General features: G+C 36.9%; 96 protein-coding genes and 5 tRNA genes (2 of these 101 cut by a window edge). 42 read left to right on the top strand and 59 right to left on the bottom strand.

Annotation, left to right across the window (positions count from 1 at the left end):
* The 13 genes from PMI13_RS05195 to PMI13_RS05135 all read right to left on the bottom strand — a co-directional run.
* Positions 1 to 336 carry the 5' portion of an SDR family NAD(P)-dependent oxidoreductase gene (locus tag PMI13_RS05195; protein ID WP_007841381.1) on the bottom strand. 390 nt of this gene lie to the left of the window's left edge, so only the first 336 of its 726 coding nucleotides appear in the window; its start codon is at positions 334 to 336; its stop codon lies beyond the left edge, outside the window.
* The gene (locus tag PMI13_RS05190) at positions 337 to 1,656 is read right to left on the bottom strand and encodes an FAD-binding oxidoreductase (protein WP_007841379.1); all 1,320 of its coding nucleotides are present in this window, start codon (positions 1,654 to 1,656) and stop codon (positions 337 to 339) included. It abuts the gene before it with no gap.
* Positions 1,653 to 2,540 carry a decaprenyl-phosphate phosphoribosyltransferase gene (locus PMI13_RS05185; RefSeq protein WP_007841377.1) on the bottom strand — a complete coding sequence of 296 codons (888 nt, stop codon included), beginning with the start codon at positions 2,538 to 2,540 and terminating at the stop codon, positions 1,653 to 1,655. The genes PMI13_RS05190 and PMI13_RS05185 overlap by 4 nt, the downstream gene beginning before the upstream one ends.
* A gap of 112 nt (positions 2,541 to 2,652) precedes the next feature.
* Entirely contained in the window at positions 2,653 to 3,342 is a 690-nt protein-coding gene (locus tag PMI13_RS05180) for an OmpA family protein (protein WP_007841376.1), read from the bottom strand.
* A 27-nt stretch (positions 3,343 to 3,369) separates the two neighbouring features.
* Positions 3,370 to 3,861 carry a lipocalin family protein gene (locus tag PMI13_RS05175; RefSeq protein WP_007841375.1) on the bottom strand — a complete coding sequence of 164 codons (492 nt, stop codon included), beginning with the start codon at positions 3,859 to 3,861 and terminating at the stop codon, positions 3,370 to 3,372.
* Between the two features lie 127 nt (positions 3,862 to 3,988).
* Positions 3,989 to 5,668: a S8 family serine peptidase gene (locus tag PMI13_RS05170; RefSeq protein ID WP_007841368.1), complete on the bottom strand. Its 1,680-nt coding sequence runs from the start codon at positions 5,666 to 5,668 to the stop codon at positions 3,989 to 3,991.
* A gap of 4 nt (positions 5,669 to 5,672) precedes the next feature.
* Positions 5,673 to 6,293 carry a WbqC family protein gene (locus tag PMI13_RS05165; protein ID WP_007841366.1) on the bottom strand — a complete coding sequence of 207 codons (621 nt, stop codon included), beginning with the start codon at positions 6,291 to 6,293 and terminating at the stop codon, positions 5,673 to 5,675.
* Positions 6,294 to 6,349: 56 nt separating this feature from the next.
* Positions 6,350 to 8,005: a signal peptidase I gene (lepB, locus tag PMI13_RS05160; RefSeq protein ID WP_007841364.1), complete on the bottom strand. Its 1,656-nt coding sequence runs from the start codon at positions 8,003 to 8,005 to the stop codon at positions 6,350 to 6,352.
* A 126-nt stretch (positions 8,006 to 8,131) separates the two neighbouring features.
* Entirely contained in the window at positions 8,132 to 8,833 is a 702-nt protein-coding gene (dapB, locus tag PMI13_RS05155; RefSeq protein WP_007841362.1) for a 4-hydroxy-tetrahydrodipicolinate reductase, read from the bottom strand.
* Positions 8,834 to 8,908: 75 nt separating this feature from the next.
* Positions 8,909 to 9,547, bottom strand: coding sequence for a DUF5683 domain-containing protein (locus PMI13_RS05150; protein ID WP_007841360.1), 639 nt, complete (start codon positions 9,545 to 9,547; stop codon positions 8,909 to 8,911).
* Positions 9,548 to 10,438 carry a ParB/RepB/Spo0J family partition protein gene (locus PMI13_RS05145; protein WP_034669253.1) on the bottom strand — a complete coding sequence of 297 codons (891 nt, stop codon included), beginning with the start codon at positions 10,436 to 10,438 and terminating at the stop codon, positions 9,548 to 9,550. It abuts the gene before it with no gap.
* Positions 10,439 to 10,543: 105 nt separating this feature from the next.
* The gene (locus tag PMI13_RS05140; RefSeq protein ID WP_007841357.1) at positions 10,544 to 11,317 is read right to left on the bottom strand and encodes a ParA family protein; all 774 of its coding nucleotides are present in this window, start codon (positions 11,315 to 11,317) and stop codon (positions 10,544 to 10,546) included.
* A 166-nt stretch (positions 11,318 to 11,483) separates the two neighbouring features.
* Positions 11,484 to 12,314, bottom strand: a complete 831-nt coding sequence (locus tag PMI13_RS05135) for an energy transducer TonB (RefSeq protein WP_007841354.1) — start codon at positions 12,312 to 12,314, stop codon at positions 11,484 to 11,486.
* A 390-nt stretch (positions 12,315 to 12,704) separates the two neighbouring features.
* Here PMI13_RS05135 and PMI13_RS05130 point away from each other — a divergent pair, with 390 nt between their 5' ends.
* The 3 genes from PMI13_RS05130 to PMI13_RS05120 all read left to right on the top strand — a co-directional run bounded on the left by PMI13_RS05130 (position 12,705) and on the right by PMI13_RS05120 (position 17,253).
* Complete coding sequence (locus PMI13_RS05130) at positions 12,705 to 14,315, top strand: hypothetical protein (RefSeq protein ID WP_007841349.1); 1,611 nt, start codon at positions 12,705 to 12,707, stop codon at positions 14,313 to 14,315.
* A gap of 97 nt (positions 14,316 to 14,412) precedes the next feature.
* On the top strand, positions 14,413 to 16,266 hold the full coding sequence (locus tag PMI13_RS05125) for a hypothetical protein (protein ID WP_007841347.1): 1,854 nt from the start codon (positions 14,413 to 14,415) through the stop codon (positions 16,264 to 16,266).
* 159 nt (positions 16,267 to 16,425) lie between these two features.
* Positions 16,426 to 17,253 (top strand): N-acetylmuramidase domain-containing protein, encoded by an 828-nt coding sequence (locus tag PMI13_RS05120; protein ID WP_007841346.1) that lies wholly within the window; start codon positions 16,426 to 16,428, stop codon positions 17,251 to 17,253.
* 215 nt (positions 17,254 to 17,468) lie between these two features.
* On the opposite strand, the gene PMI13_RS05115 is transcribed toward PMI13_RS05120, so the two are convergent.
* Entirely contained in the window at positions 17,469 to 18,755 is a 1,287-nt protein-coding gene (locus PMI13_RS05115; RefSeq protein ID WP_007841345.1) for an adenylosuccinate synthase, read from the bottom strand.
* Between the two features lie 929 nt (positions 18,756 to 19,684).
* Here PMI13_RS05115 and PMI13_RS05110 point away from each other — a divergent pair.
* The 3 genes from PMI13_RS05110 to PMI13_RS05100 all read left to right on the top strand — a co-directional run bounded on the left by PMI13_RS05110 (position 19,685) and on the right by PMI13_RS05100 (position 21,842).
* A complete protein-coding gene (locus PMI13_RS05110; RefSeq protein WP_156104375.1) occupies positions 19,685 to 20,722 on the top strand; it encodes a hypothetical protein in 1,038 nt (345 codons plus the stop codon).
* Positions 20,723 to 20,814: 92 nt separating this feature from the next.
* Positions 20,815 to 21,246 (top strand): hypothetical protein, encoded by a 432-nt coding sequence (locus PMI13_RS05105; RefSeq protein ID WP_007841341.1) that lies wholly within the window; start codon positions 20,815 to 20,817, stop codon positions 21,244 to 21,246.
* A 17-nt stretch (positions 21,247 to 21,263) separates the two neighbouring features.
* Positions 21,264 to 21,842, top strand: a complete 579-nt coding sequence (locus tag PMI13_RS05100) for a DUF6705 family protein (protein WP_007841338.1) — start codon at positions 21,264 to 21,266, stop codon at positions 21,840 to 21,842.
* Positions 21,843 to 22,251: 409 nt separating this feature from the next.
* Here PMI13_RS05100 and PMI13_RS05095 read toward each other — a convergent pair whose 3' ends face one another.
* Complete coding sequence (locus PMI13_RS05095) at positions 22,252 to 23,841, bottom strand: ABC-F family ATP-binding cassette domain-containing protein (protein WP_007841335.1); 1,590 nt, start codon at positions 23,839 to 23,841, stop codon at positions 22,252 to 22,254.
* Positions 23,842 to 24,099: 258 nt separating this feature from the next.
* On the opposite strand from PMI13_RS05095, the gene PMI13_RS05090 reads away from it, so the two are divergent.
* From PMI13_RS05090 to PMI13_RS05065, 6 genes are all read left to right on the top strand, one after another.
* The gene (locus tag PMI13_RS05090; protein ID WP_007841334.1) at positions 24,100 to 24,636 is read left to right on the top strand and encodes an AAA family ATPase; all 537 of its coding nucleotides are present in this window, start codon (positions 24,100 to 24,102) and stop codon (positions 24,634 to 24,636) included.
* 180 nt (positions 24,637 to 24,816) lie between these two features.
* Entirely contained in the window at positions 24,817 to 25,371 is a 555-nt protein-coding gene (locus PMI13_RS05085; RefSeq protein ID WP_007841333.1) for a phosphoribosyltransferase, read from the top strand.
* A gap of 42 nt (positions 25,372 to 25,413) precedes the next feature.
* Positions 25,414 to 25,992 (top strand): adenylate kinase, encoded by a 579-nt coding sequence (locus PMI13_RS05080; protein WP_007841331.1) that lies wholly within the window; start codon positions 25,414 to 25,416, stop codon positions 25,990 to 25,992.
* A 78-nt stretch (positions 25,993 to 26,070) separates the two neighbouring features.
* Positions 26,071 to 27,054 (top strand): GTPase ObgE, encoded by a 984-nt coding sequence (obgE, locus tag PMI13_RS05075; RefSeq protein ID WP_007841329.1) that lies wholly within the window; start codon positions 26,071 to 26,073, stop codon positions 27,052 to 27,054.
* A 219-nt stretch (positions 27,055 to 27,273) separates the two neighbouring features.
* The gene (locus PMI13_RS05070) at positions 27,274 to 27,762 is read left to right on the top strand and encodes a DUF6438 domain-containing protein (RefSeq protein WP_007841326.1); all 489 of its coding nucleotides are present in this window, start codon (positions 27,274 to 27,276) and stop codon (positions 27,760 to 27,762) included.
* A gap of 168 nt (positions 27,763 to 27,930) precedes the next feature.
* A complete protein-coding gene (locus tag PMI13_RS05065) occupies positions 27,931 to 29,193 on the top strand; it encodes a DEAD/DEAH box helicase (protein WP_007841324.1) in 1,263 nt (420 codons plus the stop codon).
* A 101-nt stretch (positions 29,194 to 29,294) separates the two neighbouring features.
* Here the strand turns inward: PMI13_RS05065 and PMI13_RS05060 are convergent, their stop codons facing one another.
* From PMI13_RS05060 to PMI13_RS05030, 7 genes are all read right to left on the bottom strand, one after another.
* Entirely contained in the window at positions 29,295 to 30,062 is a 768-nt protein-coding gene (locus tag PMI13_RS05060; RefSeq protein WP_007841323.1) for a TatD family hydrolase, read from the bottom strand.
* A 5-nt stretch (positions 30,063 to 30,067) separates the two neighbouring features.
* Positions 30,068 to 30,595 carry a DUF4269 domain-containing protein gene (locus PMI13_RS05055; RefSeq protein ID WP_007841321.1) on the bottom strand — a complete coding sequence of 176 codons (528 nt, stop codon included), beginning with the start codon at positions 30,593 to 30,595 and terminating at the stop codon, positions 30,068 to 30,070.
* A gap of 6 nt (positions 30,596 to 30,601) precedes the next feature.
* On the bottom strand, positions 30,602 to 31,552 hold the full coding sequence (locus tag PMI13_RS05050; protein WP_007841319.1) for a GSCFA domain-containing protein: 951 nt from the start codon (positions 31,550 to 31,552) through the stop codon (positions 30,602 to 30,604).
* A 79-nt stretch (positions 31,553 to 31,631) separates the two neighbouring features.
* Positions 31,632 to 32,603 (bottom strand): polyprenyl synthetase family protein, encoded by a 972-nt coding sequence (locus tag PMI13_RS05045; protein WP_007841317.1) that lies wholly within the window; start codon positions 32,601 to 32,603, stop codon positions 31,632 to 31,634.
* 105 nt (positions 32,604 to 32,708) lie between these two features.
* On the bottom strand, positions 32,709 to 33,851 hold the full coding sequence (locus PMI13_RS05040; protein ID WP_007841316.1) for an inorganic phosphate transporter: 1,143 nt from the start codon (positions 33,849 to 33,851) through the stop codon (positions 32,709 to 32,711).
* A 15-nt stretch (positions 33,852 to 33,866) separates the two neighbouring features.
* Positions 33,867 to 34,505, bottom strand: coding sequence for a DUF47 domain-containing protein (locus PMI13_RS05035; RefSeq protein ID WP_007841314.1), 639 nt, complete (start codon positions 34,503 to 34,505; stop codon positions 33,867 to 33,869).
* 151 nt (positions 34,506 to 34,656) lie between these two features.
* Entirely contained in the window at positions 34,657 to 36,354 is a 1,698-nt protein-coding gene (locus PMI13_RS05030) for a DEAD/DEAH box helicase (RefSeq protein ID WP_007841312.1), read from the bottom strand.
* A gap of 277 nt (positions 36,355 to 36,631) precedes the next feature.
* Between PMI13_RS05030 and PMI13_RS05025 the strand changes: the two genes are divergently transcribed.
* The 3 genes from PMI13_RS05025 (at position 36,632) to PMI13_RS05015 (ending at position 39,778) form a co-directional block, all read left to right on the top strand.
* Positions 36,632 to 37,297: a DUF2461 domain-containing protein gene (locus PMI13_RS05025; protein WP_007841310.1), complete on the top strand. Its 666-nt coding sequence runs from the start codon at positions 36,632 to 36,634 to the stop codon at positions 37,295 to 37,297.
* Positions 37,298 to 37,501: 204 nt separating this feature from the next.
* Entirely contained in the window at positions 37,502 to 38,296 is a 795-nt protein-coding gene (locus PMI13_RS05020) for an FkbM family methyltransferase (RefSeq protein ID WP_007841305.1), read from the top strand.
* A 9-nt stretch (positions 38,297 to 38,305) separates the two neighbouring features.
* The gene (locus PMI13_RS05015; RefSeq protein WP_007841304.1) at positions 38,306 to 39,778 is read left to right on the top strand and encodes a lipopolysaccharide biosynthesis protein; all 1,473 of its coding nucleotides are present in this window, start codon (positions 38,306 to 38,308) and stop codon (positions 39,776 to 39,778) included.
* Between the two features lie 4 nt (positions 39,779 to 39,782).
* On the opposite strand, the gene PMI13_RS05010 is transcribed toward PMI13_RS05015, so the two are convergent.
* From PMI13_RS05010 to PMI13_RS04990, 5 genes are all read right to left on the bottom strand, one after another.
* Positions 39,783 to 40,820 (bottom strand): hypothetical protein, encoded by a 1,038-nt coding sequence (locus PMI13_RS05010; protein ID WP_007841303.1) that lies wholly within the window; start codon positions 40,818 to 40,820, stop codon positions 39,783 to 39,785.
* A 139-nt stretch (positions 40,821 to 40,959) separates the two neighbouring features.
* A complete protein-coding gene (locus PMI13_RS05005; protein WP_007841302.1) occupies positions 40,960 to 41,814 on the bottom strand; it encodes a glycosyltransferase in 855 nt (284 codons plus the stop codon).
* A gap of 1 nt (position 41,815) precedes the next feature.
* Entirely contained in the window at positions 41,816 to 42,610 is a 795-nt protein-coding gene (locus PMI13_RS05000; protein ID WP_007841301.1) for a class I SAM-dependent methyltransferase, read from the bottom strand.
* 8 nt (positions 42,611 to 42,618) lie between these two features.
* The gene (gene aspA, locus PMI13_RS04995) at positions 42,619 to 44,019 is read right to left on the bottom strand and encodes an aspartate ammonia-lyase (RefSeq protein ID WP_007841300.1); all 1,401 of its coding nucleotides are present in this window, start codon (positions 44,017 to 44,019) and stop codon (positions 42,619 to 42,621) included.
* A 70-nt stretch (positions 44,020 to 44,089) separates the two neighbouring features.
* Positions 44,090 to 45,118 (bottom strand): N-acetylmuramoyl-L-alanine amidase, encoded by a 1,029-nt coding sequence (locus PMI13_RS04990; protein ID WP_007841299.1) that lies wholly within the window; start codon positions 45,116 to 45,118, stop codon positions 44,090 to 44,092.
* 136 nt (positions 45,119 to 45,254) lie between these two features.
* Between PMI13_RS04990 and PMI13_RS04985 the strand changes: the two genes are divergently transcribed.
* The 3 genes from PMI13_RS04985 to PMI13_RS04975 all read left to right on the top strand — a co-directional run bounded on the left by PMI13_RS04985 (position 45,255) and on the right by PMI13_RS04975 (position 45,547).
* A tRNA-Ser gene (locus PMI13_RS04985) sits at positions 45,255 to 45,339 on the top strand.
* A 15-nt stretch (positions 45,340 to 45,354) separates the two neighbouring features.
* Positions 45,355 to 45,429, top strand: a tRNA-Pro gene (locus tag PMI13_RS04980).
* A 44-nt stretch (positions 45,430 to 45,473) separates the two neighbouring features.
* Positions 45,474 to 45,547: transfer RNA gene (locus tag PMI13_RS04975), tRNA-Arg, on the top strand.
* Between the two features lie 130 nt (positions 45,548 to 45,677).
* On the opposite strand, the gene PMI13_RS04970 is transcribed toward PMI13_RS04975, so the two are convergent.
* The 3 genes from PMI13_RS04970 to PMI13_RS04960 form a co-directional block, all read right to left on the bottom strand.
* Complete coding sequence (locus tag PMI13_RS04970; protein ID WP_007841297.1) at positions 45,678 to 46,361, bottom strand: MBL fold metallo-hydrolase; 684 nt, start codon at positions 46,359 to 46,361, stop codon at positions 45,678 to 45,680.
* 54 nt (positions 46,362 to 46,415) lie between these two features.
* Positions 46,416 to 47,003: a Crp/Fnr family transcriptional regulator gene (locus PMI13_RS04965; RefSeq protein ID WP_007841296.1), complete on the bottom strand. Its 588-nt coding sequence runs from the start codon at positions 47,001 to 47,003 to the stop codon at positions 46,416 to 46,418.
* 370 nt (positions 47,004 to 47,373) lie between these two features.
* Positions 47,374 to 47,862, bottom strand: coding sequence for a thermonuclease family protein (locus PMI13_RS04960; protein ID WP_034669262.1), 489 nt, complete (start codon positions 47,860 to 47,862; stop codon positions 47,374 to 47,376).
* A gap of 314 nt (positions 47,863 to 48,176) precedes the next feature.
* Here PMI13_RS04960 and PMI13_RS04955 point away from each other — a divergent pair.
* A tRNA-Pro gene (locus PMI13_RS04955) sits at positions 48,177 to 48,251 on the top strand.
* Between the two features lie 44 nt (positions 48,252 to 48,295).
* Positions 48,296 to 48,369 (top strand) — tRNA-Arg (locus tag PMI13_RS04950).
* Positions 48,370 to 48,794: 425 nt separating this feature from the next.
* Here PMI13_RS04950 and PMI13_RS04945 read toward each other — a convergent pair.
* A complete protein-coding gene (locus tag PMI13_RS04945; RefSeq protein ID WP_007841288.1) occupies positions 48,795 to 50,372 on the bottom strand; it encodes a recombinase family protein in 1,578 nt (525 codons plus the stop codon).
* A 358-nt stretch (positions 50,373 to 50,730) separates the two neighbouring features.
* Positions 50,731 to 51,666: an aromatic alcohol reductase gene (locus PMI13_RS04940; protein WP_007841287.1), complete on the bottom strand. Its 936-nt coding sequence runs from the start codon at positions 51,664 to 51,666 to the stop codon at positions 50,731 to 50,733.
* 258 nt (positions 51,667 to 51,924) lie between these two features.
* On the opposite strand from PMI13_RS04940, the gene PMI13_RS04935 reads away from it, so the two are divergent.
* Positions 51,925 to 52,227 carry a winged helix-turn-helix transcriptional regulator gene (locus PMI13_RS04935; protein WP_007841285.1) on the top strand — a complete coding sequence of 101 codons (303 nt, stop codon included), beginning with the start codon at positions 51,925 to 51,927 and terminating at the stop codon, positions 52,225 to 52,227.
* 171 nt (positions 52,228 to 52,398) lie between these two features.
* On the opposite strand, the gene PMI13_RS21085 is transcribed toward PMI13_RS04935, so the two are convergent.
* On the bottom strand, positions 52,399 to 52,692 hold the full coding sequence (locus PMI13_RS21085) for an MDR/zinc-dependent alcohol dehydrogenase-like family protein (RefSeq protein ID WP_034669263.1): 294 nt from the start codon (positions 52,690 to 52,692) through the stop codon (positions 52,399 to 52,401).
* A 478-nt stretch (positions 52,693 to 53,170) separates the two neighbouring features.
* Between PMI13_RS21085 and PMI13_RS04930 the strand changes: the two genes are divergently transcribed.
* Together PMI13_RS04930 and PMI13_RS04925 are read left to right on the top strand one after the other, a co-directional pair.
* A complete protein-coding gene (locus tag PMI13_RS04930) occupies positions 53,171 to 54,058 on the top strand; it encodes a glycosyltransferase family 9 protein (RefSeq protein ID WP_238536281.1) in 888 nt (295 codons plus the stop codon).
* A 14-nt stretch (positions 54,059 to 54,072) separates the two neighbouring features.
* Positions 54,073 to 54,834, top strand: a complete 762-nt coding sequence (locus tag PMI13_RS04925) for a lipopolysaccharide kinase InaA family protein (protein WP_007841282.1) — start codon at positions 54,073 to 54,075, stop codon at positions 54,832 to 54,834.
* 183 nt (positions 54,835 to 55,017) lie between these two features.
* Here PMI13_RS04925 and PMI13_RS20850 read toward each other — a convergent pair whose 3' ends face one another.
* On the bottom strand, positions 55,018 to 55,281 hold the full coding sequence (locus PMI13_RS20850) for a tautomerase family protein (protein ID WP_157158213.1): 264 nt from the start codon (positions 55,279 to 55,281) through the stop codon (positions 55,018 to 55,020).
* A gap of 197 nt (positions 55,282 to 55,478) precedes the next feature.
* Complete coding sequence (locus PMI13_RS04915; protein WP_007841280.1) at positions 55,479 to 55,691, bottom strand: hypothetical protein; 213 nt, start codon at positions 55,689 to 55,691, stop codon at positions 55,479 to 55,481.
* A gap of 229 nt (positions 55,692 to 55,920) precedes the next feature.
* Here PMI13_RS04915 and PMI13_RS04910 point away from each other — a divergent pair, with 229 nt between their 5' ends.
* Positions 55,921 to 56,412 (top strand): RidA family protein, encoded by a 492-nt coding sequence (locus PMI13_RS04910; protein WP_007841278.1) that lies wholly within the window; start codon positions 55,921 to 55,923, stop codon positions 56,410 to 56,412.
* 74 nt (positions 56,413 to 56,486) lie between these two features.
* Here PMI13_RS04910 and PMI13_RS04905 read toward each other — a convergent pair whose 3' ends face one another.
* The 8 genes from PMI13_RS04905 to PMI13_RS04870 all read right to left on the bottom strand — a co-directional run bounded on the left by PMI13_RS04905 (position 56,487) and on the right by PMI13_RS04870 (position 69,701).
* Positions 56,487 to 57,347: an SH3 domain-containing protein gene (locus PMI13_RS04905; protein WP_238536280.1), complete on the bottom strand. Its 861-nt coding sequence runs from the start codon at positions 57,345 to 57,347 to the stop codon at positions 56,487 to 56,489.
* Entirely contained in the window at positions 57,347 to 58,174 is an 828-nt protein-coding gene (prmA, locus tag PMI13_RS04900) for a 50S ribosomal protein L11 methyltransferase (protein WP_007841275.1), read from the bottom strand. The genes PMI13_RS04905 and prmA overlap by 1 nt, the downstream gene beginning before the upstream one ends.
* Positions 58,175 to 58,487: 313 nt before the next feature.
* Complete coding sequence (locus PMI13_RS04895) at positions 58,488 to 59,201, bottom strand: 3-ketoacyl-ACP reductase (RefSeq protein WP_034669264.1); 714 nt, start codon at positions 59,199 to 59,201, stop codon at positions 58,488 to 58,490.
* Between the two features lie 237 nt (positions 59,202 to 59,438).
* The gene (locus PMI13_RS04890) at positions 59,439 to 61,004 is read right to left on the bottom strand and encodes a calcineurin-like phosphoesterase C-terminal domain-containing protein (protein ID WP_007841271.1); all 1,566 of its coding nucleotides are present in this window, start codon (positions 61,002 to 61,004) and stop codon (positions 59,439 to 59,441) included.
* Positions 61,005 to 61,058: 54 nt separating this feature from the next.
* Positions 61,059 to 62,510: a SusD/RagB family nutrient-binding outer membrane lipoprotein gene (locus tag PMI13_RS04885; protein ID WP_007841270.1), complete on the bottom strand. Its 1,452-nt coding sequence runs from the start codon at positions 62,508 to 62,510 to the stop codon at positions 61,059 to 61,061.
* Between the two features lie 11 nt (positions 62,511 to 62,521).
* Entirely contained in the window at positions 62,522 to 65,494 is a 2,973-nt protein-coding gene (locus tag PMI13_RS04880) for a SusC/RagA family TonB-linked outer membrane protein (RefSeq protein ID WP_007841268.1), read from the bottom strand.
* A gap of 312 nt (positions 65,495 to 65,806) precedes the next feature.
* Positions 65,807 to 66,550: a glycerophosphodiester phosphodiesterase family protein gene (locus PMI13_RS04875; protein ID WP_007841266.1), complete on the bottom strand. Its 744-nt coding sequence runs from the start codon at positions 66,548 to 66,550 to the stop codon at positions 65,807 to 65,809.
* 67 nt (positions 66,551 to 66,617) lie between these two features.
* A complete protein-coding gene (locus PMI13_RS04870; RefSeq protein ID WP_007841264.1) occupies positions 66,618 to 69,701 on the bottom strand; it encodes a TonB-dependent receptor in 3,084 nt (1,027 codons plus the stop codon).
* Positions 69,702 to 69,945: 244 nt separating this feature from the next.
* Here PMI13_RS04870 and ligA point away from each other — a divergent pair, with 244 nt between their 5' ends.
* Positions 69,946 to 71,952, top strand: coding sequence for an NAD-dependent DNA ligase LigA (gene ligA / locus PMI13_RS04865; RefSeq protein ID WP_007841261.1), 2,007 nt, complete (start codon positions 69,946 to 69,948; stop codon positions 71,950 to 71,952).
* A 60-nt stretch (positions 71,953 to 72,012) separates the two neighbouring features.
* Entirely contained in the window at positions 72,013 to 72,657 is a 645-nt protein-coding gene (locus tag PMI13_RS04860) for an MgtC/SapB family protein (RefSeq protein ID WP_007841256.1), read from the top strand.
* A gap of 30 nt (positions 72,658 to 72,687) precedes the next feature.
* Here PMI13_RS04860 and PMI13_RS04855 read toward each other — a convergent pair whose 3' ends face one another.
* A complete protein-coding gene (locus tag PMI13_RS04855; RefSeq protein WP_007841251.1) occupies positions 72,688 to 73,170 on the bottom strand; it encodes a copper resistance protein NlpE in 483 nt (160 codons plus the stop codon).
* A gap of 256 nt (positions 73,171 to 73,426) precedes the next feature.
* Between PMI13_RS04855 and PMI13_RS04850 the strand changes: the two genes are divergently transcribed.
* The 3 genes from PMI13_RS04850 to PMI13_RS04840 all read left to right on the top strand — a co-directional run bounded on the left by PMI13_RS04850 (position 73,427) and on the right by PMI13_RS04840 (position 77,717).
* A complete protein-coding gene (locus PMI13_RS04850) occupies positions 73,427 to 75,565 on the top strand; it encodes a S46 family peptidase (RefSeq protein ID WP_007841249.1) in 2,139 nt (712 codons plus the stop codon).
* A gap of 77 nt (positions 75,566 to 75,642) precedes the next feature.
* Positions 75,643 to 76,641 (top strand): polysaccharide deacetylase family protein, encoded by a 999-nt coding sequence (locus PMI13_RS04845; protein WP_007841247.1) that lies wholly within the window; start codon positions 75,643 to 75,645, stop codon positions 76,639 to 76,641.
* Positions 76,638 to 77,717 carry a GNAT family N-acetyltransferase gene (locus PMI13_RS04840; protein WP_007841245.1) on the top strand — a complete coding sequence of 360 codons (1,080 nt, stop codon included), beginning with the start codon at positions 76,638 to 76,640 and terminating at the stop codon, positions 77,715 to 77,717. The genes PMI13_RS04845 and PMI13_RS04840 overlap by 4 nt, the downstream gene beginning before the upstream one ends.
* A 49-nt stretch (positions 77,718 to 77,766) precedes the next feature.
* On the opposite strand, the gene PMI13_RS21080 is transcribed toward PMI13_RS04840, so the two are convergent.
* Together PMI13_RS21080 and PMI13_RS04835 are read right to left on the bottom strand one after the other, a co-directional pair.
* Positions 77,767 to 77,922, bottom strand: a complete 156-nt coding sequence (locus PMI13_RS21080) for a hypothetical protein (RefSeq protein ID WP_007841243.1) — start codon at positions 77,920 to 77,922, stop codon at positions 77,767 to 77,769.
* A 69-nt stretch (positions 77,923 to 77,991) separates the two neighbouring features.
* Complete coding sequence (locus PMI13_RS04835) at positions 77,992 to 80,859, bottom strand: M16 family metallopeptidase (protein WP_051957018.1); 2,868 nt, start codon at positions 80,857 to 80,859, stop codon at positions 77,992 to 77,994.
* Between the two features lie 382 nt (positions 80,860 to 81,241).
* On the opposite strand from PMI13_RS04835, the gene PMI13_RS04830 reads away from it, so the two are divergent.
* From PMI13_RS04830 to PMI13_RS04770, 13 genes are all read left to right on the top strand, one after another.
* Complete coding sequence (locus PMI13_RS04830) at positions 81,242 to 82,567, top strand: sigma-54-dependent transcriptional regulator (protein WP_007841241.1); 1,326 nt, start codon at positions 81,242 to 81,244, stop codon at positions 82,565 to 82,567.
* A gap of 792 nt (positions 82,568 to 83,359) precedes the next feature.
* Positions 83,360 to 85,054, top strand: coding sequence for a potassium-transporting ATPase subunit KdpA (gene kdpA / locus PMI13_RS04825; RefSeq protein ID WP_007841240.1), 1,695 nt, complete (start codon positions 83,360 to 83,362; stop codon positions 85,052 to 85,054).
* Positions 85,055 to 85,097: 43 nt separating this feature from the next.
* Positions 85,098 to 87,137, top strand: a complete 2,040-nt coding sequence (gene kdpB, locus PMI13_RS04820; protein WP_007841239.1) for a potassium-transporting ATPase subunit KdpB — start codon at positions 85,098 to 85,100, stop codon at positions 87,135 to 87,137.
* Between the two features lie 10 nt (positions 87,138 to 87,147).
* Complete coding sequence (gene kdpC / locus PMI13_RS04815; RefSeq protein ID WP_007841238.1) at positions 87,148 to 87,705, top strand: potassium-transporting ATPase subunit KdpC; 558 nt, start codon at positions 87,148 to 87,150, stop codon at positions 87,703 to 87,705.
* Positions 87,706 to 87,719: 14 nt separating this feature from the next.
* Positions 87,720 to 88,805, top strand: a complete 1,086-nt coding sequence (locus tag PMI13_RS04810; protein ID WP_007841237.1) for a porin — start codon at positions 87,720 to 87,722, stop codon at positions 88,803 to 88,805.
* 72 nt (positions 88,806 to 88,877) lie between these two features.
* A complete protein-coding gene (locus PMI13_RS04805; RefSeq protein ID WP_007841236.1) occupies positions 88,878 to 89,987 on the top strand; it encodes an osmosensitive K+ channel His kinase in 1,110 nt (369 codons plus the stop codon).
* A gap of 5 nt (positions 89,988 to 89,992) precedes the next feature.
* Positions 89,993 to 91,708, top strand: coding sequence for an ATP-binding protein (locus PMI13_RS04800; RefSeq protein WP_007841235.1), 1,716 nt, complete (start codon positions 89,993 to 89,995; stop codon positions 91,706 to 91,708).
* 61 nt (positions 91,709 to 91,769) lie between these two features.
* The gene (locus tag PMI13_RS04795; RefSeq protein WP_007841234.1) at positions 91,770 to 92,351 is read left to right on the top strand and encodes a hypothetical protein; all 582 of its coding nucleotides are present in this window, start codon (positions 91,770 to 91,772) and stop codon (positions 92,349 to 92,351) included.
* Between the two features lie 196 nt (positions 92,352 to 92,547).
* Entirely contained in the window at positions 92,548 to 92,865 is a 318-nt protein-coding gene (locus PMI13_RS04790; protein WP_007841232.1) for a hypothetical protein, read from the top strand.
* A gap of 106 nt (positions 92,866 to 92,971) precedes the next feature.
* On the top strand, positions 92,972 to 93,820 hold the full coding sequence (locus PMI13_RS04785) for a hypothetical protein (protein WP_007841231.1): 849 nt from the start codon (positions 92,972 to 92,974) through the stop codon (positions 93,818 to 93,820).
* Between the two features lie 9 nt (positions 93,821 to 93,829).
* Entirely contained in the window at positions 93,830 to 94,390 is a 561-nt protein-coding gene (locus PMI13_RS04780) for a YdeI/OmpD-associated family protein (protein WP_007841229.1), read from the top strand.
* Positions 94,391 to 94,440: 50 nt separating this feature from the next.
* A complete protein-coding gene (locus PMI13_RS04775) occupies positions 94,441 to 94,782 on the top strand; it encodes a hypothetical protein (RefSeq protein WP_007841227.1) in 342 nt (113 codons plus the stop codon).
* Positions 94,779 to 95,402, top strand: a complete 624-nt coding sequence (locus PMI13_RS04770) for an FEKKY domain-containing protein (RefSeq protein ID WP_007841225.1) — start codon at positions 94,779 to 94,781, stop codon at positions 95,400 to 95,402. Before PMI13_RS04775 ends, PMI13_RS04770 begins: the two co-directional genes overlap by 4 nt.
* A 105-nt stretch (positions 95,403 to 95,507) precedes the next feature.
* Here PMI13_RS04770 and PMI13_RS21395 read toward each other — a convergent pair whose 3' ends face one another.
* The 13 genes from PMI13_RS21395 to PMI13_RS04705 all read right to left on the bottom strand — a co-directional run.
* On the bottom strand, positions 95,508 to 95,663 hold the full coding sequence (locus tag PMI13_RS21395; RefSeq protein WP_202948029.1) for a cysteine hydrolase family protein: 156 nt from the start codon (positions 95,661 to 95,663) through the stop codon (positions 95,508 to 95,510).
* Between the two features lie 205 nt (positions 95,664 to 95,868).
* Positions 95,869 to 98,694: a DNA polymerase I gene (polA, locus tag PMI13_RS04760; protein ID WP_007841223.1), complete on the bottom strand. Its 2,826-nt coding sequence runs from the start codon at positions 98,692 to 98,694 to the stop codon at positions 95,869 to 95,871.
* Between the two features lie 138 nt (positions 98,695 to 98,832).
* A complete protein-coding gene (locus tag PMI13_RS04755; RefSeq protein ID WP_007841221.1) occupies positions 98,833 to 99,183 on the bottom strand; it encodes an immunity 51 family protein in 351 nt (116 codons plus the stop codon).
* A gap of 437 nt (positions 99,184 to 99,620) precedes the next feature.
* Complete coding sequence (locus PMI13_RS04750) at positions 99,621 to 100,454, bottom strand: hypothetical protein (protein WP_007841215.1); 834 nt, start codon at positions 100,452 to 100,454, stop codon at positions 99,621 to 99,623.
* Positions 100,455 to 100,457: 3 nt separating this feature from the next.
* On the bottom strand, positions 100,458 to 105,218 hold the full coding sequence (locus tag PMI13_RS04745) for an RHS repeat-associated core domain-containing protein (RefSeq protein ID WP_007841213.1): 4,761 nt from the start codon (positions 105,216 to 105,218) through the stop codon (positions 100,458 to 100,460).
* Positions 105,219 to 105,235: 17 nt separating this feature from the next.
* Positions 105,236 to 106,495, bottom strand: a complete 1,260-nt coding sequence (locus PMI13_RS04740) for a tetratricopeptide repeat protein (protein WP_007841211.1) — start codon at positions 106,493 to 106,495, stop codon at positions 105,236 to 105,238.
* Positions 106,496 to 106,500: 5 nt separating this feature from the next.
* Complete coding sequence (locus PMI13_RS04735) at positions 106,501 to 108,663, bottom strand: type VI secretion system Vgr family protein (protein ID WP_007841209.1); 2,163 nt, start codon at positions 108,661 to 108,663, stop codon at positions 106,501 to 106,503.
* 231 nt (positions 108,664 to 108,894) lie between these two features.
* The gene (tssD, locus tag PMI13_RS04730; RefSeq protein ID WP_007841207.1) at positions 108,895 to 109,314 is read right to left on the bottom strand and encodes a type VI secretion system tube protein TssD; all 420 of its coding nucleotides are present in this window, start codon (positions 109,312 to 109,314) and stop codon (positions 108,895 to 108,897) included.
* A 393-nt stretch (positions 109,315 to 109,707) separates the two neighbouring features.
* A complete protein-coding gene (locus tag PMI13_RS04725; protein WP_007841205.1) occupies positions 109,708 to 110,043 on the bottom strand; it encodes a hypothetical protein in 336 nt (111 codons plus the stop codon).
* A 3-nt stretch (positions 110,044 to 110,046) separates the two neighbouring features.
* Positions 110,047 to 111,732, bottom strand: coding sequence for a lipase family protein (locus tag PMI13_RS04720; protein ID WP_007841204.1), 1,686 nt, complete (start codon positions 111,730 to 111,732; stop codon positions 110,047 to 110,049).
* Positions 111,733 to 111,738: 6 nt separating this feature from the next.
* Positions 111,739 to 113,673, bottom strand: coding sequence for a type VI secretion system Vgr family protein (locus tag PMI13_RS04715; RefSeq protein ID WP_007841203.1), 1,935 nt, complete (start codon positions 113,671 to 113,673; stop codon positions 111,739 to 111,741).
* 188 nt (positions 113,674 to 113,861) lie between these two features.
* Positions 113,862 to 114,266: a type VI secretion system tube protein TssD gene (gene tssD / locus PMI13_RS04710; RefSeq protein WP_007841202.1), complete on the bottom strand. Its 405-nt coding sequence runs from the start codon at positions 114,264 to 114,266 to the stop codon at positions 113,862 to 113,864.
* 188 nt (positions 114,267 to 114,454) lie between these two features.
* Positions 114,455 to 115,343, bottom strand: partial view of a hypothetical protein gene (locus PMI13_RS04705; RefSeq protein ID WP_007841201.1) — the 3' portion only. Its footprint extends 77 nt past the window's final position; the window shows 889 of its 966 coding nt (coding positions 78–966); its start codon lies beyond the right edge, outside the window; the stop codon is at positions 114,455 to 114,457.

The raw sequence follows: 115,343 nt of genomic DNA, 5'->3' as shown, positions 1-115,343 counted from the left end.
TACAGGAACCAGCTTTGAATAATTAATATCAATGATCTTTTCTGTATTCTTATGATCATACAAACCTTCTTCCGTACCTTCACCCAAATATCCCGTTGCACAAAATAATACATTTGAACTGACAGTATCAAATGTATTGTAATCTATTTCTTTCATCAGATCCAGCTCGATCACCTCGGATTGTTGAAAAAACTTCACATCAATATGCCTTGCAAATCTTTCGGTAGTTTCTTTACTGGAGGTAAAAAGGTAGATTTTTTCATACTTTTCCCCTTCTTCCAGAGCTTTTTCAACGAAGGCCTGCGCTACTTCAGATGTACTTCCCAGAACTATCATTTATGAATTATTATTTAGGATTCTTTTGTGCTGTAAAGACACAAATTTAGGATTTTGAATATTTTTAAGGTAATTGGTCAGGGATGATCTGCTCATACTGTCTTTGGTAAGGTAAATCCTTCCACCGAATTCCTGAACAATCGCATCTAAGTCTTCTACCAGTTTTTTCAGCTTTGCATTGACTTTAAAATCTAATGCCAATGTGTAGCCTTCCAACGGGAATGAATTGTAAGCAGACGGATTATTCTTTCCAAAAAGCTTTAAGACCGCAAGAAATGAACCATTTCCACTGTTGGCAATGGTTTCAAGGATTTTTTTCATTCCTTCTTTTCCGGTTTCTTTCGGAATCACCATCTGATACTGGATAAAACCGGATTTCCCGTAGATTTTATTCCATTCATTAATGGCATCTAACGGATAAAAGAAAGTTTCATAATCAATAAAATTCTTCACTTCTTTTTTAGTCTGCTTTTTATAGTACAGCAGGTTGAAAACCTTTACTGTCAAAGTATTCAGAATAAAATTCGGAAAATAAAAAGGAACGGTAGGCTGCAGCTTTTTCTTTAACCTGAGCGGGTTCTTTGTCAGGTTTTGCGGAAGCTCATGCTGAAAGGCATGTTCTCCTCTCATCATAATACTTCTTCCGATATTTTTTCCCTTTTGCAGACAATCGATCCACGCTACAGTATAGGTCCAGCTTTCACTTTCTTCAAACAACCTGAAAATTTCATCCAGATTCTCTGCTTTTATGCTTTCCTGGCGAATGTAAGCGGTTTCTATATTTTTAAGCTTGAACTTCGCTGTCAGGATGATTCCTGTCAATCCCATACCACCGATAGTAGCCCAGAATTTATCCGGATTTTCTTCACGGGAACATTTAATAATCTCCCCGTTTTCATTCATCAGAGTAAACTCAATTACATATTCTGAAAAACAGCCTTCTGCATGATGATTTTTACCATGAACATCGGATGCAATGGCTCCACCTATGGAAATAAATTTGGTTCCGGGCGTTACATATAAAAAATATCCCTGCGGAACAGAAATGTCCAGAACTTCAGAAAGCAATACTCCGGATTCACATTCTATAATCCCATTTAAACGGTCGAAACTAATAAACTTATTTAATTTTTTTGTGGAAAATATATTTTCACCTAATGAGGCATCTCCGTAGCATCTTCCGTTTCCCCTTGCAATAACTTCATTATGATTAAGGATAAATTCCCTTATTTTACTGAAGCTGTCTTCTGATCTCATTTCTTTTTCCACCACGGGGAAATTTCCCCAGTTGGTCACTTTCTGTATAAAATTAGGCTTCATTTTTTAAAATAAATTTGAATTAAAAATGCAGCAACCCATAATATCAGAGTCACCTGGATATATCGGTCTCTATACACAATTTTAGTGGGAGACTCCGTTCTGTTGTAAACCAGGGTCTGCTGTAAGTATCTTAAAAATGCAAATACCACAAATATTACAGTATAAAAAACCCGTGCGTGAAATTTGGCCTGTACTTCAGGTGATAAGGTAAACATCAGATAGCAGATGATAGCCAGTGTTACTGAAATGGAAAGCGCAATATCTGCAAACTGTACATTGTAACCATCCAAAGCCCGTCTGGTTTTTCCTGAAACCTGGGCATTGATGAGCTCTCCTCTCCTTTTCCCGATAGCCAGTACCAATGCCAGAACAAAAGTAAGCAGGGTTGCCCATTGTGAAATAAGAATCCCTGTGATATATCCTCCGGCCTGCACTCTTAAGACAAAACCTATGGCTATAATGAAAATATCAATGATGGGAACATGTTTTAACCTGAATGTATAAGCAAGGTTCATGACAAAATAAAAGCCGATGATGGTTGCAAACTTCCAAAGGCCCTGATGGAAATAATACCGGGCAAAAAGAATAAGAGCAATATCTATGATCACTAATCCGATAAGAATTCCTATGGCTTTTGATTTGGAGATAACTCCACTTGCCAGAGGCCTTCTCCGCTTTTCAGGATGTTGTCTGTCGGCTTCGATATCGTTATAATCATTTAAGATATACACCACACTTGCAGCCAGAGAGAAAATAATGAAGGCAAAGATACTTTTGGTCAGTAAATCTACATTTTTAATGTTGCCTGAAAAAAAGAGGGGGACAAATACAAAAAGGTTCTTCACCCATTGTTCTACGCGTAGTAGCTTTAAATATTTCTTCATTTATGTTATTTCAATACAAAAATAATGATTTTCAATTTAAATATCATTTCATAAAAATACAAAAAAAAACCGCCGGAGCGGTTTTTAAGAAAATATTTATATGTTAAATTAATTACTGCCCTTTCTGAGCATCATTAATCATTTTTTCATTTGCGGTAATAGCAAACTCTACTCTTCTGTTTTTCGCTCTGCCTTCATCGGTATCGTTGGTAGCAACCGGCTGGCTTTCTCCTTCTCCTAAAGCAAACATTCTGCTTGATGCGATACCTTTAGATAATAAGTAAGATTTCACAGAGTTAGCTCTTCTTTCGGAAAGTCTCATATTGTAATCATCTGCCCCTTTACTATCTGTGTGACCGTAGATATTGATATTGGTATCCGGATTATTGGCAAGAACCTGAGCTAGTTTATCTAAGTTTGTTTTAGCAGGAGATGTTAAATCTGAAGAGTCAAACGCAAAGTTTACAATGCTTTCGTTCATCGTGATTTTGATACCGTCTCCCACTCTTTCTACTTCTGCACCCGGTAATGTTTCTTTGATCTCTTTGGCCTGCTTATCCATTTTATTACCGATAACGTTACCGGCAACACCACCAATAATACCACCTAATACGGCTCCTAAAGCTGCATTTTTACCTTTACCAACATTGTTTCCTAAAATACCTCCGATTACAGCTCCTGACGCTACCCCTACGGCAGTACCTCTTTGCTGGTGATTTGAATTCTGAACGGCTTCACAACTTGTCAATAGCAATGCTGATGATAAGAAAAGAGCCCCGATATATGTTTTATTAAATTTCATCTTTTTTATTCTTTAATAGTTAGTAAATTATTTCATTCCGGATCTTTCGAAGTTGTAAACAACTCTTACTGTACTTCCGTCGAAAGGAACATTTTGTTCCAGTGAAAACTGGTCAGTAGTCTGGTTAATGATATTCAGTGAATACCCTACTGTATTCTGTTTTGCTTTTGTACCTGCAGCAATTTTTTTGAACATAAAGCTGCTTCCGTCTTTTATTTCAAATTTGATCGGCTGAGACACACTCGGACAAGATCCGCCTCCGTTTAAGGTGTATGCACCTGTATAATTATTTGGAATCAGTCTCCAATGACTTCCTACAAAACACTGTGCATCTGCTCCTTCATCAAAAGGTTTGATTTTGTATTGCTTATCGTAATCAATGCTTACGATTTCCCAATCTCCTTTTAATTTCAAAAACTCAGATCTCTGGTTTTGTGACGTTGCCGCTTTATTCACGGAGGAACAAGACACTGCAAAAAGTGATGTTCCCAACAATCCTGCAAGTAGTAACTTTTTCATTTTGATGTTTATTATTAAAATTAGTAATAAAGTTACAAAAAACCGTGCCAAAATTGAAAAATAAAAATAAAAAAAGTCCGAATTTTTCGGACTTTACATGTTTTATATTAAAAGACAGAAAGATATACTATTTTTTAGCTGCCTTTTTTACAGATTTCGTAGCCTTTTTCACTGCTGAAGATTTACCATTATAGAAATTGGTATATGCATATTCTGCTGCTTTTTCAAGATCTATGACTCCTCCCGCCTGTGAAAAGTCTGCAAATTGATTTTCAGTATTAGGATTGCTGGATTTAACCAGTGCTTCAATGATCTGATCAGGCTTTAAACCTGGCATATAAGCCAGTAAAACAGCTGCTGCTCCTGCTACAACCGGAGAAGCCATTGAAGTTCCCTGCAAATATTTATATTCATTTTTCGGAACTGTAGAGTAGATTTCCTCACCTGGTGCGAAAACATTTACCATTTTCTTGTTGAAGTTGGAAAAATCAGCCCTTAATGCATTATTTTTATTGGTACTTGCTCCTACTACAATCACATTATTTACAAAAGGTTTTTCATCTGTAACGTTTTTGAAGTTGGTAGGATATGCAAGGTGTTCTGCAACATCTTCATTCTCATTTCCTGCTGCTTTTACCAGAAGAACTCCTTTATCCTGAGCATATTTGAAAGCATCCCAAACTACAGTTTTACCCGGAGACACCGGTTTTCCAAAGCTCATGTTCAAAATTTTGGCTCCATTGTCTACAGCATACCTGATGGCATTGGCTACATCTTTATCTCTTTCATCACCGTTAGGCACGGTTCTTACTGACATGATTTTAGCTACTTTTGAAGCTACCCCATATTGTATTTCTTTTCCTTGCGGTGATCCGGCAATAATACCTGCCACGTGAGTTCCGTGTTCAGCATCAGGCCCTTCATAGTGATTGTTTCCGTATTTTTTCTCAGAATAATCATCATAGTTATCTCCTACGATTTCTTTTCTCGGATCGTAAGTCAAGTCATATTGCTTAGCCTGAGGACCGAAATAATCAAGAGCTTCTTTCATCTGGTCTTTCATTGCTTTTTCAAATTCTGCAGATGATTTCCCTTTAAATTCAGGACTTTGAGAAACCTGTGTTAAAACCTGGGCAGCCATTGCCTCTTTTTGTTCAGCCGGCTTTATTGCCGCTACATTTTCAGGGGTAACAGGTTTTCCATTAAGCAATTTTACCATAGTGGGAATGGCATCGTTGATCATCGTGTACATCTGGAAGCTTTGTCTTGATTCAACACTTTTCTTTGTAAAAATCTCTTTAGCTTTCATATACATTGCAAATTCTTCCGGCATTTTAGTCTGATTTGCTTTGTTTTTAGCAGAATCATCACCTTCAAACATCGGCTTGTATTTGACAACCACCCTGGTTACTTCCATATTGTCGATATCAATATCTCCGTTTTTACCTCCGATGAAATTCCATCCGTGGATATCATCGATGTATCCGTTTCCGTCATCATCTTTACCATTATCCGGAACTTCGTTAGGGTTACTCCATACATTTTTAACTAATCCCGGGTGATCAACCTGAACACCGCTATCTAAAACTCCCACTACCACTGTAGCCGGCTTAAGACCTTTGGACTCTAAAAATTTATATGCATTTTCCGTATTTATACCGTATACTTTCGTCGTACCAAAATCTTTATGATACCAAGTCATCAGATCTTTATCCTCTTTAGGATCAACGCTTTTTGCTTGTGCCTCCTGTGCAAAAACAGAATTAAAGCCTGCTAAAAAAACAGCAGCTAACAATACCTTTTTCATGCTATTATGATTGTTTAATATTTTTTATATAGGTCAAAGATTCCGGACCTTTGTTACAAATTAAGTCCAGAATCGATAAATCTTTAAAAAATCCCAGCTTATCTGTGAAAGTCTGATAATATTCTTCCATATCAAATTCGGAAGGTAATTTCGCTGAAAATTTTTCTCTGAAATTGATTTCCTCAGGATTTTTGATATATTCTTCATTCAAAGAGTATGCCTTTTCCGTTTTAAGAATCTGCTGAAGAATTTCCAGGCTTTTGATATTAAAATCCAACAGGTATTTTTCTTTCAGATCAAATATTTTTCTGAATTTATCTTCATAAAACTCAAAATACGGAGAACTCTGATAAGCAGTTTTTATTGATTTCCAATGAAGGTTCCTCCAGTCTTCCCTGTAAGAAATTTCAATATCTTTTAACTCCCTTTTTCCGTTATGATTAATAGGAATAATCAAGGAAAGCTTTCCATTCGCGCCATAAATATTAGCTCTGTTTCTATAGGTCTGCTTCGGAAAATGTTCAGACTGCTCAAATACAATTTCATTTTCAGCGTCTAAAAAAACTGAAAACCATGAAACCGGCGGCAAATAAAATACCGGTAATAATACATTCTTCATATTCATAATACAAAAATGAAGTATTTTTTCAAATACTTCATTCTATTTCAAATTTATTTTATTTATAAATCTTCTTCTGTTTTTTTCTTTCTGAATAGTTTCATGAAATATTCCCATCCGAAGAATAAGATAAGAATCATTGCTGCAATCCACCAGTACGATGTTTTATTGGCTTCTCCGGTATTGGTTGCTTTAAACATCCTGTCCCAACGGACTTTGAACGGAGCCTGATAAGATGAGCTGGCATCTGAGAACGCTCCCTGTAAACTCATCCAGGTAAACATCGGTTTTCCTACGATATTCTCTTCAGGAACAAAACCAAAGAACCTTGCATCCAGAGAAGCATCCCTGTTGTCCCCTACCATCATATAATAATCCTGCTGAATGGTATACTGACTGGTTTCTTTTCCGTTGATGAATATTTTCCCGTTTTTATTTTCAAGCTTGTTGTGCTCATACCTGGAAATAATCCACTGATATTCCGGTAAAGTTTCCTGGTTGATGGCTACTACATCTCCTTTTTTAGGAATTTTAAGCGGGCCGTACCAATCCTGGTTCCAAGGCTTGTTGATCGGGAAGATAGATTGGGTGGTATCAACACTTTTTGTATAAGCCGTTTTATCTGCATTCAGTTTATAAGAAATGGTTGCCGAATCTTTTGGAAAGATGTTTTCCTGCATATCAATTACATTGGGCAATGCTTTAATTTCCGCAGCAGTTTTATCTGTTAATCCCTGGAACATATAAACAAAACCTTTATCCGACTGCATTTCTCTGACCGGTAAAAAGCCATAAGTGTTATACAATCCCTGAATATCTAATTGTGCTCCTGTATTTACAGTATAAGCATGCTGAACTTCCTGGTCTCCTAAAATAGTTTCCGGTTTTCCGTTCACAAAAAGCCTTCCGCCTCTCATTTCAAAGGTATCACCGGCAACAGCAACACATCTTTTTACGTAAGGGTCTTTTCTGTCGATTGCCGTATGTACGGAATCCTGAGGGTAGTTGAAAACAACCACATCATTTTTCTGAGGCTTATTGAACTGTAAAATTCTTGAATAGGGCAACTTCACGCCGTCTACATAAGATTTCGGATCATCTTTTGGGTTTCCTTTTTCTCCGGAATCAAAAATAGTTCCCTGTAAGAAAGGTATTGCCAAAGGACGCATCGGTAACCTGTATCCGTAGCTCCATTTATTTACAAAAAGGAAGTCTCCTACGAGTAATGTTCTTTCCATTGAACCTGTAGGAATTCCGAAAGGCTGTGTTACAAAAACATGGATAATCGTCGCAAAAACTACAGCGAAGGTGATTGAGCCTGCAAAAGTATCTTTCTTTTTTGCACTTTTCTCTTCGTCTGTTAAGAATAATTCGTTTTCATCTTCTAACTCTACATCTTTTGAATAGTTAACACTTGCCATATAGATAAATGGTAGAATCACGGTAAGCAACTGATGCTTGAAAAGATTCTTTCCGAATTTTTTCATCAGATAGAGATGAAAAACAGACATCATGATTGGTCCTACAATTGGTAAATATGATAAAACCGCCCACCATTTCGGATGTTTTGTTTCTTTTAAAATAATGAAATAATTGTAGAAAGGAATGAACGCAAATAAAGGGCTATAACCCAACTTTTTGAACAGCTTCCAAGTTGAAATCCCCATTAATACTGATAAAATGAGAACGTATACTGTATAAGTTAAAAAATAATTCATAGTTTTTTTGTGCCTATTCTAAATAATATAAATGATTAGTGATGATTGATGATTGTTATTCTGCTTTGAATAAGTGGCTATTCATCTCTACTATTTGTTTACAATTTAAGGGTTTTGTTACAACAACTAAAGCCCTAAAACGTCTTTCATCGTAAAATTCCCTTTTTTATCTTTAATCCACTCTGCAGCGAATACAGCGCCCAATGCAAATCCATTTCTGCTGAATGCAGTGTGCTTGATCTCAATTTCATCCACTTCACTTCTGTAGAACACACTATGGGTTCCCGGAACCTCATCTTCGCGGATCGCAAAAATACCCAACTGGTTTTCCCGGGTTTCTTCTAATTTCCATGCGTCAAATTTAGGGTTATGTTTAAAGATGCCCTCTGCCAAAGAGATCGCAGTACCGCTTGGTGCATCTTTTTTATGGATGTGGTGAATTTCTTCCAGCTGACATGAATATTCTACCACACTTTTCATCAGATCGGCTAACTTTTCATTAAGCGCAAAAAATAAATTAACCCCTAAGCTGAAGTTTGAGCCATATAAGAATGCTGTTCCATGGTCAGCAGCCATTTTTTCCACTTCCTCTTTTTTCTCCAGCCAGCCTGTTGTTCCGCAGATTACGGGAATCTTATTTTCAAGACAGGCTTTTATGTTATCAAATGCTACTTCAGGTAATGAAAATTCGATAACAACATCAGGATTATTCAGGTTTTCAGCAGTTGGAGTTTCTTTCAGGCGGGCTACTACTTCATGGCCTCTTTTCGTTGCAATTTCATCAATGATCTTGCCCATTTTTCCGTATCCAACTAATGCTATTTTCATGCGATATTTTTTATGTCTTGCATTTGCCACATGTACTGTTAAAGTTTCATGTGATATTATTCTATTTATTTTATTTTAAAACCGGTAACTTAAGCTCAATCCCGTTTTAGGAGGTGCTGTTCCAAATTCATCCTGGATCACTGCAGGACTGAAAGTTAAATCCGGGTCATGCCGGCTTTCATAAAGGTGAGCATCTACTACGGCATCTACAATATTGAGGATATAGATCAATCCTGTAATGGCGATCGCGTAGTCTCGTTGTCTTTTTGCCCTGTCCTGTACATTCCCCAAAGCTACTTTATCAAGCCATGGACGGCTGTCTATAAATTCATTGGGAGTACCGTTTAACTTGGCAATATAGTATTCTCTGTATTTTTTATACTGTTTGTCATTCCACATGGCAATTCCGACACCGGCACCTACAGCTCCCCATACGATAGGGATCTTCCAATATTTTTTATTATAGTATTGCCCTAATCCCGGTAATACGGCAGAATACAAACCTGCTTTGGTGGGATTCAGTTTTAATGTTTTTACAGTAGGTCCGTTGGCTTTTTCAAGATCTGCTACGATTTTCGCTTCAGATTTTGTCGGTTTTTCTGCAGAGATACTGTCTTTCGGGTGGTGCTCTACCCGAATAGTATCATTAGGATTTACTTGTGAATAAGTAATTGCAAACAGACACAAGAAAAAAGTGAAAAGTATTTTCTTCATTTATTTAATATGGGATAAAATATATTCCAGCTCGTCTTCATTTTTAAAGTCAAGAACAATTTTACCTTTTTTACCATTTCCGGAGGTTTTAATCTCCACTTTTACCTCTAAAATATCAGAAATCGTTTTCTGAGCTCTTTTATAATTATTTGAAAGTTCAACCTTTGCCCTTTTAGCGGCAGGTGATTTCGGAGCTTTCAGAGCTGCAGCTGCCTGTTCAGCCTGGCGAACATTCAATTGCTCTTTAATAATCAGCTCAAATAAGATCTGCTGAAGTTCCTCATTTTCCATACTGATGATAGCTCTCCCGTGTCCTGCAGAAATTTCCCCGCTTCGGATTGCATTCTGAATATCGGGATTCAATCTCAATAACCTGATAGAATTGGTAATGGTACTTCTGTCTTTTCCAACTCTCTGGCTCAGGTTTTCCTGTGTCATCCCGATCTCATCCAAAAGTCTTTGATAGGTCAAAGCAATTTCAATTGAATCAAGATCTTCCCTCTGAATATTTTCAACAAGGGCCATTTCCAACAGCTCCTGGTCGTTTACTAAACGAATATAGGCAGGAATAGATGTTAAACCTGCAATTTTACTCGCTCTGAAACGTCTTTCCCCGGATATGATCTCAAACTTTTCACCGTCTTTTCTCAGGGTAACCGGTTGGATTACACCTAAGTTTTTAATTGACTGTGCAAGTTCGTTTAATGCTTTTTCGTCAAAATAAGTTCTCGGTTGGGTCGGATTAGGATAAATATCTTCAATGGCTACTTCTACAATATTTCCAACAAATTTATCTGCTCCTTCATCGGTAGCAGAATTGATCGTCGCTTTGGATTCAGCACTTAAAATAGCTCCCAAACCACGTCCCATAGCTCTTTTTTTGTCCTTCATAAATATAATTGCTCAATGATGACTGATAGATAACCAATAGATGATAATTGATAAATACTATTTATTAACTATTTTCTTGATGTATCAGACCATTCACTATTTACTTTAATTCTTTACTAAATTTTCGTTTTTCAATAAAACTTCTTCCGCCAGCTGGATATACTGGATCGCTCCTTTACTTTCAGCATCGTAATTCAGGATACTTTCACCGAAACTCGGGGCCTCGCTCAATCTTACGTTTCTGCTGATGATAGTTTCAAAAACCATTTCAGGGAAGTGAGCATTCACTTCTTCCACCACCTGGTTCGACAGTCTCAATCTGCTGTCGTACATGGTAAGAAGCAAACCTTCGATATCCAGATCTTTATTGTGGATTTTCTGAACGTTTTTAATAGTATTTAAAAGTTTTCCCAGTCCTTCCAATGCAAAATACTCACATTGAATCGGGATAATCACAGAATCTGCAGCGGTAAGCGCATTCACAGTAATCAGACCTAAACTCGGCGCACAATCGATAATAATATAATCGTAGTCATCTCTTACACTCTGTAATGCTTTTTTAAGCATGTACTCACGGTCTTCCTTGTCTACCAATTCGATTTCCGCTGCTACCAGATCGATATGGGATGGTACAATATCCAAATTGGGAGTAGCCGTTTGCTTGATACAGCTTTTTGTATCAACACTGTGCTCCAGGAGATTATAAGTAGAATACTGAACATCGTCAACTCCTAAGCCGGATGTTGCATTAGCCTGAGGATCAGCATCAATGATTAATATTTTCTTTTCCAATACCCCTAATGCCGCGGCTAAATTTACAGCTGTTGTCGTTTTTCCAACTCCTCCTTTCTGATTAGCGATACCTATGATTTTTGCCATTATTAGAACTTTAAGCATCAAAAATACACTTTTTTCTTTGCTCTGAATGAATGCAGAAAACGAAAATTGAGTTAAAATATTGTTAATAAGGTTTTTAAGGCTTAAAAAAATTATCCACAAAAAACGGGGTCTTTGTGGATAAGTGTCAAGATTTCTTTGCTATTGATTATTCAAACTTCATAGAAATCGGAAATTTGAAATAACTTCTTACGTTTTGTCCATTAACTTTAGCCGGAATCCATTTTCCTTTAATAGCCTTAATTGTTCTAAGAGCCTCACTATTGAAGGATGCATCTCCTCCATCAGCTTTAATTCCGGAAATTGTTCCATCTTTTTCTACAATAAAGGTAACTGTTGTTTTCATTGTTCCTTCTTCAAATCCTGAAGTATCAAACTTATTCATTACTTTTTCTCTGAAAGAGTTGATTCCACCTTCAAAAGAAGCTTCTACATCCACCTTTACCCTTGGAGTATTATCTTCAATTTTTTTTGCGGGAGGAAGTGTTGGTGGTATATAAGGTACTACAGGTCCTTTTCCTACTTCAGAGGCTGTTGGGTTATAATTGGTTTTTGCAATTTCTCCTTCTGAAATATTTTTGGTTCCTGAAATGGCTCCTTCAATTTTTTCAACAATCTTTTCATTAGTAACTTTAGCTTTAGGCTCCGGCAATCTATGATCTACCGTTTTAACATTTTGAGCCGGGGTAGCTTTTGGAGGTACAACAATTACCGGAGGAGCAACTTCTCTATCAGGAATATCTGTATCCTTAAGATCAAAGATAATCGGAGGTTTTTCTGTAGGTACTTCCGTTTTGAAGGCAGAAATTACAAAAGGGGTAATTGAAACTGCAGCCAACAAACTTACGCCTACAAAAAGAGCTTTGGTAAGTATTCTGTCTGATTCGTTTCTTAAAACATAAGCGCCATATTCTTTGTTCCGGTGCTCAAAAAGAACTTCGTTAAACCGAAATTCCTGGTTTGTGTTCAGGTGTTTCATCACTAGTAAAAATTTAAACTGTTAATAATATAGCGATTATTAGTTTTATGAGTTATTATCGATAATTATTGATTCAATATCAAAACATCTGCCAAAATTTTATTAAAAATACAGTATTTTAAAAATTTTTATAACAATCTACAAAATTAACTATGCGGAAAATAATAATCCATTACATATAAAGCAGTTACACTTTTTATTATTCAACAATAATTTCATTTTAATTACAAAAATTTAACAAAAAATGAAAAACAGTAAAAACCACATCTATAAATCGGAAAAATACTGAGATTTTCTTTCATACCCCTTAATACATTTGTACCATACAAAAACGGGGATGCTGAAAACCGGAAAGAGTAAGCAGGAAAAAAATATTAAAAACTTATAATTATGCCAACATTAACTCAAGAAGCAAAATCGAATTCTTTAATGAGTATGCTTTTAAAGCAGGTTTATGACACTGTAACCAACGGAGGAAATCCTGATTCTCTGGGACCAAACGACTTTATCGCTTTTGACCCGGTAGGAGTTACGCTTTCTGAAGATACTTTTGATTATGCTTTAAACGGGCTGTTCGGAGATGCACCTTCTCCAAAACCAATGCTGGACGGAAAAGGAAATCCTATTCTTGATGCCAACGGAAATCCGAAAATCGATATGGACGCCTATCAGAATGCATTAACCAACAGTAAATTCAAAAAATATCTTCAAATGGAGCAGTTTGCCGCAATGGTAGATGTGATCCCATCTCAATTACCGCCGCTTACAGAAAGCGGAAACGGAAGATCAATGACCATCATGAGCGTTATGAATGATTCTCAGAAAAGAGTTTCCAAAGTATATGAGGATCTTTTACAGTGGTCTGTAGTTGTCGATACTCAATTTGATGAAAAGGTAGAAAAGAAGCTTAATACTTTAAGAGACAAGCTGTTCAAAATCAAAAAAGTAAAAAATGGCGATTTTGATCCGAATTCACCGATTGACGACATGAACAAGCCTGAAATTTTCCACACTTTCGTTTCGCCAACTTATTCAAAATACATTGAGTATCAGATGAAATATTTTGATATTGTAGATGCCAACAACGAAATCAGAACTGCAGCCGATAACGGAGATGCTGAAGCTATGGCCAAACTTTCCATTGACGGGAAGAATATGAAAAAACGTGAGGATGCAGCTTTAAAGGCATGGCAGTCTTTAGGTTATAAAGAAGCGGTAGAAAAAATCCAGAATTACCTGAGTGAAGTTGAACAGAAAAATATGCTTGTCATTAAGAAAAGAATGGAATCTGAGTTCAGAAACAGCCAGAGGACAAGAATTTTGGATTATACCAACTACTCCCCTTCCATCCCGGTTGCTGCCAATGCATTGAAAGAATCTAAAGGATGGCCAACGGTAACTATTGTTGAAGGTGAATCTAATTATGATTATTCAAAATCTGTTCATAACTGGGGTGCTGCCGGAGGATTCAGCATGGGAATTTTCTCTATCGGTGCAAAAGGTGGCGGAAAACACGAAAAAACCAAAATCAATACGGATTATACGAATATGAAAATCTCTTTCAAATTAGGAAAAGTAAGAGTGGAAAGAGGCTGGTTTAATCAGCAGTTCGTAGAATCCAAATACTGGAAATTACATGAGCAGTCTCCTCAGACATTAAACGGAGATATGATCAGCGATGGTAACGGTAAAGGATTAATGCCTTCGATCATTACGGAACTGATTATTGCAAAAGATGTTTCTCTTGATTTCTCCAACAACAGCTCAGCTTATACTGATGTTAAAAATTCAGTGACTTCCGGAGCAGCAGTAGGAATAGGGCCTTTCGTTTTCGGAGGAAATTACAGCTATGATAACCAGGATGTACAGTCCAACTCGAAATGGAACGGTAAAAAACTGACTTCAGACGGGGTTTACATTATCGGCTACAAATGCCATGTTGTTCCGAAATCTCCGAATCCAAATCCTGAAATCAAGAAATGGACTGACGGAAAATCATAATATCCTTCTCAATCTCAATAAGAGTAACCGGCGGAAGTCTCTTTTCTGCCGGTTATTTAAACTTTAACCATTATTCATAAAAACAATAACTACCGCCATGAAATACTTTATTGCCGTTTACCAGAAGCTCAGGAATAAGTATATGTCCCAAAGCTCGATGGAAAATGATTTACCGATGATTTGCCCTTCTCTCAGAATATATGAAAATGAAGACCTGGAGCTGTTAAAACCCCAAAGCCAGCTTAATGATGACCAGAAGAAAGCACTTTCCATCATTAAAAAGCAAAACATGGCTTATGAACTGAACTCCGTTCCCATTTCTTCTGATTTCTGGGATCTGAATCCCAACAATTCCCTGTTTGATATTTACAGGGATATCCTTGAAAAAAATAATTTAAAGAACCTTGAAGAAAATTTAGATAAAGTTTTAGCGATGAAAAGTACCATTCTTTTTGATGCTAAAAACAGTGATACCAAGGAATTTAAAGCGTATAAAAAATACAGAAAAATCTATGAAGAAGCCGTTAATAAAATTACTACCCACCTTGAAATATTTGACGGTCTGGATACGGATGACGAGAAAAATAATTGGAATGATCAATTAGTCAGCCTCAACAATCTGAAGGAGCTAGCTTTCTCCGAATGGAAAGTAAAGGGGAACAAAGACCTTATTGACAGCGAGCTGGCAAAAATCAACAAAGCATCTGATGCAGACCTGTATTTAGCCATGGCCCAAAATGCAAAAAACACTTTTGATGCTGCGGAAAAAACGGATGTGATCAGCAATGCATCTATTCATGATATTAATTTTATTCCTTATGATTTTATGGAAAATGAATCGGGATGGAACAATATGAGAATTGAGAAATCCGAGCTCGAAAGCTTGTTTCAGGAGGCCAAAAGCTCCAATGAAAACCTGCCTTCAGAGATTCTTTCCATAGATTATGACGAAAGCATTATACAGGCTGTGGAACTCGATTATTCTTTTGTACATCTTAAGAGAAGCTGGTTTAATAAAAACTTTATGATGTCTGAACTTTTTGAATGGAAGGAGGCTAAAAAGATCTCTGACGGACAAACAATTTCGAATGATTTTAAGCTTCCAGCATTTCCTAAAACGATGATCCTGATCAAAAACCTCAAAATAATTCTGGATCCGTCGATTACGAATGATACGGTTAACAATCCTGACCAGCTGATCTATTTCGGACCATTAATTATGAAGCAGCAGCTTTTTGTAAATAAAAGCAATAACCAGAAATTCCTTAAGGCGATTACCAATGTTAAGACTATAAAATCTGACCAATTAAACACTTTAACGAAGAAAACAATTACTGCTGAAGCTGTAAAAATTCCTGCCCCCGATTTTATAGCCAAGCCGGCTGCAGAACCGGTAGCCGAGGCTGCAAAAGTAAATGCAACCCCTGTTTTTAATAACAAAATGAATATGAGTATTTTAAACAGCATAAGAAATTTAAGGCCCTACAATCCAGTTATTCCGCCTCAACCTGTACAGCCACCAGTACAACCCGTAAAGCCTGTTACTCCTGTAGTCACCGGACCTATAAAGTTTCCGGGGATTTTTATTCCGATTAAATATCCTGCTCCCACCCCGTCTGCCGGGGCAAATGTACAGTTCAAAGTTTTTGACAAAATCAATAATGATCCTATTTACAAATGTGCCATTTCCATCAAAGGAACAAACAACAGCCGGATTTATGAGATCGAAACCAATGAGATCGGAATAATCAACCAGATCATTCCGAACGGAGAATACAACATCGAACTGAGAATTGATGATTATGCTGTTTTAAATCAAAATTTCAGCATCACCAATAGCAATCCTCTGACTCTGGAATATAAACTTCAAAGGGAGGAAGTGAAATTCAAATCATTCTTTTTAATTGGGATGATCTGCGAGAGAATGCCTAAAATACCCATGAATCAATAATTTTTGTACAATGTAAAAAGTACGATGTATTAACGATTAAGAAGTAAGAAATTAATATGAAAAAATATTTTAAACTCCTCTTATCGACTCATAATTCATAATTCATAATTCATAATTCATAATTCATAACTCTTAACTTATAACTAAAAACTAATTATCATGAAACTTTTAAAATACTACACCAAAGCACCGGAAGTTCTTACACTTTGTGAGATACTTTATAAATTAGGCTACAACATTAAAATTTCGGATTCATTCAATCTGGAAGTTGATGCAGCTGTAAAAGATTTTCAGAGAAAAAATTCTCTGGTTGTAGACGGCATTGTAGGAATAAAAACATGGACCGTACTGCTACAGAAAAATTCAGCTCCTGTGAATACCACCGATAAATTCTTAAAAGAAAGTGATCTGATCACTTTTGCAGATCAATACAGATTGGAACTGGCAGCCGTAAAAGCCGTCAACGAAATTGAAAGCAGCGGAAAAGGCTTCCTGATCAACAACAAACCTAAAATCCTGTTTGAAGGACACATTTTCTGGAACGAACTCAGAAAAAGGGGTATTGATCCGAACACATACTACAACGCTTCAAGCAAGGACATTTTATACCCTAAATGGACCAAGATTTATTATCAGGGTGGTGTGAAAGAATATGACCGGTTAAATGAAGCTATCGGCCTGGGAAATAATCCAACATTCAAAGATGCTGCATTGTCTTCTGCTTCCTGGGGAAGTTTCCAGATCATGGGCTTTCATGCTAAAAGTCTGGATTATACCGATGTGAATGATTTTGTTTCCAAAATGGAGATCAATGAAGGAGAACATTTGAAAGCATTCGGGAAATTCCTGGAAAAAAACGGACTTTTGATTCACTTGAGGAATAAAAACTGGGCTAATTTTGCGAAAGGCTATAATGGCGGAGGTTATAAGCTTAATAAATATGACGAAAAGCTGGCAAAGGCTTATGTAAAATATTCCATGAATTGATTTTTCATTTTCAATGTATTGATATTAAAGTCCCCTTTACATTGGATTTGCGCAGATATTTGACGTTATTTATTTCTGTTTAACTGACTTTCAATTTTACAAGAGATTGCTTTGTCACTTCGCTCCTCGCAATGACAAAATGAAAGTTAAACATTATAAAAAAAGACCATCAAAAAAATTGACGGTCTTTTTATTTTATCTGATTATCTAACTTCTTAGAATAATTCTTTTCTGATAATGTTCTGGCTTCTTTCAGGGCCTACAGATACCAAATAGACGTTGATTCCCAAGTACTGCTCGATGAATTCGATGTATTTCTGAGCATTGGCAGGAAGCTCGTCATAGCTTCTTACTTTGGTAAGGTCTTCGTTCCAGCCCGGTAAATCATGATAGATTGGCTCGTAGTTGTATAATTTCTCTGTTGAAGAAGTGAAGTAATCGATGATTTTTCCGTCTTCGGTTTTGTAATGGGTAACGATCTTTAGGTTTTCAATTCCTGTAAGAACGTCAAGTTTAGTGATTACAAGATTATTGATCCCATTAATCATACAAGCATGCTTTAAAGAAACAAGGTCTAACCAACCTGTTCTTCTCGGTCTTCCTGTTGTAGCCCCGAATTCATGTCCAACCTGTCTGATCTTTTCACCTAATTCGTTATCCAGTTCGGAAGGGAAAGGTCCGTTTCCTACTCTTGTACAGTATGCTTTTGCAACCCCGATCAGGTTCTGAAGTGAAGTCGGTGGAACTCCTGCTCCTGAACAAACCCCTCCTGTAGACGGAGAAGATGAAGTTACGTATGGATATGTTCCGAAGTCGATATCAAGCATTAAAGCCTGTGCTCCTTCAAACAATACATTTTTTCCTTCATGGATGGCTTCGTTCAGTTCAAGCTCAGTATCTACGATTCTGTCCTGAAGCTGTTTTCCGATCTCTAAAAATTCGTTATAAATTTCTTCAACATCTAAAGTCGGTTTTCCATAATATTTTTCAAAAAGAGAATTTTTAACTTTTAGGTTTTTCTCAATTTTATCTCTTAAAATTTCCGGATTCAAAAGATCTACCATTCTGATTCCCACCCTTGCAATTTTATCTTCGTAGCAAGGTCCGATTCCTTTTTTGGTAGTTCCGATCTGAGTTCCGCCGTGATCTTCTTCACGGTAGGTATCCAAAAGAATGTGGTAAGGCATGATCACATGCGCTCTTCTGCTGATAAAAATGTGGTCAGTTCTTAAGCCTTTGCTCTCAATCTGGCCAACCTCCTTAATGAAAGATTTAGGGTTTACCACTACTCCGTTCGCAATGATACATTTCCCTTTGCACTGTAGAACTCCTGAAGGAAGAAGGTGTAGAACAAATTTCTCATCACCCACATATACGGTGTGACCTGCGTTATCACCGCCCTGAAAACGTACAACGTAATCTGATTTTGCCGATAAAACATCTGTGATTTTTCCTTTACCTTCATCTCCGTACTGAAGACCTACAACTACGTAAGTTGACATATTTTACTTTTATTTTAGATTCATGCAAAATTACTTTTAAAAAATTGGGTGCGCAAATTTGAGAGGAATTTTATTTTTGGATGGGGTGGAAATCACGTGGTTGAAAGAATAAAGAATCTTATTATGTATATAATTTTAATAACAAATTAAGTTATGTTATTTGTATATTTGATTGATTCTAAAAACAGTTTGAAATTAAAAATTACCAAAGATAAAGTTCTTAAATTTAGTCCTACTTTGGCTGATAAAATGGCGTTAAATACTTCAATTCATACAATCGATGATATTGTTACCTCTTTAAAAGAATTATAATAATGGATAAAAAGAAATCAAAACTAAAAAAAGATCACTTTGAATTAATTAACCAATAAAAAAAAGGGGAGCAACCTGGTTTTATCAAAGATTTCGATCGTAAAGTTTTTCTTAAAAAATTTCATGAAAAATATTTGGCAAAATAAATATAATTTTTGTCATTCCGTAGGTACTACAAGTATACAATATCTTATTTTAGTCATTTTAACAAAATAAAAAAAGCATAAGTTATCTATTTTGGGGTTAAGAAAACCGCGAATTTTCTAAGAAGGCCATTTAATTGATAGGCTTATGCCCATGTCCTATACTGGGCACGGGCAGGGCATTTCTGGTCTTTTGGATTCTTCGCAGTACCTCTTAACCGATTGGTTTTGCTCCGTGCCTTTTTCTATTGTTATTAACCAAGAATCTACAATCACAAAATGATAAAATTATTTTTGATTCTTAGTAAATACGACATGTTCTGTCGCTCCCTATAACTACATTTACAGTACTAGTCTAAGGGAGATTTTAGAAATTTTACAAAAGATTTCCCCTAAATATGATAATAACTTATATTTAACAACTTAAAAACTAAAAAATCAATGAAAAACAGGTTTTTTCTATGGTTATCCCTATTGATAACCGCGGGTACAATTTTATACTCATGCCAAAATGAAGATTTTACAAAAGACAAAACCAATTCACGTCGGAATAATGCCGATTTCTTTAAACACACCAAAACAACTGGTACACTTGCCAGAGCCGGAATAGATTACATTAGCATTCTTGAAGCCTACAACAACGAAACCAATTTCCTTGCTCAAATGCCAGACCAAAGGGGAATGCCAATCTGGGACAAAATGCAGGTTGTAGATACTGAAACAGCTACAGGGCTTATAATTCCTCTTACCTATGACAATGAAACAATGAGTTCCATTCTCTTTGCAACATTAGATGACCGGAATCAAGTTACCGGGGTCAGAGATTTTGATAATGCTTTGCTTGAAAATATTGTCTATGATCAAAAGATCAGCGTTGAGAACCGTGAACGGCTGTTTCTTACATTTATGCATATGGATAATTTAGTATTTGGAAATGAGGAATTTGTAGGAATCCCTAAAGACTTATTTGTTGGTAAAAAATCCGATGATGAATATGCGACAATACGGGTTAGGGATTTTAGTCCCTATTCATTAGCTACAGCTCAACAGGAAGGGAAAATAATTATTATGGAAATCTGTTTCATCGTAGTTCATTGTACCCATCATGGTGTGGGAAGCTGTGATGCTGAAGATGGCTGTACTCAATGTGGGACAACAGTTTGTTCTTACGAGGTTACTGTAACCGCAGAGGATGACCCTTATCCCCCAATGCCTAGCGGTGGGAGTGGCGGCGGATCTGGTGGCGGTGGAAGTACCACACCCGGTCCTAATGTGCCTACAAATCCTTGTGGTTTAAATGTAGGTGCAGTTTTTTATAGATTAGCCCCTAGTTGTGGAGGTGGTGGAACTATTCCCGGTTTAGATGATCCTTGTGAAAAAACTGCAAAAGTACTAGAAAGACCTGAAGTTCAAACGAAAATTGGAGCATTAAAGGAAAAGGCTCAATTACCTGCTACAAACCCAAGTGGAGGGGAAATAGGATTTAAGGTTAAGACTGATGGTAGTGTGTAGATGCAGGGCAAAATGCAAAACATAAGGTAAACTATGGTAGTTTATCCGGTGTTTATGGTGCTTATCATAATCATACTTTACGAGGGATACATATGCTTGCTCCCAATGACATAGATATTCTTTTGAGACTTGCCACCCAAAATTCAACCACTGGACCGGGGAATGCTTTTCATGGAATGATTGCTGCCGAAGAAAATGGAAGCAGTGGATTCAATTACTTAAATTATATTATCCGTTTTAATGGAACTTATCAGGATGCTATTGACCATAGTTATATGAATGACGATATAGAAAAATTAGAAAAAGAATATGACAAAATATCTAATAAATTACTAAAAGACCCTTTGAATTCAGATGATAATGGCTTTACTCTTAATGGGGATGGTCTGGAAAAACTTTTCTTTGCCACTGCAAAACTAATGGGATTAGAAAATAATGTAATTTTACAAAGGGTAGATGATGATGGAATAAAAATAATAACTTTAAATGCTGATGGTTCAACAACAGCAAATCCATGCTTATAAACATAAAAATAATTATTATGAAAACAATATTCAAACAATTTTTAACATTATCTATAGTTTTTATTACAATCTTATCCTGCAAGGCGCAAACCCTTCCTTTAAATACTGATTTAGAAGATACTCCCCAAAACTCTTATTTAAAGGACTTAAACAATGAACTAACTCCTTATGTAGGAACATATACAGCAAATTTTGATGGTAATCAAATTACATTATATGTTACCAAAGAAGATCATAAATACTTTGATCTATATAATTACAAATATTATCAGGATGTTCTTATTGTAAGATACACTGTAAAAAACTCTTCTGGAACTATTCTTCAAAGTACCCAAAATATGAGCTTCCCTACTATGATAGACAAGAATTTGATCCATAGCCATGGTACAAGAATGGGTATGGTTGTATTAAGTTATAACGGTACAAATTGTCGTATAGGGCATGGGAGAATTTATTTAAAACTCCTGAATAGTACACAAATATCTTGGCGGTATTTTGCAGAAACTACTGCTGTAACATCGGATACTTGTCCTGATACATTAAATACTACAATCTATCTTCCAGAAACAGAAAATTTAATATTTACAAAACAATAAATAAAATATCATTAATATAAATTTATATAGTAGCCTTGACCGTTTTGGTCAAGGTTATTTTTTTATCTTTCAGTTATGAAATTGAGATATTGCAAATAACAATTCCAAAAAGCCGAAATCAAGAGTGGCAATTTATTACCTACTTTTTGTTTTATATTTGAATTATAGATTTACGGTTTTTCTCTTAGTTGACACAAATATTGACACTTTAATTTTAAATAAAAATATAATTAATTGTAAATTAAATATTTAAAAACACTCCATATAGTACCGTAGGAATCTAAACAAATTTTTTACAATTAAACCGTCGAGATTCCTACGGAATGACAAAGAGAACAAATTTTATTGTCAAAATTAAAATTCTTGCGTCTTAAAAAAGCACAAAGAAAATAAACCTACGCCTTTATGACTAACCTAAAACAATCTCCTTCTCAGCATCCACTTCCTCCAAAAAAACTTCATCATGTGAAATCACCACCAGCGTCCCATGATAATCTTTAATAGAATCTGTGAGAATTTCCACATTCTGAAGATCTAAATTATTAGTCGGCTCATCAAGGATAATCATATCCGGAGCCTTATTACTGATCGAAAGCCCACAGAGAAGAAGCCGAAGACGCTCTCCCCCACTCAGCACATCACATTTTTTATCCCATGTTTCTTTTCCGAATAAAAATCTCGACAATAAAGTTTTCACTTCAGATTCCTGAAGGGCATTGTCGTTAAACCTTTGGGCAAAATCATAGACCTTTGAATTTTTATCAATCAGAGAATATTCCTGGTCGATGTAAATAAAATTAAAATCAGATTTTGCAATACTTCCAGACGAAGGTTCCAAATCTCCCAGCAACAGCCTGACCAATGTTGTTTTCCCGGAACCGTTTGAGCCTTTGACCGAAATTCTGTCTCCACTTCGGATTTCAAGATTGAGGTTGTCTTTCCAGAGATTGTCTTCGCCATATTTAAAATTGATCTCTTCTGCCGAAACCAGAATCTTCCCGGAATGTAAACTGGAATCATTAAAATTCACTTTCATCTGATCCGAATTTTTCAATGATGAACGCAGGTTACGCAGGTCTCCCGAAATATTACTGATCTTTTCAGCATGAATGTCTTTCAGTTTAGAAGTGTTTTTCTCAGCATTGTTCCGGAGGGTGTTCATCATAATCCTCGCCACACCGGATTTCTCCTGCTTACCTTTTCCTCTTGCATCGAGTTTCTGTTTTCTTTCAATCGTTTCGCGTTCTTTTTCTTTTGCTTTTTTCAAGGCACGTTCTTTAGCATGAATATCGTTGTTTAAAGCTTCAGTCTCGATTTCCTTTTGTTCAGCATAGAAATCATAATTCCCGCCGTAAGTTGAAATTCCCTGGTTACTCAGCTCAAATATGGTGTCAACAAGGTTCAGCAAATTTCTGTCATGGCTGACAATCATCACCGTTGAATTCGTCTTTTCAATAAGATCGTATAGCAGTTTTCTTCCTTCCAGATCAAGATGATTGGTAGGTTCGTCCAATACGATAATATCCGGCTGATTAATCTGGATTCCGGCAAGGAAGACTTTGGTTTTCTGGCCACCACTTAAACTTTCCAGCTGCTGATTCATATCTGAAATCTCAAGATTCCAGTATTCTAAAGCGCTCTGACAACGTTCTTCGATGTTCCAGTCGTCATTTAAAATTTCAAAATATTCTTCGTCAACTTCCCCGTTCGTAATGTTCTGAAGTGCATTGATTTTCTTGTCAGCTTTTAAACATTCCGCAACTGTTAAATGGTTGAAATTTCCAAACATTTGCGGAACGTAATACAAATCGCCCTGAATACTGACATTCCCATTCAAAGGCTGAATTTCGCCTGCGATAAGTTTAAGCAAGGTAGATTTCCCCATCCCGTTGCTTCCGACCAAAGCTGATTTTGTATGAGTGGGTAGCGTTAAATGGATAGCGTTAAAAAGGAGGTCTATGTTGGGAAACCTGTAGGATATATTGTGTAAAAAAAGCATTATTTCTTTCTTAATAAGGTTAAACTTCAATAACCGGTGGCTATTGTTCAATTAAATCTGAAAGAAATGATATCCTACATGCTCGTATTTTAAATTTTTGTGACTGCAAAGATATAAAAAGAAAAGAATTCGAATTTCAAGCCGCTTTATTTTGGATTAAAAACCATATCATTTAAAAATTCTATAAATCTTTTTCGCCTTAATTATTTTCACTTAATTTCAATACATTTGAATCTCCATTATCAAAAAAGCTTTTCAATGAAGATTCATATTTTTGGAGCCTCAGGCTCGGGAGTCACCACTTTAGGAAAAACATTATCCGAAAAGCTGAATATTGAATACTTTGACAGTGATGATTTCTTCTGGCTCAGGACAAAAGTGCCGTTTACAAAAAGACAGGCACCTGAAATCCGGAATACAACACTTTCTCAAAAACTTACTACTACCAACAGCTGGATTCTCGGAGGGTCAGTCATCCATTGGGGAGAAAACATTTTCCCGGAATTTGACCTGGTTATTTTTCTTTACCTTCCTCAGGACATCCGTTTGGAAAGATTAAAAAAGAGAGAAATTGAAAGATATGGTGACGAGATCACTTTAAATCCGGAAAGACAGGAGATGTTTGAAAAATTTATCAAGTGGGCCAGAGATTATGATGAAGACACTGGAATTGCCAACAGAACGCTTAATGCGCACCGCGATTGGTTATCAAAAATCAGTTGTCCGGTCATAGAAATAAACGGTGATTATGAAATTGACAAAAAAATTAAAATCATTTTAGACAAAATACAATAAGAAACAGTGTGTATTACCTGTTCTTTATTCATCAAACCTTGTATCTGAAATTAAATCAAATGCTTTAATAGTCTTTGACAAAAATCATTAAATCTTTACGTTCAGTAAATTCACTCTTTCATTTTTCACCTTTTTCCTTTTATCAAAAATCCGTAACTTTGCAGACTACTAAAAAAATTTATGGAAAGCATTCAGGTTCACGACAAAACTTTTGTTCCTTATTTAAAGGACGCCGAAATTCAGGAGATCGTAAAAGCAACAGCTTTAAAAATTTATGAAGATTACAAGGATGAAGTTCCTGTTTTCATTGGGGTTTTGAACGGAGTGATCATGTTCTTCTCAGACCTTTTAAAACATTATCCGGGAAACTGTGAGATTGCCTTCATTCAGATGAGTTCTTATTCAGGAACGGAATCTACGGGAATTGTTTACCAGAAAATGGAACTTACAAAAGACGTAAAAGACCGTCACATCATTCTTGTAGAAGATATTGTGGATACGGGAAATACGGTTGAAAGCCTGTTTAAATATTTCAAGGAAACACAGCGTCCGAAGTCTGTAAAACTGGCTTCTTTTCTTCTAAAGCCTGAAGTTTACAAAAAAGATTTCAAGCTTGATTACATCGGAAAGGAAATTCCAAACAAATTTGTTCTTGGTTATGGATTAGATTATGATGAATTGGGAAGAAACCTTCCGAATTTATATCAGTTGGAAGAAGGTAAAATCAACGAATAATTTCAAAACGAAATTTAATTTAATAATATCTAATAAATAAAAATGATAAACATTGTTCTGTTCGGCCCTCCAGGAAGTGGAAAAGGAACACAAGCCCAGAATTTAATCGAAAAATTTAATTTAAAGCAAATCTCAACAGGTGACCTTTTCAGATTCAATATGAAAAACGATACCGAGCTTGGGAAACTGGCTAAATCTTACATCGATAAAGGGGAGTTGGTTCCGGATCAGGTAACAATAGATATGTTGGTAGACGAATTGAGAAAACCGACAGATGCAGCAGGATTTATTTTCGATGGTTATCCGAGAACGGCTATTCAGACAGAAGCTCTGGAAAAAATCGTTAAAGATGAGCTGAATGATGAGATCGACATCTGTCTTTCACTAATTGTAGAGGATAAAATTCTGGTTGAAAGATTGCTGAAAAGAGGTGAAACCAGCGGCAGAACTGATGACAGCAATGTAGAAATCATTGAAAACAGAATTAAAGAATACTACGCAAAAACTGCAGAAGTTGCAGAATTATATAAGCAGCAGGGAAAATATGTAGAAGTAAACGGAGTTGGCGAGATCGCAGAAATTTCCGAAAAACTTTTTGCTGAAGTAGAAAAAATAAAATAATTAATAGTTATGAGTAATGGGTCATAGGTTCATTTTTAAATTCATAACTCATAATTCATAACTCATAACATTTATTAAATGTCAAATTTTGTAGATTACGTAAAGATTCATTGTAAAAGCGGGCATGGTGGTGCAGGTTCTGCGCATCTTCGCCGTGAAAAGTATATTCCTAAAGGCGGACCAGATGGTGGAGACGGAGGACGTGGCGGACACGTTATTATGAAAGGAAATGCTCAGGAATGGACTTTACTTCCTCTTCGCTATACCCGTCACGTAAAAGCGGAGCGTGGTGAAAACGGAGGGAAAAACCAGCTGACAGGAGCTTACGGAGCCGATGTTTATATAGAAGTTCCGATCGGGACCATCGCTAAAAATGAAGAAGGTGAAATCATAGGTGAAATTTTAGAAGATGGCCAGGAAATTATCCTGATGGAAGGTGGAAAAGGAGGTTTAGGAAACGAGCATTTCAAGTCTTCTACCAATCAGACGCCACGTTATGCCCAACCGGGAATGGATGGCCAGGAAGGCTATGTGGTTTTCGAACTTAAAATCTTAGCTGATGTAGGATTGGTAGGATTCCCGAATGCCGGAAAATCTACCCTTTTAGCCTCTGTTTCTGCGGCTAAACCGAAAATTGCAAATTATGCGTTTACTACGTTAACCCCTAACCTCGGAATTGTAGATTACAGAAATTACAAATCTTTTGTAATGGCTGATATTCCGGGAATTATTGAAGGAGCAGCTGAAGGAAAAGGCCTTGGTCACCGTTTCTTAAGACATATTGAAAGAAATTCAATTCTATTATTCCTTATTCCTTCAGATTCTGAAGATCATTTCCAGGAGTTTAAGATTCTGGAAAACGAATTGAAAGAGTACAATCCGGAGCTTTTGGATAAAGATTTTATTGTTTCCGTTTCAAAATCGGACCTTTTGGATGACGAACTGAAGAAAGAAATCTCAGCTGAGTTTCCGGAACACAGACAGCCTTTGTTTTTCTCCGGAGTTACAGGAGAAGGCCTGATGGAATTAAAAGATTCAATCTGGAAGAAGCTTCATGGCTAAGAAATCATTATTTTTTACAGTCATTCTTCAGTTTTGCTTTTCCAAAAAGTAAAGTTTTATCGAAATTGAGAGCCTCGAAACTGAATCCGGGGTTCAGAATTTCGTAAGGTCATAGAAGAACGCAGAGTAATTCTAAAAATACAATTATAATTCATCGCTGATAACAAACTTTCTTTTATTTGGAACAATTCTTGAAAGAATTCTTTCAAAATAAAAATGATGAAACATTTGTTAAGCCTTATTGCATTGATCATATTATTCTCATGCACTTCACAGAATACAAGTTCAAAATATTCTAAAATTGAATACGAGGCCGGCCCATGTTTCGGTTTCTGCCCTATTTTCAAATTGACGGTCAACTCTGACAGAACAGCCATTTTAGAGGCAGAACATTTCAATTTTTCAAAAGACCCTTCAAAAGATGATTCTTCAAAACCCCGTGAAGGAACTTTTAAGACAACCATCAAAGAGGCTGATTATAATAAACTGGTTTCTTTACTCGACGGGTTGGACGTAAAAAGTTTAAAAAACAACTACGGAAACCATAATATCACCGATCTTCCCACTTCTTATCTCAGAATAAATTTTGCAGACGGAACTTCAAAAAACGTAGAAGATTATGGCAAAAACGGAAATGAAAAGCTTGCAGAAGTTTATCAGTTTTTTGAAGATTTAAAACACAATCAGCAGTGGGCAAAAGTGAAATAATCCGTTAAAATATTTTAACCTATCTTTGCAATATATTTCGCGGCATTCTCAGCCCTTTCAGTAATTAATTTTACTTAAAAATTCTGTTAATAATTTTATTTTAGCAGATCTGCTAAAAATGATGAAGTATACTGCTTCACCCGCATTATTTTTTAATACACATATATTTTGTTATTTACAGACTTAAAAATTATCAAGCCCATTTTAGATGCGCTTCAAAAGGAAGGTTATGAAAAACCTACACCTATTCAGCAAAAAGCCATTCCTTCTATTTTAGAAAGAAAAGACGTCCTTGGAACTGCACAAACAGGTACAGGTAAAACGGCAGCGTTTGCCATTCCTATTTTACAAAACCTTACGGAAAGACCATTACCGAAAAATAATTATATAAAGGCCCTTATTCTTACGCCTACAAGAGAATTAGCAATACAGATTGAAGAAAGCTTTAATGCATACGGAAGAAACCTGCCTTTAAAAAAACTGGTGATCTTCGGTGGGGTAAAGCAAGGTTCTCAGGAAGCTGCTTTAAGAAAAGGAGTGGATATCCTGGTAGCAACACCGGGAAGACTGCTTGATTTTATTGCACAGGGAATTATCAGTCTTAAAAATCTTGAAATCTTCGTACTTGACGAAGCTGACAGAATGCTCGATATGGGCTTTGTACATGATGTAAAGAGAATTATCAAACTTTTGCCTCCAAGAAGACAAACATTGTTTTTCTCTGCAACCATGCCTACTGAAATTCAGAAGCTTGCTGATTCTATTCTGAATAATCCCGTGAAAGTAGAGGTAACTCCGGTTTCTTCGACGGCAGAAACCATTCAGCAATCGGTTTATTTTGTACAGAAAGAAGATAAGCTGGGCTTGCTTACACACATTTTAAAAAACCATATTTCAGAATCCGTTTTGGTTTTTTCAAGAACCAAGCACGGTGCTGATAAAATTGCGAGAACGATTCATAAAAGCGGCATTTCAGCTGAAGCTATCCACGGAAACAAATCTCAGAATGCCCGCCAGAATGCCCTGAATAACTTCAAATCCGGGAAAACAAGAGTTTTGGTAGCAACGGATATTGCTGCAAGGGGAATTGATATTGATGAATTAAAATTCGTTATCAACTATGAGCTGTCGGATGTTTCTGAAACTTATGTACACAGGATCGGAAGAACCGGAAGAGCCGGTGCGGAAGGAACTTCCATCTCTTTTGTAGATGGCCTGGACCTACTGAATTTAAGAAATACAGAAAAGCTGATCGGAAAGAAAATTCCCGTGGTTAAAGATCATCCGTTCCATACGGATAATCTGGTAGCCCAGAAAAGAGATTCAAACAATAAGCCTGCTCAGCCGAGAGCTGAAAAGCCCAAGCCGGCCAATAAGGCTGATACAGGATTTAAAAAACCTAAGAATAAAAGCTTTTTCAGAAAGAAATAATAAAAAGAAGCCTTCTCAGATTTGGGAAGGCTTCTTTTATTAGGTTTTGGCTAAAGCCAGATGATATTTTATCGTTACAATGCAGCGGGCTAAAGCCCGCCCTATTGAATGTTAAACATTTTCTTTGCATTTTCTGTTGTGATTCTATCAATTTCAGCAAAATCTTTCTGATAGATATCCACAAGCTTTCCGGCTACAAGATCAAGATATGAACTTTCATTTCTTTTTCCTCTGTGCGGAACCGGGGCAAGGTAAGGTGAATCAGTTTCCAGAACAATTTTATCCAGTGGTATTTCGTTCAGAAACTGGTCTATTTTACCATTTTTGAAAGTGACTACCCCACCGATCCCCAAAATAAAATTCAGATCAATGGCGTGCTTCGCCTGTTCAAGGTTTCCGGAAAAACAGTGGAAAATTCCACGGAGCTTAGGGTGTTTTTTTCTTTCCAGAACTTCAAATGTTTCATCGAAGCTTTCCCGGGTATGAATGACAATCGGTAAATCTTTTTCAATCGCCCAGTCAATTTGCTGTTCAAAAGCTTTTACCTGAATATCCAGTGTGGTTTTATCCCAGTACAAATCAATTCCGATTTCACCGATGGCAGGGAAAGCTCTCTGATCCAGGTAATTTTTCACAATATCAAGTTCTTTTTCCCAAGATTCAGGTTTTACATAACAAGGATGCAATCCCATCATTGAAAAAACCTGACCTGGATATTCTGTTTCCAGCTGGAGCATTTTTTCGTGAGACTCAGCATCAATCGCAGGGAGATAAAATTCTGTTATTCCCTTACTTAAAGCTCTTTGAATAGCTTCTTTTCTGTCTTCATCAAATTCTTCTGCATATAAATGGGTATGTGTGTCAATCATTGTTTTTAAATTTTTAACAGATCTTCATAAGGATTCTCTAAATTCAGCAACATACCGAAAGCCGGCTCTGTTTTAATTCCTTTCTTTTTTAATTCTATTATTTTTTGTTTAAAATCTTCTCCTTTTTCCTGTAATATTTTGCATTCGGCCATCATGTGACGATAAGCATTTTGTTGAATTGCCGGTTTATTCTGTCCGAAAATTTCAATGGGAAACCCTTCTAAAACAAAATGTAAAACGATGCATTTCTCACCGTTTACAACAGGATTTTCTATTTTAACGTCTATATCATGAGGAATAAACCGACTAAACATTAAATCATCTAAAAAATCCTCTTCAAATTTAGGATCAACTTCACAGATAATATCAAGATCGCTGCCCTCAATATCAATTTCAATCGGAATGGTTCCTGCTAAAACTGGGGTATAATGCTTTAATTTTTCAAAGATCTTATATTTTGTAAGGATTTCATACGCTTTTCTCTGCTTTGCGTTTCCTTCTTTCAGATAATCAAGTGTTGTAAAATCAATCATCTGTGATCAGAATATTTTGTGCTTTACTTTTTTACGCTGGTCCTCAATCTTTAGATTCAGTTTCTCTTTAAACTCGATATATTTCGGGTCTTTATCATCTTTTGTTTTATGTTCTAAAGCTTTGTTGATCTTAAAGTTTTCTTTAATAAAATCTTTGGTTTCTTCTGAAAAATAAGCTTCCCCGAATTTTTCAAAAACATAATGCACCGCCTGGTTATTCGGATGAATCATATCTTCTTTGTAAAAACGGTAATCGCGCAAATCATCCATCACCATCTCATAAACCGGCAGATAATGACAGTTTTCAAAGAGGGAAATAGTTTCATGGACTGCTGTAATAAGCTTAGATTTACTTAACTGGTTCTCAACCATCCCGTCTTTTGTGTGACGAACCGGAGAAACTGTAAATAAGACCTGAACATCTTCCTTACAGATATCCTTCAGGTTCAAAATTGTATTGTAAATGGATTCTGTAATTTCCTGATGGGTTAAAAGCCTTTTTTCAAAATATTTCTGCGGAATTTTGTGACAGTTGGCCACCAGCTTTTTCTTTGGGATAAATTCATAGATAAATGAAGTTCCGTAGGTAATAATTACCCAGTTGGTATCCTGAAGAAAATGATTTCCGTTTTCTAATCCTGAGTTGATTTTCTCTAGTGTCTGATGAATATACCTCGTATCAAACTGTGTATGATGGTCGAGAGAAATGAATTCATCATTAAACGTGATTAAATCTTCTTCTGTGTAAAAATCCGAATCATGGAGTCTTTTTATCGCCTGATCAATCGAGAACGGATTAAAAATCGTTCCAAAAGGATTACTAATTGTCTGGAGCTGGCCTTCATGAAGCAGGTCAGACATTTCAGAAGCAAAACAGGAGCCTATTGAAAATATTTTATCTTCAATTCCGATCTTCTTTTCCGATTTGCGGATATCTACTTCTGTCCTGAATTTCATATTTTAGGAATCAGGTAATAGGATTTAGGGTTCAGGACCGGGAAAAGCCAGCTACTAAGCCCTAAATCTATTACTTAATTTAACTTTCCCTACTCAAAAGATAGTTTGCCAGCTCTGCAAACGGTTTTTTCTTTTCTTCCGGAATATTGATTTTCTTAAGATAACTCTGACCGATTTCGTTATGCTTTTCAATTAAACGCAAAGCTTTCTCGTCTACTTTAGTTCTTCTGAAAATCTTTTCTACTCCGTATACCTTATCAATATTATCGGTTTTTTTAGAATACCAGTAATCCAGTTCTTTTCTTTCTTCTTCTGTCGCATGCTCTCTTGCCATCAGATAAAGAACCGTTTTTTTATTTTCATAGATATCTCCGGCATGCTTTTTCCCAAACTGCACCTGGTCTCCGAATACATCAAGATAATCATCCATAATCTGGAAGGCGATTCCGATATGTTTTCCGAAGTTGAAAATTGCTTTGGCATCTTTGAAGTTTGCTTTTGCGATCAATGCTCCGATTTCAAAAGAGGAAGCACTCAGCACTCCGGTTTTATAGGTAATCATTCTGATATAATCATCGAACGTTACATTTTCCTGGGTTTCAAAGTTGATATCATATTGCTGACCTTCACATAGCAGAAGACCTGTATGGGTAAAAATTCTGATACATGCCTTGAATATTTCGGGTTCAAGATCTTCAAAAAATTTGTAGGCTTTCAGCATCAGTCCGTCTCCTGAAAGAATTCCTACGTTGATCCCGTGTAATGTATGAATGGTAGGTTTATTTCTTCTCAAAGGGGCTTCATCCATAATATCATCATGGATCAGGGTGAAATTATGGAAGAATTCTATTGCTAAAGCAGGTTTTATCGCTTCTTTCGGATCACCGCCAAATAAATCACAGGCCATTAAAACCATAATCGGACGAAGACGTTTTCCACCATGGGAAATAATGTAATTCATCGGATCATATAATTCCGTGGGCTTATCTTTAAAAGTGTATTTAGTGATGGCATCAGCAACGATCTGTTGGTACTTGTCTAAAAATTCCATAAAATCCTATAATTTCAACAAAAATACAATTTTTCAGGGCTTTATAAAACAAAAAACTTTGCCCATTTGGACAAAGTTTGGTATTGTTATTAAAAAATTTCTATCCTAAGAAAATAAAGTCACTAAAAGATAGGTAACCCCTGCTACAATAGCTGAAATAGGAATTGTAAGTACCCAGGCCCAAAGTAAGCTTACCGTAATCCCCCATCTTACCGCAGAAACTCTTTTCGTCAAACCAACCCCGATGATAGAACCTGTAATCGTATGTGTTGTAGAAACAGGAATGCCAAAGTGATCTGTAATAAATAAAGTAATAGCCCCTGCTGTTTCAGCGCTCACCCCTTCTAATGGAGTTACTTTTGTAATTTTAGTTCCCATTGTTTTAATGATCTTCCAACCACCACTCATCGTTCCTAAACCAATAGCAAGGAATGATACCAGAGGAACCCAAAGATAATGCTGGGCAAAATAATCAAAACGTCCTGCAGAAGGTATATTAAGATAAACAGGATCGTGCAGGATTTCCACGTGGTAATAAATCAGTGCTGCCCCAATAATACCCATCACTTTCTGGGCATCATTTAAGCCGTGTCCCAAGCTGAATAGTGCTGAAGAAGCCAGCTGTAATCTCTTGAATGATTGATCTGCCTTATGGGGGTTCGATTTTTTATAAAGATGAACAATAATTAAGGTAATGATAATTGAGATCACCATTCCTATAACGGGAGCCATGAAGATGAACAGGAAAATAGGAATTACCTTATCAAATTTCACTACACTTTGCGTAGTTACCTGATGAAAGGCTTCCTTAAATGTTTCTATAAAACCTAATCCCGGTTGTGCAGCCGCCACATCATGATAATCCATCATGAAGGCATGCATTAATGCTGCCCCTAAAAACCCTCCAATTAAGGTATGTGACGATGATGAAGGAATACCAAACCACCATGTTAAAAGATTCCAGGCAATGGCTGCCACAAGGCCTGACAATATAACTTCAAGCGTGATAAAATTTTCATTAACTGTTTTGGCAATTGTATTACCAATTTTAAATTCTCCAATAATATAGGCTGCAATAAAAAAAGCTGCAAAGTTCCAGAGTGCAGCCCAGAGTACAGCCTGAAAAGGTGTTAAAACCTTCGTAGAAACAATTGTAGCAATTGAATTGGCCGCATCATGAAAACCATTGATATAATCGAAGATTAAAGCTAAAGCAATAATAACCGTAAGTAAAATCGGAAATTCCATTTTTGTTATCTTGTTTTATGCGTATTTAATCATGATGTTCTCAATAGTATTGGCAACATCTTCTGCTTTGTCTGTTACTATTTCAAGATAATTAAGTACCGATGAAATTTTGATGATATTGATGGCATCATTTGTTTCAAACAATTCTACCATTGAATTGGATAGCAGGTCGTCAGCAATATTTTCAATAGAATTTACTTTAATACAAGCTTCTTTCACCTGTTCCATGTTTTTAAACCCTTTCAGGTTTTTCATTGCATTCTGGATTTCAAGACATGCTTTGTGGATCAATAAAGAAAAGTCTGCATAAGCCCTCATTAAAGGCGATTTATATAAGAAAATATATTTTGTAGAAGCGTAGATATAATCAGCAATATCATCTAAACCTGTTGCCAATGTGTGAATATCTTCACGATCAAAAGGAGTGATAAAGTTTTTTCCTAATTCTACGAAGATCTCGTGGGTAAGTTCATCATTTTTATGCTCATAGTCACTCATTTTCTTTAGCATCGTATCATCATTAAGATCGAAATCTTTGATTCCGTTGTTAAAGTCCTCAGACATTGCAACTAAGTTCTCAGTTACTTTTTCGAAAAGCACGAAGAAGATTTTATCCTTTGGTTGAAAAGCGTGGAAAATATTACCAATTCCCATTTTTAAGTATTTATAATTTGAGTGCAAATTTCCTAAAAAAGGACCTTACCTGAAACTATCTGACATTAAGTTTTGTTAACATTAGGTTAACACTTGATTATCAAACAAAAAAACCGGCTGTAGCGCCGGTTTTATATCATTAGGAATGAGATTAATTAGCCTCTTCAGCTCTCATATCTTTTCCTCTGAATTTCATTGATGAAATGTTATTTAAAAGCTCTCCTTTAAAGGATTTTTCAATTTCAAAGAATGAGAATTTCTCTAAAATTTCAATATCCCCGATTTCAGCTCTTTTTTTGCCGCCTCCGCCGGCAGTAGCTTTATTAATAATATCTAAAACATCAAGCTTTTTCAACTGGTCTTTTTTACCAAGATTGAAGAAAAATCTTACCATGTTTTCATTCTTTCTTCTCGGTTTTCCACCACGGTCTCTCCCTCTGTCTCCTCTCTCGCCACGGTCACGGTCTCTACCTCTGTCTCTGTCACGACCTCTGTCTCTTCTTGAATAATCATCATCCCTGCTATTGAATTTCTGCTCAGCAAGGTCATGTTTGTCTTTATAATACAGTGCAAGATCCTTCAGCTGGAATTGCAGTAACTGGTGTACAAGCTCTTCTTTTGTGAAGTTGCTTAAGTCCGGGATTAATTTATCATCAAATGTAAATATATCTTCGTGCTCTGTCAACAATTTCTCGAAAACCCCACCTACCTGAGCTTTGATAATCTCATCTCCTGTCGGAATTATTTTTTCGTTGATCTCGATTTTGGTTGCAGATTTGATCTGTTTCAGTTTTCGGCTTTCTTCCGGCTTTATTAATGCCATTGAAATTCCGTCTTTTCCGGCCCTACCTGTTCTACCGCTTCTGTGTACGAATACTTCAGGATCATCCGGTAAAGAATAGTGGATAACGTGAGTCAGGGAATTTACATCCAATCCTCTAGCCGCCACATCTGTTGCTACCAGAATATCAATATTCTTCAATCTGAATTTCTTCATTACAGTATCTCTCTGCGCCTGAGAAAGATCACCATGAAGGGCATCAGCTGCATATCCGTTCTGCATTAAGAAATCAGCAACTTCCTGAGTTTCCATTCTTGTTCTGCAGAAAATAATGGAATACTGGTTCGGGTTGGCATCAATTAATCTCTTAAGTGCCTCTTTTTTCTGGCGGTATCCTACAACGTAATATTCGTGGGAAATATTCTTTTTAACTTCGTTAATAGAACCTACCGAAATACGGTGTGGTTTTGTAAGATAATTTTTAGAAATTCTTTCCACTTCTTTATTCATCGTTGCCGAGAATAAGAAAGTTTGTTTTGTTTCAGGAGTTTCGCTCAAAATTGTTTCCAATTCGTCTTTGAAACCCATTGAAAGCATTTCATCGGCTTCGTCTAAAACCAGCCAGTGAATCGCAGAAAAATCAAGTGCTTTTCTGTTGATAAGGTCGATTACTCTTCCCGGAGTACCTACAATAATCTGAGGCTTATCCTTCAGAGACCGGATTTGTTCCATAATACTGCTTCCACCATAAACCGCAGTAGTTTTGATGTCTTTCATGTATTTAGAATAATTCTTTATGTCTTTTGCAATCTGAAGACATAATTCTCGTGTCGGACAAAGCACCAAAAGTTGGATTTTGCGACTCGTATCGTCAATCATATCCAAAATCGGAAGCGAAAACGCTGCAGTTTTGCCTGTCCCAGTCTGCGCAAGTGCGATAAGATCGCGTATATCTGAAAGAATAAAAGGGATAGTCTGTTTTTGGATTTCTGTCGGGCTTTCGTAGCCCATTTCGCCAATTGCCTTAAGGATGTCAGGACTTAAATTGGTTTCCGTAAATAAATTCATTAAATATTTTAAAATTTTTGCAAAGATACAATTATTATTTGGATTTTATTTTATACAATATTACAGAATTAATAATTTTATTTCAGAAAACCCTAATCATTTTTAAATTTCCACAGAAAAACTATATTTTTTTTATTTTTAATTTAATAATATTTCAAACCCTATTTTTATTATTGAATTATTAAAAACATTCCCTGATTAATTACAAATTGTTAAAATATGTATAAAGTTGGGTGTATGAATAGATTTAATTAAATTTGATTTAAAATAAAAAAATATGTCGGCCACTATTTCTACAAAAACTTTTGATTTTCTAAAAAAACTTACCAAGAACAACAACCGGGAATGGTTTACAGAAAACAAAGACCTGTATACGGAATCCCAGGGAAATGTAATTTTTTTCCTTGAAGATTTAATTAAAGAAATGAGTGGATTTGATGAAGAGCTGGCCAAAATAGACGCTAAAAAAGCATTGTTCAGGATTTACAGGGATACCCGGTTTTCAAAAGATAAGATCCCGTATAAAACCAATTTCGGAGCTTCTCTGGGAATGGGAAAAGGCAGCCAGAAAGGGGGATATTATCTTCATATAGAACCAGGAAAATCATTTTTAGCAGGTGGAATTTATATGCCTGAATCTTCAGTTTTAAAAGAAGTGCGAAAAGAGATCTCATTGTATGGCAATGATTTCCTGAAGATTTTAAACAATAAAGATTTCAAAAAACATTTCCCGGAACTCAATCAGGATGATAAGCTGAAAAAAATACCTCAGGGCTTTGAAAAGGAAGATCCAATGGGAGAATATTTAAAACTGAAAAACTTTATTGTGCTTTATAGCTTGAAAGACGAAGAAATACTGGATAAAAATGCAGTAAAAAACTTTTCAAAGGTTTTCAAACTGATGAAGCCGTTTAACGATTTCCTGAATACTCCGTTTCAATAGGCTTAAATTAATTGGAAGAATACCATTTTTAAACTGAATATTTTTTCTCGCAGATTTTGCTGATCCGGCAAATGTACTAAATCTCAATTCTACAAGAAAAATCGCGACAGAACTTTTCACTGATAATCAACCCATTACAATCATTTAATTTTAACACACATTTAACATTTTTACTTATCTTTGCTCACTGTCAAAAAAACAAGAATGTCTTTATACCAAAGAATTGCAGAAAACTTACAATACATCAGCCCTGGATTTTATAAAAAAAGATACTTTAAGAGCTTAAATCATCTTTCCAAAAATAATTTTTCGGCACGGAATGTAGAACCGGAATTGGTCTGGATAAAGGAATACCTGTCTCAGAATGCTGTAATTCTTGACATTGGAGCCAATGTCGGAACTTTTTTGTATCAACTGGAAAATAAACTGAATCATCAGAATATTTATGCTTTTGAACCTAATAAAAAGCTTCATGACCGTTTAAAACGGCTGTTTCCTGCGATGAAAGTTCTTCCTTTGGCGCTTTCTGATGAAAACACAGTTGCGGAATTTAAAGTTCCCATTATTAACGGTAAAATGATCGCGTCAAGAGGTACGCTGAATATCTCGTATAAAGAAAAAGGTGAAGAAAAAAGCTATACCGAGAAAGTACAGGTTATTAAGCTGGATGATTGGGCTCCTACAGTTTCTTTAAACAAGCTTGATTTTATCAAAATAGATGTTGAAGGAAATGAAATGAAAACCCTTTTGGGAGCAAAAAAAACAATACAGCATTTTTTACCGACCTTAATGGTTGAAATGGAACAGAGACATCATAGCACCCCCATCTGGAATGAGATCGCCGAGGTGGAAAACTGGGGATATGAAGCCCGGTATTTAAACAGAAACACTTTTGAACTTGACAAACTTACGGAAGAGATCATTATACAGAACACCAACGACGAAAAAAACAAAACGGATTATATCAACAATATTATTTTTATTCCTAAAAACCAATAAAACAGCATTATGAGTGTAGTAGCAAGGCAAGGCTTCAAATATTCCATCATTGGCTATATCGGTTTTTTGCTGGGAACTGTTTCTGCGATTTTCATCTTTCCGAATAATTTTGAATTTTACGGAAAGCTTCGTTATATCCTTCCCAGTGCAGAGCTTCTGGTTCCTTTTGTTGTTATGGGAATTTCATACTCTAATGTGAAATTTTTTCATACTGTAGAAAAAGACGGGAAAGAACAGAATATGCTTTCCCTATCTTTACTGGCTGTTTTTGTCAATTTTCTTATTTTCTTAATCCTGTTTTTTATACTTCCTTATCTATTTCCACAGTTCAGAAATACCGAAGCATGGAAGATCAAGGAGATCATTCTTCCGTTAGTCCTGATTCTTTCTTTTTGTGCTATTTTCAATAAATATACTTCCAATTATAAAAGAATTGTTGTATCTAATATTTTCGATAATCTTTTTCCTAAAATAGCCAACTTAGGGGCTTTTCTTTTATTCTTTTTTATTTCGTCCCGGACTGGATTTCTGTTTTTTTTCGGAGTATTTGTCATGATGTTGCTCGGCTATGTTTACTACACAAATAAACTGAAGAAGATACAGCTTGATTTCAATACAGATTATTTTAAAAAGGATAATTTCTGGAAGGAGTTTTTCAATTACAGTTTTTTTGGTTTCCTGGGAACATTCGGGAATTACCTGGCAATTAACAGTATTATGATCGGCGAATTTATGGGAATGGAAGAAAATGGAATTTATGCTGTCCTGTATGCTTTGATTTCTCTTATTTCTATTCCTCAATTAGGGCTCTTCAACGTTTCGGCACCAATTATAAGTAAAACCCTTGCAGACGGAGATATGGCAGAACTTGACCGCTTCCATAAAAAAACATCTCTGACACTCTATTTTTTAGGAGCTGTTTTGTTTTCATGCATCATGGTCGGGTTTCCTTACCTGACTGAGTTTATGCCTGAAAACGGGACCCTGCTGAGAGAATATGAACCGGTAGTCTGGATATGGGGTTCTGCTGTTCTTGTTGATTTGGCGACAGGATTTAACGGAAATATTATTTCTCTTTCAAAATATTATAGATTCAATATCCTGGTTATGTTGATTTTGGCAGGATTGACCGTCGGACTGAATTATTATTTCATTAAAAACACGGATCTTAAATTAATCGGAATTGCTTTATCTACGGCTATTTCGTTAACAACCTATAATGTAATTAAAATCCTTTTCAATTACTTTATGTTTAAAGTTTCTCCATTGTCGATTGAAATGATTTTCGTTTCGATCATCTGTACTTTAGCAATTACCGTGGCGATTGTTTTACCTACTTTCAACAGTAACCTTATTAATTTAATTTACAAGCCGGCAGTTGTACTGATACTTATTTATATTGGAAATTATTTCACTAAGATCTTTCCGGTTGAAGATTATCTGAATGTGAAATTCATTAAGAGCATCCTGAAATTTAAATAAGAAATTATAAACTGTTTAAAACCTTTTCCAGGTTTGCAAGAACCACATCCCGGCTATACTTTTCATTAAAATCGAAAGTAATATTTTTAAGACCATTAAACTGTTCAATTATATTTTCCGTTTCAGGAATAATAAATTCAGATTTTGAGGGATAATTCTTTGGGAAAACTGCTATTTTTCCATATTTGATGGCATCTCCAAGATTTCCGGTCATTTTTGTTACGCCATATGTTTCCGGCTGGCTGAAAAATTCAGTCTGCTGTTGAATGGGACACCACAAAACATCTGCTTTACGCATCCAGCTTTCGAAGTCATGTGATGAAACCCGTTCTGTGAAATACTTAATCATGATATTTTCCGGTAAATTTGCAGATAATTTTTCAAGCTCCTTCAGTTCACTACCCCGGGCTTTTCCAAGAAATACAAAGTTGTAATATACTGAAACATGGCTATTCCGGATGGTTTTAAAAATATACTGATAGTCTCTTCTTTTTTGAGAAACACTACCGGGAATCACGACAATCAGTTCTTTATTTTCCTTTTTCTCAAAATTTCCGGTATAAAAAAGAGGCAGGAATTTATAGGTCCCTGAAGATAATTCCGGATCTAAAACCATGAGGTTCCTTGCCTGTTTATAAGGTTTTGACAAATAAAAAAGTCCTTCTTTCCACCATAGTTTAAGCCTGTAAATAACATCTTCTTTAAAAATGCTTTTGATTAAGCTCCATCTTGATGTTTGAGGAAAGTTCAGATTATGTACAATAACAGCGGTATTGTATTTTTGGGTAATGGCAAAAAAAGTATTAAAATACCTGTGAACCGTTCCGATTATTACAACGTCATATCCCTTATCTTTCAGCTGATCCGTAATCATAGAGCTATCAGATAAAAAAACAGCTTCCTGATCTTCCATGATCTGATCTTTGATCTTTTTCGAAAAGTAGTAATCTACCGTAAATTCTCTGGAATCACGCATAATATCCATGAAAGCCCTGGCTATTTCCGCATGGGTATCAATTTCTATGTAGGCTATTTTTTTCACTGTTTAACCGGGTTAAAGATCTCTTCCAACGCAAAGATCGTAAAGTTTTATTTTAAGTAATTCTATTTTAAAGTTCACAAGAACATCAATACTTAACAAGGCTATGATTCTGTGATTCTACGCTTTAGCAATTTCTCTATTATCTCTCCAGCCATTTTTTCTTCAAAACCTTCCATCGATGATCATTCATCATTTTCTGTTCGTCTTTTGTAATTTTCAATTCAAGATTTTGAGATTTACAATATTCGTATGCTTTAATGATTTTAAAGAAGAATGAAACCGATTTACTTTTCGTAGCCTCTTTGAATGCAGCAATATAGGCAAGGAATCTTTTCAAACCCTGGAAATAAAAGTATCTTCCGTAGTAATCAGATGCTCTTACCGTGTAATCGGCACCTTTGACCTTAATCAGTTTAACATGAAGTTCCGGCACTACTACTTCTTTCCAGCCTGAATTCTCCAGTAAAACAGAATCTATATTATCCCAACCCAACGTCTCTCTCAAGCCGCCGATCTGTAAAAAACACTCCTTCCGGTAAGATTTCATAGGGCCTCTCACATGCTGTTTGTTTGAGTTTCCTTCATAAACCCAATTCCCGTTTTTTTCGATATAGAGTAAACCGCCGATTAAACCGTACTCAGGATTTTTCCGGAAAGAATCTTCTATGGCTTCAAGATAATCTGGGGATAAAATAATGTCTGCATCAAACTTACAGATGATGTCATAATGATCAAGAGATTGGGTTTCCAATCCTTTTTTAAAGGCATTGACAACTTTTGAGCCCGGCTGATGAGCCGATTTCTGAAGATTAACCGTTTCAAAACGGGAGTCCTTATCTGTGTATTTCCTGATGATTTCCGGTGTTTTATCCGCGGATCCATCATTCACTACTACTACTTTATAATCTTTAAAATTTTGTTGCAGTAAAGAATCTAAAGTAAAGGTAAGATGATCTTCTTCGTTATGAGCAGGGATGATAATTAGAAATCTCAACTTATTTTTTTATTTTCAAATTTACTTCAAATAAAAATTCCGGTTCCTGCAGGGTTTCAAAAGGTTTCGTTTTAAAATCTCCTTTGATGAAAACCGCACACATCGAATTGGCCACATGATACAGATTCTGATGAAAACCTTTTGGTAATCCGTCTAAAATTCCCATAAAAACTTCATACCTTATTTTTTCGGGGTTAAAAGCATAATCATGCCATACAACTACTGAGTTTTCATGAACAAGGTTTCTGAAAATCTGTTCGGTATCATTTTTCACCATTTCATAAGAATGGTCTCCATCGATAAAAATAAGGTCATATTTCCGGTTTAGGCCGTTAAAATCAAATGTTTTTGAATTTCCTTCCAGATGAAGGATATCCGGGTTTTTCTTTGAAATAATCCCGTGCAGTTCAGCATATTTTTTGTTGAGCCCCAGTGTAATGATCTCTTCTTTAGAAAGATTGAATGTTGTACAGTCGTCAATAACTTTAGCTACATTCCAGACACTTTCCCCTCTCCAGGTCCCGATCTCAAAAAAGTTTTTCTTTCCTTTTGCCAGTGTTTTCAGCAAGGCCAGATCAGTAGGAAGCGAGCCACCATCTAAAAAGCAGAGATCGACGGTTTCATTGAAATCTTCACCCAGATCAGAAAGCCTGATCTGGGGAAGAGTTTCCCGATGTGGATATTTTTTCAGGAATTCTTTTTTTCTTGCTTCATTGTCATTCAATATCAAATTAAGCAGGCTTGGTTCCTGGGCTATATTTTGAAATGCCAGAACGGTTTTTTTGATTTTACTCACCGAAAATACTATTTGTTATGAGGTTTAAGCATGTTTTTAGGATCAAGTATTTCATCCAGTTTTTCCTGGGAAAGGATTCCTTTTTCCAGAACTAAATTGTAAACGCTTTTTCCTGTTTCCAGGGCTTCTTTGGCAATTTGTGTTGATTGTTTATATCCGATATATGGGTTAAGAGCGGTTACAATACCTATGCTGTGCTTCACCATGTTCAGGCAAACTTCTTTATTGGCAGTAATTCCGACAACACATTTTTCACGAAGGGTATCAAGGGCATTGCAAAGGAAATTGATGTTTTCCATAATAGCATGAGAAAGTACCGGTTCCATTACATTAAGCTGTAATTGACCTGCTTCTGCTGCAAAGGTTACCGTTAAATCATTTCCGATTACTTTAAAACATACCTGGTTCACTACTTCCGGAATTACAGGGTTTACTTTTCCCGGCATGATGGATGATCCCGGCTGCATAGGAGGCAAATTAATTTCAAAAAGCCCTGCTCTCGGTCCTGAAGAAAGCAGCCTTAAATCATTACAGATTTTTGACAGTTTTACAGCAAGACGCTTGGTCGCAGAAGAATAGATCACATAAGAGCCAGTATCCGGTGTTGCTTCTACCAAATCCGGTGCTGAAACTACAGGAAATCCGGTCACCTGAGCCAGGTTTCTGGCACAAAGTGAGGCATATCCCACAGGAGCATTTAATCCTGTTCCGATAGCTGTAGCTCCCATATTTACTTCTACAAAAAGGTCGGCATTGTTATTCAGCTTCGAAATATCTTCTTCAAGATTCGCTGCAAAAGCTTCAAATTCCTGTCCCAAAGTCATAGGAACAGCATCCTGAAGCTGGGTTCTTCCCATTTTGATGACATCCTGAAACTCCCTGCCTTTAGCCCGGAAAGCATCTACTATTTTCTGAAGCCTGTCTGCCAATCCTGCATTCATCTGCAACAATCCCATTTTTATCGCTGTAGGATAGGCATCGTTTGTAGACTGAGACAGGTTGATATGGTCATTCGGAGAACAGAATTCATATTCTCCTTTATTTTTTCCTAATTTTTCTAAAACCCTGTTAGCAATCACTTCATTGGCATTCATATTGATTGAAGTTCCTGCTCCGCCCTGGATCATATCTACAGGGAATTGATCATGAAGCTGGCCCGCAATGATTTCGTCACAGGTTTCAGCAATTTTGAGATACAGGTTTTCTTCCAGTAAACCCAGTTCATAATTGGTTTTAGCAGCAGCTTTTTTTACAAAAGCCAATCCTCTGATAAATGCCGGATATGATGAAAGAAGCTGTCCGGAAATTTTAAAGTTGTTAATTGCCCTTTGAGTCTGAACGCCATAATAAGCATTAATGGGTACATTAAGTTCTCCCAGCAGGTCGCTCTCTTTTCTGAAATTTTCCATTACGGATTTTTTAAGTGTTTTATAGGTTTTAAATATAGCAAAAACGCACCTTAACCGATGCGCTTTAAATTTATTTTATTGGATATTTTTGATTCAAAGCCTGTAGTATTGCCCATGTTTCAGCATCCATTATTCCGTCATAGTTTTGTGGTCGGAAATGATACTGAAAAGCTTCTATTGTTTTTTTGGTTGCATCATCCCAGCTCCCACTCGTTTCTGTTCCATATCCGAATTTTTGCAATTGGGACTGTACATTAAAGATAAATGAGGGCTCATTATACTTCATCGGAAGTTCCGTAGAAACTGCCAGCTCATAAAAACTCTGCTTTACAGCTTCGTCATACCACATTCCTATCTGGTATTCATCATACAGTTTTTTCCATGGAAACATCGGACCAGGATCCTGCTTTCTTGCAGGAGCAATATCAGAATGTGCCAATACATTGGTTGGCGGAATCTGGTATCTTGTTACAATATCTTTGGCTAATGCAGCTACTTTTTTGACCTGATCCTCACTGAAAGGAGCAAAAACTCTTTTTCCGGTTGTGTCAGCAATATATCCTGTATTTACAATTTCAACACCGATAGAATTGTCATTAAGATTTTTATCATTCCTCCAGGTACTTATTCCTGCATGATAGGCACGCTTATTCTCGTCCACCAACTGATAAATTTCGTTATCTCCTGTATTGTTTACCAGATAATGGGCACTTACCGATTGTTGGGTAAGTACGGTGATGGATTTATCATCCGGCAAAGCTGTATAATGCAATATTAAATACCGTTGTCTGAAGTTTTGAGCTACTGCGGGAAAATAGGTCTTTACCACTTTGTATCCTGCAGGTTTTGCAGAAACAATTGAACCATAACTTACCGTATTATCATTTTTTGTAATGTCTCCCACATTGGTTGTAAAAAATTCCACTCCATGTTCATTGGAAATTTGTGGTTTCTTTTTTTCCTGAACCGGTGTTTTCACCATTGTTTTAGGTTGTGTTACGGGGCTTTTAGGTTTGTAAGTAGTTTTTTTCACATTCTGCTGCGAAGTACATGAAAAAACAAAAGCGCTTAATCCGATGATATATAATGTTTTACGCATTAGTGTATTTTTTTAACCGATTATTAGCTCAAAAATACGGAAATTTTTCTTGAAAAATATTTGGTAAATAAAGAAATCTATTCTATATTTGCACTCGCAATATCGGAATAACGATCATTAAAAAATCAAGATAAAAGGAGGGTTGCCGGAGTGGTTAACGGAGCAGTTTGCTAAACTGTCGACGCGAAAGTGTCGCAAGGGTTCGAATCCCTTACCCTCCGCTTTCTTAATATATTCGGGGCGTAGCGTAGTCCGGTCATCGCGCCTGGTTTGGGACCAGGAGGTCGCAGGTTCGAATCCTGCCGCCCCGACTTTTTTAACGCGCTTATTGAACTAGGCGAGAATCAACTTTTAAGGGTGCGTAGCTCAGCTGGATAGAGCATCTGCCTTCTAAGCAGACGGTCAAAGGTTCGAATCCTTTCGCGCTCACTTAAGGAGGCACTATTTAATAGTTGTCTCCTTTTTTATATCCATAAAAATTTGTCACCCAAACCTTTACTATTTGGAACATTTAGAGTTCGGTTTTTGAAGCTAGAATTCTTCTACTATTTGTTTGAAATCATCTAGAAGTGCTACATTTAGCCACAAATTGCTCAAACTTCCTATCTGTATTTCGCATGATCGGTCCGTGACCGAAACAGATAATGGCAGGATTCAGTTTTGCTAACTTCTGGAGCGATTTGATGTTGTTCTGTTGATCCGAGGTGAATATGTTTGGCGGAAGCCGCAGACCAGTCGCTGTCGTGAGCAGGTTCATATTTGTCGCCACATCTCCGATTATCAGTACGCCATCTCGCTCACGGAATAAAGAAATATGACCTGCCGAATGTCCGGGTGTCTCTATTATCCGAAAGTTTCCGATCCTATCGTTTTCAACGATTGTCTGTTCGACTTTATGTCCCTGACCAGCCCAGTACTTCTGTTGAAGCTTTGCTACCCAATGTTGCGGAGTTGGATAATCGTTGGTTACCATACCCGTTTCGGTCCTAAAAACTTCGTCGGGATGACAGAGTAAGGGTATTGCAAACTCAGCGCATATCTGATCGCTACAGCCCTGGTGGTCTGCATGGGCATGCGTCAGTATATGTTGATAAACGGGGACTTTCTGGAGAGCTTTCTTTACAGTAGTATATGAACTCCGTATTCCGGAGTCTACCAATACATCTTCGATAATATAGCAGTTAATGCTGTTTCGTGGCATCAGTGAAACCTGAAATACTTCGGGAGCAATTTGACGTAACATAGTTTTTTTGTGCAAATCTACATCGCTAATCAGGACTGCATAAGGACATTTGTCCTATAATACATTGGGTCTATGTATTTGTCTCTTCGCCCGTGTAAGCGATCGCTGCGTAATGCCCAGGTACGATGCCAGATCCTGCGTCGCTATGCGCTGGACGAGCATCGGTTCGTCAGACAGAACATGACGGTATTTATCCACAGCCGACCTGTTATTGTAATTCAGCAGATAACGTTCCTTTTGTTTATACTCCTGCTCCATCACCGATTTTATAACTCCGTTCCAAGCCGTCACCTGACCAAGCAGATGCTGATAGTCCGGATAGCTTATCCTATAGATTACACTATCTTCTATAGCCCTGATATTCCTTCTAGATTTTTCCTGCTTCACAAACTCCGGAAACGAGGTGACAAATTCCTTTTCAAACTTGAAGCAGGTTATATTTTCCTTTCCTTCTTTGTCGATAGCATATGCTTTTACAGCGCCACTAGCAATAAATCCAACATGACAGCAGGATTCATCCTCACGAATAAAAAAATCACTTTTTTTTAAACGGATCGGTTGAAAGAACTGCGTAGAAAAGTTGATTTCCTCGGCGGATAGTCCTCCTGTTGAGGATAGGTAATTTTCAAATACGTCAGCCATTTCACAATTTTTTCGTCCTTTTATTTTCTTTTTAACCGTCTATGGATTACATACCAAATTCGGCATCCAAATCTAACAATTATTATACATTAAAAAAGTATAAAACTCAACAAAATACCCGTAAAACCCAATTAAGATCAACAGCTAAGGAGTTTGAGGATAATCCCATCAAGTTCACAAAAAAACTTACAATAAATTGTAAGTTTTTTTGTTTACACTATCCGGTTATTACTTTCTACATTTTATTATTTCCCAACGATTTGAATTCTCTGTGAAATAGAAATGCGTTTCCACTTCGAATTGCACCATTACACGATTTATTAAGGATTGAAATAAAAGTTAAGCAGTTTTTTTATCTTAATATTACCGGTTATAGCCTCCTATTCTTGTTTCTAAGTTCCCGTTTTATTTTTCTATATTCCCAAGGTGCCACAGCATGTACATCGTGCCAAAGCCCCACTTTTCTATATTGGGCATTTTTCTGTAACTTCCCTAAAGATGTATCTTTGGAAAAAGGAAAATACCACCATCCGAATCCCTTTTTTATAAGCTCTCTCGAAAGGTATTTTCCATTATCATAATATACCATGGCAATAGAACGTCCATAGCGGTCTTTATCGGTTTCAATAAAATTAACAGTTTTACCATATACCTGATCCGATGTAAATTGCTTAGCATTTTTCCCGAATGCCTGCCCTTTTTCCGGGCAATCAACCTCAGCAAGTCTCAGTTTTTTCTGTTGGTTTCCTTCAAGAAGAACAGTAATTGTATCTCCGTCTGAAATTTTAATAACTCTTCCACTGGTTTGAGAGAACACCAGCAAGGGAAAAAGCAAACACACAATCATTAATCGCTTCATTGTGCAAATATAAGTATAATAAAAGCTAAAAAGCTTTAACCTGAGCTTTCCTCTTCATTGATCCCGTGTCTGCTAATAACCGGCTTCTCATTTTCTATTCCTCTTACCGCAGCGCCATAATAGAGTCAGCAGCCGGATATTTTTATTTTTTTGCAAATCCTATAACTTAATGATTATCAGACAGAATAAAATCAGTAAAAAGTCAACTGAAAAATTAAATAAAATTTATTCTAAATTTTATTTTTTTAATTAAAAAAGTATTGTACCTTTGCAACCGCAAAAACGAAGTAAAATTTGTTCATGCTGACAATCATCGGGGCGTAGCGTAGTCCGGTCATCGCGCCTGGTTTGGGACCAGGAGGTCGCAGGTTCGAATCCTGCCGCCCCGACTTTTTTAACGCGCTTATTGAACTAGGCGAGAATCAACTTTTAAGGGTGCGTAGCTCAGCTGGATAGAGCATCTGCCTTCTAAGCAGACGGTCAAAGGTTCGAATCCTTTCGCGCTCACTTAATGACACCATTAGGACAATTTAGGCCAAATGGTGTCATTTTATTTATAAATACTTGTGATTCAGTCTATTTAGAGTATTTTTCATCCTTTTACCTTATTTTTTAAAGCAAAAATTTTTTATTAAAAAACAAATGTTTTATCTTTTTTAGAGGATTTTTCGATTAAAGCTCCATATTGTTGCTACGAACCTGACAGGATTCGAACCTTTTCAAAAATATTAAATAACTGAAAATCAACCATATATTAAAATCATTTTTTTCCTGTGGTACAAAAGGTTCGAAAAGTCAAGCCCATCAAGTTATCTATACAGGATCTCGTACACTTCAAACGCCCCGCAAAAACTTGTTTTTCAGCGTTTTATATAAATATAATTTAAAATATCAGCTTTACTCTGAAAAATCAAAAACTAATCAATCAATTTTTAGATATTTTTTAAGTTTTGTTCATACCCTAAAAAATATAATTCTTTAAAAAATTCAACTATTGCTTGCTCTGTCTGCTGACCATGGATTTCTTTTATTTTCGAAGCTGAAGCAGTTAATCCAAATATAGTCTTAACACTTTCTGATAGCATTTTTTCAATATTCCCTTCTATTACTTTTACTTTCTCCGGAAAAAACAACCTGATAATTCTCTGTTTGGTTATAGTATCTGAATTTTCATAAAACTCCCCTAAGTGGTTAATTATGTAATCAGTTCCCTTTTCTGTGTGTTTTTCAGCCACTATTTTTAAAGCCTGCTGTCTCAATTTATCAGTATTATCTTTTAAAGATTCCTGACAACGACTTCTTATTAGTTTATAATCATCATAGTCAATATTCCCATTTGAAAATAGCTTTTGTGCATTGAATCCCCTATCAATCAATTTTTCCATTTCTTTCTTTATCTCCTCTTTTTTCTGAATATAATCATGATGTTCTTCACCGTAAATTTCCTTTGAGATACTATTGGCAAGTTCTAAAAATGGTTCTACCACTCTATTGTTCTTAAGAAATGAGAGAAAACTTAAATTGATAAGGTCGGCTCTTATCCGGTATGAACAGAGTCCCACACAGTGATAATAATAATATTTTTTAGTATGTCCCTGCGATCCACTTCCTGTAAGCGTATTTCCACAATTAGGACATTGTAGGACACCTCTAAAAATTAAATTTTCATTGACTATCCTTTTTGAAGTTAGTTTCTTAGGATGGTTTAAATCTGCGCCTTTTATTATTCTTTGAACCTGATCAAATAATATTACTGGTATAAGACGCTCATGAGTACCCTCAACAATTCTTTCAGCTTTATCTTCGAATGCCGGAATTTTTATTTTACCACAATAAATAGGATTTCTTACCAGCCGGTAAAAAGCACTTCTACTGCAATTAAGCCCATTTGATACCGCATCTTTGTATATTTCAGTTAAACAATATTTATTTTGTCTCACTATAGCTGTAAAAGCCTCACGGATAATATATGCTTCCGGTTCGTAGAGGGCTATATATTTTTTTCCATCAGATGTGATTTTATTTCTATATCCTAGAGGAGCTTTGTTGATCCATCTTCCTTCCAGTCTTGCTTTTTGCATTCCCAAACGCACATTACGGCTTCTTTTATCGTTTTCTACTTCAGAAGTAGCCCAATACATTGCCAACATAATTTTACTTTCCGGGATTGAGAAGTCTATCTGCTGTTCAATTGCCTGAATGGAGACTTTCATATTCTGCAATCTTTCTAACATCTTATAAGCGTCCATAATATTGCGGCTGAATCGATCCCAATAAGTAAAGAGAATAAGTGAAGATTGATTTTTAATGAGCTTAAGTTCAGCGAACAGTTTGTTCCATTCTGGCCGGTTAAATGTTTTCGCAGAATAGTCTTCGAAAATAGTTTTAGTAACAATGAGATTGTGATCTTTACAATAGTGCACAAGTCGATCCAACTGGCTGCGTTGGGAATATCCTTTTACAGCCTGTTCATCAGTACTGACTCGTATGTACAGATAAACGGCTTGCATGGTGTAGGTATTAATTAAAGTCCTTTAGTTAAAGCTACTTTATATTCAAACGAAAAATAGAACAATTTATTTGACGAGTTTATATACATGTTTTTACAAAATGGCTTTTATGCTATTTTGAAAAGACTGCTTCGGATATGCTTAGATTTCGGCACCAGGGATTTTTTTAAGGAGATTTTAATCTATACAACTCCAGTGAAAGTTGGAATCAGCCATTTATGAGTTTCAGTGAATCAATAATGTAACTTTGCATTTATTACGATACAGCATAAAAATAAATGACCGAAAAAAGTACGTATCATCCCTTTTCGGTCATCTTTTTTTAATTATGATTATTTGATCATCTATACTCTGATTACTATCTACTGTAAGATTCCCAATCAATATTATCTTTTGCCCATTGTTTAGCGGAGGTTGTCGGAATTCCTTTCTTGCCATTGAAGGTATTCTCCAGCGGCCAGGAAACACCTCTTCCTGCTCCGAATATAGAACGGTACTTTTTAACAAAATTGGTAGGATCGTTTTTAAGATCATCTGTAATCTCTTCCATATCAGAAAGTGTACGCTCATACTTCCGGCCTGATAATGATTCTGCAATATCAGCCAGATCTCCGTAGGTAATCGTATCGCCGGCGATATAGACGATCTCATTTTCGATCTGTGGTTCTGTAAAGAAAATCTCAGCAGTAAGCCGGCCAATATCATCCGGTGTGGTCAATGTAACTGCCGTATCCCATCCACCTATAGCATTGACCGATCTATTTTCCAGATCTAAAATGCCGAAGAACGGTTCAAAAAGATAACTGGTAAACATACCTGTGGAAATAATAACCCATTTTGTGGCACTTTGTGATCTCAGAAGCTCTCTCACATCAAGCTGCTCATCAAAAAGATCCTGCGCACTTCCCCGCCCTATCACTTCAAAGTCCACTCCGAACTGCCAGGGAAAATATCTTTTGACACCGGCATCAATAACCGCATTGGCCAACTTCAGCTGAAAACCTCCTGCGCCTGTTCCATAACCTGTACACGAAACAATAGCGTCGTAATTTCTGAAAATATCAATAAGCTCAGAAGAGGGAGCGGACAGGTCGCCCGCAAGCAATTCCACACCCAATTCCCGGATCTCTGTAACATTCTTTTTCTTCTCCGGATCTTCAGAGTTGATCGTTGCTTCTCTCAGCAGTACGGTTACTGTGACGTTATTATAGTTTTTAGCTTTTTTTGATATATTTCGGATAACAGGCATACCTAACTCGCCTGCGCCCAAAATTAAAACTGATATATTTTCCATATTAAAATAATTACAATTTGAATCCATTATCCTAATGAATTCTTTTTCATATGCAAAATTACCACCTTCAAACCCCAAAAACAATAAGATACCTCATTGTGAGCTACTTACATCGATGTTAGTTTTTTGAGTTTTAGTCACATTAATTTTAAATGAAGGTCAAATTTTATTTTCTAAATGCATCTTTATTATAAAGTTCCTTTTGGCAAAAGTTTTTTCATCAGAAAAATCTATCTTTATTAGCATTAAATATACTTTATGGAAAGACTGATGACGGACGAAGAAATCGTAAATGCCTGGGACGACATTTGCAAGGTACTGAACAAAGAACAGGATCAGCTCAAACATGATATACTAAATCATGTCGGCAACAAATGGTCACTCTTTGTCATTCACGCGTTGGGAATAGATGGTAAAATGCGTTTTACAAACCTGGAGAACCACATTAAGGGTATCAGTCAACGGATGTTGACCAAATGCCTGCGCGAACTGGAGAGAGACGGTCTCATTTTAAGGACCGTCCATCCCGAAGTTCCGCCAAAAGTAGAATACGCGAATTAACAACTTTAGGTCGTGGCTTATTGGTGCAGGTTACTCCACTTTGGTTATGGATTGCCCGTAACAGCAATGAGCTAAACCAGGCAAGAGAAAACTACACGAAGTAGGCTAAGCGAATCGAAATTTCTGAAACAAAGTAAACTTCAATGTATTAGCCTATGAGGATTTTATCAGTTAATGTTTTACGACAAAACGCTTTTCAGCACTTCCTTTAAGGATTATCTTCAGTGCCTCCGGCAGATTGTCAATTGAAATGACCTGTACCATTTCTGATAAAAAATCCGGTTTGAAATCATCGGCAAGAAAGCTCCATATTTCCTCTTTAAATGATAATGGCTGCTCCACGGAATCTATGCCAATCAATCTGACCCCTCTCAAAATAAAGGGATAAATGCTTGTAGCCAAGTCCCCGGATGCCACATTGCCGCAACAAGTTACTACACCTCCGTATTTGAGAGACTTTATCATTCAAAGGTCCGAATCCTTTCGCGCTCACTTAAGGAGACACTATTTATTAGTCTGAAAGTGCTTCAGTAGGCATGTAATTACCACTGAACGGCAGTTCGAAATCCCACTAAGATTAACAAAGTATAATTTACATCCGCCTAATGAAATACTGATTAATCCGGTGCATAATATTGCAGTAAATAATTTTAGGAAAAATTTTATTAGATTCTAATAATTTATATCTATCATTTTCATAAATAATTATAATTGAAAATAAAGCTAATAGTAATTATTTGCTTTATTTTTTAACTTAAATTGTACCCGTTTTTAAATATTTTTTATGAAAATACCCAAAAGTATAAATATTATTAGGCGGTCTATAATGAGGAATCTGACTAAAAACATAGGAAGGTCAAATACAGAAATAAATCTCAAAAAAAAAATCGAAATAAAAAAAATATTAATTTCCAGGCCAAATCACAGATTAGGAAATTTACTTTTGCTTACTCCCTTAGTTCAGGAGGTTATCAGCACTTTTCCTGACAGTAAAATTGATCTGTTTGTTAAGGGTGGCATCACTCCCATTATTTACAAAAATTATCCGAATATTGGTAAAATTATCCAACTTCCAAAAAGACCGTTTAGCAATATATTAAAATATGTAAATGGATGGATCTCCATTAAAACCCAAAAATATGATTTGGTTATCAATGCAAGTTTTGGATCATCATCCGGAAGATTGTCTACGCTTTTTGCAAATTCAAAATATAAGTTATTTGGCGACATTGATGAAAGTTATTCTGCAAAATTTCCGGATTACCACCATTCTGCTAAAAACAGTGTATATAACCTGAGACAATACTTAACAAAATTGGGGATCCCTGAAAACCCAAACGAAGTTCCCTCTTTGGATCTGAAGCTAAGCCGGGAAGAGGTAGAAATTGGAAAGAAAAAACTATTTGACCTGGTAAAAAATGATAAAAAAACTATTTGCCTTTTTACCAATGCAACAGGTGACAAATGCTATTCTGAAAGCTGGTGGAATGAATTTTACAGTCAGCTAAAGCAAAACTTTCCTGATTATAATATTATTGAACTTTTACCTGTCGAAAATATTTCGAAATTAAATTTCACCATCCCTTTTTTCTACAGTACTGATATCCGGGAGATGGGAGGCTTGATTGCAAATTCTAATTTATTTATTGCAGCAGATAATGGTGTCATGCACTTAGCCAGTGCCTCCGGAACGCCTACAATAGGATTATTCTCAGTTACTGATGAGACTATTTATAGGCCATATAATAATAACAGTTTTTCTATTAATACACGAAGTTTAAATAGCCAGAATATTATGGATTTACTTCATGAAACGATGATGCACATCTAATTTAAATAAACTATATGAAATCGATATTTGCCGAAGATGTATCACAATACAAATATGAAATTCTATCCATTTTAAAAAAATTTAAAAATGACGGGACTCTTATAGGTAACGGTAGTAGGAATATTATCAAATTTTTTAATCTCAATGGCTTAATTTTAAATTTTAAATCCTTTAAACAGCATAATATTATTAATAGGCATATTTATAAATTCTATCGAAAGTCTAAAGCCAGACGTTCTTTTGAATATGCAAACATGCTTATAGGTAAAAATTATTATACACCAAAGCCTATTGCATACATTGAAAATCATGACGTTATTGGTCTAACCTCAAGTTATTACATAAGCGAACAACTTGAAAATACATGGACTTTAACAGATGTTCTTAGCAAAACATCGTTTCCTGAAAGGGAAAGAATTATTAAAGAATATACATTATTGATGTACCGTTTACACAACGATGGTATCGAATTTATTGATAATTCCCCTAACAATTTTTTAATAAAAAAGGAAGGTGATATTTATTGTATTTATATCGTAGACTTAAACAGAATGAATTTTTATGATCATATTAAAATTGATAAACGGCTCAGAAATTTCGCCCGACTAACAAATGATGTAACAATTATCAAAATTATTTCCGAAGAATATGCATTACTATCTGACATTCCCCCTGAATACTGTTTCAAAAAAATTGTTCAAGCAACAAATGCAATTCTTATTAAGCGTAAAATAAAAAAAATATTGAAATTATATAAATATTTAATAAAAATTTAGTAAAATCTCTTATTCTCCTATTAGAAGAATGTTCTTTCTACTTTACTAATCATATGGTGGTACTTTATGGCCATGTTAAAGGAATAATTAAAAAAATCCGCCTCCCAATTAGTTTGAATATGCTGTATAGGAAAATCGAATGTATCTAAGACCAATAAAGATCTGTGTCCCAAACCTTGTCGTTTATACGAGATATTGAGCCTCGCCGTCACCGAATGACCAGCAGCCATCGTTGTTTTCTACCAGGATGATCATTACATCATTCTGGCCTACCGATGTTTTGACTGAGATATTAGCAGCAATCTTCTGATAAAGTGCCTGCTTCAGGGCCACAGGTCGCCCGGTACGCAGGGTTATGCGTATATAAAGCAGGTCTGTAGTGTGGGATATCCCCATATAGTTTTCAGAGAAGATAAAATCTTCTGTGGCTACGGGACGGAGGAACACCTGAAACAGGTCATTTTCCGGTATCCGGATTACTTCGATTAAGCTTTCATGAATAGCAAAGGAAATTTATTGTTTCTGGCCGGCAGTGAAATGTGCTCCACAATAGATTTCTACAAAAGGCATGGGTTTTATTTTATGTATTAAGCTAATGATTAAAAATAATATGGATATTTATAATCTCCGGCAAATTATGTTCTCTAATTTTGAATTTTCATATATCTGTTAAGATTAATTACTTTATTATCTTTAGAATGATAGGCCACTTCAACATAAAAATTAAATAATTCATATAGTGTAAACTCAATATCGCCTTTCAATGAAGAACTGATAAGCCTGCCTTTCTCAAAAACCAGGTTATATTGCTCAATTTCTGACAGTTGTGTAAATTCATAAAAAGACAATATTTTCATTTTAACTAAACTTAAAATCAAAAATAATAAATCCCTAGCTAATCAAATAATTTACTATATTAAAATTATGTAAACTTTATTTTTTAAGTCAAGAGAAAGTAAATAAATCCTTATATCCAAACAATCAAAAACATCCGGTCTGACTTTGTTTAAATATCAGATTTAAAGAATAATTCCGGTTAAAGAATTTTAATGATAACTTGCAGAGATTAATCTGAATACGTTTTATATGACTAAAATACCTACCTTAATTTGTTTTGTTTCACTTATATTGGCCAGTATTGGCTGTAAAAATGATAGTGACTCAAAAAAACAAGCAGAAAAACCCAACCAAAAAACAGCTATAGTTAAAGAAAAATGGCATTGGGATAATACCCAAAAGCAAAATGAAAGTGCCGGGTATGCCCAAGTCGTTAAAGCAGGCAATACAATTTACATTTCGGGTATTCCTACAGACGATTTAAGTCCCGAAGGGATAGCCAAAGTTTATAAAGCATTAGAAAAGTGCCTCAATTCTTTTGGTGCAACCTCAGAAAATGTTGTAAAAGAAAATCTTTATACTACAGACATAGAGACGATGAAAAAATATAACGACTCAAGAAAAGAGTTTTATAAAGGCGATTTTCCTGCAGCTACCTGGGTACAGATAAGCAGATTGTATGAACCAAATGCTAAACTGGAAATAGAATTAATTGCACAACTTAGTGATGCCAGCCGATAATTCATGTGCTTTATTTCCATATATCAAAAGCCACTGCAAATGTACAGTGGCTTTTATTTTTATAAATGAGAACCTTATTTCAATCTGTAGGAATTTCCGTTCCAAAGATAAGTTTTAGACGAGCGTTTCTTCTTTTCTTTATCATGATCATCTTTTTCCATTTCCTCCATTTTAAAAATAAAGGCATTGGAAATTCCTCCTTTATCATTCGGAAATATAAACTTTTCACCGTGATAGTATACATCTGCATCGCCTACATTCGTCAGCTGAGGCAAAGTAATGAGTTTTTTATCTTTAAAAAGCACATACTGATCATAACTCGCAATTCCGCAGGCTTCTCCTGAGACCATCGCTTTCAGGGTTAATTCCACGTTTTGTAATTTATGATTACTTTCTACATTGAATGTCCCATAGCTCAATTCTTCTCCTCTCCCCGTATCAAAGAAAACCTCATCAACCAGAGTATTTCCTTCAACCAGTTTTATACTTGCAATATTCTGCTGATAATTTTCTCCAGACTGTTTGTTTTTCCTGGTTTCCGTCTTTGAAAGGCCGAACAGAAAATCATAGCCGTTTTTATTCCGGTAACCAACACAGAGATTTCCACCCCAAATATAGCCTTCTACAGTCTTATCTCCTTTCTGGCAGGATATTTTATACCAGTTTGCCCTTCTTTCACCCAGTTTTAAAACCGCTTCATCTTTTTTAAGAATGAGAACCTGCTGATTGGTTTTTAAAGAATCCAGTATTTGAGCATTTACGTTGGGATCCAATCTCAGTCTTGCCTGGTCTGTAAATATTTTCTGGGGCTTATTTTCTTCAAATCCGAAAACGCCATCAGCATATACGATCTCTTCTTCCTGAGCGGAAATCAATTGTATAGCCAATAAAAATAAAACAGTCAGTAAGGATTTCATATTCCTTCTTTTAATCATTATTTTTCGAGTAACAAGCTTACCCATTCTTCACGCTGCAACTGCTTTTTCAATTCAAGGCTATTTTCTTTACAGACTTCAAGAATATCATCTGCATCAAAAAAGCACAGTCCCGAAAGCAATAATTTTCCACCTTTATTCAAAACAGATACATATGTTGGAATATCTGAAATCAGGATATTACGGTTAATATTAGCCAGAATAATATCAAAATTCTCTTTTCCCAAATTTTCGGCAGTTCCCTGTTCAATATCCAGTTCAACCTTATTTCTTTCTGCATTTTCTTTTGAGTTCTCAACTGACCATTCATCAATATCAATGGCTTTTACATCACCTGCACCTTTCTGTTTTGCATAAATTGCCAGTACGGAAGTTCCGCACCCCATATCCAGCACTTTTTTACTGTTTAAATCCATATCCATCATCTGCTGGATCATCAGATGGGTTGTAGGATGGTGCCCGGTTCCGAAAGACATTTTAGGCTGAATCACAATTTCATGCATTCCGGGTACAGATTCATGGAATTCTGCTCTGATCAAAACTTTATCATCAATATTTATCGGTGAAAAATTCTTTTCCCACTCTTCATTCCAGTTGATATTAGGCATTTCCTGGAAAGAGTATTCAATTTTTACATTTTCATTTTCAAGAAGAGGAAGAGTTTTAAGTTCATTTTCATTGAATAAATCTTTCTGAATATATCCTAAAATACCATCAATTTCTTCCGTGAAACTGTCAAAACCTATTTCGATAAGCTCTGCCATTAATATTTCGTTCCAGGGTTGTAATGGAGAAATTTTGAAATTGAATTCTAAATAATTTTGCATGTAATAAATTTGGTACAAAAATAACGAATTAATAGGATTAGAATTCCCGGAATCAATGCTTTTTTAATGTAACGGGTACAATATTTTTTCATACTGAAATCTTTTAAACCTTAAATCTGAGCTATTAAGATTGATGAAGATAGTAAGGATATTAAGCATGACTGCGTTTTTAGGTTTGGGCTAAAGCCAAATCCGTTGTGGCAAAGAAAAGCGGGCTAAAGCCCGCCCCTATCAATAAAAATCATATTAAAATGTTTTCATTATTTGAGTTGATGATAATTAAATCCCATTAACGATCAACTTTAAACTACCATTAAGGATTTGTAGAAAAAATAGACCCGTTTGCAATTAAGGCTCTTCTGTTCATTTTCAGGATATCCCTTACCCATTCTGCAAAATCTTCCGGTTGCAGCACTTTGTCGGGGTTCCCGTCAGTCAATCCGCCCTGGATGCTCATATCTGAAGCAATCGTACTTGGAGTTAATGTGATTACCCGGATATTTTGTTTTCTCCATTCCGCCATCATTGATTGTGACAAAGAAACTACTGCTGCTTTAGATGCTGCATAAGCCGACATATTCGGTCCGCCCTTCAAGCCTGCTGTTGATGCTACATTCACAATATCACCTTCACCTTTTGCTTTTAAGAAAGGATGAACCGCTTTTGCTGCATAATACACTCCGAAAAGATTGGTTTTTATTACCTGTTCCCAGGTTTCTGACGGCATTTCTTCAATGGTTCCGAAGTCTCCTATTCCGGCGTTGTTGATTAAAATATCAACACCTCCAAGCTGCCCGGCCAAAGATTCAATACCTGCCTTTACTTCAGATTCGTCATCCATACTGAAAACTGCATAGGCAGTGTTTACTCCCGTATTTCTGATTTCTTCAACCGTATTTTTAAGATTTTCTTCATTTCTTCCGGTAATGGCTACATTTACACCTTCATTAGCCAATGCCAGGGCAACAGCTTTACCAAGACCTCTTCCACCACCTGTTACAATGGCATTTTTTCCTTTTATATTCATAGTGATATACTTTTCGTAATACAAATTTACGAAACGATATTTTTAAAAGCGGTTATTTACCTACTAATTAGGGGCAATATTTGTTTAAATATTTCACCAGTGTTTTTAGCTTTGTTTGGAAAATTAAAGCTTATAGGTTTTATCCGCCAGGTAAGCAAAAATTTTGTAATTAAAAAATAAAACCGGCTTATTGTAAGCCGGTTTCCTGAATTGAAAGTATAGTAAAAAAATGAAAAACTAAGGGATAAGAACAGGTTCTTTAACCTCAAATTCTTCTGAAGCAGAAAACTGATTTCCATACATGTCTATCGCTTTCACTTCAACCTTATGTTTTCCCTGTGTTAGTTTATTGGTAAATCCACCTACCCAGATGTGTTTTGATATTTCAGGGTTTGAAGGTCTTCTGCCCGGGAATAAATTTTGTGTGGTGTCCCATTTGAAAACCGACATTGCGAAGTTAGGATCAATTGTTTCATCATATTCCATCTCTTTCCAGTCGCCATTATCAATTCTGTATTCCACTTTGTCTTTTTTGCTTCCCATAAAGAAGTTGGCAAGCACTTTTGCAGATGTTTTTGAAGGGAAAGGAATTACCTTCGGAACGTATAATTCGATCTGATAATCTTCCGGTTTTCCGGCTGTTTTGTATTTGACTTTATACTGGTTATCTGTAAAGCTGATGAATGAATATCCTTTGGCCGTTCCGTCTCTCATGGTAGAAGTTGGTAAACCGGCTTCGTCAGGCGTTCCTGAATACCAGTCACCACAGGTGGTTCCTACGTTATATTCGTGTAAATCTTTTGAACCATTCCACCCGGCTTGTTTTCCATAGAAAATCTGTTGCTGAATATGGGTATGTGCTGACAAAATCAGTGCATTCCGGAAAGGAGTCAGATAATCAAATAATTTCTGACGGTCTGCATTCCTGAAATTATCTTCATTTTTATGGTCCAGCGGAATGTGGAAAGAAACGACAACCAATTTGTTTTTATCTACCAGCTTCAGGTCATTTTCAACAAATTTCAACTGATCTTCGCGGAAACCACCCCAATATCCTTTCCCATCTCTCGGATCCGGATACAAAATATCATCCAAAATAATGAAGTGAACGTTTCCATAGTTGAATGAATAGTTGGCTGGTCCGAAATTGGATTCAAATGTTTCGTCTGAAAGCTGATCTTCTTTGGCATCATAATTCATATCATGATTTCCCATTACATTGTACCACGGCAAACCGATTTCTTTCATTACGTCTGCATAAGGCTTCTGCAAGCTTAAGTTATCTCCTACCAGGTCACCCAGACTGATTCCCAGCACTGCATTTTTTTTGGCATTTTTAACTTCATTTACAATCCCTCTTTTGAAATAATCCAGTTCTTTTTCTGTGTAGGGCTGTGGGTCACCGAAAACCAGGATATCAAAGTCTTTATTCTCCGTCTGCTTATACAGCGGGAAATTCAACTCTTTCGGAAGCTCTCCTGTAGGGGCGCTCCCTTTGTATTTAAAATCAGCAGGAGAACCTTTTGGCTTGTACTGGTAGTAATATTGAGGCAGGTTATTGCCATTTAAGGCAGTCTGATATCCTGAAGGCTTGATAACAAAAACCGTCTGATTTTCCTGAACCGGAAGGCTGTACCTCCCGTTCTTGTCTGTTAAAACCACCTGAATTCCATTGGAAACCGCTACTCCTTCAATTCCTTTTTCCCTGTTTTCTTTTTTCAGATTTTTATTGCTGTCCTCATAAACATATCCTGAAACGGAAGCCTGAGAAAATGCCATTGCAGAAATTAATAAACATGGCATTAAAAATTTTATAGTCATTGTATGATTGTATTTTAGATTATTTATGATCGATTATTATTGATTCCACCATGTTTTGATGTTGATATTATCTCCCCCCATCTGCTGAACGGCAGCCTGGTAATTTGCCGTATTCAAGACTTTTGGATTCGGAGGATACATTAATCGTTGCGGAAGGTTTCCGTTATTTAAAAGCCCGCCGTTGTTTGGAAGCACCGGGAATCCGGTTCTTCTTTTTTCAAACCACTGCTGCTGATCTACAAAGAATAAAGCAACATATTTCTGAAGCATAATCCGGTCTAATGTTCCGTTGTAAGCTACATTCGGATTGGCAAAGTAGTTGGCAGGAACCGTTGCTCCCCATTGCTCAATAGCCGCTTTAACCCCATTTTCATAATAAGTCTGTGCGCTTCCCGGAATAATTCCTTTATTGGCCAATTCAGAAAGGGTGAACTGAAGCTCTGCATAAGGATAAATCAGAATATTCAATGGTGCTTTTGCCAAATTCTGGTTCATATTGGATGGCTGGTAAGTAAATACCGTTCCATAGGCATAACCTGAAGGCGCACCTTTGTACCCGATATTCTGTTGGGATGGGATAGCTTTAGCCTGACCAAAGAACATTGACAAACGCGGGTCACTATTGGCTTTTAAAGTTTCAACAAAAAATTCAGAAGCCGCTCTGCTTGTTGTAAAATCCTGAGGTCTTGCAATCGGGGGGAGAAGTGGTGAAACTCCGGTTATACTCAGTTTTGCCGTTTCCGCATTGCTCTGGAAAAGAGGATATGTTGTAGGATTATTTATGATTTCCTGGATTCTTTCATGAACATTGACTTCTCCGTTTTTCTTTAAAATTCTTGTCAATAATCTTAATGAAAGTGAATTACAGAATTTTTTCCAGTTTGAAATTCCGTTGGCATCTGCTTCCGCTTTGTAGAAAAGATCGCTACCGGTAAGGGGTTTATTGGTAACAAAAAGAGTGTTTGCGGCTTTTAAGTCATCCAACAGCTGAATATAAATATCTTTCTGCTTATCAAATTTCGGCTGAGTAATTCCTTCATCTAATTTCCCTGCCTGTGAAAACGGAATGTCTCCGTAAGTGTCTGTAAGATTGGAATAAATCCAGGCATTCAACACCATGGCAATAGCCTGATAATTTGCATCTTTTTCTTCAATAGCAGCTTCTTTAAGGTCTTTTACCTGCTTCAGCCATTTGTATGAGTTATTCCAAAAGCCTGCTCCTGTATTTTCTGTAAGATAATATCGGCTCAGCGAGTTTCCTTCATTGGGAAAATCAAGGGAAACCTGCATGATATCAAATGTAAAATCATTGGCTCTCATATAATTAACAGAAGCCATATTGTATTGAATAGGCACCAGTAATTTGGCGGATACCGGATCACTGATCCTGCTTTCATCAATGTTTACTTCGTCAAGGTTCCTGTCACAAGAAACCGATGCAAAACCGATACTTGAAATTAATAATATATTGAATAGTAATTTTTTCATGATTTCAAATTTTAAAATTTAACATTAAGTTGGATTCCCACTGTTCTTGCTGTTGGCAACTGTCCCATTTCAACTCCCGGAGTGATCTGGTTGTCATTAAGAGTCGCTGCTTCCGGATCGAACAACGGAAACTTCGTCCACATCCAGAGGTTTCTTCCGAATAATGCCAAAGACAGATCCGTCAGTTTTAACTGTTCCGTTACACTTTTCGGGAAAGAATACGATATTCTGGCATCTCTAAGCTTGATGAAAGAGGTATCAAATGAATTGGTTTCCACATTGGCTCTTCTGTAATAATCTGCATAGTAAACAGAAACAGCAACGCCTTTTGTATTAGGAGAATAAGATCCGTCCGGATTCTGTACCACTCCTTCCCCTATGATCAAACCATTTGGGTTGTCCCTTCCGATCAGGGTATGTTCAAGTTTCCCCTGTTCTGTCATTTTATGATGTGACTGGGAATAGGCCATTCCTTTGTACTGTCCGTCGAATGAGAAACTCACAGTAAAGTTTTTATATCTGAATTCGTTTTGAAGACCAGCTCTCCATTTCGGGTAAGCATTACCTATTTTCTTCATTTCAGTAGGTTTAGCCGTTAATCCATCGGTTCCGTAAACAACTTGCCCATCCGGCGAGTACATTAATCCGTAACCGTACATGTCTCCAAGTGAACCACCAACCACAGCGTTATAATATACTACTCCACCTACACTGGCCAAGGTATAAGGCTGGCCCTGAAATTCATCAGGAAGAGAAAGGATTTTATTCCTGTTCATCGACCAGTTCGCATTTACACTCCATGAGAAGTTTTTATTTTTAACCGGGAAAGTATTTAAGGTCATTTCAAGGCCACGGTTTCTGACCTCCCCTGCATTGATCGTTCTTTTGCTGTATCCTGTTTCATACAATGCAGGAATATCCACAATCTGATCTTTGGAATTGTTCTGATAAGCGGTAATGGAATAACTGATCCTGTTTTTAATAATGCTGAAATCCATTCCTGCTTCTATGTTGGTAAGCATTTCAGGTCTCAGGTCAGGGTTTGGATATAATGACGGTGCTTCAACCGATCCTGAGAAAACACTGTTGTTATAATATTTAATAAGCTTATATGGATTTGTATCATTTCCTACTTTTGACCAGGAAGCTCTTAATTTCCAATAATTAAACTGGTTTGAATTGAGTTTAAATATTTCTGAAAGAATGAAAGACATTCCCGCAGACGGATAAAAATAAGACCGGTTGTCTTTTGGAAGTGTACTGCTCCAGTCATTTCGCGCAGTAAGGTCTAAGAAAATTTTATTCTGATAACCTAATGTCACTAAACCGTATGCACTGTTTACCTGCTTATCGCTTGGAGTGGCAAATTTTGTGATATTGGCAATACCGTTCGGAAGGGTGTAGACGCCCGGCTTAAGAAGTCCGTCTGCCATATAATCATACATCGTATATTCTGAATAACGGATATTTCCCCCAGCCGACGCACTGAAATCAAAGTCTTTAAATGTATTTTTATAAGTGAATAATAAGTCATTATTCAAATCCATCTGCTTAATATGCTGCTCTCTGTACATCCCCTGAAGGTAGTTGGCAGAGCTCCATGGCCTTTGCTGGGTACGTTCTTCATTCGTAAGCTCCATTCCTGATCTGAACATGACGTCGAAGTTTTTAGCAATTTTATAATTAAGGTTTACATTTCCCGTAATAAAATTCTTATCTACTCCATTCAGCATTTCATAAGCAATCATATAAGGGTTGTCGATATATGAGCTGAACGGGTGAATCTGATCTACCTGGTATTTGTCTTTCTTCCAGATCGGCTGATACCATGACAGATCCACATTCGGGTTCTGGAAAATCATGAAATAAGAAATAGACTGATTGCTATATCCTGTAGCAGGTAAGTTATCACTTTTGGTTTTGTTATAATTAAATTTAACGCCTACTTTCAATCTTTCACTGATCTTATGGTCAAATGAAAGCGCGGCATTGAACCTGTCAAAACCTGTATTCGGCATCATCCATTCATTTTTCAGATAGGTTAATGATGACCTGAAAGAGGTATTTTCATTGGAAGTTTCTACAGCAATATTATTAGAGAATGTAGTTCCCGTCTGCCAGAACCCCTTAATATTGTCTTTGTAAGGCCGCCACAATTGTCTTTCTGCACTTTGCCCTTCTAATGTCGGGTCATACTGAAAATAGTACTGTCCTGCGAATTTCGGTCCGAAAGCACTACTGGTTCCTCCTGTACTTACCCCGTCCGCAGATGCTCCGTAAGAATAGAAATAGTTTCCGCTGGTATTTTTCTGCATGGTTCCCTGACCGTATTCATACTGGTAATCCGGCCATTTCAGTACCGTATCGTAGCTTGAATAGGAATTTAAAGTAACCTGTATTTTTCCTTTTTTAGTTTTTCCCGATTTTGTGGTGATCATGACCGCACCACCTGCTCCTCTGGATCCGTATAAAGCCGCAGCCGTAGAGCCTTTCAGAATAGTTATCGTTTCAATATCATCCGGGTTGATGCTGTTGATCCCGTTTCCGTAATCAATCGGTAAATCAGCTTTGGCTCCTGCTCCATAAGCAGAAAATCCGGTTCCTGTTGTTGAATTGCTTAAAGGAACTCCGTCTACTACGATCAGAGCATTGTTCTGATCCATATTCATGGAAATGTCTCCTCTCAGCTTGATCAGTGAACTTCCCAGAGGTCCGGCACCTGCAGTCTGTATTTTAAGACCTGCCACTTTCCCTTCCAAAGCCTGAGACCAGTTATTGTTCTGGGTTTTTAAAATCTCTTCAGATTTTATGGTTTCCGCAACATACCCTAAAGACTTATCTTGTCTTTTGATTCCTAAAGCTGTTACTACAACCTCATCGATGTTTTTAATAGTGTCTTTTTTAGCTGTTTGCTGAGCCGCCAAATTGACGCTTACTAATCCCAACAGTGACAAAACTATCAGTTTCTGTGTCTCTTTACGCATATCCTTTTTGTTTGCGCAAAATTAAAACGACATTATGAGGGTGGCTTTAACACGACTTTAACATTTATTAAATAATTATTAAACACAATATGAATTTAGTATGAACAATAATTGGTAGAGTTTTGATAAACAGATGTTTAAAAAAATTAATTATTATTAATATGACCGACATAATATATTCTCTTACCTTTATTGTCCTTTTTTGATAAAATATTACTTCAATTAATGAATTTCAGATACACTATACAAAAAAACTTGCCTTTAAGAAAGCAAGTTTTAGAAATTATAAGTAGTAAGAAAAAATTAAAAATTTTATTTTTTTAACTGATCCGGAATATTGGTAGTAATAAATCCTATTCCCTGCGCTTTTAATTCATCTGAAATGGCAACATCATTTACCGTCCATGCATTAGTAATTAAACCTAATGCTTTAGCTTCAGAAATCCAGGTCGGGTTTTTCTGGAAAATACTGTAATGATAATCTATTCCGTCTAAACCTTCATTCTTAATCTGCTCCGGAGACAGCTCTCCTTTCAGATACTGTACTTTAAATGCAGGTTCAAGCTTTTTGATTTCCTTACAGATATTCAAACTGAAAGAGATAAATTCACTCTGAGATTCGAGCTTCATACTTTTAATCATTTTAACCGTTTTCGCTGTCAGCTCATCTTCTTTTTCTTTTGTTTTATCAGGCTTAATCTCAACAATCAGTTTCAGTGATTTATCTTTCTTTCCCTGTTTCAGATAATCTTTTAAAGTAGGAAAATCTTCACCGTTTGATAATTTCAGTTTTTTCAATTCTTTAAAATCGGTTTCTGAAATTTCCATTTTCCCGTGATGCTCATCGTGGTTGACCACTAAAACACCGTCTTTCGTCATTCTCACATCAAATTCAGACCCGTAGATCTTCAGGTTCTGTGCATTTTCCAATGATTTCAGTGAGTTCTCCGTTGTGGCCGGCTGTGTCTGCCAATAGCCTCTGTGTGCGATAATCTGGGTTTGTGCCTTCATTAAAACTGTACTTAAAACTGCTAACCCTAAGATAAAATTTTTCATAATATAATCTGATATTAAAAATGTAAAAGCCTTTAACGGACTTTTATATAAAGGTAATGTTTAATTTTTAGAAAGTATACTTGGCACCAAGCTGAATCTGGTAAGGGTTCCCTGACAAAGGCTCTAGACCACTGGTATTCAAGCTGTACTTAAATTCTTTGGTTGCCGGATCAAATCCTGTAATTCTGTACAGTGAAGTATTTCCGTAAGATTTATTCACACCCCATTCTTTATTAAGCATATTGGCTACGTTGAAAATATCCACTGACAGCTCAAACGCTCCGATCTTCTGGAACTTTAATTTTTTGGCAATCCGAATATCCCAAACTCCATAGAATCCGTTTTTGCCGCCGTTACGTTCTGCAATTTTGTTGTTATAATCGGTGATGTATTCTTTCAGTGCTTTTCCTACTTCAGGATTATCAATCAGGGTTTGGGTAAGATTCGGGAAGATGTATGCAAGATCGTTGGAATCTACGAAATCCCCGTTAACGTTACCACCCGTTGTTACTGAGAAACGTGTTCCCCCGATTCCTGAATACCTGATCCCTATGATAAATCCTGCAACAGTCGGCGAGTTTCCGTATAATACTACTTTATTTCTGAACTGGTTGTCCGAATAGTTCATCCTCAAATCTCTCGGGTCACTCTGAACCACTGTTGATAAAGTAGCGGTATTGGCTACGTTTCCATTGTAAGAAGTGTTGTCTTTAATATCAGACCATGTATAACTTGCCGTAATCTCTCCGTCTTTGTAATAACGGTAGCTTGTATCAAACACAAAAGAGAACTGGTTTACTTTACCATCGCTCACAAGCTCCAACACCCTTCCGAAATTCTTATTGATTCTTCCGGCTTTCCAGTCTACCGTTCCGTTGGCATTTACTGTATTTAAAGGAACAAAAACTCCTCTTCCACCCTCTTTATCCAGTGTAAAGTAAGGATTGGCCACCATATTCCTGTCATAATAGAAATAGTTGTTCCTTCCCAAAGCTGCATAAGCTGCCACACCTGCCCTGAACCTTTCATTAAAGAAATGGGTATAAGAGATATTGGCTTTATAAACGATCGGGATTTTTGCATCTTTACCGGTATAATTGATGGTAGGAAGCTGGTATTGCGAAAGAGTGGGAACTGTTCCGTAATCATTCCTGTAGCTTGCAAAATCCGGAGTCAGGCCGATGGTTGTAGGATTAACATCCACTGTTGCCAGATGCCTTCCGTCGAAAACAAGGTTGTTGATGATCATGTAATTGTTGATATCGGAAGAGAAAATCCCGGCACCGAATTTCACGAAATCTTTATTTCCTTCATTGATATTCCAGTCAAACTGAAACCTCGGCTGGATGATAAAAGATTTAATATTATTATCCGTCCTGATTCCCATTTCATCATATAGCTTCTGATTAAATTCAGCTTTCGGATAACCGCCGTAATCTAATCTTAAGCCGGCCATTACATCAAGTCCTTTTGCAATTTTAGCCTGAACCTGGCCATAAACCCCGATATTCCAGATACTGGATTTTACAGAAGGATCTTCTACCAAAGGTACTTCTCTGTAAAACCTGTAAGGGGTAAGGTTGTTAAAATTATCAATTCCCAGGAACTGGAACCTACCGTTTACTTCACTTCCATAGATTGATTTGGCGTGCGTATACATCAAATCTGCCCCGAAAGTATATTTGATCTTATCTGTATTGTAATATAAGTTATCAACGATCTGGAATACATTGTTTCTGAAGCTTTCCTGCCCGAAACGGTGACCTCCCATCTGAATATTGGTCGCAAGGTTGATACCTTCAATCGTAGACGGTACCCGTTCTACAATAGCTCTCGGAACCGGACGTCCTAACTCATCATTCTGGAAACTGTTCTGGTAGGTATATAAATACTGCCCTTTTAATTCGTTGGTAAGATTAGGCTTTAAATTGGATCTCAGCGTTAATAATAAGCTGTTATCAAGGTTTCTGTCATTTCCGAAAGATTCAAAGAAATTGATTGCTGTATTATCTGCTAAACCGTTTTTATTGAAATCATAAGTAAAGTTGTTTCTTAAAGTCAATAGGTTTTTAGGGTTGATCTGCCAGTCTAAACGTAAAAATCCGGCATCGGAGTTTCTCACTTTATCAAAGCTTCCGAACTGTGGTGTGTTTCCTACTCCGTATTTTGTCCTTCCGATGCTTAAAACCTGGTTCAGCGTTTCATTGGTTACATTGAATCTCAATGCATCGTCTTTCGTCCTTACATCTGCAATAATTAATGGTCTTGAATCCAGCTGGTGATCCCATGCCGCAAAAAAATGCAATTTGTTTTTAATAATCGGGCCTCCTAATGAAAACCCGAACTGGGAAGTAGAGAAATCATTGACTCTTTCATTTCCCCTGATATCATATTTGCTGGATAACCATCCTGTTCTCAGGTATTCCCAGGCACTTCCGGAAAATTTGTTGGTTCCAGATTTTGTTACTGCACTTACTGTACCACCACCACTTCTTCCCAGCGTCACATCATATTGATTGGTGGTAATTTTAAATTCACGAACGGCCTCAATTGAAATGGAAAAAGGGGCACCGCTACGGCTGGTTGTGGATCCTGCTGAGGTAGGGTTTTTGGCATTCATCCCGTCAATTGTGAAATTGGTGGAAGATCCTAATTGCCCTGATAAATTTCCTCCTTTTCCACTTAAAGGAGACAAATCTGTAAGACTGGTAAAATTTCTTCCGTTTACCGGTAAAACTCCGATGTTTTTAGCTGAGATAGCGGTTGCAGCGCCTAAATTTCCGATCTTATTTTTAAGATTCCCTACAATTACCACTTCTTCCAGAACTTTCTCATTTCCGCCCAGACTCACGTTTACTGTAACCTGATCACCGAAGTTCACCGTATAACCTTCCTTTTTCTCATCATTCACTATCACGGTATAAGGGCCTCCCAGAGGAATCTCTTTGAAGATATATTCCCCTTTTGAGTTGGTTTCCGTTTCTGTTCTGAAACCTGTAGACTCATTAACAATTGTTACTTTCATTTTTTCCTGAGCTGTATTACCGGTACCGGTAACTTTACCCAGTATAGAAGCCTGCGTAGTCTGCGCATAAGCCAGTGTTCCGAAACTTAAGAACAATAATCCCAAGACAATCTTTACTTTTCTCATTTTTTCAAATTAGCTAGATGCAAAGGTATCCTGACTTTTACCGTCGGATGTTTAAGGAAATTTTAACATTTATTCAATTAAATCATAACGCTATGTTAACTGATTTTTTAACATTCAACGTATCGCTTATACAATCAGTCCGTTACATCACATTACACAATTTTAATTTTATCAGACTATTTAATTATCTTATTTTTTAGATGTGATTACTTTAGCTATTTTTGCCTAAAAGAAAGAAACAGCAATGTCCGAAAATATTCAACAAAAGATAGAAAAGCTTCGTAAAGAGCTTCACCAGCATAATGAGAATTATTATTTACTGGATGAACCTACCATTTCAGATTTTGAATTCGATCTGCTGCTGAAAGAGCTTCAGGATCTTGAAGCCCAGTATCCGGAGTTTCATGACGATAATTCGCCTACTGTACGGGTAGGAGGAGGAATCACAAAAGTTTTTCCGACCATTCAGCATAAATTCAGAATGTATTCTCTGGACAATTCCTATGATTCTGATGATCTTGAGGACTGGGAAAAACGGATTATCAAAACCATTGATGATCCCGTAGAATTTGTTGCTGAATTAAAATATGACGGTGCATCCATTTCAATTCTTTATGAAAACGGAAAGCTCGTACAGGCCGTCACCCGTGGGGACGGATTTCAGGGAGATGAAATTACGGCCAATGTCCGTACCATTTCCGATATTCCATTAACTTTAAAAGGCGATTTTCCTACTCATTTTTTTATGCGTGGTGAGATTTATCTGACCAGAAAAAACTTTGATAAAATCAATAAGCTTCGGGAAGAAGAAGGCCTGGATCCGTTTATGAACCCCAGAAATACCGCAAGCGGAAGCTTAAAGATGCAGGATAGCGGCGAGGTAAGGAAACGCGGACTTTCGTCTGTTCTGTACCAATATATTTCAGAAGAAGTACCCGCGGAAACCCATTGGGAGCTGCTTCAGAAAGCCAACAACTGGGGATTCAAAATTTCACAGCAGGCCAAACTTTGCAGCACAATGGATGAGGTAAAGGAATTCATTAACTTCTGGGACACAGAACGCCATCATCTTCCTTTTGAGATTGACGGTATTGTATTGAAAGTGAATTCCCTTAAGCAGCAACGTCAGCTTGGATATACCGCAAAGTCCCCACGCTGGGCAATGGCTTATAAATTTAAAGCTGAAAAAGTAGAAACCGACCTTCAGAGCGTTTCTTACCAGGTAGGAAGAACCGGAGCCATTACCCCTGTTGCCAACCTGAAACCCGTACTATTGGCAGGAACCATTGTAAAAAGAGCCTCCCTTCATAATGAAGATATTATTAAGAAACTGGACCTCCATGAGCATGATTCTGTGTATGTGGAAAAAGGAGGTGAAATTATCCCGAAAATTGTAGGCATCAATACGGAAAAAAGAACTCCCGAAAGCAAAGAAATTGAATACATCAAACACTGTCCTGAATGTGGTACCGAACTGGTAAAAATAGAAGATCAGGCCATTCATTTCTGTCCGAATGAATTGCATTGTCCGCCCCAGGTAGTCGGAAGAATGATCCACTATGTTTCCCGGAAAGCGCTGAATATTGAAAATCTCGGAAGCGAAACAATCGAGCAGCTATACAGGGAACGACTGATTGAAAACCCTGCAGATTTCTATGTTTTAACAAAAGAGCAGCTTCTTCCATTAGAAAGAATGGCGGAAAAATCAGCACAAAACATTATCTCAGGAATCGAAAAATCCAAAGAAATTGCATTTGAAAAAGTGCTTTACGGAATAGGAATCAAACATGTTGGAGAAACCGTTGCCAAGAAGCTGGTTAAAAATTTTCCTACGATTGAAGAACTGAAAAATGCCACAGTAGAAGAGCTTTGCCAGGTAGAAGATATCGGAACTAAAATCGCTGTAAGCATTGTCGACTTCTTTGCTAATTCCGAGAATGTTTTAATGATCGAAAGACTAAAATCTTATGGAGTTCAGCTTGAAAAAGGAGAAAGCACCAATGAGGTTTTATCGAATGTTTTAGAGGGAAAAACGTTTCTCTTTACCGGAAAATTATCTTTATTTACAAGAGAATCAGCCGAAGAAATGGTAGAAAAACACGGCGGGAAAAATATTTCTGCGGTTTCAAAAAACCTGAATTACCTGATTGTAGGTGAAAAAGCAGGCAGCAAGCTGAAAAAAGCGCAGGATATCGGAACCATTGAAATTCTTGATGAGCAGCAATTCCTGGACCTGATTCAAAAACAGTAAAAAATTCAGGTAATTATATCTCAGCATTTTATTGTAATTTTATTCCAAGTAAATTAAAAAATGGAGTTTTTACAGGACCATTCTATACAAAATGAACTGCTGCTGATATTTATTTCTGTACTTCTTGGGATTTTAATAGGTGCAGAACGAGAATACCGGAACAAATCGGCAGGGCTGCGTACTTTTATTCTGGTATGTTTCGGATCCTGTTTGTTTACCATTCTTTCCATAAAAATCGGTGTGGAAAATCCGGACCGCCTTGCCGCCAATATTATTACCGGAATAGGATTTCTGGGAGCAGGCGTTATTTTTAAGGGAGATAATAAAATTGATGGAATCACCACTGCAACTACGATCTGGGCAACTGCATCGATAGGAATGGCAGTAGGCTCAGGATATGTTTACCTGTCACTTCTGGGAACTGTTCTTGTATTACTGATTTTAAGCTCTCTTAACTATCTTCAAAACTTCATTGATAATAATCATAAAATCAGGGAATATAAAATTTCCGTTTCAGATTCGGAATATATTGAACACTGCGAAGACCTGTTCAGGCAACACCATTTAAAGTATCTGATGATGAGGCAGCAATATACTGAGGGAAACCTGGCTACCATATGGAGGCTGACAGGAAAAAACAACCATCATGAAAACCTCATTAAAAGCCTGATGGATGATAAAAAAATAATTGCTTATCAGTTTTAGAAAAAACAAAAAAATAAAGGCCGCTGGCCTTTATTTTTTCTTGAAAACATATAAATCTTTGTTGGGGCCATCAATAGGTTTACCACTAAGATCCAGCTGGGTGAGTGTATTTTCGCCCACTTTGTATTTATAATTTGCATTCTTTCCTTTCAGAGTGATTACGCTTCCTGTGTTATCCCATTCAAAGCTTCCTTTATCTTCATTTTTAGATTTTCTTTCCAGGTATTCTTCGGTAATACTGAAAGTCTTGTCTTTATTTAAAGTCAAAGTCGTTTTTATTCCCGGGCAGTCAGCACAAGGCACTACTGCTTCATAAATCCCATCCCAGTCCAAAGAATTCTGAGAATTATGGGCTTTATCTTCAACTATCGTGGAAGTAGTATCCATCGGAGTTTGAATTGCCACAGGATCAGTTTTCGGATTGGGAATTACTTCCTGAGGTTTTTCTTTAGGTGAGCAGGAAGACAGAAAAGCCATTGCTGCAATTCCTAAAATTTGAATTGAATGTTTCATATTGAATAATTAAATGGGTTGGGTTTTAGAAAACAAAAATTAAGCCAGTGGATGGGTGGTTAAGAGTTGAGAGAGGCTGGAAGACAGAAGAAGGGAGCCGGAAGTTAAAGTACTGTATCGATTATAATCTGACATCATCCAACTTTAAACACTAACTTTAAACTATGAATTCTCGACTTCATACTTTCGACCAATCCACCCAAATTTCTCCATCAATCATTAAATTTTTCTTCGTAAATTGGGCAAAATTTTGATTATGACAAAAAAGATACTTTTATCTGTATTTCTTTTGCCGGCTGCGATGGCGTTTGCACAGCAATATGGAGGAATGTGGATCCCTACAGAGCTCAATGAAAAGGAAATGAAAGACCTGGGCATGAAAATCTCTGCAAAAGACATCTTCAACCCTCAAAAAGCAAGCATAAAAGATGCTGTAGTACAATTCAACGGTGGCTGTACTGCCGAAATCATTTCACCGAAAGGTTTGGTATTAACCAATCACCACTGCGGTTTCGGGCAGATCCAGGCCCATTCAACGGTTGAAAATGACCTTTTATCCAATGGATTCTGGGCTAAAAACATGGAACAGGAACTTCCGAACCCAGGCGTAACAGTAGATTTTATTGCAGATATCAAAGAGGTTAGTAATCAAATTTTAGAAGGAACAGACAACCTTACGGAGCCTGAACTTTCAAAAAAGATCAACAACAATATTGAAATCTATAAAAATACACAGAAAATTGAGCCATATCAGACGATTTCCGTAAAATCAATGTACTATGGAAACAAGTATTACGCTTATACGATCGAAACCTATAAAGACGTACGTTTAGTGGGTGCACCACCGCAAAGCATCGGGAAATTCGGAAGCGATACGGATAACTGGGTCTGGCCAAGGCATACCGGGGATTTTTCTATGTTCAGAATTTATGCAGATAAAAACAATAAGCCTGCAGAATATTCCAAAGATAATATCCCGTATGTACCGAAGCACTATCTTCCGGTTTCCGTAAAAGATAAAAATGAAAATGATTTCACTTTTGTATTCGGGTTCCCGGGAAGAACTACAGAATATCTTCCTGCCATCGCTGTGGAAAAGATCATGAAGGAAATTGATCCTGCAAGAATCGCTGTACGCGACGTCGCTTTAAAAACTTTAGACGAAAGAATGCGTGCAGACGACGCCACACGTATTAAATATGCATCAAAATATGCGTCGGTTGCCAATTACTGGAAAAAATGGATCGGCGAGGTAGAAGGCCTTAAAAAATCGAATGCCGTTGAGAAAAAAGTAATGTATGAAGGTTCTCTGGTATCTAAAAACCCTGAAATTAAAACTACTTTAGACCAGCTCAACAAGCTTTATAACGACCAGGCTCCTTTTGCATTAAACAACGCCTATTATTCAGAAGTGATCAGAAATGCAGAAACCCTGATGCTGGCCAATCTTTATTCCAACTACATCACTGCTGTAGAAGCAGGAAGAATGGATGAAAAAGGCACAACTGCTTTTAAAAACAGATTAACTTCTTTCTATAAAGACTACAGTGCAGAACTGGATGCTAAAGTAACAGCTAAATTGCTGGCTTTGTACGCTAATAAAACAGCAGCACAATTCTTGCCTGCAGGATTTGATAAATACAAAAATGAAGCGCAGAACATCCAGACGATAGAAGAAATCTCTAAAAATTCCATCATCACAGGAAGAGCTGCCGTAAACGGGGCTTCTCTGAGCACAGATGTTGATAAAGCATTCTCTAATCAGGATAAATTAATCAAAACATTGAAAAAAGATCCTGTTTATCAGCTATTCACTAATATCAAGGAAACGTATATGAAAACTGCCGACCCTCAGTTTACATCGATTCAGACAAAAATTGATGCATTGCAGAAAACCTTCATGGCTCAGCAGATGGCAACGGATAAAGACAGAAAATTCTTCCCGGATGCCAACTCCACGCTTCGGGTAACCTACGGAAAAGTAAAAGGATCGAGCCCTAGAGATGCTGTTTCTTATGACTATCAAACGCATTTGGCTGGTGTTATAGAAAAATATGTACCCGGAGATTATGAATTTGATGTTCCTAAAAAGCTGATTGATCTGTACAACAAAAAAGACTACGGACTCTATAAGGATAAAACAGGTGACGTTCCTGTAGGATTTACAGCAACCAACCATACAACGGGAGGAAACTCCGGAAGCCCGGCTCTTGACGCCTACGGGAACCTGGTAGGATTAAACTTCGACAGACAATGGGAAGGCACCATGAGTGACATCAATTACGACCCGCGTTTCAGCAGAAATATTATGGTAGATACAAAATACATCCTTTTTATCATCGATAAATTTGCCGATTCTAAATGGCTGATCGATGAAATGAAAGTAGTGAAGTAATTTCCTTAACGTTAAACTTTTAGAATCTATTTAAATAATCATCTGAAAATTTAAATAGATTCTTTTTTATTAAAACAATGAAAGACAGTATCATCAGCTTACTAGCGGCATTTGAAGGAGAAAACATTGAAAAGTCTTTCCCTTTAGACTATTGCCTGCCTGTCTATCATTGTGTTTCCAGTGAAGATCTGCCTCACCTCAACCGCATCATCCTGTATAAAAATATAAAGCAGTTTGAAGAAGACCTGGATTATCTTTTACAGCATTTCCAGTTTGTAGATTGGGATGAATTTAAAGAATATAGTAAGGGAAATTTTAAAGCCCGGAAAAAAATTGCATTACTCACTTTTGATGATGGACTAAGGGAATTTTATGATATTATCACCCCTGTTTTAGAGAGAAAAGGGATTTATGCCATCAACTTTATCAATCCTTCCTTCATCGGCAATAAAGATCTGATGTTCCGCTGCAAGGCAAGCCTGATTTTCAATGCTGTTGAAACTGCGAAAATTTTACCCCCGGAAATAAGGACAATCCTTCAGACCGATTATCTTTCAAAAGAAAACATTCAACAAAGGATATTAAAAATCAGCTATCATCAACGGGAAATTCTTGATCAGATTGCAGAAAAGCTTGAACTCAGTTTTACAGCTTTTTTAAAGGAGCAACAACCTTATTTAAGCTTTGAGCAATTAAAAAGCCTGGCTAAAAAGGGGTTCGGAATTTCTTCTCACAGCTGGGATCATCCGCTTTATCATGAGCTGAGTTTAGCTGAGCAACTTGAAGCCACAGAAAAAAGTTTTGATTATTTAAAGGAAAATAATTTTCTTTATGAAAGTTTTGCCTTCCCTTTCACAGATTTTGGAGTAAAAAAAGCTTTTTTTGATCAGCTTTTTAAAAATAGAGACTTCATCTGCAGCTTTGGCAGTGCCGGAATAAAACTTGACAGTGTTACCAGAAACTTTCACAGAATCCCAATGGAAACGGGTGAGAATGCAGAAAAAATTATAAAAAAAGAAATTGCTTATTTCAGATTAAAGAAATTGCTCAGTAAAAATACCATTACAAGGAAATGATACATTTGAAAACATTGAACAAACAGCAACTTTCAGAATTTGTATCATCCGGTGAGTTCAGAAAGTACGATTTTCTGCCCATTACAGAGCACAGGGCAAAATCACATATAGCCAATCCCAAGGCTACTGATGAGCAGACATTGCTTATTCTGGCTTTTGATGATGAGCGGCTTGCAGGTTATCTGGGCTGTTTTCCCGATCATTTTAAAATTGATGGGATCCGGCTTAATTATGCATGGCTGAGTACCTTATACATCGGTGACCAGTTCCGGGGAAAAAGGATCGCGCAGGCACTTCTCAGCAAAGCATTTGAAGCATATGACGGAAATATCGCCCTTACGGAATTCACCAAAGAAGCTGAAAGTCTGTACAATAAAGTAGGTGTTTTCCAGTACATTCAGCCTAAGACCGGGAAAAGGTATTATTTCCGGACTGACTTTCAAACTATAATTCCCACCAAAAAACCTGATACAAAATCTTTAAAGCCTCTTTTTGGAATTGCGGATGGAATGATCAATTCACTGATTTCTTTAAAAAACAGCTTTAAGAATCAACCTGATTTCAAATTTGAGGTTATCGGTAAAATAGATTCGGAAAGTGCCGGTTTCATTTCAAAATTTCAAAGCAACCGGAATGCTGATGAGATTAATTCCCTTATAGAAAACCCGTGGGTTTTGGAACGTGAAACGGAAGACGAAAAATACATGTTTTCAAGCTATGCAAAGGTTTTTCGGTACTTCTGGGTGAAAATTTATGATGAAAATAACACTTTAATTACCTGCTCGCTTTTGCTTTTACGCGATGGGCATCTGAAAGTTTCTTACCTGTTCACTGATTCAGATTTAAGCCGGTTTATTCAGTTTTTAAGCTATTTCATCATTAAAAATAAAGTCAAGATATTAACGAGTTATCAGGCTGAGCTTAATAAAAAAATTGAAGAGACCAAAGGCTTTCCTAAAATTCATGAACGAGATCTTGAAAGAAGGTATCTGCTTCACCAACAGCTCCTCAAAAATCTTTCTGAAAACTTTAATCCTAATTTCCAGGATGGTGACGGGGATTGTGTCATGACCTAAAAAAAGCATCCAGTGATGCTTTTTTTATTTAAAATATTGAAGGTTTATTTTAAAAACCACCGATAAGAACCGGAGCCACTTCGGTTATTCTTTTAGGTTCTTCTTTCGGTACAACAGGGGTATTCCCGTCTCCTCCTACAATAGCTTTCATATTTTTGCTGTTCAGAACTGTAAATTGTTTCTTGTTTTCTGTGATTTTTTTCATAATTAATATTGTTTTAAAATTTAATATACTAATATAAACAAAATCCGCTGTAAAACATTAGCAATGTGATTAATGCCCAAAAATATCTTTTAGATCCAGTTCTTTAAAGGCTCCCATCTGATGTACCGCATCCATATTGAGATTTTCTTTTTTCCCGATGATCGCAGTATTAAAACGGATCGGCTTTATTTTCGTCTGATAAAACAACTTCACATCCTCAAATTTAAGGTCCTGAATCTGCCGGTAAATATCTTTCCTGAAATCATAGGCAATACCTAATTTTTTCAGTTTTAGGGTATTGAAAAATATATTCGTTCTGGTAATTCTCGCCGAGGCAATTTGCTTCAAAGCTGCATTTTTTGCATTTTCAAACTGAATCGGTACTTCCGGGAGCTCATTCATCAGACCAGCCATTGTATCTACAGCAATCTGAAGTTTATCCGGCTGTGTCCCGATATAGGTAGTGACATAATCAGGATGCCCTAATTCTGAATTGGCAGCATAAGAAACATAGGCGGAATATGCTAAACTCTTACTTTCGCGGATCTCCTGGAAAACAATAGACGACAGGCCTCTTCCAAAATATTCGTTGAAAACATTGATCTTTCCAAAATTGTAAGTATCCACGTCATGCCCCTTTCCTACCTTACTCATTTCCATCTGTACCATATCATAATCTGTGAAGTAAACGTTTCCGTTGGTTTCAGGCTCAGGATATTTTTTAGGTTCCGGGATGTCCAGGTTGGCCTCTTCAATATATTGGTCGATATAGTTTTTAAAACGTTCAAAATCTTTTCCGTAGAAAAACAATTGATAAGGATATCTGAACAGTTGCTTCATCCTGTCTGCAAATACTTCCACTTTGCTGTTTTCAAGCTCATCTTTAGAAATAATATCGGTGAAGCGGGAAAAGCTGCCCAGTTTGGTATAGTTCGTTAGAGCCGTCATAATACGGTTTTTATCCTTTTTTACCGCTGCCCGGTTTTCAAGAACGGTATCTACAAACTGGCTGTAAATTTCCTGATCCGGTTTCACATGGTACATCCAGTGCTGAAGCAGTACTATCCCTTTCTCTATATTTTCTTCCAGTCCGCTTAATGAGATCAGAAGCTGATCGGCTGTGGTTTTAAAATCATTGCTTACCCCGATTTTAAAGAACTCTTTTTTCAGATCTTCCGGTGAATATTTTTCAGTTCCAAGATATTGGAGCACTTGTGTTGAAATCCCAAGATCCCTGTCATGATCACTTCCAAACGGAAAGATAAAATGTACCTGGGCAATTTCATTGTATTTATTTTTTACAAAGCTCAGCTTTTTGTCTTTAACTGTATCTGTTTTTATTTCTTTGTCATAATCAATAAATTCCGGTCGAATGTCATCTGTTTTTTCTTCTAAAATCTGTTTTAAAAATTCAGACTGGGCCTCACGGTTGATTTTAACAGGGGTAATTCCCGGATTATCAACTCTTAAAAGCTTATCATTAATCCCTTTTTCTTTATTGACCACCACATAATTGTCTCTGAAAAATTCATTGGCAAAATTTACAATATCCTGTTTGGTGAATGCTTCATACTGATCCATTTCATTCAGCTCCTCTTCCCAGGTTCTTCCTTTGATATAGGTATCGTAAAGATTTGTAGCAAGGCCTTCCGCTGTTTCCAGCCCCTTCAGCCGCTGAAGTTTAAAATCTTTGATGATTGCAGGCAGAATCCAATCAGGAAACTCCCCTTTTTTCACCAATTCAACTTCTTCTAAAACCATTTTTTTCGCTTCATCCAACGTCTGCGTTTCTTTCGGAACCGCAACTATTGAAAAGTATCCATACTGTTTTAATCCCACGGAAAAAGCCTGTGCCCAAAGCATTTTTTGAGTCTGGTTAATATGGAGATCCAATAATCCTGCTTCTCCCCTATTGCTCAGGATATTGGCTACAACATCTGCGAGCATGGCTTCTCTCGTTCCATAGCTTTCAGTTCTCCAGGCCAGCTGAACCCGTGGAGTTGTCGGGCTTTTCACCGTTCTTTCTATAATTCCGGTAATCGGCTGTTCAATAACCGGTGTTTTCTTCGGAAGCTCTCTGTAAGGAATTGCTCCAAAATACTGATCGATCAATGAGATTGTTTCTTCAAAATTCAGATCTCCTACCAGTACCATTGCATAATTATTGGGAACATAATATTCATCAAAATATTTATGAATTGCTTTCATAGAGGGATTCTTAAGATGTTCTGCTTTTCCCAGCGTGGTCTGTTGCCCGTTTGGATGAGTAGGAAATAAGGCATCCATCAGCTCATAGCTTACCAGTCTTGTATCATTATCCTGTGCCCTGTTGAATTCCTCATATACAGATTCCAGCTCAGTATGGAAAAGACGCAGCACAATTTCTGAAAATCTTTCTTTTTCTACTTTCAGCCATTTTTCAAGTTCATTATTCGGTATATTATTTTTATAAACCGTTTCATCAAACCAGGTATGGGCATTTGTTCCGGTAGCTCCCAATGAGGAAATTATTTTATCATACTCGTTCGCAATCGCATACTGGCTTGCTTCCTGAGAAATTTGATCTATTTTTTTATAAATTTCTTTCTTTTTACCGGCATCCGGTTCTGCTTTGTGCTGTTCGTACAATTCAGAAATCTGATCCAGTAAGGCTTTTTCTTTTTCACAGTTATGAGTCCCGATTTTTGAAGTTCCTTTAAACATCATATGCTCAAGATAATGCGCCAAACCTGTATTATCAGCAGGGTCATTATTACTTCCTGTTCTCACGGGAATAAAAGTCTGAATTTTCGGTGCATCAAAATTCTGCGCCAGAAAAACTTTAAGCCCGTTTTTCAGGGTATAAATTCTTACTTTATTTTCGTCGCGGGTGATGGTGATGTACTCGTAGTTGTTTGTATCTGTATGAATCGTCTCCTTATATCTTTTGTCAGTCATATGTAAGCTCATTTTCATTCTTTGCATCAGAATGTATTACAAATGTAAGGAATAACCTTCTAAATTTATTATTATTACGTCTATCGGGATGATTTATGGCAGAGGAAAGCAAAAAAGCCAAAGGGCTAAAAGGCAAAATCGCAAAACTGTAAAAATCCGTCAGAGGGATAATTTTCAATCTTGTTTTATTATTATAATCTGCTAATCGCAAAAATTTGGCTTTATTCGGATAACTTTGTCATACTTTAATAGCTTTACTTTAGCATTTTAACGATTTTACAGTTTTTCGATTTTGCCTTATCCCTAAATAAAAAATCAACAACTATCGTTTTGTATCTGGAAGTTTGTTTAAGTTTGCATTAGTTTTCCAAAAATTTACATCATGCACGGAAACATTCTGATCATCGATGACGAGATCAAGCTCCTGAAATTATTAGGAATGATTCTTTCCCAAGAAGATTTTAACGTAAAAGAAGCATCTACAGCGCGTTCAGCAATAACAATGCTTGAGCAATATGATTTTGACATCGTATTAAGTGACGTACGCCTTCCGGATGCCTTCGGGGTTGAGCTCGTGAAATCCATAAAAACCAAATACCCATCTCTGGAAATCATTTTAATGACTGCTTTCGGGAATATTACCGATGCCGTTCAGGCAATGAAAAACGGTGCTTACGATTACCTCGTGAAAGGCGATGACAATGAGAAGATCATTCCTTTGGTATATAAAGCTATGGAAAAAGTAAAGGACAATAAATCTAAAATCGTTCAGAAAAGCTCTGCCTTAAAAGGATTTAATCAGATTATCGGAAATGCGCCTTTAATTCTCCAGGCTAAAAAATTAGCAGAAAAAGTTGCTATGACCGATGCAACAGTCCTTCTTACCGGAGAAACCGGGACCGGAAAAGAAGTTTTCGCCAATGCGATTCATGAAGGAAGTGAAAGAAAGAAAAATAATTTTGTTGCAATCAACTGTTCTGCATTCAGTAAGGAAATTCTTGAAAGTGAACTTTTCGGGCATAAACAGGGAGCTTTTACCGGAGCTGTAAAAGATAAAAAGGGACTGATAGAGGAAGCTAACGCCGGGACTTTATTTTTGGATGAAATCGGGGAAATGCCCATCGAACTTCAGGCTAAATTACTCCGTGTTCTGGAAACAAAGGAATTTATCAAAATGGGGGAAACAAAAGTTTCAAAATCAGATTTCAGGCTGATAGCTGCTACCAACAGGAATCTGGAGGATGAAATAAAAGAAGGCCACTTCAGGGAAGACCTCTATTTCCGGTTAAATGTCTTTGAAATCAACCTGCCTCCACTTCGTGAAAGGAAAGAAGATTTAAAAATGCTGACCAAAAACTTCATCGATACTTTTTCACACAAGCTGCATCTGACAGCAGTTCAGGTTTCTCCCGATTATTATAAAACATTGGAAAAAAACGAGTGGAAAGGGAATATCCGCGAGCTGAGAAATACCATAGAAAGAAGTTTAATCTTAATGAATGGAAACACTTTAGATGCAGAAAGCCTTCCCCATTATTCAGAGAAAACGGGGGTGGAAAAAGATTCCTTAAGTATAAAATCTTTGGAAAAAGAGCATATCCAGAAAGTCCTGCAATACACGAAAGGAAATAAAGCTGAAGCAGCAAGACTGCTGGAAATCGGTATCGCCACACTCTACCGCAAGCTGGAGGAATATAATTTGAGATAAAAATCTTAACCCATTTTTATTAACCACAGATTTGATTTCGCCGAACTTACGTTTTACAAATTGACACAGATGTTTGTCTAAAATGTATACCACACGAACTCTAAGTCAACATTTGACTTTTATTAATACTATACTTAGATTCTTTAAGGATACAAACCTTGTGGATTAAAAGCTTATAGGTTTTAAAAACCTATAAGCTTTAATTTCTACAAACAAGCTTAAAAACACGGGTGAAATAAATTGATACAGATGCAGTTGTGTATACATTATGCGACACTAAATTCTAAAATTAGTATTCCGGAATAGTATCAGAATGTTAAATACTAATTTCTAACTCCTATCCTCTAGCTTTTCATCCTATCATTTTAATAACACACCTATCAAAATGATAGGCTTTTTTATTTTCCGGCACGACTCTCAAAACCCACAACAAACTACTATCAAAGCACTTACAATGAAAAACATCCGAATGGACCTTTATTTGGCATCAATGGTTTAGAATAAAATATTTAAAAATGACAATTTCAAGAAAAACGTTCAAAAAACGGGAGCAGTCAAAATTAAGTTTGCTGATTGTATCGTATGTAATCTTTACCCTTTTAACCTTAATCGTAATAATATGATGCTTATAAGTTTGATCCTGCTGGCTGCAGTAATGTTCTGGCTTTTGTATAAATCAGTTGAATTTTTTGATAAAATATAAAAATTATGTGGAGCTTATTTTTTCTCTCAATGTTTGCCTTTGTGTATATCTGCTATGTTTTAATAAAACCTGAAAAATTTTAATCAATCATGAATACCGAAATTACAGGCATCATAGCGATGTTTCTCATCACATTAGTTCCGGCTATATTTTTAGGTAAATATATCGCTAATGTGTATGGTTATAAAAAGACTTTTCTGGATGGAATCTTCCAGCCTGTTGAAAAATTAATTTTTAAAATTTCAGGGATCGATCCTAACCGCCAGATGAACTGGAAGCAAAATATGTTTGCTATGCTGACAATCAATTTGGTCTGGGGTATCATTGCTTTCTTTATATTGCTGAATCAGTCCTGGTTACCCCTGAATCCTGATGGCAATCCCAATATGTCACCGGACCTGGCTTTTAATACGGCGATCTCATTTTTAGTTAATTGTAATCTTCAGCACTATTCGGGTGAAACCGGAGTCAGTTATTTAAGTCAGTTGTACTTAATGTTTCTCCAGTTTGTAACGGCTGCAACCGGAATGGCTGCAATGGCAGTACTCTTTAAAGCATTTAAAGACAAAACAACTACTGAACTGGGAAATTTCTATGATTTTTTCACCAGATCCATCACGAGAGTACTCATTCCTATAAGTATTGTTGTTGCGTTTATCCTTGCTGCCAACGGAACTCCCATGACTTTCGAAGGAAAAGACCATATCACTACCCTGGAAGGACAGAAAATTGATGTTTCCAGAGGTCCGGCTGCCGCTTTTGTAGCGATTAAACATTTAGGAACCAATGGTGGTGGTTTTTTCGGAGCCAATTCCGCACACCCTCTTGAAAACCCGAACTATCTTACCAATATGACGGAAATGGTTGCCCAGATGATCATTCCTTTCGCTTTGGTTTTTGCTTTGGGATTTTATTTAAAGAAGAGAAAGCTTTCATGGATTATTTTCTCTGTAATGACGATAGGTTTTTTAGCTCTTGCCATTCCAAATATCATTAATGAGATGAATGGAAATCCACTGATTACCCAGATGGGAGCCGATCATCTTCTGGGAGCCATGGAAGGCAAAGAAATCCGTTTCGGAAGTGCTGCTTCAGGATACTGGAGTATTGCAACAACTGTAATTTCTACGGGTTCTGTAAATGCCATGCACGACAGCACAATGCCGCTTTCAGGAATGAATCAGCTTCTGGCCATGATGATCAACTGCTTCTACGGAGGCTGTGGTGTCGGAATCCTGAACTACTTTATATTTATTATTCTTGCAGTATTCATCAGTGGCCTGATGGTAGGAAGAACGCCTGAGTTTATGGGTAAAAAGATTGAAGCCAAAGAAATGAAAATTGCAATGATTGTTGCTTTGTTCCATCCTTTTTTAATTCTTGTGGGAACGGCCTTAACAGCTTATCTCCCTGATTTTGGAGCTAAAACCCTGAATAATCCGGGCTTCCACGGATTCAGTGAAATGCTTTATGAATTCACCTCTTCATCAGCCAATAACGGTTCCGGATTTGAAGGATTAGGAGACAATACCCCGTGGTGGAACATTTCTACAGGAATTGTATTGCTTTTATCAAGATTTATCCCCATTATCGGACCTATTGCCATTGCCGGTTTGCTGGCACAGAAAAAGTATATTCCGGAAAGTGCGGGAACATTAAAAACAGATACGGTAACTTTTGGATTCATGACCCTGGCCGTAATCCTGCTTATTGCTGCATTATCTTTCTTCCCTGCCCTTACACTCGGGCCAATTGCAGAACAGATTCAATATTTCTCTAAATAACATTTAAATCATTTAAGGATTTAAACATTAAACTCATTTAAAAATGAAAAATCAATCACAGACATTATTTCAAAAAGATTTGGTCAACGAAGCTGTTAAACAGTCTTTCGTAAAGCTGAATCCGAAAATTATGTTTAAAAACCCTGTCATGTTTCTTGTTGAAATCGGGACAGTTGTCATGCTGCTCGTGAGTCTGTTCAGTTTAACAGGTGACAAGACACAAGGCAGTTTTTCCTATAATTTTTTAGTATTCATCATATTATTTTTCACCGTTTTATTTGCCAATTTTGCCGAAGCCATCGCCGAAGCAAGAGGAAAAGCCCAGGCAGATACCTTAAGAAAAACACGTGAAGAAACCCCGGCCAAATTAATCATTGAAAATGCACAGGGATTCCAGGTTGAGACCACTTTAAAAATGTCTGCCGAAATGAAGCTCGGTGATATTTTTCTTTGTGAAGCCGGCGACCAGATTCCAATGGACGGCGAAATTATAGAAGGCCTGGCAACAATTGATGAATCTGCCATCACCGGAGAAAGTGCCCCTGTAATCAGAGAGGCAGGTGGAGATAAAAGTTCTGTAACCGGGGGTACAAAAGTACTTTCAGACAGAATTAAAGTGAAGGTAACCACAAAACCCGGAGAATCCTTTTTAGATAAGATGATCGCCCTTGTAGAAGGGGCATCAAGACAGAAAACCCCTAATGAAATCGCATTAACGATACTTTTGGCAGGATTTACCCTCACCTTCATTATCGTTACAGTTACTTTAAAACCTTTTGCAGATTATGCGCAAACCCCGATTACAATTGCGGCATTTATTTCACTTTTCGTTTGTTTGATCCCGACAACCATCGGAGGTTTGCTGTCTGCAATCGGAATTGCAGGGATGGACAGAGCCTTGAGGGCCAATGTGATCACCAAAAGCGGTAAAGCTGTGGAAACAGCGGGAGACATTGATGTTTTGTTACTTGATAAAACAGGAACAATTACCATCGGAAACCGTAAAGCAACACAATTTCATCCCTCAGATAATGTAGAAATGAATTATTTCATCAAAGCTTCTGCTCTCAGTTCGGTTGCTGATGAAACTCCGGAAGGAAAATCAATTATCGAATTAAGTCAGCTGAAACCTGAAGACTTACTTGTTCCTAATCCTTCTTATATTGATTTTACAGCTGAAACAAGAACTTCAGGAATTGATTTTGAAGAAACAAGAATCAGGAAGGGAGCCTATGACACCATTAAAAAGCTAACTGAAAAGGCAGGAAATACCTTTCCAAAAGAAACTGAAGAGGCTGTAAAAACAATTGCAGAGAATGGGGGAACACCACTCGTGGTCTCATTAAACGAAAAAGTTCTGGGTGTCATTGAGCTTCAGGATATTATTAAAACCGGAATCCAGGAACGCTTTCAACGCCTTAGAAAAATGGGAGTAAAAACAGTAATGGTAACCGGAGACAATCCTTTAACTGCGAAATTTATTGCAGAAAAGGCCGGAGTCGATGATTTTATTGCTGAGGCCAAGCCTGAGGATAAAATGAATTACATCAAAAAAGAACAGCAGGAAGGAAAGCTTGTCGCTATGATGGGAGACGGAACCAATGACGCCCCGGCCCTTGCCCAGGCAGATGTGGGCGTAGCCATGAACAGCGGAACCCAGGCAGCAAAAGAAGCGGGAAATATGGTTGATCTGGATAATGACCCTACAAAACTGATTGAAATTGTAGAGATCGGAAAACAATTGCTGATGACCCGTGGAACCTTGACCACTTTCAGTATAGCCAATGATTTTGCTAAATATTTCGCCATCATTCCGGCCTTGTTTATTACCTTTATTCCTGCGCTGCAGAAGCTCAATATTATGAATCTTCACAGCCCTGAAACCGCTATTTTATCTGCAATTATTTTCAATGCAATTATTATTCCTATCCTGATTCCGTTAGCATTGAAAGGTGTTGCTTATAAGCCGATCGGAGCCAGTGCATTATTAAGAAGAAATCTTTTGATCTACGGTTTGGGAGGTATTATTGCACCATTCATCGGAATAAAGATCATCGATTTATTCATCAGTCTATTCTTTTAAATTAAAAAAAATGAAAAATTATATTTCATCAGCATTCAGACTTACAATTGTAATGCTGGTCATAGTAGGAGTTTATTCTATTTTTGTATATGCCGGATCAAAAGTACTTCCGAATCATGGAAAAGGAGAGATCATTACGCATAACGGGCAGAAGTTTTACGCCAATGTCGGACAGGATTTTAAATCTGCAAAATATTTTCACGGACGGCCTTCAGCTGTTGACTACAATGCGGCAGGAAGTGCGGGAAGCAATAAAGGGCCAAGCAATAAAGAATATCTGGAAACCGTACAGAAGAGAATGGATACTTTAAAAATGCAAAATCCGGAAATGAGCCATGTGAAAGTTCCTGTAGAACTGATTACAGCCAGCGGAAGCGGCCTGGACCCCGATATTTCCCAGGAAGGCGCCCTGTACCAGGTAAAAAGAATTGCAAAAGAGAGAAATATTTCAGAAACAGCCCTTGAAAATTTAATTAAAGCCAATGTAAGCTCACCTCTTATGGGTCTTTTTGGTCCTTCAAAGGTGAATGTACTAAAACTTAACATTGCTTTAGACCAATTAAAATAACTTTTAAAATCATCATGAAAAAATACATTATTGCAGGTGTGATATTCGCATCTTTTATATCAAAAGCTCAAACCGGTGATTCTTTGCAGACAGAAAAAAAGCTGACTTTTTCCGCCTATGCAGAATTATTTTATACTTACGATTTTAATGAGCCTGCCAATCATCTTCGTCAAAACTTTTTATATTCATACAACAGGCATAATGAATTAAACCTTAATCTGGGTCTTGTAAAAGCGGCCTATCAAACTGAAAATCTTCGCGCCAATATCGCCTTAATGGGTGGAACTTACGCCCAGGATAATATGGCAGCAGAACAGAATGCTCTCCGCTACATCAATGAAGCCAATATCGGAATTAAAATTTCCAAAAGCAAAAACCTGTGGATTGATGCAGGAATAATGCCTTCCCACATCGGCTGGGAAAGTGCCATTGGAAAAGATAACATTAACCTTACAAGAAGTTTTGCCGCGGAAAACTCGCCTTATTTTGAAACCGGAGCTAAAATTTCTTATACTTCAGACAATGGAAAATGGTTTTTGAGCGGATTGGTTTTAAACGGATGGCAGCGCATTGCAAAGCCGGAGGGCAATCAGACCATTTCTTTCGGGCACCAGATAACGTATAAACCTACTGAAAAAATTACATTGAACAGCAGCTCATTTATTGGAAATGATAAGGCAAAAGATGAAAAGCGGATGCGTTATTTCCATGATCTGTACGGAAGTTTTCAGCTGACGGATCAGTTCTCTGCCGTTCTGGGTTTCGACATCGGAGCCGAACAGAAATTAAAGGGAAGCGATCAATACAGCATCTGGTATTCCCCGAATATTCTCATGAAATATCAGATCAATCCCAAATGGGCTTTAGCCGGCAGAGCTGAGTATTATAATGATAAAAATGGAGTTATCATCAATACGGGAACACCAAACGGCTTTCAGACCTTTGGATATTCCCTGAATGTAGATTATGCTATTCTGAAAAATGTAGTATTCCGTACAGAAGCAAGGGGCTTTACGTCTAAAGATGCCATATTTGCGAAAAATGACGAACTTAAACAAGGAAATTTTTTCATTGCAACAAGTCTTGCTGCCTGGTTTTAATAAGGAAATTTAAGCTGAAATTTTGTTCCTTCTATGCTGCAGCAAAAAATAAAACTAAAAAGAATAAAGCCAATGTCATCCGCAAAACATTTTTTAGAACTCATTCAAAAATCCCGGAAAGGGAAATTTAAAATCTATATCGGGATGAGTGCCGGCGTGGGAAAAACTTTCCGTATGCTTCAGGAAGCCCACGCCCTATTGCGAAACGGCATTGATGTAAAAATAGGATATATAGAAACCCATGGAAGAGAGGAAACCCAGGAACTTGTAGAAGGTATTCCCTATATTTCAAGAAGATCGGTTTTTTATAAAGGAAAAAATCTTGAAGAAATGGATCTTCAGTCAATCATCAATGAGCATCCGGAAGTGGTTCTGGTGGATGAATTGGCCCACACCAATGTAGAAGGTTCAAAAAATAAAAAAAGATGGCAGGACGTTCTTGAAATTCTGGACAACGGGATCAATGTAATCAGCGCTATGAACATCCAGCATATTGAAAGTCTGAATGAAGAAGTAAAAAAAATCACGGGGGTTGAAGTTTCGGAACGCGTCCCTGATAAAATCCTTGCCCTGGCTGATGAGGTAGTCAATATTGATTTAACAGCTGATGAACTTTTGACAAGACTGAAAGAGGGAAAAATTTATAAAAAAGAAAAAATTCAGACCGCTTTAAATAATTTTTTCCAAAGCGGGCATATTTTACAGCTCCGTGAACTGGCACTGAAGGAAGTGGCCACCCATGTTGAAAGAAAAGTGGAAACTGAGATTAAAACTGAAAATTTTAAGCCTATAAAATTCCTTGCGTGTATCAGCAGCAATGAGAAAATCGCTAAAAATATCATACGGAAAACAGCCCGTCTAGCGAGCTATTATAACAGTCCATGGACGGTTTTGTATATTCAGAGGCCTGCTGAAAATCCTGAAAAAATAGCCCTGGATAAGCAGCGATATTTGATTAATAATTTTAATTTAGCACAGGAATTAGGGGCAAAAGTAATCCGTATAAAAGAAAACAGTGTTCACAAAGGTATTCTTGACTATGTGATCCAACATAATATCACAACAGTCTGTATAGGAAAACCCCATCCGAAATTCTGGCAGAGACTTTCCGGCTACAGTTGGATTTATACCCTGATGAACCGCTTGAATGAAAGGCAGATTGACATTATTATTTTATCTTAAAAGTAATGAAACTTAAAACGAAACTCACTTTAGGCGTAGGTCTATTATTCATCCTGATCGTTTTACTATCGGTCATAGGGTCTGTCTATATCAATAAGCTTAAATCGGATACCGAAAAGATTCTTATTGCCAACTACAACAGCCTGGAGTTTTCTCAAAATATGATTCTGGCCCTGGATAAAATCAATACAGACAGTGCTATTGCCATTAAAAATTTTCAGAAAAACAATATTCTACAGGAAAAAAACCTTACCGAATTCGGTGAAAAAGAAGCAACACAAAACCTGAACCTTCATTTTAAAAGCTATTTAAAGGAACGTACCTATGAAAAAGAAAAGCTGATCCGCGAAGACCTTGTGAAAATTATGGCTTTGAATATGAAAGGTATCGAGCGTAAAAGTGATATTGCCATCATCACTGCTGAGAACGCGACATTCTGGATTGTAAGCCTGGGTACTATTTGTTTCCTGATTGCTTTTGTTCTTCTTTTTAATTTACCGCAAACCATTGCAGAGCCTATTAATCAGCTTACCTTCAGTATCAAACAGATTGCCAACAAAAACTATAATGAAAGAGTACATTTCAAAGGAAGCGAAGAGTTTAATGATCTCGCCAACTCTTTCAATATTATGGCAGAAAAGCTTCAGGAATATGAAAGCAGCACGCTCTCTACGCAACTGATGGATAAAAAACGGATTGAAACGCTTGTCAACAATATGCACGACGCTGTGATCGGACTTGATGAAAATCATTTCATCTACATGATCAATGATGAAGCCTTAAAAATCACTAATCTCCGTAAAGAAGAAATTATCGGAAAAACGGCTCATGAAGTGGCTGTCAATAATGATCTTATGCGGGAGCTTCTTAAAAATATTGAACATCCTGTTAATGACCCGATAAAGATTGTTTCGGATCATAAAGAGAATTATTTTGAACAGGAAATAGTGCCTATCAATATTGTAAAAACAGGTGAAAAAGAAAAAAAATACATCGGGAAAGTAATCCTTCTCCGGAATATCACCCCTTTCAAAGAGCTTGATTTTGCAAAAACCAATTTTATTGCCACCATTTCCCATGAGTTGAAAACACCGATTGCCGCTATTAAAATGGGCGTTCAATTATTGGGAAATCAAAAATTCGGAGAGCTGAATGCCCAACAGCAGGAACTTCTGAAAAGCATTAATGAAGATGGGCAGCGGCTACTGGATATTACTGGGGAGCTCCTGAATCTTTCGCAAGTGGAAACCGGAAATATCCGGCTTCAAATTGAAGGCTGTGCGCCGAAAGAAATCGTTCAGACCGCTGTTAAAAATGTTGAAAAGCTGGCTGAGCAGAAAAACATTTCCATTACTACCCAATACCTGCTGGAAGACAGTGATTTTATTTCAGCAGATTTTGATAAAACGGTCTGGGTAATGAATAATTTCCTGAGTAACGCCATCAAACATTCTTTTCAGGATGAAAGCATTGAAATTGTAGTGGAAAAATCAGGTGCATCAGTTCAGTTCAGCATCACAGATACCGGAAGCGGAATTGATGAGAAATACCACCGCCAGATCTTTGAACGTTATTTTCAGGTGCCGGGAGAGCACCAGAACGGTACTGGTCTGGGCTTGGCTATTTCCAAGAACTTTATTGAAAAGCAGCATGGCGAAATCGGAGTAAAAAGTGCGCCAAACCAGGGAAGTACTTTTTATTTCAGGCTGCCTTTGGTCTAAATTTAAGTTTTCAGAATAAGTTTTCATAATTTTGAATTTTAACAATATTCAAATAATCACCATGAAAAACATCTGTACTTTCATTTTATTTTTATTACTGTTTCAAAATTATAGCGCCCAGAGCTCAGACTCTGATTTTTACAGTAAAGATTTTAAATGGACCATAAAAATCCCGGAAGGTTTTGAGAAAGTAAATAATGAAGAATGGGCTAAAATGCAGGGCAAAGGCGAAGATGCTCTTGAAAAAACCAGTGGTCAGAAAGTAATCAATCAGGCAAAAATAATTTTTGTAGTCAAATCCAGTAACTTTAATTATCTGGAAGCTAATTACCAGCCATTTGACCCATCAGTTGACGGTAATTATGAAGAAACAAATAAAGCTGTAAATGACGTTCTGTATCAGACGTTTAAAGATAATATGCCCGGATCTAAAATTGATACTGTATCTACTAAGGAAAAAATAAACAATTTACTTTTTTACAAATATGTTACCAAGATAACCATGCCTAATAACATGGTCATGGAATTACAGATGTACAGCAGACTGTTTGATAAGAAAGAATTTACAATCAATATTATGTTTATGGACCCTAAAAAAGGGGAAGAAATGATCAATGCCTGGAAAGCATCGAAGTTTAATTAACTTCAGAAGTTAATTTTATAATTCTGAGTAATGAATATAATCCCAAAAACAATTCCCAACCCTGTTTTAAGGTTAAAAATAATATAGCCCATCCTAAAAATATTAAAGCAATTTTATAATGATAAATTTATTTTCACTTTGCATATCAAAGTACTTTTAAACAATATAAATCGTTAATCATTTAAAACACAACAGCATGATATTAGAAATCAACATTAAATCTTTAATCAGAAAAGCCGTTTTTGGAGCTTTAATTGGTTTAGCCATTATCTCATTTTTTGTTTTCACCACAGACCATCCGAAGCCTGAATGGGGAAAATTCTGGATGATCAGGCCTCTTATCATTACTCCTTTAGCCGGGGCTTTCGGAGGGTTTATTCTTTATTCGCCTGAATTATTAAACTTAAGAAGCAAATGGAAGAAAGCCGGAATAACAGTTTTAACCATTATCGGTTTTATTATTTCTTTATGGCTGGGAATTGTTTTGGGGCTGGATGGAACTTTATGGAATTAATTAAAATAACTGAATTATAATTGCAACAGCGAAAGAAAATTATTTCAATCGCTGTTTTTATTTTCTTAATAATTTGAGTATTTTCGGTTTAAGATTTCAATACATTATGAAAATACAACGGAATAAATATCTTCTGCTTAATTATGTATTTATTTTTTGCATCTTTATCCTGTTTCTGAATGATCATTTTCTGAAATATGAATTTTCAAACCTGTTGACCGGTAAGCTTTCGGATATCACAGGAATTATTATTCTTCCTTTGCTTTTAACCTATATTTTCCCAAGGCTTAAGCTGCATTCCATATGGGTGAGTGCTGTATTTTTCATATTCTGGAAATCGGGTTATTCCGAAGAGCTGATTCATTTTTACAACCAATATGCATTAATCCCGATCACCCGGACAGTTGATTATTCTGATTTATGGGTACTATTGTTTTTACCTGTTCCCTATTTTATCATCAAAGGAATCAATCAATGGGAAAGCATCAGAATAAAAGAAATTCATCCTGCGTTTATACTGCTGCCTGCTATTTTTACTTTAATGGCAACTTCACCACCGCCCAGTTTTTATTATACCCGAAACAATGGGAATCTCAACTGTACTAAATGTTCATTTACTGTGAATTATACCCAAAATGAAATTATTGAAAAGCTCAGGAAGGAAAATATTGTTTTTGATACGATCTATCCTATCAGCAAACGTGCTCTTGAACGGATTCCCGGTTTTGAAAAAAATGATATTCATTTTTATAAATTAGATCAGTTGATTATCGATCAGGATACTTTAAGAAATCTCAATTTTTCTATGCTGAGCCTGAAAAACGGAAGAACAAAAGTATATTTCAATGGCATGACTGTAAATGAAGATATTTCCACCTATAAATTGAAGAGAAAAGCAAGAAAATATTACAATAAAATATTTTTCAAGGAATTAAAAGAATCTTTAAAAAAATAAAGCTCAACAATGGCTGCAAGATTTTTCACAAGTCAGGAGGAATTCAGGGAATGGCTGATTAAATATCATCATACAGAAAGTGAACTGTTAGTCGGCTTTTATAAAGTGGGAACTAAAAAGCCATCGATGACCTGGTCTGAATCAGTAGATCAGGCATTATGTTTCGGCTGGATAGACGGGGTAAGAAAATCTATAGATGAAGAAAGCTACAGCATCCGCTTTACCCCGAGAAAACCGACAAGCATCTGGAGCGCTATCAATATCAAAAAAATGGAAGTTCTCACTAAAGCAGGTTTAATGACTGATGCCGGACAAAAGGCATTTGCCCTAAGAAAAGAGGAAAAATCAGGAATCTATTCTCACGAAAAAGAGCAGGCCACTCTTGATCCTGCTTATGAAAAACAATTTAAAGCAAATAAAAAAGCCTGGAAATTTTTCAATGACCAAGCCCCATCGTATAAAAAAGTAATGCTTCACTGGATTATGAGGGCAAAACAGGAAAAAACAAGGCAGTCCCGTCTTGAAAAGACAATCCGGGAAAGCGAACAACAAAAAAGAGTCGTATTATAAAAATCCTGGATTTTTAGCTCATCAATTATTTAAATTGTAAAAAAAATCATTTGAAGCCAACAGCTTTTGATAAAGATAAATACAGAATTTATATTCCCTACAGAAAACATATTGCTTTTGAAGGCAAGCTCCTTGATATGGATATTGAATACTGGATAGATTCCGAAATGCCGGGAGGCTTAGATTCTGTAAGGTTTTATTTCAACGAAAAAGATTCTGACCGTGTTGAAAAACTTTTAAAAGAAAATCAATTTCTGACGACCGATGATTTTAGCAGTGCCTCTGATTATCAACAAAGCAGAAAATTTTATCTTCTTTGTATTATTTCGTTTGTGGTCTTATTTATTTTTGGCCTTATTCTGGTAGAAGCTTATAAGATTTTCTTTAAATGAAAAGGTTTTACATTTTTATTATCACCGCTTTAATCCTCAATTTCAGTATTTATATCCTGGGATATTACTTCATCAATTATCCAATGAGATTTAATCTTTGGGAGATTATAGAGGAATGCGGAATCATTTTTTTATTAATTATCCTGGGAGTTATTACATTGGTTTCCTGGCTGATCAGTGTGATAGAAATCAGACAACTGAGTTCTAAAACCAAGTTTCTTTATGCCTTTCTTATCTTAAACGGATTTCTCTTTATTTCTCTTTCTTATTTTTCAATAGATCATCTCATTCAAAACAAAAAAGAAATCGCAAAGCTTGAAAATGAATATCTCAGACAAGCCGAAAAAGATATAAAAAATGACCAGATAACTATTGAATATGCAAACGGAATAATAGTCGATTTTAATGAAAAGATCATACAGCAAACAGACAGCATCCGTAAAAATTATGGTATTATCTATAAGAATACAGGCTGTTTTGTAGATCTTAAAGATATAGAAGCCCGGCAAAAATATAATAATACGGTTATGCCCTATCTTGAAAAAAGAAACGGAAAAGGATGGCGACAAAGAATGGAAAAGGAGATTGAGAATTTACAGAAATCCACAAATAAGAAATAATTATAAAAACTACCGGATTGTTTAAGATAATCCGGTGGTCTTAAATCTAACCGATCCAGAAGTCAACATCGGTCACTTCAGCCTGTACCGGAAATATTTTTGTTGTCAATACCTGATAAACCCTGGATCTCTGTCTGCACAACAATCGGCAAGAACCGTCAATTTAAAGTCTTTGTCTGCCGCTTCTCGAAGCGTAGATAAAACCACCCCGGAAGTGCTGACTCCGGAAAGTACCAGATGTTCAATATTCAGTCCTCTCAAAACAATTTCCAGGTCACTTCCTGCAAAAGCACTGATCCTGCGTTGTTACCATAATATCGTTGTTTTGAGACGTTTTCCCAGCATTTTTGACATATCATAGTAATAGGTCACACTGTTTCCGATGAATAATATTTTCTTTTCCTGTGAAAATGAATTTATTCCCAGCCACAGAAAAATGCAGAGAAATATTGTTTCTTAAACATCTTTAATGTGCCTCCAGCCAGTTGTTCCCTACCCCAACCTCAACCAGTAACGGAACCTGTGTTTCAATAGCGCTTTCCATTTCGGTTTTGATCAGTTTGGAAGCTGTTTCAATCTCATCAACAGGAGATTCAAATACCAATTCGTCATGAACCTGTAACAGCATTTTGGTCTGTAGTTTTTGTTCGTCGAGCTGCTGATCTATTTTGATCATTGCCATTTTTACAACATCGGCTGCACTTCCCTGTACAGGGGCATTTACTGCATTTCTTTCTGCATGTCCCCTTACCACAAAATTCCCGGAGTTAATATCTTTTAAGTGGCGTTTTCTTCCTAAAATAGTTTCTACATAACCTAGCTGACGGGCTTTATTTACCTGTTCCGCCATGTATTCCTTTAATTTCGGATAGGTTTCAAAATAAGCTTCGATCATCTGTTTAGCTTCGGTTCTTGATAATCCGGTCTGCTCAGCCAATGCAAAGGCGCCCTGACCATAGATAATTCCGAAGTTAACAGTTTTAGCCTGGCTTCTCTGGGTTTTGGAAACTTCCGCCAAAGGTATTTTAAACAATTTTGCAGCAGTTGAAGCGTGGATATCTTCTCCATTCTGGAATGCTTTGATCATATTATCTTCTCCTGAGATTTCAGCAATCAGACGAAGTTCGATCTGCGAGTAATCGGCAGAGATAATTTTCTTTCCTTCTCCTGAAACAAAAGCACCACGAATCTGCTGCCCTCTCAATGTTCTGATCGGAATGTTCTGTAAATTAGGGTTGACACTAGCCAGACGCCCTGTAGCAGCTGTAGTTTGTGAGAAATTGGTATGCACACGCTCATCTCTATCGATCTGGGACGGTAACGCATCCACATAGGTTGATTTCAGCTTCTGATAGGTTCTATATTCAAGAATATGCTTGATAATCTCATGCTTTGAAGACAGCTTCTGCAATACATCTTCCGAAGTTGCATATTGTCCGGTTTTGGTTTTTTTGGCTTTCGGGTCAAGCTGCATTTTTTCAAACAGGATCTCCCCTAATTGTCTTGGTGAATTCATATTGAATTCTTCACCGGAAATTTCAAATATTTTGGATTCTAATTGTCTTAAATCGTTTTCAAGATCGATGCTTTCCTGAGCCAGCCATTTTTCATCAAGGGAAATTCCGGCCAGCTCCATTTTTGCCAGCACTTCCATCAGTGGCATCTCTATTTTAAAGAACAGATCTTCCAGGTTTTCTTTTTTCAATTGCGGAGCAAACAGCTCGTACAACTGGAATGTTACGTCTGCATCTTCTGCTGCATAATCGGTTTGTGTCCTAAGGTCGGCATCTCTGAAAGTCCCCTGGTTTTTCCCTTTTTTACCGATAATGGTTTCAATGGAAACAGGTTTATAATTTAAATAGACTTCTGATAGATAATCCATCCCGTGTCTTCCGTCCGGATTTAGCAGATAATGGGCAATCATTGTGTCGAACATCGCTCCTTTCACTGTAATATCATACTGTTTCAGAATCTTATAATCGAATTTCAGATTGTGGGCAATTTTCAGCAGGTCTTCTTTTTCAAAAAAAGGCCTGAAGATTTCCAGGGTCTGCAATACTTCACCTTTATCTTCCGACAAAGGAATATAGTAAGCCAAACCTTTTTTGTAGGAAAAGCTCATTCCCACCAGCTCTGCTTCCAGCTCATTCAGGGAAGTGGTTTCGGTATCAAAACAAACTGCTCTTTGTTTCAGCAGATTGTTAACAAGAATTTTCTGAGCTTTTGGATTATTGACGAACTGATATAAATGTTCGTTATGTTCGATGGTTGATTTTGTGGAGGTAGCCTGATCCAGTTCTTCAAAATTGGCGAATAAATCAAGTTGGGTAACCTGGCCTTTTACCTGGGTAACTTGTGCCGTCTGAGTCACTTCAACCTCAGCAACCACAACCGTTTCCGTAGGAGCAAAAGCACGGTAAAGGTTTTCGTACAGCCTTCTGAATTCTATTTCATCAAAAACCTCTTTTACTTTTTCAAAATCCGGGGTTTCAAGATCATATTGTTCCTGATGAAATTCGATTGGGGCGTCACAGATAATGGTGGCTAATTTTTTGGATAAAATTCCGCGTTCTGCCGAAGCTTCTATTTTTTCTTTTAGCTTCCCTTTTAACTGATCGGTATTGGCTAAAAGATTTTCAATGGTTCCGAATTCTTTAAGGAATTTCATTGCAGTTTTTTCACCCACTCCATCCAGCCCGGGGATATTATCTACCGCATCACCCATCATGGCAAGGAAGTCGATTACCTGTTTCGGGTCTTCAATTTCGTATTTGGCTTTGACTTCTTCTACTCCAAGAATTTCAATATCACCACCTTTTAAACCTGGTTTATACATTTTAATTTTATCCGTCACAAGCTGTGCAAAGTCTTTATCCGGTGTCACCATGAATGTGGTGTAGCCTTCTTTTTCTGCTTTACAGGCAATGGTTCCGATCACATCATCCGCTTCATAGCCTTCCACACCCAGATTAGGGATATGCATTGCTTCCAGAATCCTGTGAATATAGGGGACTGCAATTTTAATAGCTTCCGGAGTTTCACTTCGATTGGCTTTATAATCCGAGTAGTCATCAGTTCTTACGCTTGCCTGTCCCACATCAAAAACAACAGCCAGATGGGTTGGCTTTTCCCTTCTGATCAATTCGATCAGAGAGTTGGTAAAACCAAAAATAGCAGATGTGTCGATTCCTGTGCTCGTTAACCTCGGATTTCTGATCAATGCGTAATATCCTCTGAAAATCATTGCATAAGCATCGATAAGAAACAGCCTTTTATCTTGTGTTGCGTCCATATTTTGTATAATGAACAAATATAAGAAAATAGGAATATTTTCAGTCTACATTTTAAGCTGAGATTTTTAATTTTTAAAGTTTAACCTCATAAAAAAAGACCTCTTCACGAAGTCTTTGATATATTTTCCTGATGGGTATCAGTCTAATTCTGCTCTTGAAAACAGATCCTGTATTTTGGTATCGTCTTCACAGATTTTCTTAAATTCCGAAATAAATTCTTTTAAGCTTTCTGCATTTGAGGAATAAGTACAGAACATTCCGGCTTCGGGATCAAATTTAATATCTTCGTTTAAATCCGGCTTTTTTTCGTCCAGAAATACCTGTGCTAAGGATGCCCAGTCGTACCCGTTTCCTTCGAAACCTTCTTCAGCCCTTGTTTCAAAAATTTCAGGCTTGTAATCTCCTGCATTTAAGCAAACGGAAAAGCTGTTATTATGCTCTATCCAGAAAAAAGGTTTGATTGTGCCTTTAAAATCATTAATGTCCATATTTTTTTAATTCTTTAAAAAGTTGATCTCCATTTTCTTTTATTCTTCATCTTCGCTTTGTTCTAAAGCTTCAAATCCACACGCCAAAAATCATACGATTCTAGATATACTTCATGGTTTTTCCTTTAAATTTTTCGTAATCTCCCGCAAAGCCTTTTTAAATACCTTTTAAATTCATTAACATCCAGGGTAAAATCATATCTTTCTGGTTCATCACTTTCAGAGATAATCATTTTATTTTCAAAATATATTTTTGAAAGTTTAATTTTTCTGAATGGTCTTTGCTTAATCAAGGAATCTCAAGTCTGTTATTAAAGAAATTTCACTCAAAACCGGACCATATTTAAAAGCTGATTCTTTTACTTTTATTTTTTCTATCATTATTTTACCTGCATTAAAAGTATCATTTTTTACATTTTAAATTTTAACAAAAAAATTCACTCTCTTCTTATTAAAAATTGATAAACTTCATCTTTAGACAAATCCCATTCATACTGATTTTCAGGAATTTCCGCCAATTTAGTTTCAAGTAATGGATGATCAGTTTTTACATTAACTAATCCTTGCTCACTTCTGATTTTTTCGATTAGTTTAATTTCATATGGAATATAGTTCAATGAAAGGATTTCAGAAAATTTATCTCTTAGATCCAGTGAGCTATAAATATGAAAATCACACATTTCAAAAAGCAAATCACCTACTATTTTTTTGTCTGTTGATATCCAATTATCAAGAAATTTTTTGTAAATATTTTCTTCTGGTAAAGCTGAATATAATTCCTGATTTATTTCTTTTGTTTCATTCAAATCATACAGGATGGCCATAAACAAATGATGAGTCTCTTTTTGCTTATATTTTTCTTTATCATCTTCAAACAGTAATTTAAAATATTCTCTTGACAGTTTTGCAAGATCATTCATATTCCAAAAAAGTGACAGGCCGATAATGCATCCCACAGATCTTGGGGTAACTTCTTTATAAGTAAAAAGTTTTTGTAAAATGTGCTGCTGCCAAAGTAAGTAACGAGTGATATATTTCCAGCCTTCTTTTTGGTCATTCAAAATGAGGTGCTTTGGATATTCTCCGGCATGGATGCCAATTCCCAAAGTTAGATTTCGGGCAATTGTTTCCTTAAAACCGTCTTTAATATCATCCTGAATACTCTGTCTTATCAAATCATAATACTGATTGATTTCCTCCTGACTTACCCCTTCTTTTTTTATTTGATTAATTTGTTTCTTAAACTCGTTTATTAATTTTTTGTGCTCCATAGCTTATGTATACTTTTGTGGCCAATTACTCATTTTTGTCATCGTTACATCTCCTGTAGATTTATTGACTTTGTATTTCACCAATCTACCTTCAATTCCATGAGCTTTAATATCTCTATCAATTATGTTTGCTATTCTTACCATTCCAGGATCTACTTTTTGTCCTCTCAGCTTTCCGTTATTTCTTACTTCGTCTAAAATATTTTGAATGTAATCATCTCCTTTCTGAAGAACACTTAATCTTGAAGAATTAGCTTTGACTTCAAAAACGTGAACTTTTTTAGTTAAAGGATGCTGTGCCACCACGTCAATACCATTCTGAGATCCATTTTTAATCTCAGTATAAACATTCCACCCCCTTTTTCGCAGCCCATCTACAAAATCCCCTTCCGCCATATCACCAATTGCAGTATTATTAGGCATTAAACCTAAAATATCCAACAATACATTGGTGTCTTTCACATAATTGTATAGTCCAAAACCTCCTAATAAACCAATTGGATCTTTACTGATATAAACACCAGAATCAAGATCATAATAACGGAATCTGTTGTAATTCAAATCAATTTCAGGATCATAATACTGACCTTGATATTGAAATGGTATAAAGTTAAAATCTCCTTTTTCCTCTCTTATACTACCATAAATATCCAATTTTCTTTTCCAGATCAAATCTCCCTCTTCATCAAAAGCCTGAATTGGCGTGCCTAAATAATCATTAACTATAGAATATTTTTTATCTCCAATCAATTTCGCAACCGGTGTATAGCCACCTCCATCATAAATCCATGTTACTACATTTTCTGCAGGTTCCGGATTAATCTTCAATTCTCCGCCTTCCGTTATTTCTGTTACAGGAATATTTTCAATATTATAAACCCATTCATGTAACAATACATCATCATCCCAAATATACCGAGTTATTTTCTTATTCCCAATTTTCGAAATCCTTCTTCCCAGCGCATCATATTCAAAGCTCACCTCCTTCCCATCAGGTCGTTTTACTTTTGCCAGCATTCCGTTTGCCTTCCAGGAATATGCCCAGTCTCCGGATTCCCATTCCGGGTTCTGGATTTCTTCGGGAAAATTTTCATTGACATTCGGTAGAATATCTCCGTCCTGCAATTTCTGCTCATTCAGCCAGTCTCCAGCAATGGATTTGTAATAAGGATGCTGATTTTCTTCTTCTTTCTGATCTGATTTGATATTATTAACCGGCCGTTTACTTTTTAACAGTAAATTTCCTTCTTCGTCATAATGATAAAACCAGTTTTTGTCGCGCATCAGCTTTCCGCCTTTATCATAAACGCGGTCAGTTCTTCTTGCACTTTCATATAAGCAGCCTGTCTCATCAGGATTTTTGTATTGAATCTCGCCATTCGAATATTCTGCAGCTACGAGACTTCCGAAAGCATCATAATCAAATCCCGTTCTTCCACCTGTTACACGGTCTAAAACCTGCAGTAACCGGCTTCCTGCTGCCCAATGATAATCTTTATGGAAAGCGGTATTAGTTTTATTCACTATCACTTTCTGGCTTACCGGCATTCCGGTGTGATCGAATTCGAAAACACTTTCAACTCCACCTGTCATTTCACGGGAAAATAGTTGCCCGTTTCGGCTGATGTTCAGATTCATCTGCCAGGGCTGATGAACATCTTTTGTAGCAGCAGTTACATTTTTAAGCTGACCAAGATCATTATATGCATAATCGATCTCTGCCCCTAAACTGCTTTTTAAACCAATTAGGTTTCCCTCATGGTCATACTCGTAATTGATGGAATGTTCCCCTTGTTTTTCGCTGGTTACCAGTCCTAATTTATTTCTCCGGAAAGCCACACTGCTGTTTTCATTATCAGCTTTGATCAGCATTCCTGAAGTATCATACTGATAAGCTTCCCAGGTTCCGTCGGGATAATGAGTCTGTGTTAATCTTCCTCCTAAATCATATTCATAAAAAACATTTTTCCCATTCGGGTTCCGGGTTTGAGTAACCAATCCGTCTTTATCTCTAATAAAGAATTTTTGTTGTCCGTCAAAGCCGGTTTCGCCAATAATTTCGTTATTATTATTTCTTTCAAACCGGTAGACTTCACCTTTCTCATTGGTAATACTCATCAGGTTTTCATAAGCATTATAGCCAAACACCAAAGTTTCTTCTTTTTTTAAAGTCAGGGCGTTTCTGCGAACCTGACGTTTCAGGCTTCCCATCGGTGTATAACTCATTAGCCATTCAGCTCTTCCATCTGTTGCATAAATTGGTAAATCGTAAGCATCGTAACGAAGTTTTAAAGGTAGTTGTCCCTGTTCATTAACCTCAATTACACGCCCCATTTTATCACGATTCCAAAGTGTTCTGTTCAAAGGTCGCGGGCTGAACATCAATAATCTTCCGTATTCATCATACTTCCAGTATTGTTCACCACCAATATTGTTGGTTAATCTTGTGATCTGATTTCTGTTGTTGTACTCGTAATGCGTTTCAATGTACTGCTTTGTACTGCTTTCAGGAAGTTTCTCATCATTAAAATAATGATAACTAACCGTTTCTTCCGTTGGATCTGTATAGCTTATTAATCTTCCTTCTTCATCATAATTCCATGTTTCAGAAGTTCCGGAAGGTGAAAAACGGGCGATAATCTGTCCGAATTCATTGTACTGGTAATGGTATTCTTCTCCATCAGGTGTGTGAAAAATTTTAATATTTCCGAATTCGTCATACGTATATCCCTGAACTCTTCCTTCTGGAGTTCCTGTCATTTTTAATTCGTTGTGAGAAGTATAATCATACCAGGTTTCTCCTCCTTCACCGTCAACCTGCTTGTACACCAGAAGATCTTCATCGTAATAATACCTTTCGGTTTTATTATCCTGTTTCGGATAAACAACTTCGGTATAACCTTCTTCTTCATTATAATTTAAAAGTCCTTCCATAAAACCTTCCAGGCCTTTTGTATGAACTACCCTGCTTTTTTTATCATACTCCCAATGATAGCTCATTTCATTTCTGTTGGTTCTGCGGATTACCCGGTTTTCGCCATCATATTCAAATATGATAGCTTTTTTATGAATATCCCAGACATGGGTAAGATTTCCGCGTTCATCGTAATGGTAACGAACCTGCAAATCTCTTTGGTTTTTATAACAATAATAAACTTCCGAAACTTTTTTGAGCTCAGGATGAAGAGTCGTTTCTATACTGAAACCGCTTTTAACATCTTTAATGCTTTTTAAAACAATATTTTCTTCCTGATAATCATATTCCCGGGTTGTTCCGTCGCCATATTCGATATGAATTACTTTAAAAATACTTCCTTCCGTAATATGATGGAAACGTTTATAAGTATAAATATCAGTACCTTTTCTTATGATCCAGACAGAACTATTGGGTCTGTACTGCCAGATTTTCCGGCTTCTGTAATAGGTCAGTTCTTCTCCAACCGGCGGAACCGGAATTGGCATTGGCTGCAATTCTTCGGGATGAACCCATGCGGCAACCTCATCTCCTTCATCCGGAACAATGTAAAGATCATGAGAATTGAAAATACCATTTCCCAGCATTCCTTTGGTATAGGGTCTGTCACTGTACCAGACATTTGTCCATTGTAAAGGTGTTCCTGCTTCAATATTGAAGTCATCCCATTCAAATAACATGGCGCCTGATGCAAAATTGACCGGTTCTAAACCTACTTTACATAAAACCCTGGAAACAGGATTCGTTTTCCCGAATTTTCCTTGTAAAAAGTGATTAAATTTAGTAACTCCTTTTCCTAAACTTTTTGTCAAACCGCGCATTAAAGCCATTCCGGCAAAACGCATCAGCATTTCTCCCGGAGTATACACGTGCGGTACAAAAGCTCCACCCACCAGTACAGGCCCGCCTGTATTGATCTGAATATACATACTGGAAAAATTATTATAAAATGCAAAATAAGCCAATGGATTTTTCTTTGGTTTATCAGGCATAGCCGGAAGCATGGTCATCCCAAAAGGCAATCCCATACAGGTCAAAACCTGCTGTGGCTGATTTCCGCTCATTTTACTTCCTTGTGCCAGAACTGTCTGGGCTCCGTAATACACTTCGCCTTCATGCGGAGCTTCCTGAGGAAAAGGAATAATGTAAACAGGAATCAGAGAGGTTACGTGCCTGAAAGGAATTACAACCCCCATTACACTAGTCGTCGTGGTGGCTTTGTGTCTTCCGTGAACATATATTGAACCTCCCATCGGAATACTTTCAGGAAGGTTTGGTTTTAAATTTCTGATAAACTGCGGAATCGGAATGTTAAATTTAATATAATCCATTACATCAAAAACGATCCCGATAAAAGGATGCGGTAAGGGCAACGGAATCAACATGAATGAGGGTGGTGGCGGAATCAATGTCCAGTGGATATCGATCGCCAGCACAATATCAAAATGTTTACTGGTATGCTGAATTGCCGTAGGGGTAATGGCAGGTGTATTTACCTTAATTAATTTAACTTTACTTTTGGGTGCCGCTTTTTCTGCCGTTACAGAAGTTTCGCCGCCACCGCCACCACCTGACTGTGACTGCCCTTCATCTCCCCCAACAACAGATTTTGCCATGGAAACCGGATTCAGCGATTCAAAATTATTTTTCATTCCGTTTTTCCAGCCCTGTGTGGTTTTTTCCATGCTGAACGATGTCACGTCTGCAGAAACACTCAGGGACCGGTCCGGATTCATATCTGGCTTTGTAACCCGTATTTTCTTTATTTTAGATTTATTCTGATCTGCCATGATATTTTAATTTGAGATTATCCGTATTTTGGCTTTTCCACACTCACCATCCAGCCGTCGCCAAAATAATTTTTCATTTCGTTATCCAACGTTGATTTTTTGTCTTTGTCATCTTCATATTTTATCATCAGCATGGATGCTACAAACTTCAGACTGCTTTGTTCCAGTACTGAAGGTTCCATCAGTTTTGCTATTTCAAGGCATTTTTCGAAATACCCGATCATTGTATCTTTGGTTAAAATGGTATCATTTAATGTTCCTATAATTCTGTAACATTCAATAACCATTGCATATTCACCAATTGCCAGGGCAACTTCCGCTGCTTTTTCAAAAACCTTTTCTCCTTTCTTTTTTTTTGAATTTCCCAGTAAATAACTTCCATAATTCATATACATCTGAACCTCCAGTGGAGAATTGGGTTCAACTTCTTCGAATATGGTGCGGTAGGTATCTTCTGCCCTTTCTTTTTTTTTGTCGGCAATATAAGCCTGAGTCAGCATAAAATAAGCAGAGATTTCACCCTGTTTATTTTTTTGTTCTTTGGCTAATTTTACAGCAGTTCTGAGAGAATGTTCCGCTTCTTTATAACGTCCTTTACTCAAATGATTGCTCGCCGTAAGAATCTGTTGCTGAAAATCAGTATCTGCACTGTTCTTCTTTCGGTTCGTATGTGCTGCTGTGTTTTGCATTAACTGATGAATATCAACTTCAACCCTGAAACTGTATGCTGAAGAATTTTCGGGTAACGTTTTATAGGTATGATGCTCTGCCCAAACGAGCTTAATATCTTTATTTCCTGAATTTTCACAGATACTGCACCATTCTTTCACCCACAGTGACAGTTCTTCAATATCACTGATCCGCACCGGAGCGATATACAAGTAGATCCTCGAATTCTGAATATTGGGAAAGCTTTTCTTTAGTTCCAGTAAAGGGAAAAATGCTTTACAGGCGTCTGTTTTGAATGCCTGATCAGTAACATTTAATTCCCATTGCGGGATATTTTCTTCACTTTTCTCCAATAATTCATAAAATTCTTTCCATTCATCCAGCAACGTCTGTCCGAAAGAGGTCATCCCGTTAAATTCCTGATAATGGATTAAAAAAATATCTTCCCCATCATCATCCTCAGACAGTCTTGATTTTATAAATCCGTCAAAAAGCTCCGTTTCATGTTTCTCTCCTAAACAGATCAACATTGGTTTTTCATCGTTTTTTGAAACGACATTCTGCCACTGTCTTTTTAATTTTACCAACTCCAAATCTACCGGATTCATCAGTATTAATTCAGTTTTACGGTTCCACTTACGATATTGGTTTCACTTCCGCCTCCGATATTGATTTTCGCACTGCTTAAATTAGCTTCAGTTTTTGCTCCCATTGAAAGGGTAGTTGTTCCGACATCCAGGGTAGTTGATTCAATACCGATTCCGGACGTAGGCTCACCGCCCTCCGGCCCAACACCAATTCCAACGCTTGCCGTCCCGCTGACACCAATGTTGTCACCCTGCACAAAAATTTCTTTTCCTTTGATGACAATATTTCCGGCCTTATCCATAAAAATAGAGCTCTCACCGCAGGTCAGTGTAATTGATTCTTTACTTTCAACACTGATCTTTCCGGCTCCGTCCAGGAACATATTGTTCTGGTCTTTATCTCTGATGGTAATTCCGCCGCCGTCATCAAGACTTACAGTATGACCACTTTTACTGCTTAAGCTTTTGATATTATTTCCGGTTCCGCCACCGCCACCGATTCCCCCGTGGAACATTCCACCCATCACAAAAGGACGGTCGGGGTGCTGATGGGCAAAATTGACAACCACCTGATCTCCAACTTCCGGAATAGCCATAAATCCACGGTTTTTACCTACTTTCTCACTACTTCCGGCATCGGGTGTCATTACTCGGATAAATTCCGTTGTGGTTGAACCGTTCTGCCAGTCGAACTGTACCTGTATTCTTCCCTGGTTTAGCGGGTCGGTATTTGAAATCACTTTTGCAAACTGAGCATCTGCTTTAGGATTCTGAAATTCAGGACGTGGAATGAAACCCGTATCTGAAGCAATAGCATCAAAGGTTCCTGTATAATACCCTCTTGCATCCACTTCATGATTCACGTCTGTGATCATTAATTTAGTGAAATAGGAAGTTTCATTAGTATCTGTTTTCCGCATTTCAATATCTGCGATACATCCCGGATATAAAAACGGAACAGTAGTTGTTCCTGAAGTTACAAAGACATCCGAAGCTTTACTCCCTGCTGTCCCTTTTTGAGAAACCTCTACATCCATAAAAGAAGCTGCTTTTATCGGGGCCACTCTTAAAGACGGGGTTGTAAAAGTTTTTTCAGAGATTTCGTAAGCACGTTTCGCAATATCCGAGGTATGATTTATTTTTGAACTTCCAGTAGTCAACTTTTCATTCTTACTGCTGTTATAGCCATAAAAAGATGGGTTTACATGCTGTGCCTTCATCCTTATTTTCACATCCTGCACACTGCTTCCGTAAGTAAGCTTCACGGGCTGTTCCTGAGGTGGAAGCTTTCCGAAATGAAGAACTTCACCATCATAATAGAATTGTTCTCCATATGCTTCAGCCATTCTTGCCAGATAATTGTAATGTGTTTCTTCGTATTGAGAGCTGTAAGATACATTACCATGCTGGCAGTCTACCCTGAAATCAAATTTATTTTGGCCTAAACCTTCTTTTATTACCTGATCTGCAATATTATTCAGGCTTATTTCCTGTGCTCCACCAAAACTTTGAATGTGAGGAGCCGCATCCAAAAGAGCTGTCGGGCTGTATCCTGTGAGGACAATATTTCCCAGGCTTCCTTTTTCCTGGCTGAACCCAACTTCTGTGATTACCCCAACAAAGTTCCTTTCCGGGCCGTCTTCAATATCCTTATATTTAAAAACCACTGTGATCCGCTTTCCCAAAAAGCTTTGTGCCTCTTCCAGATTATGATTTTCAGCACTTCCCAGGGTATCGTGGGCGAGCATTAAATCAAATTCATGATGCCTGACTGCACTCTGTTTTAATTTGAAATGTTTGAAATGTTTTACGATTTTTCCTTCGATCACAATTTCAAGTTTAACAACACGGTTGATTCCCATAATCTGACTTTCAGGAATCGCTTTTGCGTTGTGTATTTTGGAAGTCGGCTGCTGAGACCATACTTTGTCTTCTACAAAATCAGGGGTATTAGGCTGTAGAACCTGATTCATAAACATATTGGAAGTATTTTGTGCACCTCCTGCATAAGACTGTGCCTGTACCAGTTTCTGAGTTCCTTTTTGAGTTTTTCCTTTTGTTTTTTCCTGAATCTTTTCTCCTGCTTTATTTATCGCTTGTGTTTTTGCCACTTCTCCCATTTGTTTGGTTACAGAAGTTTTTCCGATTTTGGGAGCAGGAGTTTTTGGAGCATTATCATCCTGAAACATAACCTTACTTTTTTTAATTGTAATGGAATCGTGTATTAGTATTATTATTTGGATAGTACCAGATAATATTTTTATTCTTATCTGAATTTCATGCATAAAAACCTGATCGCCAGGTTTATTCTATAAAATATTTTCAGATATCGGTTTCAAAAAAGAAAAAAACAGAATAGTATACTCTTAATGAGTGCACTATTCTGTACCAATTTATTTTTTACTAAGATGATTTGAGTTTTAGCTGTTACTACTTCCTCCTCCAGGCCAGATACCTGCATAAGAAGCCAATCCATAATCGATTGTCTCAGCACTTACTACGAAGCTGATCAGCATGCTGTTTTCATCAACTGCGTCGAAGTCTACTTCATGCTGAATTACATATCCGTTCTCCCATTTAAGGGTAATTAATGTACCTTCTTCGTGAGATTTGTTGAATGTAATTTCACCTGTTGTAGGCTTATATTTTCCGTTGAGTAAGCTTTCCAGAATATCAGATTTTTCTGTAGCTTCCACTGTAATTTTGATCAATGCATTGGAAGGATCTGATGCTACTCTACCGGATACATCTGTTGATCTTGATACGCTGTAGTTAAGCTTTAATAATTTCTGACCTTCGCCGCCGTTGAATTTTAAGATTCCTCTTGAATTTGCTGCCATGATTTGTAAATTTTAATCGTTAATATTTTGTGATTTGGTGATTGATTATATAGCAAATATATACCCCTTATTTTTAACCTGAAAGTTTTTAAACACTAATCTCAGTTTTTGTAGTAATTCTACGATCTGATGTAGTAATTCTACTATATTAGAAATAATAATACATATAAAGCAATTAAAATCAGATACTTAATACAGGAAAAATATATAAAATATAAATTAATTTTCACACTAAAAAGGGAAATATTAACAAAATATTAAGGAGAAATTAACAAGAATTAGGAACCTGATCTTAAAATATAATATCCTTTTCCAAGAAAACAAACTTAAAAGAGCTATGAAAAATCACAGCTCTTTATTATGTAAATTAAACTTTTATCTACAATGATTAATTCATCCTGCAAAAGGATCTTTAACCAGGCTCCGGATACTCATATACCATAGAAACCATAATGAGGAAAGATAAAGTAAAAATCCTAATATGACGATAATGGCTCCTAGTAACCAAGTTTTTTTAATTTTCAAAAATGAGATATACCCTGCTGTTAATATTACCGTACAAGGAATTGCCCCGACAATACCAAACCTGAATAATACATTTTTAATGGATGCAAAACCGATGTTATCTTCATAAGCACCTATTTCAGCAATATACCAGGTGGTTACTGCTATTGCTGATAGAATGAATATGATTACTGCAAACAGAATAATTTTCAAGGTCTGTTTCATAGCTTATTTCTTTTTGTAGCCTGGATTTGCTCCGGAACTGAATGCTTCTTTCAATCCGGCTTCCACTTCCGGCCAGAACTGGGTATGGCTCAGGCTGTGAGAAGCCATTGCCAGATAAGGAACCGTACCTGGTCTTTTGATCATATCCGGGATCTTTTTCTCATCATCTTCCGTTACAAGATTGGCGTGATACTGTTTTACCAGCTCCAGATAAACTCCAAAGCTTTTTCTTAATCTTTTGATTTGAGTATCCGTTTCTCCTGTAAAATAAACCTCTGCACCGTGGAATCCCCAATAAATTTTGGTTAAAAGCCCGGGTTTTACAAACTGGCTGAACAATCTCATCAGAAGTTCTTCCAGGTTTCTGTTTTGCATTGCCCGGATTGTTCCGTTGATGAAATTTTCACAGGCTGCTTTTTTATTGCGTCTGTGGTAAGGATCAAACCGGGTGATATTGATATCCTGTATGCTTAATCCTTTGGTCTGATGTTTCGGTGACCATGAGTTAATTTCAATAGTATCCGTTAATCCTGAGCTTTCTGCAAATATCCTGGCCAATAAAGTTAAGATATAACTGTCTTTTACTCCTGTTTGGGCAGCAAATAATTCATTGAGAATATTCAGGGCAGTGGAAAGCAGGAGATCGCTGAAGTATTCTTTCCTTCCGTAGCCGCCATTTCTTTTGGAGCTGTTTCTCACAAAGATAGTGTAGGCATCATGGGTCCATTGCAAAAACCGGTTCAGGATATGAACAAAACTGTCTCTGTCTGTTCTCAGGTTGGGCTTGTTTACATCGATCTGTTTGATGTACTTAATAAATTCAACGGTAAGCTGGTTAATCCCAAGCAGTCCTTTTGCCGTTTCCCGCCATAAAAAAGGACCTTCTGTCTCGTCATTGATCCAGGCGTTGGTAAGGTTATCGAATGCTGAGCTATCGATTGTTTTAAGAGTACGAAGTCCTTTTTCAAAATCATCAAACTTAAAGTTCTTGAGAAAGACTTCAAGATTTACGAGACTGAAATCTGCGATCAGCTGTTGTGTTAAGTCATATTCGTTATGAACATTAATAATTTTACAGTTGGGATGAAGCTTGGTGTGATTCAGCTGATGCTTTTTATGGAAAAAAGGGGTTGATAAATAGGTTATACTCTTTACTTTCCATGGTTTCGGATAATCGGGACTCTTGGAAATAAGCTCTGTAAACTGGTTGATCACGTTTCCCCCATGGGAATGCCCAATGAGATGGATGTGAACTTCCTGGTTTTTCCAGAATTTATAAACTCTCAGAAACAAATCGAGCAAACGGTCTGCAGCCAGATTTCTTTCTTTGGTATCATTATCTCCCGACCAGCTGAAGAAATTACCTTCAATGTGTAAATTAAGAAACTGAGGTTTCAGCTCTTTGATTTTAGCCCAGAAGTTTTCAGGGCCAGCCTGCCAGTATTCTGTATTGGCCTGATGTTTCTCTCCTTTTATATTAATGGGATCAGTAGTTCCGGCCACAAACATCACCACATCATAAATCTTCTGATTTTTCGGAGGGCTTCCTTGTTTGCCATAGGTTACTCCGGTGTCTTTTCCCTGCTGAATAACCTGGCTTCCTGCATTCTGGATAACATCTTTAGCATACGAAAGGTTATTTCCGCCCGTAGTTTCTATGATATCTCCACCTACAAATGTCTGTTTCATGGTTCATCAGTGGTTTTTGGATTTTTCACCCGAATTATTCTGAACTTCTTTATCGGAATGCTGTTCGTGATTTCCCGCACTTTGCGCAAGTATTTTCCCATTGCTTGTACGTATCCTGTCCTTATCGGTATGGGATTCTTTATTTCCCTGGATATATTCTACCATTTCACCGGTTACGTTGGTAATGAAGTTGGTTCCTACATTCAGCATATTGAGCATTCCCACATTACTGTTTCTGTTCATTCCTGCAATCTCTGAAATGTTCATCCCTACATTGGTGTTCATATTTTCTCCTACATTGATATTCATATTTTTACAGTTCAGGGTCATGGTCTCAGGAGCTGTAATAGTGATATTGCTTCCTGTGGTATCCAGATGGATTTCATTCCCCGATTTATCAGTAATGATGATGCTTTCATCTTCTGTGAACACAACCCGGTGACCACTTCTGGTCTGAATCGATTTAACACGGTTATCCGCTCCGCCTCCCAGACCTACTCCGCCATGGAACATACCTCCCATTACAAAAGGTCTGTCGGGATGACTATGTACAAAGTTGACCATCACCTGGTCACCTACCTCGGGAATGGCTACGTAACCCCTGTTCTGCGTGATCTGGTCAGTTCCTCCTGCATCAGGGCTCATCATACGGATGAAATGGGTCGTATCATTGGTCTGCCAGTCGAATCTTACCTGAACCCTGCCCTGTCCCTCAGGATCAGCATTGGAAACCACCGTAGCAATCTGAGGCTCGGCCTTGGGACTCTTAAAATCCGGTTTGGGTAAAAAACCGGTATCGGAGGCAATGCCTTCGAAGCTTCCTTCGTAATGTCCGATGGTATCAATTTCATGCGTCGTTTCGGTCACCATAATCCGGGTGAAGTAACTCGTTTCATTGGTATCGGGTTTACGCATCTGAACGTCGACCACACAACCGGGATGTAAGAAAGGAACAGTGGTATTTCCGGAGAGGGAAAAAACGTTCACGGCTTCACTTCCTGAGGTGCTTTTCTGGGAGTATTCAACATCGAGATGGGTGGTTGCTTTGATCGGGGCAACCTGCAAGGCAGGGGTTTTATATATTTTTTCGTTATGCCCATAAGCCGTTTTGGCAAGGTCACTTACATGTTGTATGGGGGTTTCACCGGAGGTAAGCTTTTCGTTCCTGCTGCTGTTGTAACCATAGAACTGGGGTCTGGTATGGACTGCTTTTAATTCTACTTTTATATCGTTGGCATTGCTTCCATAGGTCAGCTTAATGGGCTTGTTCTGTGGGGGAAGCTTTCCGAAATGAAGAACTTCACCGTCATAATAGAACTGCTCCCCATAAGCTTCGGCCATTCTTGCCAGGTAGTTATAATGGGTTTCATCATACTGGCTGCTGTAGATAATCTGGGAATAATCATTGGTATCAACCCTGATATCGAAACGTCCGGAATCAATCCCTTGTTTGATCACTTCATTGGCGATGATTCCCATATTCACGGGCTGACCGCCTCCAAAGCTCTGGATATGGGGTGCTCCGTCCAGTAATATGGTAGGGCTGTACCCTGATAATACGATATTTCCCAAACTCATTTTTTCCTGGCTGAAACCTACTCCTGTGATCACTCCTACGAATGTCCTTTCAGGACTGTTATCTATATCTTTATACGAGATAACTGCCGTTAAACGTTTTCCCAGGAATTTATTGGCTTCTTCAAGGGTATGCGTCTGCCGGTCCCCAAGGGTATCATGCGCCAGGGTAAGGGTAAATTCATGGTGGCGACGGGAACTCTGCTTAAGACGGAAATGTTTGTAGTACTTAATGACTTTACCTTCTATCACCAACGATAGTTTGACCAGCCGGTTGATCCCGGTATGGTGGCTCTCAGATACGCCGTCGGCATTCTGGGACGGACGGAAAGAGGCACCTTGTGTTTTTTCAGGTGAGGTTAGCATAATTTTGTGATTGTGATGTGGTTAAAGGTAAAAAAAAAATTCCAATCAGATGTTTTTAATAAACAATCGTATGTTTTATTCTCTTCACATTCATTTCAATGCAAATATCACTTCACAGGCAAAAAAAGACCGCCTTTAATGGGACAGTCTTTCTCTTTATGAATGTGGATTGCGTGTTAATTTTTGATTTAGCTGGTTGGCCATAAACCTACGTAAGAAGCCAATCCATAATCGATTGTTTCTGCACTTACTACGAAGCTGATCAACATGCTGTTTTCATCAACTGCATCAAAGTCTACTTCATGCTGAATTACATATCCGTTTTCCCATTTAAGCGTAATTAATGTACCCTCTTCGTGAGATTTGTTGAATGTAATTTCACCTGTTGTAGGCTTGTATTTTCCATTTAATAAGGTTTCCAGAATATCAGATTTTTCTGTTGCCTCCACTGTAATTTTGATCAATGCATTGGAAGGGTCTGATGCTACTCTACCTGATACGTCTGTAGATCTTGATACAGTGTAATGAAGTTTTAGTAATTTCTGACCATCTCCACCATTGAATTTCAAAATTCCTCTCGAATTTGCTGCCATGATAATAAATTTTAATCGTTAGTAATATTTTGTGATTCAGTGATTGTATAGCAAAGATACTCTCACCAATCTTATCTTAAAAGTTTTTAAACACTAATCTCAGTTTTTGTCGTAGTTCTACGATTTGATGTCGTAATTCTACGACAGGAGGGTTAAATATGAAAAGTAAAATCTTTATTCATCATACTTCACAACAACTTATCAATCAATAGCCTGACAGTATTTTTAACACCGAAACGTGAAATACCATAGCTCATCTGAATGTTTTTAGCGCATCCGTTTTCTGCCTGAAAGATGTATTTTCCACTAAAATCAAAAACCTTTTTTTCATCGGGTTCAAGGGTTTGTATCAGGGTTATTTCATCAGGGTTGTCGTTCAGTTCTACTTTCTGACTGATATGTACCGGAATATTTCCATCATCCAGGGTTTGCTGATAATAAGATCTTCCATTTTTAAACGGAAGTCTTACGGGAGCGAACCAGGCCTTTATAAACCAGTCTTCTTTCATTCTTTCACTGAACAGGTCTTTATTGAAAACTGAATATTCGAATTCCCGGATATACATTTGGGCATATTGCCCCGGAAAATGATCTGAAAGCTGATCTTTTATCACTCTAAAATTTTTAACGGTTTCTTCGGTGATACACACATTCATCACTTCTCCTTTTAAATTTGTTCTGATCTCTAAAGGATTCAGAGAACGGATGGATTCTTCAGCAAGATCCCCTATAATACTTTCTTTTCTATTGTAAAAATCAAGCTTGGAAAAATGAAATATGTGTTCATTCTCTTCTTTTTTAACCCATTGTAAGGAAACTGTATAGAAAACCGGATGGTCAATGATTTCAGCCTCTGTGTGCTCTTTTTCTACAATACCCACAGAATATTTTTCATTAAGATTTTCGGGGGCAAAAATAATATCGGGATTCCTATCAGTATTTTTAAAAGGAGCATCATTTTTCCGATTATACTCAAGGATTTCTGAGATAGTGGGAATCAATAATTTCTTTCTTGGAATCAGCTCATCATAAATATAATCTTCTCGTGCACATCTCTGATTATGGTATTCTTTAAGA

Source organism: Chryseobacterium populi (assembly GCF_000282115.1).
Taxonomy (GTDB): Bacteria; Bacteroidota; Bacteroidia; order Flavobacteriales; family Weeksellaceae; genus Chryseobacterium; species Chryseobacterium populi.
The sequence above is the reverse complement of the archived record's forward strand: the minus strand, read 5'-3'. Positions and strand labels throughout refer to the sequence as shown.

What these genes read in the sequence shown, in the direction of transcription:
- PMI13_RS05190 (WP_007841379.1), bottom strand. Translation starts at nt 1,656, where the DNA reads ATGAAGCCTAATTTTATACAGAAAGTGACCAACTGGGGAAATTTCCCC.
- PMI13_RS05185 (WP_007841377.1), bottom strand. Translation starts at nt 2,540, where the DNA reads ATGAAGAAATATTTAAAGCTACTACGCGTAGAACAATGGGTGAAGAAC.
- PMI13_RS05180 (WP_007841376.1), bottom strand. Translation starts at nt 3,342, where the DNA reads ATGAAATTTAATAAAACATATATCGGGGCTCTTTTCTTATCATCAGCA.
- PMI13_RS05175 (WP_007841375.1), bottom strand. Translation starts at nt 3,861, where the DNA reads ATGAAAAAGTTACTACTTGCAGGATTGTTGGGAACATCACTTTTTGCA.
- PMI13_RS05170 (WP_007841368.1), bottom strand. Translation starts at nt 5,668, where the DNA reads ATGAAAAAGGTATTGTTAGCTGCTGTTTTTTTAGCAGGCTTTAATTCT.
- PMI13_RS05165 (WP_007841366.1), bottom strand. Translation starts at nt 6,293, where the DNA reads ATGAATATGAAGAATGTATTATTACCGGTATTTTATTTGCCGCCGGTT.
- lepB (WP_007841364.1), bottom strand. Translation starts at nt 8,005, where the DNA reads ATGAATTATTTTTTAACTTATACAGTATACGTTCTCATTTTATCAGTA.
- dapB (WP_007841362.1), bottom strand. Translation starts at nt 8,833, where the DNA reads ATGAAAATAGCATTAGTTGGATACGGAAAAATGGGCAAGATCATTGAT.
- PMI13_RS05150 (WP_007841360.1), bottom strand. Translation starts at nt 9,547, where the DNA reads ATGAAGAAAATACTTTTCACTTTTTTCTTGTGTCTGTTTGCAATTACT.
- PMI13_RS05145 (WP_034669253.1), bottom strand. Translation starts at nt 10,438, where the DNA reads ATGAAGGACAAAAAAAGAGCTATGGGACGTGGTTTGGGAGCTATTTTA.
- PMI13_RS05140 (WP_007841357.1), bottom strand. Translation starts at nt 11,317, where the DNA reads ATGGCAAAAATCATAGGTATCGCTAATCAGAAAGGAGGAGTTGGAAAA.
- PMI13_RS05135 (WP_007841354.1), bottom strand. Translation starts at nt 12,314, where the DNA reads ATGAAACACCTGAACACAAACCAGGAATTTCGGTTTAACGAAGTTCTT.
- PMI13_RS05130 (WP_007841349.1), top strand. Translation starts at nt 12,705, where the DNA reads ATGCCAACATTAACTCAAGAAGCAAAATCGAATTCTTTAATGAGTATG.
- PMI13_RS05125 (WP_007841347.1), top strand. Translation starts at nt 14,413, where the DNA reads ATGAAATACTTTATTGCCGTTTACCAGAAGCTCAGGAATAAGTATATG.
- PMI13_RS05120 (WP_007841346.1), top strand. Translation starts at nt 16,426, where the DNA reads ATGAAACTTTTAAAATACTACACCAAAGCACCGGAAGTTCTTACACTT.
- PMI13_RS05115 (WP_007841345.1), bottom strand. Translation starts at nt 18,755, where the DNA reads ATGTCAACTTACGTAGTTGTAGGTCTTCAGTACGGAGATGAAGGTAAA.
- PMI13_RS05105 (WP_007841341.1), top strand. Translation starts at nt 20,815, where the DNA reads ATGCTTGCTCCCAATGACATAGATATTCTTTTGAGACTTGCCACCCAA.
- PMI13_RS05100 (WP_007841338.1), top strand. Translation starts at nt 21,264, where the DNA reads ATGAAAACAATATTCAAACAATTTTTAACATTATCTATAGTTTTTATT.
- PMI13_RS05095 (WP_007841335.1), bottom strand. Translation starts at nt 23,841, where the DNA reads ATGCTTTTTTTACACAATATATCCTACAGGTTTCCCAACATAGACCTC.
- PMI13_RS05090 (WP_007841334.1), top strand. Translation starts at nt 24,100, where the DNA reads ATGAAGATTCATATTTTTGGAGCCTCAGGCTCGGGAGTCACCACTTTA.
- PMI13_RS05085 (WP_007841333.1), top strand. Translation starts at nt 24,817, where the DNA reads ATGGAAAGCATTCAGGTTCACGACAAAACTTTTGTTCCTTATTTAAAG.
- PMI13_RS05080 (WP_007841331.1), top strand. Translation starts at nt 25,414, where the DNA reads ATGATAAACATTGTTCTGTTCGGCCCTCCAGGAAGTGGAAAAGGAACA.
- obgE (WP_007841329.1), top strand. Translation starts at nt 26,071, where the DNA reads ATGTCAAATTTTGTAGATTACGTAAAGATTCATTGTAAAAGCGGGCAT.
- PMI13_RS05070 (WP_007841326.1), top strand. Translation starts at nt 27,274, where the DNA reads ATGAAACATTTGTTAAGCCTTATTGCATTGATCATATTATTCTCATGC.
- PMI13_RS05060 (WP_007841323.1), bottom strand. Translation starts at nt 30,062, where the DNA reads ATGATTGACACACATACCCATTTATATGCAGAAGAATTTGATGAAGAC.
- PMI13_RS05055 (WP_007841321.1), bottom strand. Translation starts at nt 30,595, where the DNA reads ATGATTGATTTTACAACACTTGATTATCTGAAAGAAGGAAACGCAAAG.
- PMI13_RS05050 (WP_007841319.1), bottom strand. Translation starts at nt 31,552, where the DNA reads ATGAAATTCAGGACAGAAGTAGATATCCGCAAATCGGAAAAGAAGATC.
- PMI13_RS05045 (WP_007841317.1), bottom strand. Translation starts at nt 32,603, where the DNA reads ATGGAATTTTTAGACAAGTACCAACAGATCGTTGCTGATGCCATCACT.
- PMI13_RS05040 (WP_007841316.1), bottom strand. Translation starts at nt 33,851, where the DNA reads ATGGAATTTCCGATTTTACTTACGGTTATTATTGCTTTAGCTTTAATC.
- PMI13_RS05035 (WP_007841314.1), bottom strand. Translation starts at nt 34,505, where the DNA reads ATGGGAATTGGTAATATTTTCCACGCTTTTCAACCAAAGGATAAAATC.
- PMI13_RS05030 (WP_007841312.1), bottom strand. Translation starts at nt 36,354, where the DNA reads ATGAATTTATTTACGGAAACCAATTTAAGTCCTGACATCCTTAAGGCA.
- PMI13_RS05025 (WP_007841310.1), top strand. Translation starts at nt 36,632, where the DNA reads ATGTCGGCCACTATTTCTACAAAAACTTTTGATTTTCTAAAAAAACTT.
- PMI13_RS05020 (WP_007841305.1), top strand. Translation starts at nt 37,502, where the DNA reads ATGTCTTTATACCAAAGAATTGCAGAAAACTTACAATACATCAGCCCT.
- PMI13_RS05015 (WP_007841304.1), top strand. Translation starts at nt 38,306, where the DNA reads ATGAGTGTAGTAGCAAGGCAAGGCTTCAAATATTCCATCATTGGCTAT.
- aspA (WP_007841300.1), bottom strand. Translation starts at nt 44,019, where the DNA reads ATGGAAAATTTCAGAAAAGAGAGCGACCTGCTGGGAGAACTTAATGTA.
- PMI13_RS04990 (WP_007841299.1), bottom strand. Translation starts at nt 45,118, where the DNA reads ATGCGTAAAACATTATATATCATCGGATTAAGCGCTTTTGTTTTTTCA.
- PMI13_RS04970 (WP_007841297.1), bottom strand. Translation starts at nt 46,361, where the DNA reads ATGTTACGTCAAATTGCTCCCGAAGTATTTCAGGTTTCACTGATGCCA.
- PMI13_RS04965 (WP_007841296.1), bottom strand. Translation starts at nt 47,003, where the DNA reads ATGGCTGACGTATTTGAAAATTACCTATCCTCAACAGGAGGACTATCC.
- PMI13_RS04960 (WP_034669262.1), bottom strand. Translation starts at nt 47,862, where the DNA reads ATGAAGCGATTAATGATTGTGTGTTTGCTTTTTCCCTTGCTGGTGTTC.
- PMI13_RS04945 (WP_007841288.1), bottom strand. Translation starts at nt 50,372, where the DNA reads ATGCAAGCCGTTTATCTGTACATACGAGTCAGTACTGATGAACAGGCT.
- PMI13_RS04940 (WP_007841287.1), bottom strand. Translation starts at nt 51,666, where the DNA reads ATGGAAAATATATCAGTTTTAATTTTGGGCGCAGGCGAGTTAGGTATG.
- PMI13_RS04935 (WP_007841285.1), top strand. Translation starts at nt 51,925, where the DNA reads ATGGAAAGACTGATGACGGACGAAGAAATCGTAAATGCCTGGGACGAC.
- PMI13_RS21085 (WP_034669263.1), bottom strand. Translation starts at nt 52,692, where the DNA reads ATGATAAAGTCTCTCAAATACGGAGGTGTAGTAACTTGTTGCGGCAAT.
- PMI13_RS04925 (WP_007841282.1), top strand. Translation starts at nt 54,073, where the DNA reads ATGAAATCGATATTTGCCGAAGATGTATCACAATACAAATATGAAATT.
- PMI13_RS04915 (WP_007841280.1), bottom strand. Translation starts at nt 55,691, where the DNA reads ATGAAAATATTGTCTTTTTATGAATTTACACAACTGTCAGAAATTGAG.
- PMI13_RS04910 (WP_007841278.1), top strand. Translation starts at nt 55,921, where the DNA reads ATGACTAAAATACCTACCTTAATTTGTTTTGTTTCACTTATATTGGCC.
- PMI13_RS04905 (WP_238536280.1), bottom strand. Translation starts at nt 57,347, where the DNA reads ATGATTAAAAGAAGGAATATGAAATCCTTACTGACTGTTTTATTTTTA.
- prmA (WP_007841275.1), bottom strand. Translation starts at nt 58,174, where the DNA reads ATGCAAAATTATTTAGAATTCAATTTCAAAATTTCTCCATTACAACCC.
- PMI13_RS04895 (WP_034669264.1), bottom strand. Translation starts at nt 59,201, where the DNA reads ATGAATATAAAAGGAAAAAATGCCATTGTAACAGGTGGTGGAAGAGGT.
- PMI13_RS04890 (WP_007841271.1), bottom strand. Translation starts at nt 61,004, where the DNA reads ATGCCATGTTTATTAATTTCTGCAATGGCATTTTCTCAGGCTTCCGTT.
- PMI13_RS04885 (WP_007841270.1), bottom strand. Translation starts at nt 62,510, where the DNA reads ATGAAAAAATTACTATTCAATATATTATTAATTTCAAGTATCGGTTTT.
- PMI13_RS04880 (WP_007841268.1), bottom strand. Translation starts at nt 65,494, where the DNA reads ATGCGTAAAGAGACACAGAAACTGATAGTTTTGTCACTGTTGGGATTA.
- PMI13_RS04875 (WP_007841266.1), bottom strand. Translation starts at nt 66,550, where the DNA reads ATGAAAAATTTTATCTTAGGGTTAGCAGTTTTAAGTACAGTTTTAATG.
- PMI13_RS04870 (WP_007841264.1), bottom strand. Translation starts at nt 69,701, where the DNA reads ATGAGAAAAGTAAAGATTGTCTTGGGATTATTGTTCTTAAGTTTCGGA.
- ligA (WP_007841261.1), top strand. Translation starts at nt 69,946, where the DNA reads ATGTCCGAAAATATTCAACAAAAGATAGAAAAGCTTCGTAAAGAGCTT.
- PMI13_RS04860 (WP_007841256.1), top strand. Translation starts at nt 72,013, where the DNA reads ATGGAGTTTTTACAGGACCATTCTATACAAAATGAACTGCTGCTGATA.
- PMI13_RS04855 (WP_007841251.1), bottom strand. Translation starts at nt 73,170, where the DNA reads ATGAAACATTCAATTCAAATTTTAGGAATTGCAGCAATGGCTTTTCTG.
- PMI13_RS04850 (WP_007841249.1), top strand. Translation starts at nt 73,427, where the DNA reads ATGACAAAAAAGATACTTTTATCTGTATTTCTTTTGCCGGCTGCGATG.
- PMI13_RS04845 (WP_007841247.1), top strand. Translation starts at nt 75,643, where the DNA reads ATGAAAGACAGTATCATCAGCTTACTAGCGGCATTTGAAGGAGAAAAC.
- PMI13_RS04840 (WP_007841245.1), top strand. Translation starts at nt 76,638, where the DNA reads ATGATACATTTGAAAACATTGAACAAACAGCAACTTTCAGAATTTGTA.
- PMI13_RS21080 (WP_007841243.1), bottom strand. Translation starts at nt 77,922, where the DNA reads ATGAAAAAAATCACAGAAAACAAGAAACAATTTACAGTTCTGAACAGC.
- PMI13_RS04835 (WP_051957018.1), bottom strand. Translation starts at nt 80,859, where the DNA reads ATGACTGACAAAAGATATAAGGAGACGATTCATACAGATACAAACAAC.
- PMI13_RS04830 (WP_007841241.1), top strand. Translation starts at nt 81,242, where the DNA reads ATGCACGGAAACATTCTGATCATCGATGACGAGATCAAGCTCCTGAAA.
- kdpA (WP_007841240.1), top strand. Translation starts at nt 83,360, where the DNA reads ATGAATACCGAAATTACAGGCATCATAGCGATGTTTCTCATCACATTA.
- kdpB (WP_007841239.1), top strand. Translation starts at nt 85,098, where the DNA reads ATGAAAAATCAATCACAGACATTATTTCAAAAAGATTTGGTCAACGAA.
- kdpC (WP_007841238.1), top strand. Translation starts at nt 87,148, where the DNA reads ATGAAAAATTATATTTCATCAGCATTCAGACTTACAATTGTAATGCTG.
- PMI13_RS04810 (WP_007841237.1), top strand. Translation starts at nt 87,720, where the DNA reads ATGAAAAAATACATTATTGCAGGTGTGATATTCGCATCTTTTATATCA.
- PMI13_RS04805 (WP_007841236.1), top strand. Translation starts at nt 88,878, where the DNA reads ATGTCATCCGCAAAACATTTTTTAGAACTCATTCAAAAATCCCGGAAA.
- PMI13_RS04800 (WP_007841235.1), top strand. Translation starts at nt 89,993, where the DNA reads ATGAAACTTAAAACGAAACTCACTTTAGGCGTAGGTCTATTATTCATC.
- PMI13_RS04795 (WP_007841234.1), top strand. Translation starts at nt 91,770, where the DNA reads ATGAAAAACATCTGTACTTTCATTTTATTTTTATTACTGTTTCAAAAT.
- PMI13_RS04790 (WP_007841232.1), top strand. Translation starts at nt 92,548, where the DNA reads ATGATATTAGAAATCAACATTAAATCTTTAATCAGAAAAGCCGTTTTT.
- PMI13_RS04785 (WP_007841231.1), top strand. Translation starts at nt 92,972, where the DNA reads ATGAAAATACAACGGAATAAATATCTTCTGCTTAATTATGTATTTATT.
- PMI13_RS04780 (WP_007841229.1), top strand. Translation starts at nt 93,830, where the DNA reads ATGGCTGCAAGATTTTTCACAAGTCAGGAGGAATTCAGGGAATGGCTG.
- PMI13_RS04770 (WP_007841225.1), top strand. Translation starts at nt 94,779, where the DNA reads ATGAAAAGGTTTTACATTTTTATTATCACCGCTTTAATCCTCAATTTC.
- polA (WP_007841223.1), bottom strand. Translation starts at nt 98,694, where the DNA reads ATGGACGCAACACAAGATAAAAGGCTGTTTCTTATCGATGCTTATGCA.
- PMI13_RS04755 (WP_007841221.1), bottom strand. Translation starts at nt 99,183, where the DNA reads ATGGACATTAATGATTTTAAAGGCACAATCAAACCTTTTTTCTGGATA.
- PMI13_RS04750 (WP_007841215.1), bottom strand. Translation starts at nt 100,454, where the DNA reads ATGGAGCACAAAAAATTAATAAACGAGTTTAAGAAACAAATTAATCAA.
- PMI13_RS04745 (WP_007841213.1), bottom strand. Translation starts at nt 105,218, where the DNA reads ATGGCAGATCAGAATAAATCTAAAATAAAGAAAATACGGGTTACAAAG.
- PMI13_RS04740 (WP_007841211.1), bottom strand. Translation starts at nt 106,495, where the DNA reads ATGAATCCGGTAGATTTGGAGTTGGTAAAATTAAAAAGACAGTGGCAG.
- PMI13_RS04735 (WP_007841209.1), bottom strand. Translation starts at nt 108,663, where the DNA reads ATGTTTCAGGATGATAATGCTCCAAAAACTCCTGCTCCCAAAATCGGA.
- tssD (WP_007841207.1), bottom strand. Translation starts at nt 109,314, where the DNA reads ATGGCAGCAAATTCAAGAGGAATCTTAAAATTCAACGGCGGCGAAGGT.
- PMI13_RS04725 (WP_007841205.1), bottom strand. Translation starts at nt 110,043, where the DNA reads ATGAAACAGACCTTGAAAATTATTCTGTTTGCAGTAATCATATTCATT.
- PMI13_RS04720 (WP_007841204.1), bottom strand. Translation starts at nt 111,732, where the DNA reads ATGAAACAGACATTTGTAGGTGGAGATATCATAGAAACTACGGGCGGA.
- PMI13_RS04715 (WP_007841203.1), bottom strand. Translation starts at nt 113,673, where the DNA reads ATGCTAACCTCACCTGAAAAAACACAAGGTGCCTCTTTCCGTCCGTCC.
- tssD (WP_007841202.1), bottom strand. Translation starts at nt 114,266, where the DNA reads ATGGCAGCAAATTCGAGAGGAATTTTGAAATTCAATGGTGGAGATGGT.